The sequence below is a fragment of the Halopenitus sp. H-Gu1 genome, assembly GCF_041821145.1.
GTDB lineage: Archaea > Halobacteriota > Halobacteria > Halobacteriales > Haloferacaceae > Halopenitus.
Window position 1 is genome coordinate 112,553 of the sequence record NZ_JBGUBC010000002.1, and the last position, 113,359, is coordinate 225,911.

Below are 113,359 nucleotides of genomic sequence, written 5' to 3' on the forward strand. Positions count from 1 at the left end.
GGGGTGGATTCGGTTCGTGATGCAGTGGTCTCGTTCTCGGTTCGGGCCTTCGCTCCGGTGCCGGTGGCGTTTGCTCCGTCCATTCCGATCGCGGCCGGATCCCGGGCAGTAGCGGCGGGAGACGCGAGCGTCGTGCTCGCTACGACTGACGGGGCGGCGAGAAGCCAGACGGCAAGCAACGAAATTGCGACCAGCGAAACGGTTGTCGGCGCGGGGAACCAACGTCTAAACGGCCGATCGACGACCCATCTCGGGATGGTCGGATGGAATGTAGAGTCGTCCGGATCGGGTGAGAGACGATCCGGGTGGGCGATCGGATCGTCGGAGGAAAGCCCGTGGGAAACGCTTCGACGCACGGGCCGTCTGGTTCGGTTTCAGGGAAAAACCTCCGGGTTGGATCCATCGATCGGGACGGGGTGGCCCTCGATCGGAACGGAGCGGATCCCTCGATCGGAACGGATCGAAACCGAACGTGTTCGACCGCCGATCAGGCCGCCGGTGTGTCCGCGTTCAACGTCTCTTGAGCCTTCTCGGCCTCGGTTTGAACGATAAAGACCCGCTCGTCGTCGTAGTCGGCCGCCGCCTCGAGCGCCTCTCGGGTCCCGATCTGCCGGAGCGCCCATGCGGCGGCCGCACGGACGTCCGGCGACGCGTCGGTCTCGAGGGTCTCCGTGAGGGGATCGATGGCCCGTGCGTCGCCGATGAGTCCGAGCGCTCGGGCCGCGTAGGGTCGCACGTTCTCGTTTTCCATCTCGAGTTTGTTCGCGAGCGGCTGGACTGCCTCGCTCGCGCCGATCTCGCCAAGCGCCTTGAACGTCGTCTTCTGGAGCTGCGGGTTCGAATCCTCGTCGACGTACTCCAGAAGCGTCTCCGTAACGTCCTCTGCGGCCATCTTCCCGAGGATCCTGATGGCGTCCTCCTCGCGTTTTTCAGCCCGGCCGAGCAACTCGTCGATCGCCGCGTCGGTCGCCGCGCGCTTGCCCATTCGTTCGAACGCCTCCAGACAGTGGCGCTCCATGAACTCCGACTGGAGCGAATCGAGCGCCAGGAGGATCATGTCGACGTTGCCCGCTTCCTCGTGGGCCTTCAGCGCGGCCCACTCGACCGGATAGTCCTTGTAGTGGCCGAGCACGTCGTAAAAGCCCTCCGCGTAGAGCTGTTCGTTCGTCTTGAGATCCTCCCACTGCTCTGCGTCCTCGAGGTCCTCGCTCAGCGTCTCGGCGCCGTCGACGAGGGATTCGATCGTCTCCGCGTCCACATCGGGGTCGAGGTCCGCATCCTCGATGGCATCCCCGATCGATTCGAGGGTGAAAGCGAGGGCGTCGATGTCCTCCGTCTCCGGTTCGAAGTCGATCCCGAGCGTCTCGGCAACCGGAGTCGTGAAGGCCTCGATCGCCTCCCTGATCTCCTCGAGACCGGTCTCCGTCCACTCGGTGCTTTCGACATCGTCGATGGCTTCCTCGATATCGGCGATCACGTCCGCAGCGTAGGGACCCCGTGCCTCCGCAAGCGACGATCGGAGCTCCTCGATCCGAGATTCGAGGGCCTCACGCGGATCCTCGGCATCCTCCTCGTCGGATTCCGGCAGATCAGCCTCCGAAAGCGACGACTCGGCATCGTCCAACAGAGCCTCGACGTCGTCGAGGTCGGCCTCCGTCTCGGCCGCCTCCAGACGCTCGGCCACGTCGTCGAGGTACTCGCTCAGGGACTCTTCTGTCACCTCTCCCGGAAGAACCGGGGACTCCCCGTTCTGCTCCGAGGAGGTCGTCTCCTCGGGCGCATCCTCCGGCTCGTCCTCGCCGTTGCTCATACTGTGAACGTGCGCGTGTGGTCCATTAAGTCGTTTCCCTTCGTGCGCGCCCGGTCGATCGCTTTCTGAGAGTGGTCGAGGAGAAGCCGATCCGTCCATCGAATATACTAAATCCATATTAGAATATTTCTTTTTGAAATAGAAAATAATATTTTCACATGTGAATATTTAAGTGCAATGCGGACGATCTAGTGAACGAGATGAGTACCCAAAAGCACGTTCGACAGCAGTACGGCGAGGTTCACGAGAGCGAAGCGCTTCGGATTCCCGAGGAGAAGGCCGAACAACTCGTCGACGCGTTGAACACCGATCTCGCGTCGACGTACGTGCTGTACCATCAGATCAAGAAGCACCACTGGCTCGTCGAGGGCGCGGAGTTCCGCGACATCCACGTCTACCTCGGCGAGGTCGCCGCCGACCTGGAGGAGGGCGCGGACGTCATCGCCGAACGGGCACAGGCGCTCGGTGGCGTCCCGCTTTCGGGCGGCGCGAACTACGAGGAGCACGCACCGGTCTCCGGGGAGAACGCGGACGCCTACGACATCCGGACGTCGCTCACACACGACATGGAAATATTCGGCGACATCATCGAATCGCTTCGAGAGCACGTTCGGCTCGCCAACAATCTCGGCGATTACACCACCGAAGAACAGCTTCGAGAGGTTCTGATGGACGTCGAGGAACACGCACACCACCTCGAACACTACCTCGAGGACGATACCCTCGTCATCGAGGAATCGATGGAATAACGAACCGGGGTCCCGGCAACGCTACCTCGCCCGCCCTCGTATCGGCCTCCAAACTATCGGACGGTTTCGACCGTCAGATCGGTCGCGATCCAGCCGTCCGGATTGCCCTGCTCGGTGAACACGGTTCGGTTCGGCGACGTCTCCGCGGCGGCGATCGCCGGTCTCGAGACCCCGTCGTCCTCCCGTCGACCGGCCGAATGGTCACGAACGCATTCCGATCCACCGTCCCTTGATTCGTCGGCCGCCGATCCGTCAGTTGGTTCCATTACTCGGCGATGGGGGAGACAGACACATAACGGTTTTGGCCGGCCTAAAACACGGTCGGGGAACCCGGGTTCGCCGACCGTAGCCGATTACCGTGACCGGAGCATTCCCTCGACCATGGCCACGCTGTTTTCTCCACTGACGATCCGGGAGACGGAGATCCGAAATCGTGTGATGATGTCGCCGATGTGTCAATACTCCGCCGAGGACGGGTTCGCGGACGACTGGCATCGCGTCCACCTCGGATCGCGTGCCGTCGGCGGCGCCGGAGTCGTGATGGTCGAGGCGACTGCGGTCGAACCACGAGGACGGATCTCTCCCGGGGATCTGGGTATCTGGTCGGACGAACACGCCGACGCGCTCGCGCCGATCGCGGAGTTCCTCCGTTCACAGGGGGCGACTCCGGCGATCCAGCTCGCACACGCCGGTCGAAAGGCCTCGACGTCGAGACCCTGGGAGGGCCACGAACCGCTTCAGCCGGACGGCGACGGCTGGGAGACGATCGCCCCGAGCGGTCCGTATCCCTATCCTGACGACGAGCCGCCCCGCACGCGCGAGATGGACCACGAGGACATCGACACCGTGATCGACGCCTTCCGCGAGTCCGCACGGCGCGCCCGGGACGCCGGCTTCGAGATCGCGGAGGTTCACGCCGCACACGGGTATCTGCTTCACGAGTTCCTCTCGCCGGTCTCGAACGATCGCGAGGACGAGTACGGCGGCAGCTTCGAGAACCGCTCGCGGCTCGTCCGCGAGGTGACGGCGGCGGTCCGAGACGTCTGGCCCGACGACGCGCCAGTGTTCGTGCGCATCTCCGCGACCGACTGGTTGCCCGACCGTGAGTCGTGGGATCTCGAGGAATCGATTCGGCTTGCACCCCTTCTCGCCGAGGCCGGAGCGGACCTGATCGACGTCAGCAGCGGTGGGAGTCATCCCGATCAGCAACTCGAGCAACCGGGACCGGGATATCAGGTGCCGTTCGCGGAGTCGATCCGCGAGGAAACGGACGTTTCGGTGGCCGCCGTCGGGAAGATAACCGACCCGACTCACGCCGACGCGATCGTCCGAAACGGCCGGGCCGACGTCGCGGCGCTCGGCCGGGAACTGCTTCGACACCCCTATTGGACGCTCGAGGCAGCCCACGAACTCGGCGTCGATATCGAGTGGCCGGTTCAGTACCGCCGTGGGCGTTTCGAGTAGTCGTACGTACGTTTTTGCGTGCGGAGGTCGAACGATCGGTAATGACTCCCGGCGATCGATCCGCTGATCGCAGCGACGAGGAGGCTCTGCGCGAGCACCTCGCGGAACTCGAGACCGTCCTCTCGCGACTTCGATCGGACCTCTCGGAGGAATCGCGGACTCGAAATCGCGTTCCTCGACCACCCAGCCCTACCGAACTCCTTCGATTCACCGAACGGTACACCCTCCCGGCGCTGATCGCGCTTCTCGAGGCGACGATCCGGTCACTGGAACTCCTGCGAGCCACGCTTCGGGTTGCGGACCCCGACCGCCGTCTCGACGCCGTCGGGGACGGATCGCACGGCCGACTGGCGGACGTCCGAGACGGAACCACGGCAGGCGTTCGGCGAACGCTGTCGGAGCTTCGAACGGCACTGTCGGAGACCGATCTCCCGCAGGAGGCGACCTCGAGGGAGCTACTCGAGGACGCTCGGGAACTCTCCGCCGAGATCGACGACCTCCTCGCCGGGGATCGCGAATCGACCCCCACAGGTGGCTCCCATGGATCGGATCGAACGAACGACGGCGACGGCGACGGCGAGGATGGCTTCAAGTCGACGGATGCTGGGAGGGCAGGACGGAACGAAGGGATCTCGATCGATGTCCATGATCCGGACGCTCCCGATGCCAGCGGCGATCGGAGTTCCACTCTCGACGCTGAAGAGGAGACGGACGAAGGGGAGGACTCGGCTCCGGAGATCGACGTTGACGCGGAACTCGCCTCGATCAAGCAGGAACTCGATGAGGACGACGAAAACGGGACTGAGAACGACGACGAGCGAGCGAGGGATGACGACGCCGCCTCGGACGACTCGGATGGGAGAGCTGAATCGAACGATCCGAATGACGCGGACGACGGCATCGGAGAATCCGCCGATTCAACCGATTCTGACGACATCGCCGGGTCCGACGATATCGCCGATCCGAACGACGCTGACGATTCCGATGAGCCGGTCGACTGACTCGGAGGACGTTTGGGTTACTCGATCGGCTCGAAGCGGAAGCCGTCCCAGTCCTGGCTGTCGGGTTCGCGGATCCCGGCACCCGGCTCACGAAGTTCCTCGTGGTAGACAGGGATGACCAGGTCACCGATCTCGACGTCAGCTTCCTCGACGATCTGGCCGATCGCCCGCACCGGCGGGCCGTCATCGGGGCCGAGATCGAACTCGACGATGGCGAGTGCGTTCGGCGCGCGGACCCCCGGTGGCGTCGCCGTCGAGCGTGTCCAGGTGATAACCCTCGCCTCCTGCTCGCGGAGATCGACGGTTCCGACGCGCTCCGCTCCGTTCGGGCCGACCGGATGGGGCGGATAGGTGACCGTTCCGTCGGCGTAGCGCGCGGCTTCGAAGACGGGTTCTTCCACGTTCGGATCGGACGTGGAGGTCGCGCCGTCGTCGTCACGTTCCCCCCCGTCACCACGTTCATCGTCGCCATCGCCATGTTCGTTGCCGTCCTCATGTTCGTCCCCGTTCGGTCGGCTCATCGTCCTGCCTCCATGATCGTGGTCGTCACGCAGTTCCCGAACCCGCCGACGTTACAGGCGAGTCCGACGTCGGCCTCCACCTGTCTCGGACCGGCCTGCTGAGTCAACTGGGCGAACACCTCGTGGATCTGTGCGACGCCCGAAGCGCCGAGGGGATGTCCCTTCGATTTCAATCCACCGGACGTGTTGATGGGCAACTCGCCATCCCGATCCGTGACGCCTTCCTCGACGGCTTTCCATCCGTCGCCTTTCTCGAAGAAGCCGAGGTCTTCCGACTGGAGGAACTCCAGGATCGTGAACATGTCGTGTAGCTCCGCAACGTCGACGTCATCGGGACCGAGGTCGGCCATCTCGTAGGCGATTTCGCCGGACTTGACGACGCCGCCCATCGTCGTCGGATCCGCACGTTCATGGACGACGTGGGTATCCGTCGCGCCGCCGATCCCCGCGATGGTGACGTACTCGTCGGCGGGGACGTACTCCTCGGCGACCGACTCGGGACAAAACAGCAGGGCGGCCGATCCGTCCGTGATCGGACAGAAGTCGTACAGTCGCAGGGGGTCGGCGACGATCGGCGACTCGAGTACCGTCTCCAGATCGACCTCCTTGCGGAACTGGGCGTGGGGATTGTCGATGCCATTACGGTGGTTCTTGACGGCGACCTTCCCCAGCGACTCCCGTGGCGCGTCGTAGGTGTCGAGATACAGTCGCGCGGTGAGCCCCGCAAAGGAGGGGAGCGTGACGCCGTGTTTGTACTCGACGGGATGGGTGAGCGAGGCGATCACGTCCGTCGCCTCGGTCGTGCTTCGGTGGGTCATTTTCTCGCCGCCGACGAGCATCGTCAACTCGGAAGCGCCGGAGGCGATCGACTGCCAGGCAGCGTAGACGCCCGCCCCACCCGAGGACGAGGTCTGGTCGATCCGGGCGGTGTAGGCCGGCATCGCTGCCAGGTCGTGTGCGAGCGCGTTCGAGATCCCCGTCTGGCCCTCGAACTCGCCGCTTGCCATGTTCGATACGTAGAGGTGGTCGAGTTCGCTTGCCTCGACGCCCGCATCAGCGAGACAGTCCTCGCCGGCTTCCGCCAGGAGGTCGAGCACCCAGCCATCGCGGTTGCCGAACTGCGTCATCGAGGCGGCGATGATCGCGACGCGTTCCATACCGGTCGATGCGGTGCCCCGGTCGTATACCTTCCCCTTCTTATTTTCCCATCCCTGACATTCACCATGCAGTTCTCCGTCATTCAAGGCGACATGGTCGACCGGTCGGTCGACGTGCCCGTGAACGCGGCCGGAACCAGTCTTCGAATGGGTTCGGGCGTTCCGGCTCGCTCCGACGCGGCGCACGTATCATCTGTTCGGAGATCGATGCCGTCCGCCCGAAATCGCTTGCTGACGTCGGGTTCATCGCCTCTGGCGAACGCGAGGTCGAGACGGTTCGAGATGTCGCCGAGGACGTTCGATCGGAGTCGTAACCGACGGCGGACGATTCAGCCGTCGACGACTTCGTAGCCCGCCTCGTCGATCGCGGCCACGAGCGCCTCGGTCTCGGCGTCCCCGGTGACTGTTGCGATCCCCCGCTCGTGATCCGCGGTCGCGTCCTCGACGCCCGGGACGTCCGAAAGCGCCTCAACGACCGCCGTTTCACACCCATCACACGCCATTCCGTCGACGTTCAGTTCCGTCATGGACGTTTGTAGGTCCGTTTGGTTCATGTTGGTTTCCCTTTCGATTCGAAAATTTGATCCGGACCGAACCCCGATTCTTGGCGCCGATCGGACTATACGTCTCGGTATCTAAGCCGTCATATGCGCACACTCGATGAGACGGACCGCGAGATCCTCGAATCGTTGAGCGAGGATGCCCGGCGGCCGTTCAGCGACATCGCCGACCGCGTCGACCTGTCGGCTCCGGCCGTCTCCGATCGCGTTGACAGACTCGAGGAGATGGGCGTCATCGAGGGATTCACGCTCCGCATCGATCACGAAACGCTCTCGAGCGGGGTCGCGGTTCTCGTTCGTCTCGAACTTCCGCTTTCGAGCGTCGAGCAAGCCTATCGCGGGCTCGCGGATCACGACCGCGTCGAACACGTCTTCGAGACCGCGGACGGCGAGGTCGTCTGCACCGCCACGATCGATCCGGGAGCAGTCGATCGCCTGTTTGCGGAAGCTCTGGCGGATCCCGACGTGATCGGGAGTCTCCACGTACAACTGCTCGCCTCGCGGGAGTGGGACTCGACGATCGGAACGGACGTCGAACTCGCGATCGACTGCGTCGAGTGTGGAAACACGGTCACGAGCGAGGGCGAGTCGGCTCGGATCGACGAGACGCTGTACCACTTCTGCTGTGGGACCTGTCTGTCACGATTCAAGAAGCGGTACGATCGGATCGAGAAGGATGCCTGATCACTCCAGAATCCCCCTCACGTCCGGGATCGTTCGTCGATGTCCGTCAGGACACGAGGACGAACGGAAACGCACTCAAGGCCTCGACCGTATCGGGAGGTATGGGACTCGGCGGCACGGCCAAAAAGATCCAGACGGTGGCAGAGAAGGCCGAACAGACGTACCAGCGGCTCAACGACCTGCGCGATGAGGTCGAAAAGACTCAGACGACGGTGACCGATACCGCAGAACGGGTGGGACACCTCGAAACCGAGATGGCGGAACAGCGCGCCGTTCTCGATGCGGTCGCCGAGGAGGTCGGCGTCGACCTCGAGGCCGTAAGCACGGACGCACACATTCGGGAAGCCGAGGAACCGGACGGGAACGGGGAGGACGGCACCGACGGACAGGCGGACGCGAACGGAGAGGGCGGCACCGGAGACGCTTCGAGTGGCGACGCCTCGAACGACGCCTGATCGGCCGAGGTCGTAACCGGGATTCGTTCCTTCTCAGTCGAGCACTGAACAGTCACCACGTCCGCCGATCCCGGCTGCGACACATTTCGTTACAAATCGGACTGTCCACAGAAGTCCCACGAGCAGGGCTGTGAGTGGTCCGAAGATGGCTCCGAGGAGACACGTGTATGAATCCTGCCGTTCTCATGTGATGGAAACGCTCGGATCGTTTACCGCAACGGGAAGTCCTCATCCAACTATGGTTCGGCGACGGAACGATACCAGACGTCGGTTTCTCCAACTCGCGGGAACGACTGCAGTGACCGGTCTTGCTGGCTGTGGTGGTACTCGGAACCGAAGCGACGGCGGTGGCGGAAATGGAAACGGGGGTGGAGGACAGCAGGGAACCCAACAACAGGCCGGACAGGGACTCGGACAGGTCACTCAGACGCTATCGAGACAGTGTTGCCCGACGCTTCACTCTCGAAAAGTGCATCAATGACGGCTAACGTTTGGATTCCGTTCGTGGCTCCCGTCAGCGGCTCCCGCCCGTTCTCGATACAGTCGGCGAAGTGTTCGATTTCGAGGCGGTAATGATCGAATGGGTCGAAGCGCTCGACGCACTTGCGGCCGTCGAGAGCGTATTCGAGGACTGTCTCGGCTTCGTCGTCCCGAGGATTGAACGCGCGTTCGGCTTCGAGCCACCCGTTGGTTGCCTCGATACGGTAGCGGTGGAGAAATCGGTCGGTATCGAATCCACAAGTTAGGGTCGCAGTCCCACCGTCATCGTATCCGAGAACGCCCGAAAATCCCGTGTCTACGCCACAGTCGCGCGTGTCGAACGCCGTTCCCGTGGCCCGGTCCGGCTGCCCCATCATCCACCGGGCAACCGTGATCGGGTAGCAGCCGAGATGCATCAGGCTCCCGCCGGCACACTCGGGGGTTAGACTGACGAGGTCGTCCGCCTCACCACTCCGCGGCGCCTGAAAAACGCCGGCAAATTCGCGGATTTCGTCGAATTTCTCCGCAACGGCGAGGGCTCGTTTAGTTCGGGGATGATACCGGTGCATGTACCCCTCCATCAGGACGACGCCGGCAGACTCGCAGGCGTCCCGAATTCGGCGAGCGCCGTCGACATCGGTAGCGAGGGGCTTCTCACAGAGAACGTGATGGCCAGCCTCGGCCGAGCGAATCGCCCATTCCTCATGGAGGGAGTTCGGAAGGGGAATGTAGACGGCATCCAGTTCGTCGTCCGCCACCAGCGTCTCGTAGGACCCATACGCCCGCGCGATATCCAACGCGTCGGCGAACGTCGATGCCCGGTCGGCGTCTCGGGATGCAACTGCCCGAACGGTGTGATCGGTTTTCTGGACGGCCGGAATCACGTGATTCCGGGCGATTGCGGCGGTTCCGAGAACGCCGATTTGCATGTGCACCGAAGGAACATCGTCCACATAAGCGTTGTGACAACCCGCGACGGTCGGTTCAACTTCCCACCTTCATTACCCGGCTTCGATCAACTCGTACTGCTTTCCGTCGCCGGTGCGCTCGCTGTCGATCAGGTTGTAGTGTTCGAGCTTCGGAAGGTGCTTCCCCCGAAGGGACCGCAACGACACGGGTGAATCGTGTCGTCGTTCATACGCCTCGTACAATTCGTTCTGGATCAACGGTCCGTGATCCCGAACCACCTCATACGACCCGCTGGTGGCCGTTCAACTTCGAGCGCGCCTTCTGTCGAACCTCTTGTTCGGCGTCGGTCATCGACGTCTCGACGAACTACAGAAAGTTCGCTGCCCATCCCCAGACATTGCTTTCCCGGCCTCTAGGCATAACGTGTGTTCGCGGCCCCCTGTCGACGGGCGGAGACACGTGAATACTTCAAACAGGCACCACAGTGAGAACAACACCTGCAGATGCTGTCGATAGCTCATGCGGCTTGAGAACGGGACGGAGGTTCAGCGACCAGAACAACGGCGAGGTCCACGTGCTTGCATACTCTCGGATGGAAGGGGGTCCCTTGCTGCTGAACGGTGGTTCGTCGGTGAAACTACCGGACCGGAAAAGTCGAGTGATGGAACGGCTCCGCGTATTACTCCCCCTCGTTCTCCCAGTAATCTACGTCGTCGTCAATGTTGTAGAATCCGTGGAACGACCGGTCGCCGCTGTCTCCCGGTGGTGCATCAACGAACACCCCAAACTTCTCTAGTTCGGGGTAGACAGTCACGTCAGGCTCGTTCATCGTCGAGACCATCAGATACCGGAGCGGAGCATCTCTGTCGTTGACCACTTGGTGGCCGCCGCTCGTATCGGCTGGCAGCGTCACATAATCCCCGCGCTCCAACTGTACCGTCTGGTCTTCGCCACGGAGCTGTCCCGTCCCCGCCAACACGTAGAGTGCCTCCTCATTAGCAGTGTGGTAGTGATACGGCCACGAACGCTTGCCCGGTGGGAGTTCATAGAGACTACAGCCGACGTCGTCGGCATCAACGGCCTCTGAGAGTTGCTTGCGCCGGAAGAACTGCTCGCCGTGATCGTACTCCTCCCAGCAAAGGTCTGTATCGTTTATCTTCTGCATATGAGCGCTCTCACAACGATCCACTAAAAACCCACTCTGACGGGTGAGTAAATAGCTGAATAGAAAAGTGAGAGTAGCCGCTGAGACGGTTCACGGACGCCAACTACGAGAAATGGGCTACGCTGAGTCTTTGAACAGGATTGCAATAGAGCCGACCTAGCTGATTTGCGAGAACGGCTCGCCACGACTGGTGAACGACTCAAACTTGGGGTAGATGCACCATCATCAGGCCGTATCGAGCGTCACGGGGATGGAGACGATGCGTCCTCGGTAAACTGTTCTACTCCCACATTAGCGACCGGCCGGGAGGTCCGCCATCTGGTGGATCCTTCACTCTCGATCAGCTGGTAGCTCCCCTGGAGCATCCGGAGGATGCGCCGGCGCTCGGCGTCAGATATCTCGAGAAGGACTCTAGCACCAATTCACCTGACGAGCCGTCCGACTCCTGGCTGACTGACCTTTTTCTGTGTGGTATGCGTACACACACATTCCACAGACAGATGCCCTCCAAATACGATCACTCCGAGATGTCCAGGCGTATCGGTACAGCGGAATCGCGCGATTCAGCACCGGATCGAACTGCTGTCTCTGCCCACGAGCGTTCACGGTGCGAAGAGACTGGCAACTCTCACCAGATCTCTCGAACACGGGTTCGCGTCGTCACGCTTGAGGCAGAAGTAGAGCTGCTGGAGGCCGAACGTGAGACGCTCGTGGATCTGGTGACAGCGCTCGAATCCGATCTTGAGGAGCTTGAGAACGAGGTGGCCTCCCTTGAACGAACCATTGAGTACAAAGAACAGCAACGCCAGCAGGTGATAGACAAATACGAGCACATCATTGCAGAGAAGGATCAGGCGTATCAGGAGCTTCGACAAGAGCTTGCGGCTGCAACGACCGGGACCAGCATTTGGCCACTTCCCGTGATCAAACCACTCCGAGAGACCGTGTTATCTCGGTGAAACCCCTCCCACACAATTGGTAAGTTCGGAGGATGAGCTGTGATGGGTTCGGCCGGATTCCCATGTTCCCCATGACTCCGAGGGATTCAACGGAATACTGATGCGAGAGACCGTCATCCCGCGGCATCGAGACGACTAGAGCGTTTCCCAATACCCACCAATCGGTCGACTTTCAGAATCGAAGTGATGTCCTGTCTCTTAGTCCGTTGCGAATCGGCTGCTTCCCCTCCTTCTGGCGGGGCAGTCAGCCGAGTGCAAGACGGTGAGTCCTACAATTCAGACAGTATTACAACCAAAATCGTCCGAATCAAGCATTGGATGGACAGACGCCGGCTACAGAGGAGAAGGACTAAACACTTCCCCCCAGGCTTAAATCCACATCATTAGTAATGAAGGAGTATGGTGGCCTCTCACAGCGGAAACACATCTGTAACCCCGCCACACAACACGGAGGCAATTTCCATTCTTCACGTTGATGATCAAGTCGACTTCGTCGAGATGACCGCTCAGTTTCTCGAAGGTGAATGCGAGCGGTTCGCCGTCGAAACTGCAACAAGTGCCAATGAGGGGCTTGAGCGACTCTCCGAAGCAGAGATTGATTGCATCGTCAGTGATTACCAGATGCCCGGCATGGACGGGCTGGAATTTCTAGAAGCTGTACGCGAAGAGCATCCCGACCTGCCGTTCATCCTGTTTACTGGCAAAGGAAGCGAGGAGGTCGCAAGCGATGCCATCTCGGCGGGGGTTACCGATTACATTCAAAAAAAGCCTGGCTCCGACCAGTTTACCGTCCTGGCCAACCGCATCGAAAACGCGGTCCACCAGACCCGGGCGGAACACCGCCTCGAAGAGAGTCAACGACGCTTCCGGACGCTGCTCAGCAACGTTCCGGGGATGGCCTATCGCTGTCGAAACGAACGTGGCTATCCGATGCTGTTCGTCAGCGACGACTGTGTCGAACTCACGGGATACGAGCGGTCGGAACTCGTCGACGGCGACATCAGGTATGGCCGAGACGTCGTGCATCCAGACGATCGCGACCGGGTCTGGGAATCCGTCCAGGACGCGCTGGAGTCGCGAGAGCCGTTCCGCGTCGAATATCGTATCCGGACTGCTGACGGCGAAGAGAAGTGGGTTTGGGAGCAGGGCCAGGGCGTGTTCGAAGACGGAGAGGTCGTCGCTCTTGAAGGATTTATTACGGATGTGACAGAGAGAAAGGAGTTCGAGGAGAAACTTGAGTACCAGTCCTCGTTGCTGGAAGCGCAGATGGAGACCACGATCGACGGGCTACTCGTCGTCGACGAAGACCGCACCGTTGCCTCCTACAACCACCGCTTCGTCGAGATGTGGGAGATCCCTGACGAGGTGGTCGAGACGAACTCGGACGAAACGCTATTGGACTGGATCGCCGATCACAAGCTCGCGGATCCGGAGGCGTTCTTGGATTTGGTTGAAGACCTCTACGAACATCCTGACGAAACGAGTCGCGATGAAGTCCGGCTCACGGACGGCCGGGTCTTCGACCGCTATTCGGCCCCGGTCATCGGCGACGACGGCACCAACTACGGCCGACTGTGGGTGTTCCGCGATATCACTGAGCGCAAAGAGCGCGAGCGCGAACTCGAACGGCAAGAGTTTCTGTTCAGTCGGGTACAAGAGATCGCCGACGTGGGCGTCTGGGAGTACGATCCCCAGGCGGACGACCTCGCCGGATCCGACGGCATTTACCGTATTCACGGGGTCGATGATGATTACGAACCGATCTTAGAGGAGACAATTGAGTTGTATCACCCCGACGACCGCGACGAGATCGCCAACGCAGTCACCCGTGCAATCGAAGATGGAGAAGCGTTCGATCTCGAATTGCGTATCGTCCGCCCCGACGGGGAGGTCCGAGACGTTCGTGCACGGGGGGAAGTCAGCACGGACGAGCAGGGGGAGACGGAACTCGTTCGGGGGGTGTTTCAAGACATCACCGAACGCAAGGAACGCGAGCGGGAACTCCAGAAGTTCAAGGCAGCAGTCGAGCACGCCGGTCACGCGATCTACATCACTGATGCCGACGGCACGATCGAGTACGTGAATCCAGCATTCGAGGAGGTGACAGGGTACACGGCTGAGGAAGCGATCGGTGGGGCGCCGGAGATTCTCGGCTCCGGTGAGCATAGCACCGACTTCTACGAGGATATCTGGGACACGATTCTGGCGGGCCAGCACTGGAAAAGCGAGATAGTCGACGAACGCAAAGACGGCAAAGAGGTCATCCTCGATCAGACGATTGCCCCGATCGAAACCGACGGCGGGACAGTCGAGGGGTTCGTCGCGGTCGCTCGTGACGTCACCGAGCGCAAGGAACGCGAAGAGCAACTCCAGATCTACGAATACGCCTACGAGTCCGCCCTGAGCGGCATCGCTATCGCGAGTTTGGATGGTACGTTACGTTCGGTGAACCCTGCCTTCTGTGAGATGTGGGGATACGAAGACAAAACGGATGTCGTCGGGCAATCGGTCCCTGACTTCTGGGCGGAGCCCGAGGCTGCTGCGAGCGTGATAAACGCGATTCAAGAGACAGGTCGTTGGGAAGGTGAACTCCGAGCAGTTCGCGAAGACGGAACCACCTTTGATGCCTACAGTTCAGCGAGCTATGTGACCGATGACGAGGGCGAACCGATCGCGCTGATGTCGTCGTTCGTCGATATCACCGAGCGCAAGCGACGTGAACAGGAACTCGCCGAAGAGCGCGAGAAGTACGCGACGCTGGTCGAACAGAGCCACGACGGCATCGGGATCGTCCAGAACCGAGAATTCGTCTTCGCCAACTCCCGGCTGGCGGATATTACCGGCTACGAAGAGGATGAACTCCTCGGGATGCCGTTCACTGACGTGATCGCTCCGGAAGATCAACAACTCGTCCGGGAGCGGTACGAACGACGACTCGATCCAGACGCCGACTCGCCACCCTCTCGGTATACCGTGACCTTTGAGACCCCGGATGGCCGCAAGCGGGTCGCTGAAATCAGTGCCGCCGATATCCAGTACGAGGGTGCGCCGGCCGGTCTCGCGTCGGTCCGAGACGTGACCGAACGACAGCGTCACGAAGACGAGTTGGAACGACTCAACGAGGAACTGGAGGTGCTGAATCGGGTCGTGCGCCACGACATTCGCAACGACATGGCGATCATGCTCGGGTGGGGCGAACAACTCGAAGACCACGTCGACGACGCGGGGGCGGACCACCTCGAGAAGATTCTCACGAGCGGCGAACATATCGTCGAACTCACAGAGATCGCCCGTGACTACGTCGAGACGCTGACGAGCGACGAGGAGGTTGACGTCAAGCCGACACAATTACGACAGATACTAACGAACGAAATAGCGCTCCGTCGTGAGGCGTACCCGGACGCCGAGATCAGCATTGATGAGCCGATTCCAGACCTCGACGTTCGGGCGAATGAGATGCTCCCCTCGGTGTTCCGGAACCTACTGAACAACGCCGTCCAGCACAACGATAAGGACACGCCGATCGTCGAGGTCGCTGTCGAAGAGCGAGACGACGACGTGCGCGTGACGGTCGCGGATAATGGGCCGGGAGTCCCTGAAGCGCAGCGCGAGACGATATTCGGGAAAGGCGAGAAGAGTCTCGAGAGCAATGGAACAGGTATCGGGCTCTATCTGGTTCAGACGCTCGTCGACCAGTACGGCGGTGATATCTGGGTCGAAGACAACGACCCAGAGGGTGCGGTTTTCACTGTGACGCTTCCGAAAGCGGACTGATGCCGGTGGCACTCTCGCTTCGCTTCGACACTGTTTCCACCCGAGAGACAGACTGCCCTCTTGAGGGGACTCTCTCGAGAGGACTCACTTGCTGATCGAGGGGATATCCAGCGGGACTTTGCCGCGTCCGCTACTGAACTTGCTCCGCGATCTGCAACTCGACGATGAATATCGACCCACGGGGCTCGTTGTCCTCGACCCGGACCTCACCGCCGAAGTTAGCGACGAGCGTCTCAACGAGGTACAATCCGATACCGGTACTCTCGCTTTCGTGACCCGTCTGCCGCTTGCCGAAGATGCTCCGTTTCTGTTCTGAGGGAATGCCAGGACCGTTGTCCGCAATTGAGATCCGGACTCGTTCGTCATTCGCCTCGGCAGCAATCGTCACGCGAGGTTCGCTCGCATCGTTGTGCTGGACGGCGTTGTTGAGCAGGTTCTGGAAGATGGACACGAGGAGGTCCGTCGCCGAAACGGCGACGTCCGGGACCGGCTCCTCGACCTCGATCTCAGCCCGGGGATACGATTCTCGGGCGATGTCGACACTGGTCTGCAAAACTGGTGTCAGTTGGATCGGTTCGGTTTCGAGAGCGCCCTCCCCGGTCACGACCTCGACGAGGTCGTGGACCGTCTCAGTAAGTTCGACGACGTGGTTGCTCGCGTTCCTCATTCGGGACACGGCCTGTTCGCCGCGATCGCTGTCGATCTCGTCTTCGACGGTCTCGAGCCAGCCGAGGACAACCGCCATGTCGTTGCGAATGTCGTGGCGAACGACCCGATTGAGGATCTCAAGTTGTTCGTTCTTGACCCGGAGTTCGCGCTCGCGCTCGCGCCGGTCGGTGATATCTTCGAACGCGAACACGATACGCTCGACCGTCCCGTTCTCGTTGATGATCGGCGCGCCGGAGATGGAGAGATCGATCGGACCGGCGTGCGGGCGCTCCATTCGGAACTCCTGGTTGAATATCGGACCGCGGTTTTCATAGACCTGGACATAGGGGTGTTCCTCTTGGGGGATTCGCTCGCCGGCGGCATCGATGAAGGCCCACTCAGGCTCGACGTAGGTCTTCCCTTCGATTTCGGACTTCTCCAGTTCGAGGAGTTGCTGTGCTCGCTGATTACAGCGGACCACGTCTCCGTCCGGAGTGAGTACTACGATGCCGGTCGGACTCGTCTCGAAGATGCGGTCCATCAGGTGGTGCTCAGAAATATTGGGGGACATATACAGCACTTCCAGTCATAGCACATAATACATTGGGAGGTCCAATGGTTCGGCCTCCGAGAGAGCAGGGAGTCACGATCAGCCGGCTCGATCGAACGCCACCGTGCCTATATGCGGCCTACGAATCGGACGCGTTTGCAGTCGAATTCGAAGCCAGCGAGGAGTCTGGTGACCGGACCATCACCGTCGAACGTGCGGCCGAGCGCTACCCATTTACCGGTTCTTTCTGAAGCGAAATCGTGACGATGCTGCCGCGTGGTTCATTCTCTCCAAACGAGAGTGTTCCGCTGGATCGGCGGACGATCCACGAGACGAGCCACAGACCCAATCCGCTCCCATGATATAATGGCTCAATCTCTTCCTCACCGGCAACAACCTGTTGCTCCATCTCTGGGATCCCAGGCCCGGTATCCGAAACGTGGATGTCGACTCGTGAGTCAGTCTCCGTCACGGTGACATCAACGGTGGGAACGTCCTGATCGGTATGGATGATCGAATTCCTAACGAGCTCCTCGATTGCAGTGGCAAGCCCCTCAGTTGCCAGTACGGTAGCCTCGTCCGGGAGGTGCAAGTTGATCCGTGCCTCTGGATACTCTGAGGAAAGCATCTCGGCCTGATCTCGAATTATCTGAACGGCGTTAACCGAGTTGAGTTGCGGTTCGGCGGAGAGAATCTGAGTGATCTTGCGTTGTTTCTCCGCCAACGACAGGAGATGGTTGCTGTGGTCGACGATCTGTTTGGCCTGGGTCGCCAGCGGGTCCGGCGCTTCTTGCTGAATCGTTTCGGCGTATCCCCGAACGATACCCAGATCATTACGAAGGTTATGACGGAGGACACGTTCCATCACCTGTAACTGTTGAAGCCAATTTCTAAGTTCGGTAACATCAACGTTGACACCCAGTAGCCGTTCCGGTTCCCCGGCGTGGTCTGTCAAAATTGTGCTTCGACTGTCTATCCAGCGCTCGGCACCGTCATCCCGGATGATCCGAAAGGTCATATCGAACGGTTCGGTGCGTTCGACAGCCCGTTCGAGTGCGGCTTCGACGTCGGCGAGGTCATCCGGGTGGATACGATCAGCAAACGCTTCGAACGTTCCTTCGAACGTCCCCGGTTCGAGACCGAACAACCGCTCACAGGACTCGTGGCAGGTTACGTGGTCAGTCTCGATGTCCCACTCCCAGACGCCAGCCTGTGCAGCGGTTAACGCGAGCGAACGACTCTCGTCGATCCTGCGGAGTTTACGCTCGGCCTGCACACGGTCGGTAATATCACGAGTGTTGACGACGTACCCGTCCAGGGCCCGACTTTCACCGCTGGTCACGCGGGATTCTGCCCAGCGCCACGATCCATCGGCGTGTCGGATTCGATGTTCGGTGCTGAACGTCGTTTCAGTCTGGCCCTCGAGGAGTTTGGCGAACGTCTCTCTGAGTTGATCTCGATCATCGGGATGGACGATATCGAACGCATTCTCATTCATCAGCTCTTCTGGTTCGTACCCAAGGATGCGTTCGACGGAGGGACTCACATACTCCAGGTTTCCGTCACTATCGAGTACGGTGATAATGTCGGAGGAACCCTCAACGAACGCTTGGAACTGTTCCTCCTGACGCACGCGCTCAGTAATGTCTTGGGCAACCACGATCGCGTGGTCGACAGCGCCGTTCTCGAATACGGGCTCGTGCCAAACGTCGAAGATGTGTCCCTCGATGTGAGTCGTTGTAGTGAACGACTCGCCTCCGAGGACTCTCTTCGCATTCTCTCGTACCACGGGATACTCATCGAAGACGTCGAAAACAGACTTCCCAACCATCTCACCGGAGTCCAACCCGACCGGTTCTAGCTGCCTTCCTTCGCTGACCGTAATCGTCCCGTCGTTATCGAGCGCCGTGAGGATGAGCGGTGCGTTGGAAACGACCGCTTTGAGACGTTCTCGTTCGACGGCGAGTTTGCGTTCCGATTCGACGCGGTCAGTAACATCTCGGACGGTGAATAGTTTCGACCCGTCCTGAATCGAAACGGAATTAATGGTAACGAGGACCGTATGGTTGCGATCGTCCGCATCAGTGACTTCGAGTTCGATGTTCTCGATCAAATCTCCAGCAGAAAAGTCCGGTGGCGTCGGATCCGCTCCAAGGAGTTCGTCAATGGTCCCCATTTCACGGACGTCCTCGACCGTATATCCGAAAATATAGTGGACGTTCGGGCAGACGTATGTGAAGTTTCCAGTATCGTCGGTCAGCAAGACGGTTTCCGTAACATGACTCAAAATCAGTGAGAGTCGCTGCTCGGATTCACGGACTTCTGCTTCCAGTTCCTGAATCTCCTCTCGCTCGTTGCGTATCGTTTCCGTCCGTGCTTGGATAGAGTCGTCCCGGCGAGACAGTAACACGAAGATGAATATACCCGATCCTGAGACGAATAACAACCCCTTCATGAGTTGTGTCTGAGCGGTTACCGAAGAGATCCCAAATATCGCTGTTACCATCCAGTCGGTAACGAGTATCCATACGCTGCCAAATATGACAAATACGATAGTAATCCAGAATGGTGTCAACCCAGCGCGCTCGATCGTCTGGCCCGTGACACCCATTAGCACAGAATAGCGTTCGGAGTGACAAAAGTAGTTCCCCGGTTCAGCACACTCACACACGCAAACACGATGAACGGGACTCTCGGAGTCGCCGTCGTCGGTCCTACTCTCCGAATCGTCCACCTCATCACTGTCCGAGACTACCTCAACCGCCGTGCTCGTCTCTTCGGCCACGTCCGCGGGACACTCCGAGAGGGGGGCCTTGCCGGTTTGTGGTTCGTCGATTCGGACTCTGTCTCCCTCGACAAAATTAACGCGGTACGCGCCGATTTCGTCGTCTGTATCCCGAACTTCGGTCGTGTATGCTCCGCCCTGGTGCAGGTAGACCGCGTCCGGCTCCGCCAGCGGCGCGTCGTAGATTCGCCCGGCAAAATCGTCCTCGATGGCGAGGTCTGTAAGATCGGCATCGGAGCCCTCGCTGTCAACTTCGAGTTTCGGTGCGTCTTCGCGGGCGACCAGAGGAATCTCACCCTCGACCCCAGCCATGGTCAGTCTCCCGTCGTCATTGCCCACCGGGACCGACTCGCTATGGGGTTCCATGCCGGGACCGTTCACCGTCAACCGGTGGTCCCCCTCTGGGACGTCACGAATGACGGCGATACCGCGGAACGTCGGAACAGCTTCGGGTTTGCTCTCAAGGAGTGCCACCGTTTCGACTGAGAAGTCCTGAGTGGTCAAGCCCTCATTCTCTGGTGCATCATCCGATGTAATCGCCTCTGTAACGGTGGCTACGACGGAATTGACCGACGGTGGTTGGGAAATGGCGTCGTACCGTTCTGCCAGTGCCGCGCGGTGGTTCTTTCTTTGGATTCGCAAATAGACGCCGCTCGCGATTTGGCGCATCGGACGAAATTGGTTGGCTGGGGAGTTGAGGCCCCAGAATCGGAACGGACAGATACCGTCCGATTGTGAGGTGGGCCAACACGGATTTGAACCGTGGACCTCCCGGTTATCAGCCGAGCGCTCAACCTGACTGAGCTATTGGCCCAGGCGAGCGCGTTCAACGCTTGCGGGGGTAGAACTTTAAGGGTTTCCCTTTCCGATCGTATCGCAGTCAGTCGATTTCTCGGAAACGGTTCGTCGACTGATCGGGGCGTAGTAGCTCGATCGCCCGACTATCCGTGGTCATCATCGGTTTCGCTTCCGTTTCCGTTTGTTTCGTCCTCGTCGTCGGCCACGGAGAAGTCGACGTCCACGACGTCGTCGTCCGAGTCCGAACCGGATCGCGAAGACCCCGCCGCTCCGCCCGCTCCAGTTCCCGGTTCGGTTCCGTTGAATCCGGCGGGCCCCTCGGTTCCGCCGAATCCGGCACCGCCGACACCGCCAAATCCGTCGCCATCGTCGCCGTCCATTCCGTTCGGAAACCCTCCGATGTAGACGTTCCCGCTGGCGAATCCGCCGGTGCGCCGCTCGAGGTAGGGAACGACGAGGAACCGTTTGACGCCCACCCGGATCGGTACCCGGGTCGGGGGCAACGCGAGCAGAAAGCCGATCGCGTCGGTAACGAGTCCTGGGGTGAGCAGGAACGCGCCGGCGGCGATCAGGAATGCCCCGTCGAGCAGTTCGTCGGTCGGTGGCTCGCCTCGGGCGGCTTTCCGTTGGATCCGCAAGAGCGTGTGTCGCCCCTCGGCGCGAACGAGCAACATCCCGAGAAGTGCCGTGAGAACGACCAGCGCGACGGTGATCTGCCATCCCAACTGGTCCGCCACGACGACGAGAAACAACGCGTCGGCGAGCGGAACCACGAGGAGAAGCGCGAGCAGATAGCGAAGGCGCATACCTCCGGTTTCAAAGCGGGCACTCATAGCCCTTTTCGTCACACGTCGGTCCTGCGATGCTTCACGCGCACACGCTCGACGAGGTGACCCCACCGCGGCCTCCGGCCGCCGGGACCGCACGACCGTCACGGCTTTGTGGTCGCCCGCGGACGAGCACGTATGGAGCGTCCGGACCCGGACCGCCCGCGTGGAACGCCGACGGACCCGCCCGATTGCGAGCCGATCTCGCGATGGATCGCCCCGCTTCCGGACCGGCTGGAGGCATTCGCGTTGCGATACGTGTGGGTCATCGTCGCGATCAATCTGGCCGGGACAGCCTTTGGGTTCTTCTACTACCGCTTTCAGTTTCGCCAGATCGATCCGGCGTGGTGGGCGTTCGTTCCCGACAGTCCCGGAGCGACGCTTTTGATCGCACTCGCGCTTGCCGCGTGGGCGATCGGCCGACCGAACGACTATCTCGCCTCGTTGGCGTTCGTCGGAAACGTCAAACTCGGACTGTGGACGCCCTACGTGCTCGTCGTCTTCGCGCCCGGGTTTCTGGAGTTCACCGCGATCCCGATGTATCTATTTTTGTTCTGTAGCCACCTCGCGATGGTGGTGCAGGCGTTCGTCCTCCACCGGATATCGACGTTCCACACCCGGGCGATCGGGGTCGCAGCGGCGTGGTACACCGTCGATCTCCTGTTCGACTTCTTCGTGCCCCTCGGCGGGCGCGTCACCCACACCTCGCTACCGTATGCCGGATCAACACCGTGGTTCACGACGACCGTGCTGCAGGTCGCGGCGGCAGGGGCGGTCGTGTTGACGATCGCTCCCGTCTGCTGGCTGTTCGCGACGCGGGTGGCGAAACTCCGGAACGCGGTGCGTGAGGCCACCTAATTCCGAGAGGATCGACGGATCGTTACCGATCGAGGGTCGCCTCGGTGTCGATCCCGTAGACCCGCCGCGGCGTCTCGACGTGCGCGAGACGAACGGCCTCCTCGTATCCCTGCTCCACAAGCCAGCGGACGCGCCGCGGCACGGTCTTCGGGCCGAGGACTGCGCCCGGTTTTTCGGGGTCGTCGACGAAATCCGTCTCCATCAGGAAGGGATCCCCACGCTCGGCCGCCGCCTCGAGGCGGCCGCGTTCGCTCATGACGCTCGGGGTTGGTCCGCGAAGCCGTCCGGCGGCGTAATGTTTGACGACGCGATGGGGCGCGAGTCCGCGTTCGTCGGCCCACTCGGCGAGTTCGCGCAGGTCCTCGCTCGCCTCGGTATGTAACTGGACGGCACAGTCGTATTCAGCCCCGAGCGAGAAGGCATGCTTCGTGACGGCATTCGAAGTCTCCCACACCGCCCCGGAAACGTCGTAGTGCGGTCGCCCTGACTTCAACGCGAGCGCCTCGCCCGAGTCCACGTACTCGGCGGCGATCGATAGCCCGCCAGTCATCAACTCACCGGCCGCCCCCGGCGAGAAGTCGCGCTCGTCGACCAGTCGGCTGATCAATCCGGGGTGGACGCCGAGGACCGGCCAGGCTCGCCCCGGCAGGATCCCGCTCGCCTCCGTCACGATATCGATCGTTTCCTCGAAGACCGCCCGAAAGTCGGCCGGTTCGTCGGGCTCGACGCCAAGGTGCCAGGACGGTTTGTTGACGACGAGTAGGTGCGTCCCACCGACGTTTTGAAAGTCCTCGACGGCTGCCATCCCGCGGCCGTGACGCGGATCGAGGTGAAGGTGATCGTCCAGCACCGGCGTGGAGAGTTCGGGGGCCGTCATCGAGGGATCGTTGGATCGTGACCCGCATAACTTCTGGCACCTGTCTCCGGTTCCATTTTGACCCGGGTTCCGACTCCCGTCTCGCTTCTGTTCCCGGCTAACTCCTCGCACCTCCCACCGACTCCCGTCTCGAACGGCGTGACCCCGAGGCAGTTCACGACCGACGATCGAGTATTTTCACGAGTGCTTGCGAGATGGTACCAAGGAATTATCCCTTCAACTCTCGATATCTGTGTAATGGGTGTCATCAATCGACAGTCTGTTCGGAGTTCCTCCGACCAGTGGGAGAGGGGACCGAGGTCACTTCCGGGACGAACTCCGACAGTAACGGCTGTGCGATCATGAATCGAAACGCCGTCATCGGGGGGATCCTTATCGTGGCCGTTCTCGTTGTTGGCCTCGGTGTAGCCGTCTATACCGGTGTTGGTCCGGCTCCGGGGGGAAACGGATCGGGCGAGCCGATCACGGAGTTCCCCACGGCTACGCCATCTGACGAGGATACTGGAGCCGGGGAGACGAACGAGAGCGGTGCGGAAACGACGCCGGTCTCGGAGACCCCACCGTTCACGTTCACCATCGAACGTACCGAAAAGTGCGGTCAGACCTGTCGGGACGTCACCGTGACGCTGCACAACAACCAGGAGCACGCCGCAACCGGCGTGGCCGTGTTCACGCGGATCTTCCCAGGCAAGAACAACACGGACACTGAAGATCTCCTCTGGGAGGGGAAAGAGGACGTCGGCACTCTCGAGGCGGGTGAGTCATACACGACGACGAACCGGATCGAACTCTCATTCCAGGAGGCACGCACGATCGATCGGAACGACGGCTGGATCACCATTCTCACCACCGTCGATTCCGACGAGACGACGGTCACGTTCCAGGACAACGAACAAGTGGCGTAGCGCCCCTGACATCCCATCTGGAGGCCGAACGGTGCGTATCCATCCGGCCGGACCGCTCCGTTCTGCACGTCCCACATCGCTCCACCGACTGCCGCCGTTAAACCGAGAGTCGAACCGCGTCGTGACCGTTCTCTGCGGCATCCTCATTCTCATCGACGGCGATCTCGAGGTCTGCAAACGCTGCATGGAGATGTTCGTAGCTCCGGTCTACGGCCTCGACTAACACTTTGGTTCCGTGTACCACCGGCATGAAATTGGTGTCACCGTCCCATCGCGGAACGATGTGCGTATGGAGGTGATCGTCGATCGATCCGCCGGCGGCCGAGCCGCCGAGATTCATTCCGGTGTTGACCCCGTCAGGGCTCATCGCCGCGTCCATCGCATCCATCGTTGCCGCCTTGAGGCGGCCGTGTTCGAGCATCACATCGTCGGCAAGTGCTCCCCACTCGCCGACGTGTTCATAGGGGATGACCATTGCGTGGCCCGGGTTGTAGGGTGCGTTGTTCAACAACACGAAATTGTACGCTCCCCGAGCGACGACCCGCGCATCACGATCGTCGTCGCGTTCGGGCAGCACGCAGAAGGGACAGCCGTCGATCGACTCCTCCCGTTCGACCCACTCGATTCGCCAGGGTGCGTAGATTCGATCCATATCGTCGGTGGCGGCGCAAGGGTCTTGAAGCCAAGCGGTTCGGAGTCTCGATCACTGTTGGGAGGCGAGGCTTTATCGCATCTTCGCGAGTAGATTCCGCACATGGCCTCGCACGCTTCCGATCCGGACGTGGTTCGTGAACCTTGCGTCGACTGCGGCGAGGAGACGCCACATCGGGTGCGCGTGGAGATCCGAACGGAAAGTGAGACGACGGAAAACGCGCGTTTTTCGAGGGAACCCTACCGGATCGCCGTCTGTCAACGCTGCAAGGCCGAGACCGCGACGCGAATGAACGACGTGTGACCGGCCAGTCCGTCGGGGCGACCCTCCATCGCCGGATCGTCAGTCGAACCGGTGGATCCCGGCGGTCGTCACCTCGATCCCGTCCTCGGTAACGAGCAGTGTGTGTTCGGCCTGGCTCACGAGCCGGTCGGCGTCCTCTTTTAACACCGGGTAGCCCTTGATCACGTCCTGGCGTTTGAGCCGGCGCAATGCCATTTCGACACCGTCCATATCAAGCCATCGCGCGGCGAACGGAAGCCCGTCGAACGATTCGATCATCGAGAGCGCTTCCCGAGCGCGGCGGTCACGGACGCTGCGATCGCGTTCGAGTTCGAAGATCTCCTCGGTCGTTCCCTCGCCGACCTTTCCACGGCCGTCGGTCGCGAACGGCTCGATCGCTACCGCCTGTCCGGGTTCGAGGGTGACGGATCGGTCGACACCACGGTTCGGCACGTTCGGGCCAGTGTGTGCGTCGTACTGCTCGACGCCGTGACCGGAGAGGTTGAGGATCGGTGTGTAGCCGTACCCGCGGATCACGTCCTCGATTGCCTGGCCGACCTCGCCGACCGGAACGCCCGGGCCGGCCTCGTCGATCGCCGCCTCCAGTGCCATCTCGGAAGCCTCGACGAGTTCGTCCGACCCAGAGAAGTCGACGGTGACCGCGGCGTCTGCGATGTAGCCGTCGACGTGGACTCCGATGTCGAGACAGACCATGTCGTCGTCCTCGAATGCCTCGTCGTCGTCCCTGCCCGGGGTCGCATGGGAGGCCTCCTCGTCGACGCTTATGTTCACCGGAAACGCGAGGCCTGCATCCTGATCGCGGACGTGCTCTTCGGCCCACTCCGCGACCTCGAGATGCGTGACACCGGGCTCGATCATTTCGCGCGCCTCGTTCATCGTCTCGACGAGGATGCGGCCGGCCTCTCGGTAGCTGTCGAGTACGTCGGGATCGAACGGCTCGTCGCTCATGAGAACGGGTTCGCGTAGCGACCGGAAAGAGGTTGCGGGAGCCGCCGATCGATACGGTGGAAGTCGCCCCCATCCGTGGGAGGCGCTATCGACGATCGGGAGCTCCGCTGTGAGTCACACACGAGTCGTACTGGGTCGCACTCGGCGCGAAAAAACGGTGACGGTCGAAGAACCGCGTTAGGCGAGCTTCTCGATGTTCTCGACGACGGCCTCGGCGAACTCGCTCGTCGCGAGCTTCTCGCCGCCCTCGATCTGGCGGTGGAGGTCATAGGTGACCGTTCCTGAGGCAATCGTCTCCTCGACGGCGTCGCGAACGAGATCCGCGGCGTCACTCCAGCCGAGATAATCGAGCATCTCGCGTCCCGAGAGGATCATCGCGGTCGGGTTCACCTTGTCCTGGCCCGCGTACTTCGGTGCGGATCCGTGGACTGGTTCGGCCAGACAGCGACCGTGGCCGAAGTTCACGCCCGGCGCGATTCCGAGTCCGCCGATCTGGGCGCCGGCGGCGTCGGACATGTAGTCGCCGTTCAGATTCATCGTCGCAATGACCGAGTACTCGTCCGTCCGAGTCAACAACTGCTGGAGCATGTTGTCGGCGATGCGGTCGTTCACGACGACCGTCCCGTCCGGCTGTTCGCCGTCGTACTCCTCCCAGAGTTCGTCTTCGGTGATAACGTCCTCGCCGTACTCATCCTCGGCCACCTCGTAGCCCCAGTCGCGGAAGGCGCCCTCGGTGAACTTCATGATGTTCCCCTTGTGGACCAGGGTGACCGAATCGCGGTCATTCGCGAGCGCGTAATCGATCGCCTCGCGGATGAGCCGCTTCGAGCCGAACTCGGAGATCGGCTTGACGCCGATCCCGACGGGGCCGTCGTGGATGACGTCGGAGACGCCCATGTCGTCCTCGAGGAACCTCCGGACCGTCTCGGCGTCGTCGGTGCCGGCCTCCCACTCGATGCCGGCGTAGACGTCCTCGGTGTTCTCCCGGAAGGTGATCATGTCCATCTCCTCGGGGTTTTTCACCGGCGAGGGAACGCCCTGAATGTGGTAGGTCGGGCGGACGTTCGCGTACAGATCAAGCGTCTGGCGCAGGGCGACATTGAGCGATCGGAACCCGGCTCCGACCGGCGTCGTGAGCGGGCCCTTGATCGCGACTCGGTGCTCGCGGATGGCGTCGACGGTGTCCTGGGGCAGATTCTCGTCGTACTTCTCGCGGGCGGAGCTGCCGGCGTAGACGCGCATCCACGCGATCGATCGGCCGGTCGCCTCCGCGGCGGCGTCGAGCACCTTCTGTGCGGCCGGGCCGACGTCGGTGCCGATACCGTCACCGTGGATGATCGGAACGATCGGGTTCGAGGGAACGTCGATCTCACCCGTCTCCTCATCGGCGAGGGTGATCGCCTCCCCGTCTTCCGGAACTGCAACCTTGTCGTAGCTCATAAACGGTGAAGGATTCCTCGACCATCCTAAAGTGCCTACCGCTTTCCTCGTGAGCCGGAAACCGCATGAATACGGCAAGATACGGGGGATACGCCGATCGCGGCCCCGTTCTGGGGCGGTGAATGACCCCTTGCTGCATCCTCGGAACATATCGCGCTCCGGTGATCAGGTGTTCGTCGGGAACGGGCACGGGCGTCGCCTCGCTGACGTCAATAGCCCTGCGCGTTGCCGTCCTTTCGAGGATCCGTCGCTGCCGAGAGCACACCGTTCGCGTTCCGAACGAGCTGCGCGCCGCCGAAGTTCCCAGCGTGCATCGTCCGGACGTCGTGCCCCCGTCGTGAGAGTGTGGCAGCCAGATCGTCCTCGAAGTGGGGCTCGATCGCGAGTTCACCCGACTCCCGGTAGCGCCACCGCGGTTCGTCGAGCGCTCGCTGGATCGGCATTCCGTGATCGACGACGTTGGTTATCACCTGGAGATGTCCCTGTGGCTGCATGTATCCGCCCATCACGCCAAAGGCCGCCCAGTCGTCGGCATCGAATCGCGCAATCGCCGGAATGAGCGTGTGGAACGGACGCTTGCCGGGTTCCAGGGCGTTCGGATGGTTCGGATCGAGTGAGAAGGACGATCCTCGGTTTTGCAGGGCGATCCCGGTGTCGCCGGCGACCAACCCGGATCCGAACCCGGCAAACCGGGAGTTGATGTAGGAGACGAGATTCCCCTCGTCGTCGGCGACGGTCAACAAAACGGTGTCGGCGTCCTCGGCATCGGTGTTTGGAACTCCAAAACTCACGCCCTGGTTCGCCTCGGTCCCGACCTCCGCCGCCCGCCTGCGGGCCCAGGACTTCGAGCCGATCGGCGGGTGGTCCTCGTAGTCGGGGTCGGTGATATACCGATGACCGTCGTGAAACGCGAGCTTCATCGCCTCGGCGAGCCGGTGAACCCGCTCGACCGAGTCATGAGGACACTCCTCGACGTCAAGCACTTCGGCGACGTTTAACGCTTCGAGCGCGATGAGGCCCTGGTTGTTCGGCGGCAACTCGTAGATCTCGGCGCCGTTGTACGTCGTCGAGACGGGATCGGGCCACTCGACCTCGAACGCACGGAGATCCGAGACGGTCAGGAATCCGCCGTGGGCCTGCACCTCGTCCGCGATCGCATCGGCGATCGCCCCCTCGTAGACGACGTCCGCGCCCTCCTCGGCGATCCGTCGGAGTGAGTTTCCGAGCTTCGGCAGAGTAACCATCCGCCCCGGATCCGGCGCGGAGCCCTCGAAGAGAAACGCCTCGCGGGCATGGTCGGTCTCGAACAACTCCTCGCCGTGTTGCCACTGTTCGGAGACGACCTCCGAGACCGGATACCCCTCGGTGGCGTACCGGATCGCCGGCCGGAGCAACTCGGCCAGCGTCTTGCGACCGAACTCGTCTACAGTCGCCTCCCAGCCGCGGGCGGTTCCCGGAACGGTGACCGCATATGGGCCCCGATGCGGCATTTCGACGTCGTCCGGATCGGCCGATCGCTCCTCCGAGTCGGCTGATCCCGTTACCGAACCGGAGGAACGGTCCCGATCCGCGGCGACCGCGGATCGGACGGCGTCGATCGTCGCGTTCTCGGGCGCGCCGCCACACGCTCGCATCGCGCCGACATCCCCGTCGGCGGTCCGGTAGAGCGCGAACACGTCCCCCCCGAGCCCGGTCGAGGTCGGCTCGACCACGTTCAGCGCCGCCGCGGTCGCGACGGCCGCATCGAAGGCGTTTCCGCCATCACGGAGCGTTTCGATGCCCACCTGTGCGGCGAGCGGTTGGCTCGTGGCGACGACGCCTCGGCGTCCGTACACCGTCGATCGGCGCGAAGTGAAACGATCGAGGTCGGGATCCATACGTGCCGATCGGGGACACGGACCAAGAATCCTGCACATCCACGGGAACACGCCGGGCGTTCCCGGCCGGATCGTCGCCCATTTATCGCCCCTCGCCGTACGATCGACGATGAAACGGGGACCGGCAGCCGCGATCGGCGCCGACGACGTACCGCCGGGGACCGACGCGGTGCTCGTCCGCGTCGGTGCGATCGGCACGAAAAGCGAACACGTCCGATACGAGATGCAGTCCCAACTCGGCCGAAACCTCGAGGCGTTGCTTGCGGATCGCGGGATCGATGGTCGCGTTCGCCACCGACGTAACCGCCCGATCATCGAGGTTGCTGATGCCTCCGTCGCGGCCGCCGCGGTCGACGCCGCTACCGATACGTTCGGTGTGGTTTCGGCCAGTCCCGCGGTTACCGTCGATCCGACGATGGAGGCGGTCACTGATGCGCTTTCGGTCGTTGCCGACGACCGATTCGAGAGCGGATCCTTCGCCGTCCGCGTCGATCGGGTCGGCACTCATCCGTTCACGAGCGAGGACGCCGAACGCGAGGGGGGGAGCGCGGTCTTCGAGGCGGTTTCCGATCGGGATCCGACCGTCGATCTCGAGACGCCGGACGTTACGTTTCGGGCGAAGATCCACGATGACGAGGCGTTCGTCTTCGTCGAGAAACATCCCGGACCCGGCGGCTTACCGCTCGGTAGTCAGCGCCCGCTCGTGGCGTTGCTCTCCGGCGGAATCGACTCGCCCGTCGCTACCTTCGAGGCGATGTCTCGTGGGGCACCGATCGCCCCGATATATCTCGATCTCGGCGATTTCGGGGGACCGGACCACCGCGCCCGAGCCGAGGAATCCGCGCGAACGCTCGCCACGTACGCACCCAATCACCTCGATTCGATCCTCGTTGTCGACGCCGGCGACGTCTGTCGAGATCTGGTGGACTCCCTGGAGAAGGGGCGAATGCTCGCCTTCCGGCGGTTCATGTACCGCGTGGCCGCCGACATCGCCGCGGACCGAGGGGCTACCGGCGTGGTGACCGGCGAGGTGATCGGACAGAAATCGAGCCAGACGACTCAGAATCTCTCGGTGCTCGATTCGGTCACCGACTTTCCGATTCACCGACCGCTTCTCACGCTCGATAAACCCGAAATAACGGAGCGGGCCCGACGGATCGGGACATACGAAGCCGCCGAGATCACGGCAGGGTGCGACCGCTTTGCCCCCGACCGGCCGGAGACGTGTGCGGGACTCCAACGGATGGCCGACATCGAGCCGGACTGGCTTCGCGAGCGTGCCCAGAAGGCGGCCGAGGGAAGCGATCGCGTGCCGCTTTGATGGTCGCGAATCCGAGCACGGGGTCGTCGTGACCCGCCCGTAATCGGTGACTTACTCGCCGCGCGGGAACTGATCGATCGTCTCCGCGCGGAAGGCCTCGTCGTCGAACTCGTAGTCGTCGCCGAGGAACCCCATTACCCGCTCCGTGTCCACCAGTGCGTTCTTCAGACACGTCGACGCACCCGGGGAGGGCGTGATGTTGAAGAGGATGTCATCGCCGGTGATCTTGGCCTCGCCCATGTCGAGTTCCTTCGCCTCCGTATCGACGATCTGGGGACGGACGCCGCCGTAGCCCTTCGCCCGGTCGATATCGGAGAGTTCCACCGTGGGAACGACCTTGCGGACGTTCGGGAGGAACGCGCGCTTTCCGACCTCCGGAACGTCGTATACGAGGTTTCGAACGACGTAGGGGAACAGGATCCGGTCAGAGAGGATGTTCGCATAGCTGAGGAACGAATCGACGTTGAAGCCGAACACGTCGATGAAATCCTGGACTGTCGAGATCCGTCCCCGTTCGAGCGCGGGGATGACCTTCGCGGTCGGGCCGAATCGGGTAATGCTCCCATCGTGGACGTCCGCGTCACCGTGGACCGCGGCGAAGGGGAGTTTCTTCATCTGAAGCGTGTAGACCTTGCCGTTGAGGAGGTCATCGGCGAGGAAGAAACTGCCCGCGACGGGGAGAAGCGACATGTTCTCACCGTAGCCCATTTCCTTTGCGATCTGGAGGCTGTGGGAGCCTGCAGCGACGACGACCGTGTCGGCGCTGAACCGCCCGTTCGTGGTCGCGATACGGAACTCCTCGCCGAAGTCCTCGACGTGTGTCACCTCCGTGCCGGTGTAGACGTCGATGCCGTCCTCCTCGTTTGCCTCGTCGACGAATGACTTCGAAACCATGCCGTAATCGACGACGTAGCCGTCTGAGGTCTGGAGCGCTCGAAGCTCCTTGTCCGGGTCGCGCCCCTCGACGACCTTTGGTTCGATGTCGGCGATCTCATCGCGGCCGATCTCCTGCAGTTTCGGGTAGAGGTCGCCGAATCCTTCCTCGTGATACCGGGATTCGAGTTTTTCGACTTCCTCATCCCCGACTGCGAGGACCATCTTACTCCGCTTGCTGTGCATCTCCCGGTCGGAATCGTGATTCTCGAGATAGCCGGCGAGCATCTCCGCACCCTCCTTTACCTCCTCGGCTTTCTCGAGGGTGTAGTTCGTCTCGATGTCGCCGAAATGTAGCGTCTGGGAGTTATTCGTGTGATGGGAGTTGATCGCCGCGAGCTCGTCTTCTTTTTCGATCAGCGCGACGTCTTCGACGTCGGTGAACTTCGCGATAGTGTACAACAACGATGCCCCGCTGATGCCGCCACCGATAATGGCTACGTCGTATTCATCAGTCATGGTTGAATGTACTGGGAGTTAGACGGTTGTCGGCGTTCATCGGTTAATTTACTTTCCATGTGGGACCGTCGACTGTCGAAATCGTATTCAATAATTGCATATGAAATACGCAAAAATCGGTTCGATATTGGGGTGTTTTCGTGCTGATCAGATGGCCGATTCGTCGATCGTCGAATTATACTATCGACGGTCGTTTGCTCGGGAGGGTCCGTTCGAATCCGCCAATTCGACTCGGCCATCTCCGAATACCCGCCGATCGCGTCGATCGGATCGTGACTTAGTCGTGGTATATATGACTCGATGTGGACAGTTACTGATCGGTCAGTTACTGTGATTGAAATAGTTTGACGCCCAGTTTGAGGCCCTCTATCCGCTGAGAATCGTCGATACGTGCTGATCGAGTAATAATCCGAACGGGTCGGTAGTATCGTTCAGTCAAAACAGTTATCCGATCTAGGGCGGACAGATAGACGATGGCCGACCGACCGGAACGCTCGCACCCGGAGCCGAAAGAGGAGATCATGCGTGCGACCTATAGAGCCCTCTGTGAACACGGGTATGCGGACCTCACCATCCAGCGGATCGCCGAGGAATACGGCAAATCCACCGCTGCGATCCATTACCACTACGACACGAAGGACGATCTGCTCGTGGCGTTCCTCGAGTTCCTTCTCGATCACCTCAAGACGGCGGTCCACGAGGTCGAGACGACCGATCCCGAAACCCGGCTGGAGCATCTCCTCGATCAACTTCTCGTCGTCCCTGAGGACCACCACGACCTGCTGATCGCGATGTTGGAGATGCGGGGACAGGCGCCCTACAACGAGACGTTCCGCCGGCGTTTCGAGCGGAATGACGAGTTCATCCGGTACATGCTCGGGACAGTGATCGACCAGGGGCAAACGGAGGGCGTATTCCGCGAGGCCGACACCGACCACGTGACGCATGCCCTCATGACGATCGTCGACGGGGCCAGAACTCGGGCAGTCATGTTTGACGACCCGGACACCCTCGAGACGGCTAGGCGTGTCGCCGACGAGTACGTGACCGCGGTGCTCCTCGACGAGGATTGACCCGGTCGATTTGGAGGGAGTCACCCGGCCGATCGACCGACGACGGGACGAGAACGTGCCGGACGATCGCGCTTGGATCGAAAGTGTAAAGCGATAACTGACCGATTCATTAGGATGATCATGGTCCTTCCGGTCGGTTCGGGGTTGACGCCGTCGACGGGCAGTCGAACGGTACCCGCTCCGTCCGTCGATCTCCGGTTCGAACGGGGGCGAAAACGCCGGGGACGGACCGAACGCGCACCGGACGGACCGACGGAGGTACCCACACGCCATCATGGACACTGAGAGGCCCGTCTCGAACGTCGTGTTGATCACCGTCGACTCGCTTCGGGCGGACGCGATCGGTCCCTACGAGGAGACGCGACACACGCCGGTCATGGATGCCCTCGCCGACCGTGGAACGGTTTTCGATCGGGCGTTCGCGACCGGAAACTGGACGCCCTTCTCGTTTCCGTCGATCCTCGCCTCGCGCCCGGTGTTCGTCGATACGGGCCGTATCGGTGTCGATGATGCCAGGACCCTTCCCGAGGTGTTATCAGCGGAGGGAATCGCGACCGGGGGATTCAACGCTGCGAACGGCTTTCTTACCGAATACTGGGGATACGACGACGGCTTCGACGAGTTCGAACCGTTCATCACGAGCGTCGGATCCAGCATCTACAGCCGATATCTCGCCAAGCACCCGACCGTCGAGGCGTGGCTCCAGCTCGCGAGCTCGCCGATCCGACGAGCCCACGCGTGGCTTACGGGGGCCGCCGACGACCGACCGTTTCTCGACACATCGCGGATGTTCGACGTCGAACACGCCGCCACGTCGTTTATTGAGGAAACTGATTCGCCGTTTTTCCTGTGGATCCACTACATGGACACCCACACGCCGTACGTCCCGGCACCACGGTACATCCGTGAGGTCTCGTCCGGATTTCTTGGAACCCATCGGATGATCCACGCACACACGCGTACCGGCCTTGGATGGGACGTCGACGAACGAACGCTCAACGAGCTTCGAACCCTCTATCAGGCGGCCGTCCGTCAGGTCGACGCCAGCGTCGGCCGGCTGATAGACGCGCTCACGGAAAACGGAGTCGCGGACGAGACCGCGGTCGTTCTCGCGGGCGATCATGGCGAGGAGTTCCAGGAACACGGCCATCTCGCTCACTACCCAAAGCTATATGACGAGTTGATTCACGTTCCGCTCATCGTCGACGTCCCCGGAACCGACTCCCGTCGGATCGAGGGTGGGGTGGGACTCGATGCGATCCCGCCGACCGTGACGGACCTGATCGGGGTTCGCCCGGACGAGACGTGGGCGGGGGAGAGCCTCCTGGGAAGCGTTCGCGACGGTACTCCTCCGTCGTCGGATCCCGTCGTCTCCGTGACGGTTCGTGGGGAGGAAGTGACTTCACAGCCCATCCCGCGGGCACCTGTCGACGGGGATCTCCTCGTGAGCGCCCGAGAGGGACCCTGGACCTACATTCTGAACGCCGGGAACGGCTCGACCGAACTGTATCACCGACCGAGCGATCCGACCCAGCAGACGGATCTCACTGGGGATCCGACCGCCGATCAACGCGAGGTCATGGAACGACTCGATCCGCTCCTTGAGGCCCACGCGACGTCGATCCGTAACCCGGATGGCGGCGAAAGCGACGAGGGGACGGTCGATGAGGATCTGGAAACCCGCCTTGAGGCGCTCGGATATCGATGATACGGTCGTTCCTCCGTAACCTTATTGAAGGTCCGGTCGCCCTGCAATTGCGACGATTCGTGATGGTGGGGACGGTCGCGGCAGGCGTCCAGATGCTGATCTTGTGGCTTCTCGTCGACGCCGTCTCTTTGAACTACCTCCTTGGGGCGACGATCGCCATCGAGACCACGATCATCTTTCAATACGTGCTCAATAACGCCTGGACGTTCCAGGCGATACAGCACACGGGCACGATGGCGTACCTCTACGGGCTCGTCAAGACGAACGTGGTTCGGGGAAGCGCCATTCCGATCCAACTGGGCGTGCTGTTCGCCCTCGTTGAGTGGCGAAGCGTTCCCTATCTCGCGGCCAACGCGGTCGCGATCGTCATAAGCGGGATCTACAGATACGTGCTCGATGCTCGATGGACCTGGGGATGATTCGATCATGATCCTCGAACCGATCGCCGTCCTCGGGTCGATCTCGGGAGTCCTACTCCCCCTCGATAGCGTCGGCGTCGCGCTCGCCAGCGGCCTCCGGACGCTCGTCGAGTCGGCAACCGGGTGGCCGGGAATGGGGATCATCTTTCTCTATTCGTTTTTGATCGCGTTCGTGCTTCCGGGGCCAAGCGAGGTCGTGTTGATTGCACCCCTCGATCTCGGCTTGCCGCCGTGGGCCCATCTCGGGAGCATCATGCTCGTGAGCGCGCTCGGCAAGGCCGCAGGCAGCGTCTTCGCGTTCCACATCGGTCAGGAGGTCAAACAGTCGGGGCCGATAACCCGGTGGCTGCGGCGCTCCCGCTTTTCGATCCTCGAGTGGTCCGAAAAGCGGTCGGTACAACTCGCCCGGAGGTACGGGTACGGCGGGCTCGCGATCGCGTTGTCCGTTCCCTTTTTCCCCGATACGATCTCCATTTATGCCTTCGCCGTCCTCGAGGAGGACTATCCGAAATTCGCCGCGGCGACGTTCCTGGGGAGCCTCGGGCGACTGCTGGTTACGATCGGGTTGTTCAGCGGTGCCGTCGCCATCCTTTGAACTGATGCCGTGCGCTCGAACGTTCTCGTGATCGACCTGGAACGGCGATCGGTCCGAAACGGCGATCACCACCCACGATCGACCGGTTCGTCCTCGTGAACGATCAGCTCTCTACCGGATATGATAGATATTTAAACATGATCGTTCGAATATCTATTCGAATAGAGGATAGTCGTCGAGTGCCTAGAACCGACGGATCGTCGCTGCCCGCTCTGACACGGCATCGGCGTCCTCCGGCAGCAACGCGACGACGAGGTAGTCCGCGAACTCCTCGAAATACTCGATCACCCGCGCGATTCGGTCGGAGTCGATAGCCTCGAGTGAGTCCAACAGCATGAACGGCAACTGCTCGTACACCTCGTGGACAAGGTATCCCGCTAGGGCGAACACTAGCCCGATCACCTCACGCTCGCTTTCCGAAAGGTGATCGATGCTGTCCCGGTAGGAGCTTCCGTCATCGGCCACTCGGACGATCTGCAGATCGAACGTGCTCTTTTGTACCTTTCGGCGCCCCTCGCGTACCTCCCGTGTCTTCCGTTCTATCCACACTCGATCGATGTTCTCGTACTCGAGCGTCTCCAACACCGACGCCATGTGATCGTTGAATGACTCGACCGACTCCGCCTCGATGCGGTCGACCCGCGTCCGCAACTCGGTCAACTCCTCGGCGATCTCCTCGCGGCGATCGAGGAGTCCTTCGTGTTGGGCCGCCGCTTGCTCGCGCTCGTTGATCCCTTCGTTGACACCCTCGAGATCCGATTCCAGCCGCTCGATCCGCAGTTTCAGTTCGTTGGCTTCCCGGTGCAGATCCAACACCTCGTCGTACTCGCCGCCCACCGTCTCGGTCTCCGATTCCAACTGTGCCACCGTGGTCTCCTGGTCGGCGATCGATTCCTCGAGGTTCGCGATCCGTTCTTGTGTCGTCTCTATTTCCCCCTCGAGATCGTCGAGCCGTCGTTGCGTCCGCTCGCGATCCCGTTGGACGCGCTCGATTTCGGAGCGCTGTGCGGTGAGATCGTTGATCCGTTCTTGTAACTCGCTTCGCTCGCTCAACTTCTCCGTGCGGAACTCGCGAAGTCGGTCAACCGTCTCCTCGATCCGGTCGGCGTCGACGGTCGAGCCGCAGGTCCAACAGACCGTCTCCGTGCTTGTGTCGACGAGCTGTTCGGTTACCTGTTCGGTGCCGCCGTCGACCACGAGGTCCGCATCGGACAACTCGAGGCCTTCTTCCTCAAGCATCTTCTCGTTGAAGCTGATGACGCTGCCGAGTTGGCTGAGCGTCTCATTGAGTGCGCGCTGGCGCTCGCGTAGTTCCTCGATGCGACCGGCCAATCGCTCCGGGTCGGTCTCGTGGTCGTCCATCTCCTCGAGTTCGGTGCGGAGCTCCTCACGCTCCGAGCGGAGGTCCTCGAGGGTGGCGCGTTCGGCCTCGAGATCGAACTCGAGATTCTCGAGTTCCGAGCGGGCGTCTCGCAGGCGATCGAAGGCCTCCTCGATCTCGCGTTTTTGCGAGCGACTCTCTTGGAGGCTGACGTCGGCGGTCTCGATCTTCTCCTGGATGCGTTCGCGTTCGGCACGTGCGGCCTCGAGTTCGTTCTCGAGTTCGTTGCGATCAGTTTCGAGGGAGGGTAACTCGCTTTCGAGGCGTTCGTACTCGTCGATTTGGGTGTCGATGCGCTGTTTCTCGCGTTCGAGCTCGGTGATCTCGGCCTCGATGTCGGCAGTATCGACCGGGCGCATGATGATCTCACGGAGATCGTCGCCCCGTTCGACGGCGCGGCGCGCCTCGTTGTTCTCGAGCAGAAATGCAAAGAGATCAGCGACCTGTGGATCGTCGAGATACGGATCGCCGTTGTAGACGGTTGCGGAATCCTCCCGAGAGAGAGTTCGAGTGTAGGTCCGATCGCCGATCGTGAGTTCGACGTGACCCTCGTCAGCGTCGCCTTTTAGTGAGGAGCGTTGACTTCCGAGCCCCGCCATGATCGCCTGTAGAAACGAGGTCCGGTTGGTGGCGTTGCGCCCCTCGAGGACGGTGACTCCTGGCAAGAGCGTCAGCTCGTCCTCGTCGATCCCCCCGACGTTGCTCGCGTGGACGGACACGCGATCCGCGGACTGATCCTCCGTGGTCATTGGTGGCGTAATGACCCCCATATTGATAACTGTTGGTCTCCCACGGCAGCCGTCGGCCGGGAGCAAACGGTCGAGGTAGTCACACTTCGCAGTCGCAACCCCCGTTTCGCAGAAGGTCGCTTGCCACGTAATCGTCGCCACAGTTACTACAGACGACCCGAACGTCGAGGAACACCTGATACTCGCGATCGGTCAAGTAGTCGCCGGAGACGAGCGTCTCGATCGTCGATTCAGTCACTGCGGTCGTTCGTCCCTGCAACCGTTCGAGCGTCTGGATCTTTCGATCGAGGAGCCCTTCGGATCGGTCGGGAAGTTCGGCTCCTCTGTAGTCGGTGAGGTATGTGTGGATCGCCTGATGGGTGACGAAATCATTCAGCACGTCGTCGACGTCTAATCCCGACCGCTCGAGTTCGCGACGCTTGCGCATCTCGTCCGCGCGCGAAACGTCGTCGTCGGTGAGGGTCCGATAGGCACTTTCGACGTCCGTCTCGGCGACCGTCTCGCCGGCCGAACGGAGTGCTGCCTGGAGAACCGACTGATTGAACTCGTCGGCAAGATCTCGAAGGCTCGTTCGTTCGCCCGAGGCGCCAGTCCATTCGTCCTCGAGATCGTCGCCGAGCCCGTCGAGATCGTACTTTCCGATCACGCGTGCGACCTTCGTATTCGGTCGGGAGGAAGTCGTCATTGCGATGGCTTCGTCCTAAACCATTACAAAGATATCGGTGTAAACACGATTGGTCAACGTGTTGAACACAATTATAAGATGTCATATAACTGTGAGTAACCGTATTTGATCGAAACGATCACCATCGATCGGGGACGCAATGCTCCTCGGAAGTCGACGTTGACGTCGATGGTGATGTCGATTGGACGAGGAAGCGACGGAACCGCAGGAGGGCAACAACGTTTTTGTAGCCGTGGCGGGACCCGTCTACTGGAGCCACAGACACGAAATGACCGACATCGACGTACTCGTCCTTCGAAGCGGGACGCACGGACTGCCGGCGAGCGACTACGTGGCCGAACTTCGCGATCGGCTACCGAACTACAGAATAGAGTTGGCGCGGACGCCACAGGAGGAACGCGAACTCGCGGCGGACGCACGCGTCATCTCCTCGGTCCACCTCTCGGAGGACCTGCTCGATCGCGCCGAAAATCTGGAGCTTTTCGCCGGCGTCGCGGCCGGGTACGACCATCTCCCGCTCGATCAGTTGACTGAGGCCGGCGCCGCCGTGACGAACGCCTCCGGGATCCACGCACCGAACATCGCGGAGCAGGTCCTCGCATACGTTCTCGATTTTGCGCGCAATCTCCGGATCGGCCGCGAGCGCCAGGAACGCCACCATTGGGAGCACTATCAGGCCGGCGAACTGAAGGGAAGTACCGTAACGATCGTCGGATTGGGCGCGATCGGAACCGCGATCGCCGACCGCGTTTCGGCCTTCGATGTGAAGACGATCGGCGTCCGTTATACGCCCGAGAAGGGCGGACCGACCGACGAGGTGATCGGCTTCGAGGAGGACGATCTGCAGCGCGTGTTCGCGCAGACTGACTACCTCATTATCGCGTCGCCGCTCACGGAGACGACGCGTGGACTGATCGACGCGGAGGTCTTCGAGACGCTACCGCCGAGCGCCTATCTCGTCAACATCGGCCGTGGACCGATCGTGGAGACCGACGCACTGGTCGACGCGTTGCGGTCGAACGAGATCGACGGTGCCGGCCTCGACGTCACCGATCCCGAACCGCTTCCCAGTGAGCATCCCCTTTGGGACTTCGACGACGTGACGATCACGCCCCACAACGCCGGACACAGCCCGAAACATTGGTCGCGATTGGCTGATATCGTAGCCGAGAACGTCGAACACCTCGATCGCGGCGATGACTACGCGGAGTTCCGAAACGTGGTTCGACAACCAGAGTGAGTTCGGGATCGTCGTTCGGCCGCCGTTTGGCCCCCGTTCGGCGGATATCATATTTTGTCCACTGCTGATGGACGACGTTTTATTTTCACCCTTAGGATTGGAATGAATTGAGCTCTCCATCAAACATTACGATCATACTGTTGTAATATTTAGTGTTCGCTTGGTCCGTTCGACGCCGAATTCGTCGCTAAAACGGGTATTTGTTCAACTGTGATGGACAAACGCGGCGACGAGTTCGAGAGTCGTTCCGGGATCGGATCCAGTCGTTCCGCGTTCAGATCGAATCCTGTCGTCAGTAGTGTCGCGCGCGCAACTCGACGACGTTCGCCACGTTTCGAAGCGCGGGAAGCACCTCCTCGTGAACCCGATCGGGATCGAGTTCGTGTTTAGGCCCGGCAACCGAGATGGCGGCGTCGGGAAGGTCGTCGTCGCTTTCGATCGGCACCGCCACCGCCTTCACTCCGAGCACGCGCTCCTCGTCCTCGATCGCGTATCCCTGCTCGCGGATCGTCTCCAACTCCTCGTGGAGCTTCTCACGCTCGGTGATCGTCCGTTTCGTCGCGCGGGGGAGCCCACGTCGGTCGACGATCGATGTCACCTCCTCGGTCGATCGCGTGGCTAACAGCGCCTTGCCGACCGAGGTCCAGTGCATCCGCGTGTACTCGCCGGTCGGTGCGTTGTTGAAGACGCTGCCGCTCGGTTCGGTTCGAAACAGCATGACGCGGTAGCCGTTCTCCTCGATACCGGCCGTCGCCACGTGGCCGGTCTCACGAGCGAGTTCGTCGATCTCGTCTCGAGTGACCTGATAGATCTCGGCTTGATGACGGACCTGACCGCCGATCTCGAGAAATCGATATGAGAGTTGATAGGTCCCCTGACGATTGATCACGTAGCCGAGATCCTCCAGCGTGGTGAGATGGACGTGGACGGTGCTTTTCGGGATATCCAGGTGGGCCGCCAGTTCGCGGACGCCACAGGTGCCGAGTTCGAGCACGCCACGGACGACTTCGAAACTCGTTGCGACCGCGTCGATCCGATACTCGCCGGCGTCTCGATTCTCGGTCTCCATCGTATACTGTCGGTTTTCCCCCGGAGGGAGATATCGGTTGTGTTGTGTCCATGCTGGTTGGACACGCTTGGGCGAATCGGGCTCAAATCCACATCGGCGATCGGTGAGGACGGACGGGAGAAACGGGCTCGTCTGGGGAAAAATCGCGATCGGATCGTGTCCGTCCTGAATCAGCGAAACAGCTTGACTACTCTTGCAGGGCTTGGGCTACTCCTGTGTGGCTTGCTCGCGAAGTCCGCGCATGTAGCCGATCGCGAACAGCCGTCCCTTCGTGTGGTAGCCCGGATTGGAGTTGTCCTCGCCGGCCATCGTCGCCACGTGGTCCGGTCGCATCACGACGTCGTCATCGACGGCCTCCTCGTAGGCCCGCATCGCGGCGAGCATGTCCGTTGGACCGTTGTCGTGCCAGGTCTCGACGAAGTTGTCGGCATCGCCCTCGATGTCGCGGAAGTGGACGAAGTTGATCCGGTCGCCGAACCGACGGATCGTCTCGGGAACGTCCACGCCCATCGCGGCGAAGTTACCCTGACAGAAGGTGATCCCGTTGTATTCGCTGTCATAACAGTCGAGCACGCGCTGGTAGGCCTCGGGACTGTTGATGATCCGCGGAATCCCGCGGACCGACTCCCGGGGCGGATCGTCGGGGTGCAGTCCGAGTTTGACTCCTGCCTCTTCGGCGACGGGCGTGACCTCCGCGAGGAAGTACTCGATGGCCTCCCAGAGTTCCTCACGCGAGACGTCGAGTGCCGCCTCCTCCTCGTCGGCGTGCATTCTGTCGTTCGTGTAGGCGGTCACGTAGGATCCGCCCCGGGATTCGACGTGTGCTTCGGTCCGGGCCCACCGGATGCCGGGCATCCAGTCGTAACAGACGACGGGGATCCCGACGCGGCCGCAGTCGCGAAGGAACTGTTTGAACTTCGCGATGTCCTCGTCGCGGCCTTCCCTGCCGAGACGGACGCGCTCGGAGATCGGAACGCTTCCTTCGATCACCGAGACGTCGATCCCGGCATCCTCGAACCAGTTCGTGAGCAACAGGAGGTCGTCGTAGCTCCACTCCGTTTTGTCGTCGCCGATCTCCAGGGGATGGACGACGGCCTTCTCGACGCCCATCTGTTTGGCGAGTTGCCATCGTTCGTCCGGCTTCGGCGGCAGGATAAGTGCTGGATCGACCATGCCTCCACACATCGCAACGATCGATAAATAGCTTCCGTCTCGATTCGGCTCCGTCCCAAAACGCACCGATATCGGGCGAAATGCCGACGACGTCGGAACGGTGCGTGGAGTGGCTCCGGAGCGGTGATGGAAAATGAGTAGATCGGATCGATGGAACGATTCGAGAATATATCGACTGAGAACGTCCCCTCCGAGGGTGGTCGTCAGTGAGTCACTCTCGTCTGTCCTGTGTGAGATACGGGAGCGTCCCTGCTCCTCGTCGAAGACTGAAAAATAGCGGATATTCCCTGTTCGAAGGGGTCTATCGGGCGTCAGTAGGTGATGTTTTCGCCCGTCTCTTCGTCGAACAGGTGTATCTTGTCCAGATTGGCGGTGAGTGAGATGGACGAGTCAGGAGTGACGGCACTCTCGGGCGAGACGCGCGCACTGAATTCCCTCTCTTTGTCCGCTGGGGGAGTCAGCGTGAGGAACTTGTCCGATCCCATCGGCTCAACGACTTTCACCGATGCTTCGAAAGTGCTATTCTCCGTGTACTCGTCGTCGTCCAGGACGGACAGGTCACTCAGATCTTCGGGCCGAACGCCCAACGAGACGTCGTCAAGCGCTCCGTCCCACTCGTCGAGATCTTGATTGACGTCTGCCGGGAGTTCGAACTCAAAGAAGTCGCCGATGGCTTCGTAGCCATCGTCCGTCTCTTGGAGGGACACCGATAGGAAGTTCATCGGTGGTTCACCGATGAATCCAGCGACGAACCGATTCACCGGGTTGTCATAGAGGTATTGCGGCGGGCCGATCTGCTGGAGTTTCCCGTCGTTCAATACGACGACGCGGTCGCCAAGCGTCATTGCCTCCGCCTGATCGTGTGTGACGTAGATCGTCGTTTTTCCGACGCGTTTGTGGATCTCATTGAGCTCAGTCCGCATCTGAACTCGAAGCTTTGCGTCGAGATTAGACAGCGGTTCGTCCATCAGAAACACGGACGGCTCGCGGACGATCGCTCGTCCGAGCGCGACGCGCTGTTGCTGACCACCGGAGAGCTGTGACGGTTTTCGGTCGAGGAGATCATCGATCTCCAGCAGTTCCGCCGCTTCGTCGACGCGATCGTCGATCTCGTCTCCCGGATAGTTCCGGATCCGAAGCGGGAAGGACATGTTCTGCTTGACGGTCATGTGCGGATACAATGCGTAGTTCTGGAACACCATCGCGATGCCCCGTTCTCGGGGATCGTATCCGGTCACGTCCTCGTCTTCGATCAGAATACGCCCTTCCGTTGGGGTCTCTAGACCGGCGACCATTCGTAGCGACGTGGTCTTCCCACAACCGGAGGGACCGACAAAGACGAGGAATTCGCCACGACGGATGTCGATATTGAGGTCGTCAACGGCGACGATCTCCCCTTCCTCGTCGTTTCGGAAGATTTTGGTTACGCCCTCTATTTGGACGTTGATATCCTCGTTTTCGCTGGCGGTACCCTTGCTCGCATCCGCTCTTGCTGCCGGCGTCGGTTCGGATTCGCTCATTGTTGTAGATTCTCGTTGATTTGTTGATCTTTCATTCTTTCAATGCTCCGGCCGTCAGTCCACTGACGATGTATCGCTGGAAGAAGATAACGACAAGGATCGTCGGGATGATCGCGACGACACTTGCCGCGGCTAGCGATGCCCACTGCACGGAGACGTCACCGACGAACTGGTAGACGGCCACCGATATCGGCATCGAAGTGAGATCCGTGGTGATGATAAGCGAGAAGAGGAATTCCCGCCACGAGTAGAGGAAGGTCAATATCGAACATGCAGCAACACCCGGCAACGCCAGTGGAAGCGCGATCTTCCGGAATGCCTGAAGCTGGGTACAGCCGTCAACTCGTGCCGATTCATCTAGATCCTTCGGGATGGACATGAAGAAGTTCCGCATGATATAGATCATCAGCGGCAACCACAGGTAGATCTGGGCGATGATGATTCCCGGGAGCGAGTTCAGCAGACCGAGCCACGCCATGATCTGGTAGTACGGGACGATCAGGCCGATCGGCGGGAACAGGCGAGAGAACAACACACCGATGAAGAGGATGTTATCCCCTCTGAATCGGTACCTGCTGAACGCGTATCCGGCCGGCACGGCCAACACGATCACGACGATCGTCGTCGTTGTGGAGATGATCATACTGTTCAACACCGCCTTCCAGTAGCTCTCGCCGATGAGCACTTGGTAGTACGATGAGAGCGTCGGCTCCTGGGGGAAGTAGTTGAGATTGTACACCGCCTCGTTGGTTTTGAGCGAGGTGAGTACTTCCCAAAATATCGGGACGATGACCGTGATAATCGCCAGGGCTAAGACGAAATGTATGACTTTCGGACTCTCGAGGACGTCCCAGAATCCCTGTCGCTTCTCGTAACTGATCCGTTCGTAGGTTTCGTCGCTAGAGCTCATTGTGCTTCCATATCTCCCATGACTTTAGTTACGTAGAACGTCGCAACGACCAGCGTGATCGCGATGATGAACACGGCCACTGCGGAGGCGTAGCCGTAGTTGAAGTTGATCATTCCCTCACGGTAGATGTGGATACTGAAGACCGTCGTCGACACTCCGGGACCGCCCTTCGTCATCGGGAAGACGACGGCGAAGGCACGGAACGCGAACATCCAGTTGATGAGCGCGACGATGGCGATGTAGGGTCGTAGATACTGGACCGTGATCGCGCGGAAGGTCTGGAACGTCGTCGCCCCATCGACCTTCGCCGCGTCGTACATGTGTTCCGGGATGGACTGCAACCCGGCCAGTAGGACGAGCATCGCGAACGGCATCCGGGCCCACGCGTCGGTCAGTGTGACAGCCAGCATCGCGAATTCCGGCGTCGACAACCATGCGATGGGGAACTCGATGAGTCCCAGGTTCATCAGGACCATGTTGAACAGTCCGAGTTCGTTGCCGGTGAATAGCCACCTCCAGATGAGGGCGACGACGGCCAGCGGGATCGCCCAGGAGAACATCAACACGGTGGCGTATACGTCACGAAGTCTCGAGTGGGCCACGTGATTGATCGCTAATGCGATTATCAAACCGGATCCAAGACTGATAGCAAGGGAGCCAAACGAATAGATGAGTGTGTTCAGGAAGTAGTCCCAGAACTCCGGGTTTTCGAGCATGGTGACGAAGTTCTGAGCACCCACGAACCGCTCAACGGCGCCCGGGAGTGTCAGGTATAGTGACTGTTGGATGAGGTAGAAAACCGGATAAATGAAGATAGCCGTGATGACCAGTATCGCAGGGCCCAACAGCACAAGTAGGATGTGGTCGTTTGCGAACTGGGAGACTTGGTGGCGAAGACTCTCGTATCTCGTCTCGGGAGTTTTCAAACCTGTCTCTGATTCGAGGGGCATATTAAATAAAATTTCCAGTCGCGTTGGTTACTGATCGAGGACCGTATCGATGTAGCTCTGCGCTGAATCGAGCGCTTCCTCGGGGGTCTTCGATCCGGAGATCGCCTGCTGGCACTCCTGGCTGATGTTCTGCTTGATGGAGCGTTGCTGCGGGAAGATCTCCGTCTTGTTGAGTTCAGCCTGCCGGCCCCGAATATCCGGATAGAGGGCGGCCCCGGTCTCGGACGCCTCTTCGTAGACGGCCGTGTGCCACGACTGATTTCCTTCGTCGACGAACTCCCACCATGCGGCGGGCTGGGAGATGCGGGCGTCGAGGTACACCATCGCAGCCAGTTTGGCTGGGTCCGGTGCGTTCACGTTGATACCAAGTGCGGTGGGTGATGCCAGACCTGCGCGGGTCGGGTTCGGCGCGTCGGAGCCACCCTTCGGGGTAAGGGTCGGCGTGTAATCGTCGCCGAACTGGGCTTGTCCACCGGGCGTGAGGTCGCCGTACACCGGAACCATAGCGAACTGTCCCGAGGTGAAGCCATCGGCCAGGTCTCCCTGACCGAAGTTGACCACCGACTCCGGGACCCAGCCGTTGTCGAGCCACTCGACCATCTTGCTGAGGGCGTGGTATCCGGCCTCGTCGTTGACCGTGACCGTTCCGTCGTCGTTGACGAACTCGCCGCCGGCCTGGTAGTAGTGTTTGTTGAAGTCACGCAGCGTATAGGTACGCGAGGCGCCGCGGTACGCCCACGCATACGCTCCAGTCCCTTCGAATGCCTGCATGCACGTCTCGAGTTCATCCCAGGACCACTCGCCGTTCACGATGCTGTCGATGACGGATTGGTCGATGCCCTGATCCTCGAGCATACCGACGTTGACGTGTACGAGGTCTCCCTCGAGGTAAACGGGGCCACCATAGAGGCTGCCGTTGTAGTTCAGGGTCTGCTGTGCGACCGGCTGGATCGGGTCCCACATCGCGTCGTCGCCGAACAGCGGGTCGATCGGCTGAAGGTGCCCGGCCTGCGCGAACGACGACAGTGAGTCGGCCACGACGACCTGGAACGCTCCCGGCTCGGGCTCCTCTGCCTGAAGGAAGGCCGTCTCCCTCGGAATGGCCTGGTCGACCGTTATCTCAAGAGGATTGATCGTGATCCCGGTCCGCTCCTCGAACATACCGTGTGCCGCTGCCGTCGCGGGGTCGTATTCCATCGAGCCGAAGTTGAGAATCTGGATCTCGTCGACGTCACCGGCTGCCGTGTCGTCCCATCCCTCGGGGGGCTGCCACGGCGCGGATTGGACGGCTTGGGACTCAGCCCATGCGCTCGAATCGGCACGGTTGCCCTCGTCCGGGATTGCCTGTCGCTGTTCGAGAGGCCACTCGTCAAGCGAGGTCAGTCGCCGGTCTTCCCAGTTCTCGCTGAAACCAATGCTCCGCGCCTGCTCCATGAATCCGCCATTTCCGCCGTTACCGTTTCCGCCATTTCCGCCGTTACCGTTTCCGCCGTTTCCGCCGTTCCCCCCGTTTCCGCTACATCCTGCGAGGCCAAGGGCTCCGGCCGAAATCGTTGCTTTGAGTATGTCTCGTCGGTCGAGCCTGTTATCTCGTGTCATCGTACCGAAGAGGTAATTCCACCACTAAATATGTTCTTATATATATTCCCTATTTTTATATTTCGGTCAAATGCTGTCCGGCCGGTCGTCACGATCACTGCCAGCGAATAACCGGGCGGGGAAACGCCGATCCAAGCAGCATCGATCGGTCGAGAATTAGCGTGTTTTGAAGCGAGTTCGATCGATGTCAAGAGCCAGGATCGATCCGCATACTGAAGCTTTATTTGGAGCCGAACCCACCACGGATCTATGAGTGCCGTACAGCAGTTTCAACGATCGCTTTCGGAACTCGCGGACACGGAGTCGACCGTGACCACTCCCGAGGAGTTCCCGGACGTGCTCGAGGCGGCGATCGAGCAGCCGGCGGTCGGGGCCGAGCTTCCGTTCGATTCGGTCTCGCTCGATGGAACGGACGTCACGCTCGATCCCTCGCCGGACCAGCTCCGGGAGGCGGAAACTGGCGTCTCCGGGTCACGACTCGGCATCGCCTCACTTGGCACCGTCGCAGTCGAATCACGGTCGGCGGGCGACGAATTCGTCTCGCTATACCCGGAAACGCACGTCGTCGCCGTCAGAGAATCCGACCTGCGCACGGATTTGAAGTCCGGGTTCGAGTGGCTCGACGAGGAGTTCGAGGACGGCAACCGATCGTTCATCCTTGCGACCGGCCCAAGCGCGACCGGCGACATGGGCGCGCTCGTCCAGGGCGTCCACGGACCCGAGCGAGTACACGTCATCATCATCCAGGACAATGAGTAAGGACAATGAGTAACGCATCAGAGAAGCCCCAACTCGACGCCGACCGGATCCGAACCCTCATCGAGACCGAGGGCGACGGAATCAAAGAGAACACCAAACACCTCAACGCCCAACGATACGCGGCGATCGACGAGATGGGTGCGGACGCCCACGATCGCTTCCGGAATGAGGCTCGGGAGATAAAAGCGGACGCGATCGAGCGGTTGCCCGAACTCATCGAGGAGACGAAACGGGCCGTCGAGGCCAACGGTGGCTCCGTCTATGTCGCCGACGATGCCGCCGACGCCAACGCGTACATCTCGGAGTTGATGGCCGAAAAGGACGCCGAGACCGCGGTGAAATCGAAGTCGATGACGACGGAGGAGATCGAGTTAAACGAGGCGCTCGAGGAGGCGGACGTCGAGACCTGGGAGACGGATCTGGGGGAGTTCGTCATCCAGATCGCGGAGGAGGCACCCTCCCACATCGTCGGCCCGGCGCTTCACCGATCGCGTGAGGACATCACCGAACTGTTCGATCACGAGTTTGACGTCGAGGAGTCGCTCGATACGCCCGAGAAGCTGACGACGTTCGCCCGGGAGTACCTCGGCGAACGCATCGACACGGCGGACGTCGGAATCACGGGTGCCAATTACGTACTTGCCGAAAGCGGCACGATCGCGCTCGTCACGAACGAGGGGAACGCCCGCAAGTGCGCGTCGATCCCGGATACACACGTCTCCGTCGCGGGCATCGAGAAGATCATTCCGAGCATTCGCGAGTTGCACCCCTTCGCCGAACTCATCTCCCGGTCAGCGACCGGACAGGAGATCCCGCAGTATTTCTCCATCCTGACGCCGCCGGTCGACACGCCGACCATCGACTTCGAGAATTCCGACGTCGAAGGGTTCGGAGATGACGACGCCGACCGGGACTTCCATCTCGTGCTCGTCGACAACGGCCGCACCGAGATGCGTGATGACGACGACCTCCGCGAGACGCTCTACTGTATCCGGTGTGGCGCCTGTGCCAACTCCTGTGCGAACTTCCAGTCAGTCGGCGGACACGCCTTCGGCGGAGAGACCTACACCGGGGGGATTGCGACCGGCTGGGAGGCCGGCGTCGAGGGACTCGATGTCGCCGAGGAGTTCAACGACCTCTGTACCGGCTGTTCACGCTGTGTGAACGCCTGTCCGGTGAAGATCGACATCCCCTGGATAAACACGGTCGTTCGTGATCGCATCAATCGCGGAAAGGATCCCGGGTTCGACGACCTCCTCGTCGACGGCCTCATCCCCGATGAGGAGGAGAGTGGCACCCCGCTTCGAAAGCGGTTCTTCGGTAACTTCGAGACGGCTGCGAAACTCGGCAGCGCGACCGCGCCGATATCGAATGCGATCGCCGGCTCCGGACCGATGCGGTCGATCATGGAGTCCGTGCTCGGCGTCGATAGCCGCCGCGATCTGCCCTCCTTCCAGCGAACCACGCTTCGAAAGTGGGCGAACGCCCGTGACTCGACCATCGTGGATCCGACGCGCCGCGTCGTGTTGTACCCGGACGTCTACACAAACCACGTTCAGACCGAACGCGGCAAGGCGGCCGTTCGCGTCCTCGAGGCGCTCGGGTGTTCAGTCGAGATCCCGGACGTCAGCGGTTCGGGGCGGGCGCCGCTCTCGCAGGGAATGATCGCGACCGCGACCGAGAAAGCCATGGACGTCACGGAGACGCTGTTGCCGTACGTCGATGATGGCTACGACGTCGTCGTCATCGAGCCGAGCGACATCGCGATGTTCCGCCGGGAATACGATCGGCTCGTTCCGGAGACGGACCAACAAGCGCTCTCGGCGGGGAGCTTCGAGCTACTCGAATACGTCTACGGACTCTTGGAGAACGGGGCCGACGAAACGGCCCTCTCGGCCGGCGACGGTGAGGCGGTCGCGTACCACAGTCACTGCCAACAGCGAACCCTCGGATTGGAGACCTACACGGAGACCGTTCTCGATCGGTTGGACTACGACGTCGTCACCTCCGACGTGGAGTGTTGTGGTATGGCCGGAAGCTTCGGATACAAAGACGAGTATTACGAACTCAGCATGGACGTCGGCGAGACGCTCGCCGAGCAGTTCTCCACGGCGGAGACCCGCGAACGAACCGTGATCGCGAGCGGCACCTCCTGTATGGAACAGCTCGATTCCCTGTTGTCGCGCGGAAATCGTCACCCGATCGAGCTGCTCGATCCCGCACGGAACGTCTGATCACGGCTCCGTCGATCGCCGCGGTGTTCTCCGGATCGTCGTGGCGTGCACCGTCGATCGCCGCGTGGAAATCTACCGCTCTCGTGTCTTTTCGCCGGCTTCACCGCTTCCGGCCGCCGGGACGCTCTCGCCAGGGAACTCATCGCTCCCGGAGTCGTCGAGGCGGCCGATCTCCCGAGTGAGCCGGTCGAAGTCGTAGGTCCCCGCGGACAGGCGCGCCAGAACGACCGTCAAGAGTCCGGAGACGAGAAACGCGCCTGCGAAGGCGGTCAGATACAGCCCGTCGGGCGCCGGGAGAAGGGTTTCAAGGACCGGAACCGCTCGAATCGCTTCGCCGACCCCGAGCGGGAAGGGGAAGTAGGCGGCACCGACCGCGAGCCCGGCGATACCGCTGACGAGTGCACCCCGACCGCCGAGCGACTCCGAGAAGAGCCCGGCGACGAGCGGGATCGCGACTGCGGCGCCGAGGAGATCGGCGAACAGGAATAACTCGAGGACGCTTCTGGCCTCGAGACTGACGAGGACGGCCGCGACCGCAACGACGACCGTCAACGCTCTCGCGCCGAACGCGAGGGTTCGGTCGTCGGGATCATCGAGAAGTCGCGGTAGGTCGGCCGTAACGACGCTCGCCAGCGCGTTGAACAGCGTATCGATCGAACTCATCACGAGCAACAGCGCGAGCAGGACCACCGCGAGGACGATCCACTCGGGGGCGGCGCCCTCGAGGAGGGTGAAGAAGGCGACTGCGGGATTTTCGACCGCCGCGTTGCCGACGGCCACCACGCCGAGGAGGGCCGCGAGCGCGACGATCAGCCCGTTCAGAAGCGTCGCGTTCCGAAAGCACCGAGCGACAGTCCCGGCGTTCTCGGCGGCATAGATACGCTGCCACCACGTCTGATTGAGGAGTTCGGCACCGAGAACCGCAAGCGCGATCGCGATTCCGAACCGGATCCCGTCGGGGGCCGTCGGATCGAGCAGGGATGGATCGGCGGCGACGATCCCGTCGTGGACGGCGCCGGGGCCTCCCAGTGCGAGGATCGACCCAACGAAGGTGACGACGAGGAGGGGGAACACGATGACTGCCTGTATCGTGTCGGTGAAGATGCTCGCGCGCAGTCCGCCGTAGCCGGTGTAGATCAGGACGAACCCGCCAACGAGGATCGCCGTCTGCCACTGAGGAACGTCGGCGATAAACGAGAGGGCAAGCGAGATTCCGGTGAGTTCGGCGGCGACGAAGACGAACATGTAGGAGACGCTGACGAGGAGGACGAACGCGTACATCGCGTCGCCGTAGCGGACGTAGGCGTATTCGGTGAGCGAGTGGCCCTCCGGGATCGTCTCGCGGATCCGGGGACCGATCACGGCGTAGGCCGCCATCGGAAGCGCCTCGCCGATCCCGTAGCCGACGACGGCCGCGATCCCGAAGACTGCGCCGGCCTCCGGGGCCGAAAGGAGGATCCACACGCCCATCACCGAGGCGACGAGCGTCGCAGTCGTCCGTCCCTCGCCGGCGGAGTCGCGGGCCGTGATGAGGTCCTCGACGGACTCGACGTGACCCTTGGAGGCCCGGATCCCGAGCAGGGTGAAGACGACGAGCGTCACGACCGTGAGGCCGAGCGCGGTCGCGGTCGTCACCATCCGCCTGCACCCCTCTGCTCGCGACGTGCTCCATCGATCGGTCGTTCCTCGAACGCCTCCTCAAAGAAGGCGACCTCCAGTTCGACCGTTCTGAAGAACAGTCGATCGAGCCGGCGTCGACGACGGGGGGAGACGGTCTCTCCGTGGCGGTCAAGCTCCGAGCGTAGCCACGTCACGAACGATTCGAACTCCGGGTTTGCGTGGAGATCGATCCACTCGGCGAGATAAAATCGGGAGGGGTCCGCGTCCGCGACTGCACGTGCCCACTCGAGATAGATCCACTCCGCGGGCACCAGGACGGCGAGCGTCTCGGCGTACCCACCCTCCCGACCGGCCCGTTCCAGAAGGTCCTCAAGAGCCCGCGTCGTCGGGGTTCGCGGCGGATCGCGGACGTCCTCCTCGGGGACCGAAAGCGCGTGGAAGGACCGCTCGAAGTAATCGTCCTCCTCGTCAGTCAGGACGGAAAGGAACTCCACGAGCCGTGACCGTGCCGTCATCGTCGGCGCCGTACCGACGGCGTGACCGAACGCGCCCACGAGCGTCCCGACGAACGCGTAATCCTGAACGAGATATCGACGGAAGACCTCGTCGTCGAGTTCGTCGGCGGCGAGTTGACGGACGAATCGGTTGTCGATCGCCGCGCTCCAGTTCGGCTCGGATCGGTCGCGGAGCCACTCCGTAACCGTCGCGTCGGGACGATCGTCCGTATACCTCTTGAAGGACGGCTGAGCAGTCCCTCCGGGATCATCCGGGGATCGCTCCGCCTCGGAGTCACGATCGGTCACACCGACCACTCCTCGCGCCGCCAGGCGGCGTCCCAAAACCGGTACTCGTAGCGCGCCGAGGTTCGAAACAGCTCGCGATAGCGATCGCGTTCGGCCTCGCTCGCGTCGGCGGCCACCTCGTCCATCAGATCCAGACACCACTCGGTTAGTTCCGTGAATTCCTCACCGGCGTACGTCTGGATCCACTCGGCATAGCGGTCGTCCTCGGGGAATCCGCCCTCGGCGAGTCGGGTTCCGGTCTCGTTGAACCCCCACATGCACGGCAGGAGGGCGGCCACCAGATCGCCGAAGGTGTCGGTGGCGGCGACCCGAACGAGAAAGTCAGTATACCCTCGGGTGGTCGGAGACGGGTCAGTTGCCTCCAGATCGGCCGGCGAGAGGTCGAACTCGGCGGCGTAGGCGCGATGAAGGTCCATTTCCGTGTTGATCGTCGCATCCAATAGCTCGCTGAAGGTTCCCATCCGGTCGAGGTCGGGTGCTTTCGTGGCGCCGTGGGCGAACACACGTGCGTACTCGATCAGATAGTAGTAGTCCTGGCGCACCCAGTAGCGGAACGGCTCCTCCTCAAGCGTCCCTGCCCCGAGCGCCTCGACCATGGGATGGTCCAGGATGGCGTCCCAGATCGGGTCGGCGATCGCCTCCAGGTCGTTCGTGAAAGCCATACGCCAGGATCGATGCTCTCGGATGATATACCTTGGTAATATCAGGGGAATATGACTCGACGACACGATCGTCGATCCGGCGCAGTTTTGAGGGCGTCGCGATTAGGGGGGAGCATGTACGCCGCCGCGATCGTGGCAGACGATCTCACGGGTTCGATGGACACCTCTCACGGGTTCGCGGCCCGTGGAAACCGAACCGCCGTGCTTGCGTTGCCGGGGGATCTGGAGGGGACCGAACATCCGGACGTCGACGCATCGGTCATCGGCGTCAATACGGACAGCCGATACGTCGACCGGGAGACCGCGATCGACGCCGTGACCGATGCGGTACGGCGGGTCCCCGCCGAGGTCGTCTTCAAGAAGATCGACTCGACGTTGCGAGGCAACGTTGCCGTCGAGGTCGAGGCCGCGCTGTCCGTTGCCGGAAGCGACCTCGCCGTCGTCGCCCCCGCGTTCCCGGCCGGAGGACGAACCACCGAGGGCGGGATCCATCGCGTCGACGGAACGCCGGTGGCCGAGACCGAATACGGCGACGACGAGGCCGGACCGACTGACTCGTCGATCCCCGCCATGTTCGCGGACGGTAACCGACCGGTCATGACGGTCGGGGCGGCCATCGTCGAGGATGGCGTCGACGCCGTGCACTCGGCGTTTCAGGAGACGATACGGGAGGCAGCCGAGGAGACCGACAGCGAGGATCACGCACCGATCGTGGTCTGTGACGCGCGCACGGACGCGGAGCTTTCGACGATTGCCGACGCGGCCGCGGCCTTCGACGCGCTCTACGTCGGCAGCGGCGGACTCGCCGAACACGTGACGGTTCCGGGATCGAGTGCCGAAACGAGCGAGGACTACGGCGTCGACGGGATGGACACGACCAACGACTCGGAGGAGACGGCGGTCCGGAACGATCCGGACCCGGAAACGAGCGCGAACGCGCCGCTCGGCGTCGTGGGGAGCATCAACTCCACGACGCTTGGCCAACTGGCCCGAGTTCCCGATGAGGCGGTGTTCGAACTCGATCCCGTAGCCACCGTGACCGGGGATGGAAACGACGCGATCGTGACGGATGCGATCGAGCGGCTCCGTGGGGGCGAGACGACGATCATCACGGCCGCGGCCGATCCGAAGACGGTCGATCGGACCCGGGCGGCGGGCGCGGAAAACGGGCTCGCCGAAAGCGAGGTTCGTCGTCGGGTCGCGGCCGAACTCGGCGAGACGGCCACGCAAATCACCGATGAAGTGGCACCGTCAGGCGTATTCCTCACCGGCGGCGACATCGCGGTCGCGGTCCTGCGCGCGTTCGAGGCAACGACGATCCGGCTCACCGGACGCGCGGTCGAGGCCGGGATCCCGATCGGTCGTCTCGTGGACGGTCGGGCCGCCGGGACCCTCCTCGTGACGAAGGCCGGGGGGTTCGGCGACGAAGCAACGATAGTTAACTGTCTGAGCGCGTTAGCCCCCACCGATGAGTGAACAATCCCCGATCGTCGGGATCACGATGGGTGACCCCGGCGGCATCGGCCCGGAAGTGATCGTCAAAGCCTATCCGACGCTCCGAGAGCGGGCCCGCCCCGTCGTCATCGGCGATGCCGACGTCATCGAAGCGGCGATCGACGTCTGTGAAACCGATCTGTCGGTCGAACGCGTCGAGGACGTCGCGGACGCAAGCTTCGCGAGCGAGCGCGTGCCCGTTCTCGATCTGGACAACGTCGAGGAACTGATTCGCGGCGAAGTTCGTCAGGAGTACGGCGCCGCGAGCCTCGCGTACATCGAGCGCGCGATCGAACTCGCCAAGAACGGAACGATCGACGCGATCACGACCGCGCCGATCAACAAGCAGGCGACGAAGCTCGCCGGTAGCGAGTACGCGGGCCACACCGGCATGCTCGCCGATCACACCGACACGGAGAACTACTCGATGATGCTCGTCGAGGACGAGCTTCGCGTGACCCACGTCTCCACGCACGTCCCGCTGCGTGAGGCCTGTGATCTCGTCACCGAGGAGAACGTCCTCTCGACGATCCGGCTCACCAACGAGGCGCTTTCGGATCTGGGACTCGAGTCGCCGTCGATCGCCGTCGCGGGATTGAACCCCCACGCCAGCGACGGCGGACTCCTCGGCGAGGAGGACGGTTCCGAGATCGAACCCGCCGTCGAGCGAGCACAATCGGAGGGGATCGACGCTGAGGGGCCCGAATCGCCCGACACGGTCTACGTCAGGGCTGCCCGTGGCGAGTTCGACTGCGTGGTCTCGATGTACCACGACGAGGGACACATTCCGATCAAGATGCTCGGGTTCGCCGGCGGCGAGGCCGTCTCCGGGGTCAACGTGACGATCGGGTTGCCGATCATCCGGACGAGCGTCGACCATGGAACCGCCTTCGACATCGCCGGCGAGGGGATCGCCTCGGAACGGAGCCTGATCGACGCCGTCGATGTCGCGGTCGACATGGCCCCGGCGCGAGGGACGGATCGATGAGCGAGGTTCCCCTCGAGATCCCCGATCCCGAGCGACTCGCGTCGGCCAACGACGCGACGATCGAGGAGTTCCCCCGATTTGCCCCCGTCGAGGTCGAGTGGGAGGTGGAGACGATCGAGGACGTCGGCGCCGCTGGTCGGACGGCGGTCGACGATCTGCCGGCACTCGAGGGACTTGCCCCCGGCGCGGAGATTGCAGTGACTGCGGGTAGTCGTGGGATCCACGACTTCCCGGAGATGATCCGAGGGGTCATCGCCGAACTCCAGGCGCGCGGCTACGAGCCGTTCGTCTTCCCCTCGATGGGGAGCCACGGCGGCGCGACCGCCGAGGGGCAACGTGAGGTGCTCGCCGACCTCGGGATGACCGAGGACTCGCTCGGGTGTGAGATCCGGGCGACGATGGCGGTCGAGCAGGTGGGAGAGCGGAACGGCAGTCCCGTCTACGCCGACCGGAACGCCCTCTCGGCCGACGCGATACTGCTTGCCAACCGAGTGAAACCCCACACCGACTTCTCGGCAGGCATCGAATCCGGACTCTGCAAGATGTCGGTGATCGGCATGGGCAAACACCGCGGCGCGGAGATGATGCACAACGCGGCCCTCGCCGGGGACATGGGCGAGGAGATCCGCGAGCGCGCGCGGATCCTTCTGGAGGAGCTTCCGATCGTTGGCGGCGTGGCGTTGATCGAGAACGCGCGCGATCGAGCCACCCACATCGAGGGCGTCCCGGCCGATTCCATCCTCGATCGCGAACCCGAACTGCTCGAACGAGCCTCCGAGGAGTTGCCGACGCTGCCCATCGACGACCTCGATCTCCTCGTCGTCGACGAGATCGGAAAGGAAGTCAGCGGTACCGGACTCGATACGAACGTCATCGGTCGGCTCCGGTTCCGCGGCGAGGCGGAGCCGGAGACGCCCGATTACACGCGTATCTACGTGCGGTCGCTTACGCCGCCCTCCCACGGGAACGGACTCGGGATTGGACTGGCCGATCTGGCTCATGAGGATCTCGTGGCGGACCTCGATTTGGGCGACACGTATCTCAACATCGCGACGAGCGGGGAGACGACTCGGGCGCACATCCCGCTCATCGTTCCCGAGGACGCGAGCGCGTTCCAGCTTGCACCGTCGATCACGGGCACGCCTGACCCGAGCGAGCTCCGGATCGCTCGGATCCCCAACACGATGGAACCGGGAACCCTCGTCGTCTCCGAGCCGGTCGTGTCGGAACTCGAGGCAATGGAGAACGTCACCGTCGGTGAGCCACGGCCGCTTGCATTCGACGGCGGCGAGTTACCGGACGACCCCTACTAATCCCGGGTGGAGAACCCGTTGAGACACGAATCCGAATCGGCGATCGACTACCACTGGACCGGCTTTCGATCGGCGTGTGGCTATTCTATTGGGTTACTTGTCCATATTCCATCTGATAAAAACCATCATCAGTCAATTAGACGATGTGATTGCCGCGACCGCGCCGTCGCGTTCGATCCACGACGCAGTAGCGCGGCACCGTCGTCAGTGCTTTCAGAAGCTATTTATCGCCATCATCCGGATCGCTGATAATGCCGTATCATCGCGGAAGCGAGCTCGCTCACGTCTACGCGGACGCACGGTCGAACGGTTACGGGTACGTCGCAAGCAATGTCACCCATCCCGACATCGCTGCCGGGCTCGTACGTGGTGCCCGGGCGGTCGATTCGGATCTGGTCGCCCAGATCAAACGCGACACCGCCGAGTACTTCGGCGATGGCGACGTCGCGGCGGGACTTGAAGTCCTCACGACCCAGCTTCGGGCGATCGCGGACGACGAGGGCGTCGGCGTCTTCTGTAACGTCGATCACGTTGCGGCCGACGACGATGAACTCCTTACGGCGGCGATCGAGTCCGGGAATCCGTCCTCCGTGATGGTCGACGCCTCCGACCGATCCTTCGAGGAGAACGTCGAGCGGACCGCCGCCGTCGTCGACCGGATCGACGACCAAGGGGCCGACCTCCTCGTAGAGGCGGAACTGGGAACGATCGCAGGCACCGAAAGTGGCGAGACGACGACGGAGGCGTTCTACACCGACCCCGAGGAGGCCGTCGAGTTCGTGGAGCGGACGGGCTGTGATCTGCTTGCGGTATCGATCGGGACCGAACACGGCGTCTCGAAGGGCCGGGATCTCGACCTCCGAGTCGACCTTGCCGCCGAGATCGACGAGGCGCTTCGCGCGAACGGCCACGAGGTACCCCTCGTCGTCCACGGATCCTCCGGATTGACTGCCGATCAGGTGTCCGCGCTCATGGAGACCGGTGTCTGCAAGCTCAACACCAACACGCGCTATCAATACGAGTACGCCAGGACCGCCTGCGATTTCTATCACGATCACGTCGACGCCATTCGCCCGCCCGAGGCGGTCGAAGACGACCGCGAGACGTTCTTCTCGGGGGCGGAGTGGTCCCCGAACAAGGCCGAGTTCAACCCGCAGGTCGTCGGCGAGGAGATCCGGTCGCGAATCGCGGACGTCTACGGCGAACTCGCGGCGGTCTCGGGTAGCGCGGGGGAGAGCCGATATGTCTGAACGGAGGAAGACGAAGATCCGAATGCGTGAACCAACGGATGCTGGCAAACGCGAAGCGACGGAGGCTAGCAAGCGTGAAGCGTTGGAGGACGGCGATCGATGAGTTCCTACCTACTCGGACTCGACGCCGGCTTGACACGCACGAAGGCCGTGGTGTTCACCTCCGACGGCGATGTCGTCGCCCAGGGGGGACGGGACACGCCCGTCAACCGGCCCGAACCGGACCATCGGGAGGTCGATCTCGAGTCCCTCTGGGAGGCGGTCGCCTCCACGATCCGCACGACGCTTGACGACGGGGACATCGATCCCACGGACGTCGCCGCCGTCGGCGTCTCCGCCCACGGTCACGGGCTCTACGCGCTCGATGCCGACGGCGAGCCGGTACGTCCGGGCATCAAATCCACCGATAGCCGCGCCACCGATCTCCTCGCGGAGTGGAAGGCGGACGGCACCGCGGAACGGATCCGCGAACGGTTGGGATATGCCCCGTTCGCCGGCGACCCGATCAGCCTGCTGGCGTGGCTCGAACGCCACGAACCGGACGCTTACGACCGCATCGATCGGGTGCTGTTCTGTAAGGATTACCTCAAGTACCGTCTCACCGATCACGTTCGTACCGACGAGATGGAGGCAAGCGTCTTCGAGAACCCCCGAACCGACGAATATGACTCGGAGGCGCTCGAGGCGGCCGGGATCGGATCGTGTCTCGATGCACTTCCCGAGGTCGTCGAAAGCTGGAAGTCATGTGGGGAGGTCACCCCCGCGGCAGCCGACGCCACCGGACTCGCGGAGGGGACGCCCGTCGCGTCGGGGCTCCACGACGTTGGCGCGACCGCGCTCGGAACCGGGACGTACGGCCCGGGACAGGGCGTACTCATCGTCGGCACTTGGGGCCAGAGTATCGTCGTCCTCGACGAAGAAATGGCGGCGACCACCGGTGACGCCGACGGGAGCACGGACGCGACCGCGCCGGGACTCACCAGACGCTATCTCGACGGCAAGCGACTCCGATACAAAGGCAATCGTTCGGCCGCGGCCTGCGTCGACTGGTTCGTCGAGGAGGTCGGCCGCGAGTGGCACGAGCGGGCCGACCGGGAGGACGTGAGTCGATATACGATATACGACCGGCTCGTCGAGTCCGTTCCGGCCGGCGCGGAGGGGCTCCTGTTTCATCCGTATCTCGACGGCTCGACGGACGATCCCACCGACCGCGGCGGGTTCTACGGTTTGACGACCGAACATACGAAAGAGGACATGCTACGGGCGGTCTACGAGGGCGTGGCGATCTCCCAGGCCGCACGGCTCGCGGAGTTGGAGCCGGTCGAGGGGCTCGCCGACGTCCGGTTGGCCGGCGGCGGCGCACGAAGTGAGGTCTGGAGCGATGTCTTCGCCGCGGCCCTCGATCGGGAGACGATCGTCCCCCAGGGGAGCGAAGCGGGCGCTCGCGGAGCCGCTATCTGTGCTGGGATCGCGGCTGGAATCCATCCCGACCATCGGACCGCCACTGATCGGATGGTGGACATCGACCGCCGACACGACTCCGACCCTGCGACGGCGGCGATCTACCGTGAGCGGCGTGAGATATTCGAGACGGCGTTGGACGCGATACGACCGATATGGAAACGCCTAAGCGACACGAACCGACCATGATACCTGATGGTTGAAACCCGATGTCTGCTGTGTGGGGACCCACAACAGCCGAGCGAGTATATGCACGAGTCGGCGAGCGCTCTCGAGGAGTACGGGGTCGAGATCGACCGGATGGAGTGGAACGGCGACCTCGATGCAGCCGCGTTCCGCGACGTGACCATGGACATGGAACAGCGGGGTCCGAACGATTACGACGCAAGCGGGATCGTCGACAACGTTGGGGACGCCACGATGCTCGTCGTCCACAAGGCTCCCGTCTCCAGAGCCGTCCTCGAGGCGGGCGAAAATCTCGAGGTCGTCGCCGCTGCCCGCGGCGGGGTCGAGAACGTCGACCTTGAGGCGGCCGACGATCACGGGGTTACCGTGTTGCACGCCCCGGGACGCAACGCGAACGCCGTCTCCGATTACGCCGTCTCCTTTGGACTTGCGGCCCACCGTCGGATCCCCGAGTTCGTCGAGACGACCGGCAGCGGGGAGTGGAACCTGGAGTTCGACCCGTCCGGACTGCCTCGCGACGTCGAACACCTGACCGTCGGCGTCGTTGGATTCGGAAACATCGGCCGCAAGGTCGCCACACGCTGGAACGGCTTTGGCCCCGAGGTGGTAGCCTACGATCCCTACGTCGATGACGACGTGATCCACGACCAGGGCGCACGATCGGTCTCCCTGGAGGAGCTCCTCGAGGAATCGGACGTCGTGACGCTTCACGTCAGACTCACCGAGGAGACGAGCCACATGATGGGAACGCCGGAGTTCGATCGGATGGACGAGGATGCGCTGCTCGTCAACACCGCCCGCGGTGGGCTCGTTGACACCGACGCGCTCGTCGATGCGCTCCAGTCCGAATCGATCGGCGGTGCCGCACTCGACGTCTTCGAGCAGGAACCGCTACCGGAGGGTCACCCGCTGTTGTCCCTTTCGAACGTCCGACTGTCGCCACACACGGCCGGCTCCACTCGCGACGCGGTGCTTAACGGCTCGCGGATCGTCACCGAGGATCTGATTGCGATCCTGGACGACGACGAGCCGGAGAACAGAGTCGTCTGATCCGAGCGAAGAAACGAACGACTCGACTTACAGTTCGAGTTCGGTCGCGTCCTCGACCTCAAATCGGACGATTTCGGGATCGTCGGCGAGCAACTCCGGCAGCTTCGCCTCGAACGTTTGAAAGTGGTCGGTTTCGGTGTGCGACTCGAAGGCCGCCGCGTCCTCGTACCGCTCGATAAACCGAAGCGTGTTCTCCGCGGCGAGGTCCGTCGTCGCGTGATAGGTTATCGTGCCCGGTTCCTCGCGAGTGTGTTCGACGAGAGTCCGAGCGGCCGCTATCGCCTCCGTTCGTCGATCAGGATCGATGGGGAAGGATGCATGCACGACGATCATGAGTCCGGATCGCGGATCGGTATCGAGGGTCAAAATAACCAGGATATCGGCGATCGGTTCGGCATACCTGCGATCACGGACGAAACACCCACCCCTCCGCGAGGCGTTCGGCTCCGTAGCCGAGCGTGTCGAGGCGATCGCGGAGCCAGTCCACCTCGTAGTCGGTCCCTCCGGCGTCGACGACGTGGGGTTCGAAATACACCGTTGGCCGATGGGTCTCGATCGTCTCGGCAGCACCCTCGAGCACTTCGCGACCGAATCCCTCGACGTCGATCTTGAGGTGGTCCGGTGGGGGGGCTTCGACGTCGTCCAGCCGCACGATCGGGACGGTCGTCGTCTCCGTCACGTCAGCGGTCCACGCCGCCGCGTTTCCCGGACGAAACGATCCGAGTTCGTCGTAACTCGACCGGTGGAACGTTGCAGTTCCCGTCTCGTCGCCGACACCCTCCGTGCGGACGGTCACGCGGTCCTCGAAGCTGTTGCACGCGACGTTCTGCCGGAGGTGTTCGACCACTCGTGGGTCCGGCTCGAATGCGATGACTCGGACGTCAGGGCGGGTCGCAGCCGCGGCAAGCGTGTAGACGCCGGTGTTTGCACCCACGTCGTAGACCACTTCCGCCGGACCGAGCCCCGAACACAACGCCTCCAGCAGCTCGTCTCGACAGTGGCGCGGCAGCGGCTCGTAACTTCGAAACCGGACACCTGCGGCGCGTTTTGGTGACGCCCATATCTCGTGCTCGTGGTTCAGATCGTTGAGACGGTAGTAGGATCGGTAGGCAGCATCGATGATCGCCTGCCGCGCACACGCGATGATCGAGGCCACGGAGTTGACTACTCCTCGGTTTCGAGATCGCCGTCCCACGCCCGATAGCCGCCCTCCATGCTGGCGATCCGCGCGTCATCGTCGACCCCCTCGAAGCTTTTGATGAGTTTGGCGGCCTGGATCGACGACTGACCGATGGGACAGACGACAACGATCTCCTCGTTCCAGTCGTATTCGCCGACGCGACGGGGAAGTTCGGCCATCGGAATGTTGATCGCACCCGGAATGTGGCCGTCGGCGTACTGGGGTGGATTGCGGATGTCGACGATCTGGACGTCGTCGTCCTCGAGTTCCTCCTCGACCTCCTCGGGGGTGACTTCCTCGACCATGGTCCATCCTGGGACGTCACTGCCTAACCCGTTTCGGGTCGGGCAGCGTTCACCGCCTTCCGGGAGTTCCGGCCATCCCCGCGGAGCCGACGGCGACCGTCTCCTGTTCGAATGTGGTATCATCACCTCGCCAACGCCAGGACCCCACGAACGGCTGGCCGTCGAGTGCACAGATCACGTAGGAATGATCGGGCCAGGTGGCCCGTTCCGCGTCGGTCTCGCTTGGGTGAGGCGGCCCGTTTGGGTGGGAGTGGTAGAATCCGACGACCTCGTGTCCCGATGCCTCTACCGTCTCGATGATCTCGAACAACTCCTCGGGATCGATCAGATAGCGAGTCCGTGGCCTCTCGGCGGCGTTCTCGGTCGGGTACGTCTCCGTCACGACGCTTCGATCTCGTTGACCGTCCCGGTCGCCCCGATCTCCCCGATCCGGGTCGGAGTCACCGACGAGCACGCCGCACCTCTCCTCGTCGCCCCCATCGTAGGCGTGATTAACGACGTCGTCGTAGGCACTTCGGGTGAACTCGATCACGATCGGCGTCCCTCCATCCGGATCTCGACGGTGCTCTCCGATCGCACGTGATCCATCGGACTTCGAATTCGACGCGTCTCACGGCTGTCCACCGTGATCGGTTCGGTTGGGACGTCGACCCGATCGGTTCCACGCGTGGGGTCTGCCCTGTCCCGATCGGCGAATCCGCGATCGTTGTCGACGTAACTCGTCCACACCGGCGTCATCATGTCGTCGATGTTCGACTGGACGCCCAATAGGGTTTCCTACCGAACGGGCGGGGGTAACGACTCTCACTCGACGGGCGTGGGAGGTCAGCAGTTCGGAAACTGAACGTCCTCCGGTTTTTGACCCCAACGTTGGTAGTGCCACGTATCCTACCGTTCGTCATGCCAACCGTAACGCCGTTTCAGGAACACACCGAACGATACGAAGGGTGGTTTGAGAAGTACGACGATGCCTATCGTTCCGAACTGGAGGCGTTGGATCGACTCGTGCCGGCAACCGGGCGGGGGATCGAGATCGGCGTCGGAAGTGGTCGGTTCGCCGCCCCTCTCGGGTTGGATGTCGGGATCGATCCGGCCGGAGAAATGCTCGAACTGGCTCGCGATCGCGACATCGAGGTGGCCAAAGGCGTCGCCGAGCGGCTCCCCGTTCGGGACGAAAGCTTCGATACTGCGTTACTCGTAACGACGATATGTTTCGTCGACGACATTCCTCGAACGTTATCCGAAGCCGATCGTATCCTCACACCCTCGGGAAGTCTCGTGATCGGATATATCGACAAAAACAGTCCCGTCGGACAGATATATCAGGAGAAAAAGAAAACGAATCCGTTCTATGAGGATGCGAGATTCGTCTCGACGGAGGGGCTCATCGAACGTCTCGAGGCGGCTGGATTCACCGACTTCGAGTTCGTCCAGACCATCTATCAGTGGATCGAGGAGATGGATGGTCTCGAACCCGTCGAGGAGGGATACGGTGACGGTTCTTTCGTCGGGATCAAAGCGTCCCGATAGCGATTTCGGTGATCATCGAACGCGGTTTACCTAACCGCAGGCGCTAAGGCCCCTTCCTCAACGACCGAGCGGAGCGAGGTCGTAGGGAGGGGATACAGCCTAACCGCAGGCGCTAAGGCCCCTTCCTCAACGACCGAGCGGAGCGAAGTCGTAGGGAGGGGATACAGCGCCGTCATCGTCTTTCATCAATGCGATACTGCCGGCCCGCAGGCCCACGCTATCAGTAGCTTTTTGTGTATCTACGAGGTAGATACTCCCAATGGATCGGTACGAGGTCGAAGGACACGAAGTCCTCGAAACAGAAGCCAAACGATCCGGCAACGGCGCGCACGTCTACGTCCCGAAAGCGTGGGCCGGTGCAACCGTCAAGGTCGTTCGCGTCACCGATCCATCCGACGAGTAGGTATGCGCTACAACTACAGGTATCGGCTCAAACCGTCCGACAAACTCCACGAGCGGTTGGCGTGGACCGTCGATACCTGCCGGCAGGTCTACAACCACTTCCTTCACCGACTCAACCGAGTAGACGGAACCTCCGCCTACTCCGAACAGTCTCTCCTTCCCGACCTCAAACGCGAGTGGTCCGATCTAAAGGACGTTCACTCGAAGGTGCTTCAGAAAGTCGTTCAGCGGTTGTACGACAATCTCTCGACGCTGAAGGGGCGGAAGGACAACGGCTACCGCGTCGGCGAACTACGGTGGAAGGCTCCGCAGGAATATCGCTCGATCACGTACAGTCAAACCGGCTTCAAGCTCAACAACACGAGCGGTCGGCCTGTACTCTCTCTTTCCAAGATCGGTGACATTCCGATAGTCTACCACCGCAAGGTTCCCGACGATGCCACGATCAAGGAGGTCGTTGTCAAACAGGAGTCAACGGGCGAATGGTTTGCCGTCCTCGGCATCGAAACCGAGAACGACGCGCCACCGAAGCCCGAGAACCCCGAGACGTGCGTCGGGATCGACGTGGGTATCCTGAAGTACGCCCACGATAGCGACGGAACTGCCGTCGAAGGTCCCGACCTCTCCGAGGAACGCGAGCGGTTGGAGCGCGCACAACGCGACCTCTCGCGGAAGGAACACGGATCGGCGAACTACGAGAAGCAACAGCGCGTAGTGGCCCAACACCACGCTGACTTGAAGCGAAAGCGTCGGGACTTCCTTCACAAGCTCTCGGCGTACTACGCTCGGGAATACGACCTTGTAGCGGTCGAAGACCTCGACGCCAAGGGGTTGATGGAACTGCCGTCCAACAGTCGGAACCGAGCGGGAGCGGCGTGGGGAACGTTCCTGCGGATGTTGGAGTACAAGTGCGAACGCGAAGGCACGCACTTGGCCGCCGTCGATCCGCGAGGAACGACGAAAAAGTGTTCGAAGTGCGGTGTTTCGACCGACAAGCCGCTGTGGGTCCGCGAACACTCGTGTCCTTCATGCGGGTTCGAAGCGGACCGCGACCTCAACGCGGCGTACAACATCCTTTCACGCGGACTCGATCAGGTAGGGGTGGTTCACCCCGATTCAATGCCTGTGGAGACTGCGCTCCCTACGGGGACCGATTCGGTTCCTGCAAAGCGCGTCTTGGAAACAGGAAGCCCCGTCCTCAGCGAGGCCGTCAGGCCGAGCAGGGCGGGGTAGTTCACACGACCCGAGTCGAACGACCATCCGATCCGAACGAGGACCTGATCCGCCAAACGACCGGATCGAACGACCATTCGAGACCGCAACGTCACTTCCGGACGCTTCTCAGAACCCGTTCCGTGGCACTCTGTAAATCACGTCGTGGCGGTTTCTTCGGCGTCCGACCGCTCCTCGCTCTCCGAAGATCCGCCGTCGTTCGATCCCACGTCGGTCTCCGTCCGCTCCTCCTCGCTGACCGTTCCTTCGAGCCGTCGTTCGGCCTCGTCCCGGTCTTCCGGATACCCGACGTCGATCCGCCATCCTTCGAGGCCGATCGCGTCGATCGTTCGGCCCGACTGGATGAGGAGGTCGATCGCGTCCGACAGTTCATACTCCCCGCGGTCGGAGGGTTGAACGAGGTGACACGCGTGGAAGATCGCCGGCGAAAACGTGTAAAAGCCGGTCATGACCAGGTTCGAGGGTGGGTCGTCCGGCTTCTCGATCACGTCAGTGATCTCGCCATACTGGTTCGTGTCACAGACGCCGTACCGAGAGGCCTCCTCCCAGGGGACCTCCTCGACGAGGAAGGCGGCGTCCGCGCGGTCCTCCCGTTGGCGGCGGACGACGTCCTGGAGGTTGGCGTCGAAGATGTTGTCCCCGAGGATGAGCATGAAGTCGTCCTCGATGTGCTCTTCGACGGTCAAGAGGGCATGAGCAAGTCCCTTGGCCTCGCGCTGGTGGGCATAGGTGATCGGAATGTTCTCGTAGGTGTCGCCATAGTGGTCGATGATGACCTCCTTTTTGTAGCCGACCACGACGACGAGTTCGTCCGCGCCGAGATCGATGAGCTGATCGAAACAATGGGTGAGAATGGGATCGTCGGCGACCTCGACCATCCCCTTCGGTTTGTCGTCGGTCAGGGGTCGCAGCCGCGTCCCCTGACCTGCCGCGAGCACGACTGCCTTCATACGACTTCGATCGAGCCGTCCGTTTATATATTCGTGGGTGCGGGCCCGATCAGTCCGATCGACGCCTCACACAGCGCCGACGTGTCCGGAGGTCTCCGGAGTCCATCGTCACGGGTTCGAAGACGACCGCCGACCCGGGTTCCGGCGAGGATACAACACCTATATGGTTCCGACGACACACCTGCAGGTAATGAACGGGAATCGGTTCGGTCGTCTCTTTCAGCTGACGACCTACGGCGAGAGCCACGGTGAAGCGATGGGCGTGACGGTATCCGGATGCCCCGCCGGCGTCGAGCTTGAGGAATCGATAATCCAACGCGACCTCGACCGACGCAAGCCGGGCCAATCAATGATCACGACTTCCCGGGGCGAACCCGATGAAGTGACGATCAACTCGGGCGTCCAGGATGGCTACACGACGGGAACTCCGATCGGAATGGTGATCCAGAACAAGGACCCACAATCGGGCAAATACGAGCCATACGTCACTGCTCCACGACCCTCTCACGGCGATTACACGTACTCCGCGAAATTCGGCACGCGAAACTGGGGCGGCGGCGGGCGGTCGTCCGCGCGCGAGACGGTGAACTGGGTGGCCGCGGGCGCGGTCGCGAAGGCGGTTCTCGAGGCGTCCGACCACGACGTCGAGATCAAAGGCCACGTCAACCGGGTCGGCGACATCGAAGCGCCGGAAATCTCCTTCGAGGATATCCTCGAACATTCCGAGGAGAACGACGTTCGCTGTGGCCATCCCGAAACCGCAGAACGAATGCAGGAACTGATCGCCGATTATCAGGAGCGCGGCGACTCGATCGGCGGGTCGATCTACTTCGAGGCCCGCGGCGTTCCCCGGGGGCTCGGCGCGCCGCGATTCGACGGCGTTCCGTCCCGGTTAGGGCAGGCAATGATGTCGATTCCGGCCACCACCGCCTTTGAGTTCGGGCTCGGGACCGACGCCGCCGAAGTGACCGGCAAAGAACGCAACGAGGACTGGGCGTTCGATGAAGGGGATCACCCGGAAACCGTGAGCGAGGAGGGCGATCCGGTGCCGGTCGGAAACGATCACGGCGGCCTCCAGGGCGGGATCACGACCGGCGAGCCGATCTACGGCGAGGTGACGTGGCACGCGCCGACCTCGATCCCGAAAAAACAGCACACCGTGGACTGGGAGACCGGCGAGGAGAAGGAGATCCAGGTCGTCGGTCGACATGACCCCGTCCTTCCGCCGCGGGCAGTCCCCGTCGTCGAGGCGATGTTGTACGTAACCGTGCTCGATTTCATGCTGCTTGGCGGGCGCATCAATCCCGATCGCGTCGACGATCGACCCGGACAGTACGACACTGGGTACCACCCGAGCAGTCCGCGAAAGGAATAACGACTCCGCGCCGGCTTCTTCCCCGGCTTCTCCCTTCAGCTCACCCGATCCTACGAGTCCGCGTATCCGCCCGAATTCTCTCGTTCCTCGTCGGCGCCCCGACCGGTTTCTGGATCGGCGTCGACGTCCTCGTTCCGATCGTCCGCATCGACGTCCTCGTTCCGATCGTCTGAGGCATCCGAGTCCGGTGCCGGCTCAGGATCGGCCGGCTCGAATCCGGCCTCGTCGAAGTCGAATTCCGGGACCTCGATCGATGTCCCTTCCTCGATCAGCGTCGCCCTCGCAGCCTCGCGGTCCACCGTCCCGGAGACCGTTCGCGGGAGTTCGTCCTGGTAGGCGATGGCACGAGGCATCTTGAACGCGGAGAGTTGCGATCGGGCGTGTTCTAAGAGATCGTGTTCGTCGATCGGCGACCGGTCATCGGACTCGGAATCGGTGTCGGTCTTTTCGGACTCGGAATCGACCACATCGCCGTCGCTACTCGATCCGTTCCCATCTGCTGACCCGTCGACCTCCTGGCCATCGCCGTTGGGTGCGTTTCGATCGTCATCCGGGACGATCAGCGCCCCGACACGTTCGCCCCACATCTCATCCGGGACTCCGGCGACCGCAACGTCGAGAACCGCGGGATGCGAATGGAGGACGTCGGCCACCTCCCCCGGCTCGACGTTCTCCCCGCCGGTGATGATCCGATCGTCGAGCCGGTTGAGTACGTAAACGTATCCGTCCGTATCGATCCGGCCGGCGTCGCCAGTATGGAACCCGAGCGGACCGAATGCCTCCGCGGTCGACTCCGGCTGGTCGTAGTATCTCGGCGTGACCGTCGGTCCGGAGACGACTATCTCGCCGACATCCCCTGGTTCGACGGGATTGCCAGTGTCGTCGACCACGCTCAGATCGTTCCAGAGGAGGGGCCTGCCGACGGTTCCGAGATGATCGAAGGCCTCCTCGGGAGTCGCGGTCGCGATCTGGGAGGCCGTCTCGGTCATCCCGTAGGTCGGATAGACGGGGATCGAGTAGTTCTCACAGCGCTTGAGGAGTTGATCGCTTGCGGGCGCGCCACCGAGAAGGACCGTTCGTAGCGAGTCCGAAAGCGTCCCGCGGCTGTCGAGCATCCGCGTGAGCATTGTCGGGACGAGCGAGACGCCGGTGACGTCGTACTGATCGATATCGTCGGCCGCCTCTCCCGGGGCGAACTCCTCCCGAAGGACGAGCGTGGTCCCGTAAAGTACCGTCCGGAAGACGGGCGAGAGCCCGCCGGCGTGATGAAGCGGGAGGGTGACAAGCCAGCAGTCGTCCGGTCGCACGCCAAGCCGGAACGCGGAGGCGATAGCGGAGAAGAACACGTTTTCGGCGGTTATCTCGACGGGCTTGGGTTGGCCGCTGGTCCCGGAGGTGAAAAGCAGACACAACGGCTCCTCGAGCGTCCAGGTCGGTTCCTCGACCGGCTTGGGGTCGGCGTCGTGGATCGCGATGACGTCATCGTGATCCGGTTCGTCGACGGAGAGAACGCGGACGGACGAGTTCCCGAGCGCCTCGAACGCCGTCACTTCCGTTTCGGAACCACAGACGACGACGTCCGGGTCGGCTCGTTCGGTGCGGGCGGCGATCTCTCGTGGTGTGAGGTCGTGGCCGATCGGAACGAGGGTCGCGCCGAGCCGCATCGCGGCGTGCACCAGTCCGACGTAGCCCACGCACGGCGAGAGATGAATCCCGAGACGGGTCGTCCTGTCGACGTCAAGTGCCGCGAGACGGCCGGCGGTCTCACCGACCAATCGATCGAGGTCCGCGTAGCTCCATGATTCCCCATCGGCCGCACGCACGAGTGCGGTCGCGTTCGGCGTCGCGGCGACGCGGTGGGAAAGCCAGTCGCGCATAGTCCGGGTATATCGGGGAGTCCCTATTGTCTTGTGATCGTCGCCCGAGCATGGTGATCGTTGTCCGAGCGGCCGGTGCAGCTAGAACGGGGTTCAGAGAGCGGATTCAACTCGTTCGTTCAAGGTGACTACTCCTCGTGTCGGACGGTAAGAACCGGAACGTCGGCGGTTCGAACGACGCGTTCGGTGACCGACCCGAGCAGGTAGCGATCGAGGCCCTGCCGGCCGTGTGTTCCCATCACGATCAGGTCGATATCGTTGTCCTCGACGTACTCCAGGATCGTCCGATAGGCGGTTCCGTGGACGACGCTCGTAACGGTCTCGACGCCGGACTCCTCGGCCGTCTTGGAGACGCGTTCTGTGGCTTCCTCTCCCTCCGATTCCAGTGCCTCGACGACGATCTCCGAACCAGCCTCAAGCGTCGAATAGGCCGAGCCGTCGACGACGTACAGCGCGTGAACGCGGGCGTCGTATTGATCTGCCAGGTCGATCGCGTGCTCGATCGCGGCGTCGGCCGCCGGGCTGCCATCGGTGGGGACAAGGATCTGATCGTACATCTCGGTTCGGCGTACGCAGCCGATCGATTAAAAACCACCCGTCGCGGACGCCATTGCGGATGGGCGCCTCCCGAAGGGAGACGGAATCTGGGGCGCGGTCGGAGTCGCTTCCCGCGATGCGATCCTTCACGCTCGATCTCACGCTATCGCCCCGGACTCGGTCGAACGAGTTGGACACTCCGAATTCGGCCGAACGACCCGAATCACTCCGGGTTCGGTCGGACGAGCCGCATGTCTCCGCGTGCGCGCAGGGTTCCCTCGACATCGGCGCCCTCGTGGATCAGCAGATCTCCCCCGGAAACGTCGCCGAGTACGCATGCACCGGGTTCAAGCGTCACCGTTCCCTGGCTCGTCGTCACGTCGCCGTGGATCGTCGTTCCTTCGCCGACGGAGACGTCACCGCGGGCACGCAGGGACCCGAAGAGAACGGTATCACAACCCACGTCGATCGTCCGAGCGCGGACGTTGCCGTGGAGCCGACAGTCGTCGCCGATCGTCGCCGGCGTCGAGACGCGCCAGGAGTCGTCGGAGACGTCAGCGTTTTTCGGGATCGAAAGCGGCGTTCGAACGTCCTCCTCGTCGGAAAGCGCCATCGCGAGCTCATCGGCCGCTTCGGCCTCGCCGGCACGAAGTAGCTGTGAGAGGACGATGAAATAAAACACGATGGTCGGAATCGGATTTCGGACGACGATCCAACCGTTCGCTTCGAAGCCTTCCTCAACGTCGACGTCGTCGCCGATGTCGAGGTCACCGGAGACCATCAGTCGGCCGCCGATATGGACGCGCTCGCCGAGATAGGCGTCCTCGCCGACGAGGACGTTCCCGTCGATGTCACACCAGGTGTCGAGCCGACAGTCGCCCGACGCCTCGATGTCGCCGCCGACGCTGGCTCGTTCGTCGGCGACCACGGTCCGGCCGCGCACGCCGAATTCGACGGTCGCCTGGCCGCCGATCAACACGTCGCCGTCGGTCACGAGGTCGTGCTCTTCGACGGTCGTTTCCGACGGGACGGAGAGTTCCTCGATCGGATCGCCACGAAACGGCACGTCCGGTCACAGACAGCGCGACGGTATAAGTGAAACGGGGCGTCCGACGGACGGCGGACGTGATTGGTCGTCGGTCTCGTACTGGTCGGCGACGACGGGGGTACTGACTGCGTGAGCGACGACTTCGATCTTCGCTTCCCCTGAGCCGTGGAACCGGCGCGAACCGTAAGGTGGTTGGTCCCGGATCGCGGCTTCCCGATATGGTTCCACCGCTGGTGCTCGACATCGACGGCACGTTGACGACGCCGGACCACCGCGTTGACCGTCGAGTCTTCGAGATCCTCCCGAACTGGGAAGCGCCGGTCGTGTTCGCCACGGGCAAGGCATTCCCGTATCCGGTCGCACTCGCGCACTTTCTGGGGCTCCCCGAGACGGTCATCGCTGAGAATGGCGGCGTGATCCACGCCGACGGGGTCACGGAATTCGCCGGTGATCCGGATGCCTGCTGGGCGGTCGCAGAGGAGTTCATCGAACGCGGCGGCGATCTGGGATGGGGCGGGCGGACGACGGTCAACCGCTGGCGCGAGACGGAGGTCGCCGTCTCGATGGATGCCGACGAGGAACTGCTTCGCGAGATCGCCGCCGATCACGGACAGACAGTCGTCGACACCGGCTATGCCTATCACGTCAAATCGCCGGACGTGTCGAAGGGGTCCGCCTTCGAAACGCTCTGTGAGGAGTATCGGTATGACCCCGACCGATTCGTCGCGATCGGCGACAGCGAAAACGATGTATCGACCTTCGAGGCCGCTGGCGAGTCCTATGCGGTCGCAAACGCCGATTCCGTCGCGCGCGAGGCTGCCGACGATGTCCTCTCGGAGGGACACATGGACGGAACCGCGAGCGTGCTCGAACGACTGTTGACGGAAGCCGGACCCGATCGGTAGCCGATTCTCGAACTCGAACTCGCGGCGAGAACCCACGGGCATCGCGTCCGACTCGACCGACGTCGGACTCAGACGTCCACGTCCGCGTCCTCGAAGGGGATGAATTCGCCGTTTATGTCCCACTCGTGAATGCAGAACGTGTCACCGGGCTCTTCGACACGCCAGCTCTCTCGATCGTCGTCCCAGCGCTCGCTACGCCCACATATCTCACAGACTCGCTCGCTCGGGGTTCGAAGCGTCGACGTCATACGTACGTGAGGGACCCGCAAGCAAAAAAATCCCTCCATCGGCAGGGGCGGTCGTCCCGTCACCATCGTCCCACCGATGTCACTCCATCACTGTCGCCTCGATCACTGATCGAACGGAGGACGACCGTTCTCAGTATTCGATCGCACCCGAGTACCGGTCCAGAAGCAGGACTGCGGCGGCACCGAACGCGGCGGCCCCCACGAATCCCGGAGCGACCGCCCCCCAGGTGGCACCGGTCTCCGCGAGCGTCCGGTCGACCTCGAGGATCGGCGCGCGGAGGGCGCCGACGATCAGGCTCACGAGGAAGGCAATGGTCGCCGCTCGGCGGTGCTCCAACGCGCGTCGAACAGTATGTGCGACCGTGAACAGGCCGACCACCGCGCCGGCGAGGAAGACGATTACCGGTGGTGCAGCCTTGATCACCGGTTCAAGGTCGCCCGCGACGGCCACAGCGGCAAGCCCGTCGATAAACGTCGAGAGCGCACCGGTCATCCGTTCGTACTGGCCGAGAATCACGAGCAGAAGCGACCCGGAGATGCCGGGCAGCACCATCGCGCTTACAGCGATCATCCCGGCGAGGAAAACGATCGCGAGACCGCCGTCAAGCACGGTCTCGGCGTACCCGGAGGTCAGGAACGCGGCGAGAAATCCCGCGGCCGCCGCGAGCTTGCGTCCGGTCGTCGAGAGATCGACGCCGGATCGAAGCACGACCGCCGAGGCGGCGATCAGCCCGAAGAAGAACCCGAAGGTGCCGACCGGTGACGTCTCGAGCAGGTAGTCGACGACCTGGAGGACGGTCACGATCGCGCTCGCGATCCCCAGCCCCAACACGACTAGAAACGGCCCGTCCATATCGAGGAATGCCGCGCGTGCATCAGGAAGGTTTGCGGGCTTCACACCGCCGAGAACGCGTCGGATACGGTCCGGATCGATCGCGGTGATCGCGGCGATGAGCCGCTCATAGATCCCCGTGATCAAGGCGATCGTGCCGCCGGAAACGCCGGGGACCGCGTCGGCACACCCCATCGCGACACCGCGAAGGTAGACGCCGATCCACTCGCGCGTGTCGACCATTTAGATGGCGACGGAGGTGGCGACGGACGCGACGAGCACGCCGGCCGTGGCAGTCGGCGCTTCATCCGCGAGGGCGTTCGTCTCGTTCGTCCCGTTCGTCCCGTTCGTCTCGTTCGTCGTCGAGCTGTCGTCGGTTCCGTTCGTCTCGTCCGTTTCGTTGGTGCCGTCCGATTCGTCGTCACCCCCGAGGAGCGTCTGCTCCTCGAGTTCGACCGTGGAGACGGAGTCGTTCTCGCCGACGACCTGTCCCTCGGTCACCTCGACCTGGCCGACGCCGTAGGTGATGCTTCCGTTCGTTGTCGTGATGCCGGTCTGGACCGAGTAGGGACCGGTCGCGCGAATGCTCGTGTTGGTGTAGCCGTTCTCGGGACCGTACTCGTCGTATCCCGTCGTCGAGTAGGGAACTCGGAACGAGTACTCGCCGTTCTCGTCTGCAGTGTCATACTGAGTGTAGGTGAACGTCTCGTTCGAGTCCGGATAGGTCATCTCGACGGTCGCTTGGACCTCCTGGCCGGGCTCTGCGCCCTCGCCCTCGATCGTTGCGCCGGGCACTTTCTCGAAGGTCTTCACCCAGTCTGCCGGGGTATCCCGAAGTCCGACGTTGAACTGCTGTTCGGCGCTCGCCTCGCTTGCGTGCACCAGCCGGTACTGTTCGAGCGCCGCCACGCGTTCGCTGGGTATGGAGCCGATGCCACCGATCTGGGCGGTGCCGCTTTCGTTCTCGACGAACGCTTCGGCGTCGGCCATCGTCTCGAAGCTGCGGGCGAACTGCTGGTTTTCACCCTGCGGGACCGTCCGGATCGTGGTCCGTGTGCCATCAGCGGCCTGAACGGGCGTCTCCTCCCAGTCGAGGACGATCGGCTCGGGGTTCTTCGCGCTGCCGTGGTACTCATAGAGTCTGACCATCAGGCTCTCGTAGTAGCGCTGTTCGCGCGTCTGGGTCACCGGCGTGAAGCCCCCCTGCTGGTTCGGCTGGTAGACCACGTTCAGGAAGTCGGTGCGCGAGACGTCCCCGTCGTCGTAGAAAGTGACCGGTGCACCGAACTTCGAGTTCGGGTGGACCATCTGCCAGTCGACCATCACGTAGCGGGTGTTCTTGCCCTCGGTGCTCTGGTCGGCGAGCACCGACTCGGCGCGGTCCTCGCTTGGCGCCAACAGGAAGTTCGCGGCCGCGTCGGCGTTCTGTTGGAATGGATTCGCGTTCGGGATGCGTTCGGCACGCGTCGTTATCCAGTGGCCGTAATCCCACCACGACTGCACGCCGTAGGCGCCCTCGGGATAGTCGAAGTCGCCGTCAGCGGGGCGTTCATAGGTGCCGTAGTAGTCCATGGCGTTGTCGTGGCCCTCCAGCTCACCGGGGTGAGGCGTCTCCTCGTTCATCCACTGGAGGCTATCATCCCACTCGACGACCGAACCGGGTCCGCTGTTGGTGCCGGCGGCCCACGCCGGCGTGACCATGAACAGGAGCGGAGCGACGAGCACGAGTACGACCGCCGCGAGCGTCATCGCCTGCCAGCCCTCGATTCCGCGTCCGGCCTCGATCATCGACTTCCCACGCAGTTCGAGCGCGTCGAGTACCAACTGGAACGTGTAGCCGGCGCCGACGGCGACGACGATGGCGAGGTAGTAGTTGAACCGCCGTTGGGTGAACGCCATCGCGAGGATGCACAGCCCCCAGATGACGAAGTAGAGATCCTCAGCACCATAGCGAGAGAGGTAGGTCGCGCCGACGATCAGGGCCGTGGCGATCGCGAGGCCGATGACCTGCCAGGAGACCCCGACGACGCCGCCGACCGTGTCGTACGCCTGCGGGACCGCGTAGACGGAGCCGATCAGGGCGAACGACGCGAGGACGTATCCCGTCTCGCGCGGCTCGTCGCTTCGGACGAGCGGCCGCGCGAGCACGACCAGGATCGCCACGAGCGCGAGGAAGAAGGCGAGCCCGTACTGGCCGAGGACGAACTCCGCGAACCCCTGCCGCATGAGCGGCGGCTGCGCCTCACTGATCGTTCGCGTCTGGGCACCGGTCGAGAAGCCGACCGTTCGGATCAGGTTGGACCAGATGGTTCCCCACGCCGAGGGGAGCGCGACCGCGAAGACGCCGACTGAGGCGGCGATCAGGCCGCCGACCGCTGCGGGGTAGGTCCGGACGTCGATTCCGCGAGTCTCCCACTGGCGGGCGAGGAACGCGAGGAGGACGGAGCCGGCCGCGACGCCGAGCGGGAGCAGGACCTGCGTGAGCGAGTAATCGGTGACGCCGAAGGAGTAGACGTCGAGCGGAATGACCATCAACAGACCCGCGACTGCCATCGAGACCGCGCCGGCGAACGCGACCGGTTCGGGACTGTCGCCGTGGACGACGTCGCTCGTGATGTTGATCACGAGGAAGATCCCGGTGAACCCGACCATCATCACGCCGGGCTGCCAGGTCGCCATGTAGAGTGCGATCGCGAGCCCGGCCGCCGCCGCGTAGCCCGTGGGTCGCTTCAGAGCGTCCCAATCCTGATCGACGACGAGTTCCCAGACGGGCTTTTCGCGTTCGGCGACACCGATGGCTGCGAGGAAGGCGAGGACCGCAAGCGGGAAGAAGAACACCTCGCCGGCCTGGTGGTCGGGAAAGCCGACCATCGTCACGTTGAGGAAGGTACTCGGGATGAGGGCTAACACGAGGACGGCGACGACTGCAGAGAGGCGGTCGACGAACCGGCGGGCGATGAAGTAGGTGGGGATCGCGACCGCCGTCCCGACGATCGGCGCGGCAACGAGCATGACACGCATCAATCCCTCTTCGCCGCCCCCGAACAGCGGTGATCCGAGCACGATGAAGACCGCAAGGATGTGATCCCAGAGGGTTCCAAAGTGACCGACTTGTCGTCCGAACGGGAATCCCGTCCACGCCTCGAAGGGGAGGGTGTTCGGCCAGTTCTCGAGGAGATAGGACGTCTCCCGGTAGTGATACCAGGGGTCGTTACCGCGGAAATAGACGGTTCCGTCGACGATGAAGTTCTCGTACGCACGAAGGCGCGAGTAGAGCATCATCGCGAGGATCGCGACGATCGCCGGCACGTGATACCATCGCTCAAGGTAGTCGAGGACGGAGGTGCCCGGGCGGTCGTCGGAGTCGGTCTGGTCGCTCATTGTACGTTTCGAGTTGCAAAATCCGCATAAGCCTTGTCATATCCTGATCCAGTTATCGGATCGCGTGCGACCGACGTTAGTAATCCTTATTCGGGCGACCACGCAACTCGAAGCCGAATGAAGGTCTCCGTCGTCGTCTGTACGTACACGATGGATCGCTATGAGGTCTTCACGGAGGCCGTCGAGAGCGTTCTCGAACAGACGTACGACCCGATCGAGGTCGTGCTCGTCATCGACGGGAACGACGAGGTGTACAAGCACGTTCAGGAGGACTTCGGCCGCGAGGAGAACGTGGTCGTCCACAATAACGACGAGAACCGCGGCATCTCCTACAGCCGGACGAAGGGCGCCGAGCTCGCGTCCGGGGATATCGTCGCGTTCATCGACGACGACGGCGTCGCCGAGGAGGATTGGATCGAGACGCTCGTCGAGACGTACGAGGGGACGGACGCGATCGCCGTCGGGGGCGACGTCAAGCCCAACTGGGTGGACGAGAAACCGGACTTCTTCCCGGAGGAGTTCTACTGGCTAGTCGGGTGTGTCGAGCCCGGGTTCGCGGAGGATGGTGAGGAGGTTCGAAACACGTACGGGTCGAATATTTCGTATCGACGGGAGGAGTTCCTGGAGGTTGGTGGCTACGACCCGAATACGGGACGGAAAGGTGACAAACACCTGCAGGCGCACGAGGCGCCTGTGGGAATTCGGTTGCTAGAGGAGTACGGGCAGGGGATGGTGTTCACCGAGGACGCCGTCGTCCATCACACGCTCTTCGAATATCGCGGGGACTTTGCATGGTTGGTGTCACGGTCCTTCTGGCAAGGGTACTCGAAGCGGGTGATGGATCTGTTGTATCCGGAGGCTCCTGACGACAAAAGTGCGTATTTGAAGCAGTTGCTGACGCACTTCGTGCCGAAGCGAATGAAGGACGTGGTTCGGTCACCGTCGATGCCGGAACTGAAGCAGTTGCTCACGATATTCGTGTTTACTGGCGCTGTTGGGCTCGGGTATCTATACGCGATGGCGACACCAGACGTGGTGGAGAAGGCTAACGCGTAGACTCGGGTATTTCGCGTTTCTCGCCGAACAAGAACTCATAGTAGTAGCCAAAGCCTCGGCACGCGAGCATGGCGATCGAGAGAAACGAGAACGCCACGCGCGTGAACATGGATTCTGGCTCGTTCTCATTGCTACCGCCGCTCGGGCCGCTGGGTGTCGGGGGAATCCCCGGTTTGCCGTATCGTTTGGGATAGTAACGCTGCTTCTGACAGAACCCTCTTCCGACACGGAAGTTCTTCTTCGCCAGGGCTTCAAAGGAAGTCCGTGCGGGATGCTTGACGACGGCGTTCTCTGCGTATCCTTGGTCGTAGCCTGCCTCGTAGACGCGCTCGCCGAACTCCTTGTCGCCGCCCGAAATCAGACGGCTGTCGAACGTACCGACGTCGTCGAAAACTTCGCGACGGACGAGTAGGGCGCACGTCGGCGCGTAGTGTTGTTCTTCAAGGTACTGCTCCACGGGGAAGCCCGTACGGGCGTTATATCGGCCGACAAGTGTGTCTTCTAGGAGCGTAAGTTCGACGTTGCAGCCGAGGTAGTCGGCGTCCTGATCGTCCATTGCTTCGAGAGCTGTTTCGAGCCAGTCCTCGTCGACGGTCTCGTCTGCATCGAGGAAGGCGATGATGTCCCCCTCGGCATGTTCGATCCCTTTGTTGCGGGCCGCGTAGGAACCTTGGATCTCATCCTCAACGAGGAGAGTGATGTGATCATATTGACCCATATATTCTCGAATTATGTCGCGAGTGTTGTCTGTGGAGCCATTATCTATCACAATCGTATTCTTGGTTGACTGATTTTGTTCTGTAATAGATGAGATCGTATCGGCTACTCCGTTAGGGTCATTATAGACCGGAACGAGAATTATGATCTCATTTGGATCACCTATCGAGGTTACTGTGACCATTAAGATATCACGTATTTTTACTGGCACAATAAAGGGTCGTGTTAACTTAAGCATGATTCCACCAGACGGCGTGGACTTGTAACCACGTTCCCGCGGTCGGCGGATCGACATGACTGAAACAGTTTGAGAGCGAAGACGTTCTACGTTCTACCTCACGAAAGATACGTTCGACAGAATTTCTGAAGCCGTGTTGTTGGACGCGGTAGCTGAGGTTTTCTTGTCGAAGGCCACCGATACGATCGTCTGCGTTGTCGACGAGAAACACGGCGTCTTTGACGTCGTGTTTCTCGATCAACTCGGCCAGAAATTCCCGTGCGATCGCAGTCGTATACGTCGGAAACAGCCGTGTGTGCAGAATTCTGTTCGTTTCAGGATCGACAGCCGCATACAGCCAGTACCTGTTATTATTGACTCGGGTCGCTTTTTGATCGACCGCGACACGATCCGGGCTTTCACCGCCAGCCGGCTGTAGTTCAGCCTTCTGTATCTAGTTATGAACTGCGGTACGTCTCCGTTTGACACCCAATCCCTCAAGAAGAACAACCGTATTCAAAAGTGACAATCCAGCGAGATGGTGGCGAATACCCATTTCAATGATCTCGCGGGGTGTCCGCTCTCGCTCCACAAACCCCAAGCCGATCCACTCGGTAGACTCGGTGAGGCGGTTGGATCCGGACATAGACACTCGAATCATTAACCGCCTCATCCTTAACTTAACACCGCCAAATAGGGAAAAACCAACAGATATGGCGGAGAAGAATGATCATTTTGGCCCTGAAATTGAACAATATACACATGAATTAGGGTATACAACCTGACTTTGGCTGTGACGTCAGAATCCACCCCGTTCTTTACCCCCGACGCCGTTTGACCACTATAACGTCCATGCGTCTCGGCCAGACCTCCTTCATTCAGTTTCTCTCTAACGTCGTGACCTCCGCGATTGGGTTTCTAGCCACGCTGTATTTCGCTCGAACACTCGGTGCCGAAACGCTCGGGATCTACTACCTCCTCCTCGCTGTCGTCTCCTGGCTCCGGCTAGCCGGCGAGATGGGCGTCGGCGGTGCGATCACGAAACGTGTCAGTGAGGGCGAGGATCGCGGTGCGTACCTAGTGACCGGCGCGTTCCTGATCAGCTCGTTAACTGCCGTGATGGTGGCGGCGATCGCCGGAGGCGCCTCAGTCATCCAGTCGTATATCGGTCACCCGAATGGTGCGGTATTCGTCGTGGTGCTCATCGTCACGACTCTCGTGTACGGCTACCAGGCGGCGGCGTTGAGGGGACAGCAACTCGTTCACTTGCTAGCAGGAATCTCGACGCTGCGAACGATCGCCCGCGCCGTCCTCCAAGTCGGTCTGGTTGCTCTTGGATACGAGGTACTCGGCCTAGTCACGGGATGGGCCGCCGGAACGGCACTTGCCGCCACGATTGGGATGGTCATCGTCCTCAGAGCGCTCTACGGCGGGGGCGACGCGCTGGTTCGGCCGAACTACGAACATCTCCAGGGGCTGACCTCCTACGCGAAGTACTCTTGGCTCGGCGGCGTTCGCGGCCGGACGTTCAACTGGATCGATGTCGCAATTCTCGGATTATTCGCGCCCGCGAACCTGATCGGTATCTATTCGGTCGCATGGTATATCGCCTCGTTCCTCCAGATCTTCGGCAAGTCGATTCGAACGTCGATGTTCCCCGAGATGAGCCAGCTCTCCGCCGATAACGACCACGATCAAGTTCGCGGACTTCTCGCAGATGGGCTGGCGTTTGGCGGCCTGATCATCATTCCCGGTCTCGTCGGTGGCGTGTTGCTCGGTGAGCGACTCCTGCAGATCTACGGCTCGGAGTTCGTTATCGGGATCGCGGTTCTCGGACCGCTAATCTTCGCCGTGCTCATCTACGATTACCAGCTTCAGATTTCGAACACGCTCAACGCGATCGATCGTCCAGACCTCTCGTTTCGGCTCAACGCCGTCTTTATTGTAACGAATGTCGGGTTGAACCTCGTCTTCATCCGGATCTATGGGTGGATCGGTGCCGCGATCGCGACCGTACTGTCAGCGTTCATCGGACTCATCGTCGCCATCTATTACCTTCGGCGTATGATGGCGGTGACAGTCCCGATCCGCGAGATCGCCAGACAATGGCTCGCTGCCGGAGTGATGGGGATCGTGGTTCAGAGTGCTCTATGGATGGAATCAACATATCGAATCCTCGCACACAACGCCGCCACCGTGATCGCGATCGTGACTCTTGGGGCCGGAGTGTATGTCTTCACGCTGTTCGTGATCTCCTCCCGGTTCCGTGGTGTCGTCAGGGACAACTCGCCGGTTGAGATACCTTCGGTCGGCGCGCCGTGATCGGGGCCGAATGATGGAGTAATACGCGAAGACGCGAAACGAACTCCAGTATCCTTCGTCTCGTGTCTTCCGAGTGACGTTTCGGATCGATCGTCGTCCTCAAGTCGACTTGTTCTTCCGCGGCTATCCTACATATACCCCAGATCCCGCAGTCGCTCCATCAGGTCCTCTTTGTCCTGCGCGCGCCCCGCGCGCTCGGTCGTGTTCTCGAGATCCTGCAGCCAGGCGGGCTCGCCGGTCGTCTTCTCGGTCGAGACCTCACTCCCCAGCGAGCGGAAGCCGGCGAAGTACTTCGGTGAGATCGGCACGTCGGCCTGTTCGACGCCGTCGGGGAGGTCGTCGGCCGACTCCGGCACGTAGCCGTCATCGGGGAAGGCCTCGACGGTATCGGGCACGACGTAGTACCAGAAGGCGTCCCAGACGTCGGCTTCGGCGAACTGGAGGATGGGCTGGATGCGGTCGTGTGGGGGGTAGATGTCGGGATCGTGACGCGGGGAGAAGAACGTCTCGTCGGCGCGTGCCTCCTGTTCGTCCCAGCGGACGCCCGAGATGACGCCGTCGATCCCGTACTCCTCCAGGGCGTTGTTCAATGCGACCGTCTTCAACAGGTGGTTGCCGACGTAGGTGTCGAGCAGGAACGGGAAGGTGTCCTCCTCGTATTCGAGGATGTCCCGCACGTGATGGTGATTCTGCTCGTTGAGCGCCTCGATCGGGATGTCGTCGCCGGGTTCGAGTCCGTGTTCGTCGACGTAGTCGCCGACGTCCTCATTGCGCGCGTAGACGACGTCGATGTCCCACTCGTCGGCCCAGTGCTCGACGAAGTCGGTTATCTCGTCGAAATGCTGGAAGTGGTCGATGAAGACCGCGGTCGGCTTCTCGTAGCCGTATTGCTCGGCCACCTCGTTGATGAAATAGAGGGTGAGCGTGGAGTCCTTCCCGCCAGTCCACATGACTGCGGGGTTCTCGTACTCCTCGAGGCCCGTCTTCGTCACCTCGATGGCCTTCTCGATTTTGTGCTGGAGCGACGGGTAGTCCGCCGGCGACTCGCCCGCTCCGTCGTCGTACTCGACGTCGACGTACTCCGGAAACTTCGACGACATACCGGATACGTACCAACGGGTACGTATGAGGCTTTCCACCTGGTTTCACGGCTCCGATACCCCAGATCATTTATACGGAGTGCGATGGCTGCCGGTATCTCGATCGGTCTCGTAGGGCGCTCGATCGAAGCGGCGCGAGACCGGTCGCCGGATGACGTCCTGACTGGGGACTGTCTCCCGGATTCACGGTGTCACCCCACGGGACCACCGTGATCGAGACCGGCTGCGTCCGACCGCGATTCGGGCAGTATTCGTCGAACATCCGAACAGCTAACTCGGGCGAGGTACCGTTTCCGGGTATGGGTCTGTTCGATAAGCTGCGCGGCGGCTCGGAGGATCGCGTCGTCTTTCTCGGGATCGACGGCGTCCCCCACGAGCTGGTTGAGGATCATCCGGACATCTTCGAGAATTTGCACGCGATCGCCGAGGCGGGGTCGGGTGGTCGGATCGAGAGCATCGTCCCGCCGGAATCGAGCGCGTGCTGGCCGAGCCTCACCACCGGCCAGAACCCCGGCCAGACGGGAGTCTACGGGTTTCAAGACCGCGAACGTGGCTCCTACGAGACGTACGTCCCGATGGGGAGCCACGTCGAGGCGGCCCGGATCTGGGATCTCGTTACTGAGGACGGCCGCGATGCGACCGTCCTGAACGTCCCCGTGACGTTCCCGCCCACGAGTCGGATCCAGCGACAGGTCTCGGGGTTCCTCTCGCCGTCGATCGAGAAGGCGTCGAGCGACGACGAACTCCGGCGGACGCTCGATCGCTACGACTACGCGATCGACGCCGACGCGAAGCTTGGACACGAGGCGGACAAGACCGATTTCATCGAGAACGCACACGCGACCCTCGAGGCACGCCGGGACGTCTTTCGTCACTACGTCGACGAGGACGACTGGGATCTCTTCTTCGGCGTGTTCATGACCTCCGATCGCGTCAACCACTTCCTGTTCGGCGATTACGCGACCGACGGCGAGTACGCCGAGGACTTCCTCGAGTTCTACCGCGAACTCGACGCCGCTATCGGCGATATCCGCGAGCGCCTGGACGACGACACCGAGCTGGTTGTCGCCTCCGATCACGGATTCACGCGATTGGAGTACGAGGTCGATCTCAACCGCTGGCTCGAGGAGCAGGGCTGGCTCGCCTATGAGGGTGACAGCGGCGAGGGCGACAGCGACCAGAGCGGCGGGAGCAGTGGTGGCGGCGAGAATGATGCAGACGAAGACGCCAACGCCCCCGACTCCCTCGCGGGCATCGCCGACGACGCCCGGGCCTACTCCCTCATTCCCGGTCGCCTCTATCTCAATCTGGAAGGCCGTGAGCCACGCGGGAGCGTCCCCGAAGACGACTACGAGGCGGTCCGCGAGGAACTGATCGCCGATCTCGAGGAGCTCGAGGGGCCCGATGGTCGGTCCGTCTGTAAGCGGATCGTCCCGGGAGAGGAGGCCTTCGAGGGCGACCACACCGAGATCGCTCCGGATCTGGTTGTCATTCCCGCGGACGGCTTCGACCTGAAGGCCAGCTTCGGGAGCGACAAGGAGGTCTTCAGCGAGGGTCCCCGAAACGGGATGCATAAGTTCGAGAACGCCTGCCTGTACACGACCGATCCCGACGTCGAGATCGGCGACGACGTGAATCTCTTCGACATCGCACCGACCATTCTCGACCAACTCGACGTCGACGCAGACCACTCGTCCCTCGACGGCGACTCACTCGTCGTCTCCGAGTGACTCTTTGCGAGTGACCCGTTCCGAGTCAGTTCCTCCGAGTGACCCTTTGCGAGTGATTCCCGGATCCACGATAAATCGACCGTTCTGATGGCCCGGATGGGGTTTCGAACGTTCCCGAACTCGGAAACGGGGGCCAAACGAATGCCGGCCGAACCGCGACCCGACTCGACGCCCCGGCTAACCGCGGTCCGACTGCCCGGCTAACTGCGGTCCGACTCGACTATCCCGATCGGTCACCACGTCAACCCTTCATAGACGATTCCCTCGCGGCGCGTTATCGCCCGTCGACCGTCGATCACCACCGGCTCGGCCATCGTCTCGAGCTCCTCGTCGAGCGCGGCGAATTCGTCCCAGTCGGTTACCACGAGCGCGCCCGTCGCTCCCGTGAGTGCCTCAGCCGCGTCGGCGGCGTACTCGATGTCCGGGAACCGCTCGCGCATGTTCGCCGTCGCGACCGGGTCGTAGCCAACGACCTCGGCACCGCGATCGAGGAGTCCCTCGATGACGGGGATCGCCCGAGAGTTGCGTGTGTCGTCAGTGCCGGGTTTGAACGCGAGCCCAAGGACGGCCACACGCTTGTCGGCGACGTCGACGTGGTCATCGAGCAACCCGAGTAGCCGATCCGGTTGGTGGTCGTTCACCTCGACGGCGGCGTTCAGGAGGGCGGGGTCGTAGCCCGCCTCTCGGGAGGCAGCAATGATCGCGGAGACGTCCTTGGGGAAACAGCTCCCTCCCCATCCGACCCCCGATCGGAGGAACCGCTCGGAGATGCGGTCGTCCAGTCCGATCGCCTCCATCACCTCGTAGGCATCCAGCCCGAACTCCTTACAGACGTTTCCGAGATCGTTGACAAGCGAGATCTTCGCGGCGAGAAAGGCGTTGTTGGCGTATTTAATCATCATCGCGGTCTCCGGATCGGTTCGGACGATCGGCGCGTCGGTCTCCGCGGTGAGCGGCTCATAGAGGCTTTCGAGTCGGTCGAGCGCCCAGCCCGCTTCGGTGCCGAAGACGACCTTATCCGGATCGCGAAAGTCGGTGACTGCGGTCCCCTCCCGAAGGAACTCGGGGTTGGTCGCGAGCTCGACGCGGTCGGCGGCGTTCCCGTCAGAATCGTCCGCTGCGGCCGTGACGTCGTGGGTTCCGAGACCGCTCGCGAGCGCCTCGCGCAACTCCGTGAGTGCCGGCGGCGCGACCGTGCTCTTGACCACGACGAGGTGACGGTCGTCGGCGTCCCGACCCTCGCCACGAGGAGCGTTCGTAAGCGCCTCGCCGGTCATCTCGGTCGCCGCGGCCAGCGCGTCGAGATCGAGTGATCCGTCCGAGTTCGATGGCGTTTGGATCGCGAGGAAGGTGAGATCGGAGTTCGGGATCGCCTCGTAGGAAGTCGTGGCGGTGAGACGATCACCGGCATGGTTGGCGACCAGTTCGTCGAGACCGGGCTCGTGGATCGGCGCGGAACCGTCATTGAGCGTCTCGACGACCGTCTCGTCGATGTCGATGGCGGTGACCTCGTGGCCGAGGTCGGCGAGCGAGGCTGCGAGGGTCGTACCCACGTAGCCGCTGCCGACGACGGTGACGTGCATACGTGTTGGTGTCGACCGTCGGCTCAAGAGTCTTCCGTCGGAACGTTTCGACGGGAGCGTCCGACACAAGGGATTTGTACGCTCCTGTGTGACTGTCTGGTATGGCCCGGTTGCTGCCCTCCACCCCTGATGTCTCCATCGGCGACCAGGAACCGCGGGTCGTCGACGTCTCCGAGGAGGACGCTGACGAACTCTTTGCCGCCCTCTCTTCGGGGACAGCTCGGTCGGTTCTCGCAAGGCTCCACGAGGACCCGGCCACGACCTCGGAGCTTGCGGAGTCGATCGATACCTCGCTGCAGAACGTTCAGTACCACCTCTCCAACCTGCAGGAAGCCGATCTCGTCCGCGTCGCGGATACGGTCTACTCCGAGAAGGGTCGAGAGATGAACGTTTACGCCCCCGCAAGCGAGCCACTCGTGTTGTTCGCCGGACAGTCCACCCGCGAGGGCGGGATCAAGACCGCGTTAAAGCGGCTCCTCGGGGGATACGGGCTCCTCGGGCTGGCGGCGCTTGCGGTCCAGTCGCTGTTGTCCGTCTCCGTGCCCGAGGGCGACGCCGGCGCGGACGGGTACGCAGTCTCGTCCACCGGCGATTCCGGTGGGGCCGCCGGTGGCGACGCCGGCACACAGGAGGCCGTCAACGTCGAGTCGATGGACGAGCCGACCGCGACCGAACTGGCGGAGGCGACCTCGGCGGCCGACACCGAGACGCCCATCGTCGAGGTGACGTTCGACGGTGCGGCCGCCGAGCGCGCCGAGGCGGCTGCAGAACACGCGGTCTCGCTTCTGGAGCCGGGGGTCGTCTTCTTTCTCGGGGCCGCGATCGTCTTCACGCTCGCGTGGATCTACTGGCATTACAACCTCGGATACTTCTCGACCCCGGACAGGGAGTAGCTACAAGCCACCGGAGCGTCTACCGTCCGTATGGACCACCAAGCCGAGGTCGTCGCGATCGGTGCCGGACGGGGACTCGACGGCGAGGAGGTGCCGGCCGTCGTCCTGGCGGTTCGGGAGGAGGTCCTGCCGATCTTCGTCACGCCCGAGCAGGCGCGGTCGATCGGGATGACTCTCGAGGGCGAACCGTTCGAGCGGCCACTCACACACGATCTGCTCGTTGGCGTGCTCACGGAGTTCGGTGGGGCCGTCGATCGTGTGCGCATCGACGACATGAGCGACGGGACCTTTTATGCTAAAGTCGATATCGAACGCTACGAGGAGGGCCACCCCGAGCGGTTCGTCTTCGATGCCCGTCCCTCGGATGCGATCGCGCTCGCCGTGCGCGTGGAATGTCCGATCGTCGTCACGGACGCGGTGGTCGACGAGGGTGGCCGCCCGCCGGAGGCGGTCGGGATGGACGCCGACGCCGACTCGGACACACAGAACCTGCCGGAGGAGTGGTCCGAGGATCCGGACGACGAGTTCGAGGGGATCTAAGCGATCCCGAAAGCCGGCGGTCCGCCGGTTCGATCCGAACGGAACGTTCAACTCGGCCGGTCGAGTTGACGTCAGTATGCCGGAGTTGATGGAGACGTATCTCGAGAATCGGTGGTTCGTCCAGCCGAACCAGGCGAACAATCTCGGAACCGCCCACGGGGGAAACGTCCTCAAGTGGATGGACGAACTCGGCGCGATGTGTGCGATGCGATTTTCCGGCGAGACGTGTGTGACGGCGCATCTCGACGAGGTGAACTTCCGCCGTCCCGTCCCGGTCGGCGGGATCGCACTCGTCAAGGCATACGTCTACGGAACCGGCGAGACGAGTATCCGAATCCGAACCCGGGTGTTCCGAGAGGATCCCGAAAGCGGCGATCAGGAACTCACGACGGAATCCTACATGGTCTTCGTCGCCATTGACGACGATCGAAACCCGATCCCGGTTCCCGAACTCACCGTCTCGACCGACGAAGGGCAACGGCTTCTGGATGCCGCGCTCGACGACGAATCGGCGTGATGGGTGGCGGGGCCAGCGCCCCGTTCAAGACGGTCCGGTTTTGGTGTCGACGTCCTCATTTGGATCTCCGTCCGCGTTCGCGTCGATGTCCTCATTCGATGTTCGCATCCTCATTCCACGTTCGCATCCGTTTTTGCTGTCCTCGTCTCCGTCCTCGTCTCCGTCCCTTCCGTCTCCGTCCTTACCCCGTCCCTTCCGTTCGTCTTACTGCCTCCGCGTGGGCAGTCTCGGCAGCCGCGATCATTCCCTCGATCGATTCCCGGGAAGCGAGATGGGTCGAACAGTCGCAATCGGATGCGCCGAAACCGGCCGCGGGACCGGCTCCCAGACGGCTTGCGACGGCACACTCGACGTCGTAGCCGGTCGTCCGGACCACGTCCTCGATCGTGACCGTCGGCTGACCGAGCAGATAATCGACGTGCCAGTGGCGGGTCTCGCGCTCGCCGGCGGCCAGTTCCCGGTGCCGATCCACCCGGGCGAACCCTCCGCTTCCGAGTGCACTGCCGGTGTAGGCGTAGCCGCCAGCAGGGAACTCGATGGTTCCGAGTGCGCCGACCGGGATCGCGGTCGGCTCCGGAACCGAGATCACGAGCGTGTAGGTCCCGCCGGTCGCGGAGCGGTCACTCATCGCTCGACCGTTCATCGAGAACGCATATACGAATTTGGGTCCTCGTGAAGGCGGTGTTCAGATACGGAGGAGAGGCGGTGCGTTTTCAAAGTGATCGATGCCCGAAAACGACCGCCTCAGCGGCTGTTTAGACGAAATAAACGTGGAGTTTGTGGAGCGAGAAGCAACACCGCCGCTGTTGATGGAGCTCAGTATCCATCTTCATCTGTCTAAATTATCGCTTTCGAATACTGTTTTATTTCTTGAGGTATTCGGTGTTGATCGGGTTCGATCCACGGTTCATAACTGGGTACACAAGGCCGATCTACAGCCAGAAACTGGTCGGAGCCCGAATCACGTTGCGGTTGATGAGACCGTGATTCAGCTTGACGATGAACAATACTGGCTGTACGCCGCCGTCGATCCTGATTCAAACGATTTGCTGCATACACAGCTTGAGCCGACGAGAACGAACGTAATCGCAGATCGGTTTTTCGCCAAGTTCCGCCACAAACACGACGTGGATGACGCGATGGTTCTCGTCGATGGAGCGGTTCCACTTCAGCGAGCCTGTCGCAAACACGGCCTCGACTTCAGATATGAACGACAGGGAAATCGGAACAGCGTCGAACGTGTCTTTCGTGAGGTAAAACGCAGAACTAACAGTTTCACAAACTGTTTCAGCAACGCCGAAGCAGAAACTGCTAACGAGTGGCTGAGATCGTTCGCTTTCGCATGGAATCAGCTTATCTGAACACTACCCTATCTGCCCTGTCTCGTCAGCGACGATGGAACTTCGAGTCGATCACTCGATCAGACGTTCGATGTCCGCGTCGAGTTGTTGATAGATCTCCTCGACGGCCCGTTCCTGTTCGGGGGCCAGCGGTCGGATCGGTGGTCGAACCGTACCGCCGTGGAGACCGGCCAGATCGAGGCCTTTCTTGACTACGGGAACGCTCACCGCACCGGGAATCGTGTTTTCGGATCCGGTCTTCTCCCGGAAGCGTTGATAGGGCAAACAGGCATTTCGAAGCTTTCGCGCACGCTCCCAGTTCTCCGCCGAGAGTGCATCGAACAGTTCCAACCCGATCTCGGGGCGGAAGTTGCTGACCCCGGCGGAGAATCCCTCCACTCCCTCCGCCCAGTAGGAGACGGCATACGGTTCGGCGAGCCCGTCGACCCACACCACGTCGTCCGCGCCGGCCTCGATCCCCTCTGCGAGGGTCACGGGCTGTTTCAACGCGTACTTGATCCCGACGACGCCATCGATCCGCGTCAACTCCGCCAGAAACTCCACGGAGGGATCGAAACTCCGAACGTAGGGTGCAAGCGGGGCCTCGCTCATCGCGTCCAGTTTCCGGTAGTACTCGATCAGTCCCCGCTCGTGGACGTAGGTGTGATCCGGCGGCATGACCATCATCGCATCGACGCCCGCTCGATCGTATCCTTCGATCAACTCGCCGGCGTCATCGAGGCTTCCCCCGACGCCCCCGAGAACGCAGGCGTCGGACGGTACCGCGTCGATGCTTCGTTTGACGACCTCGATGCGTTCTCGTTGTGACAGCGAGTGGTACTCGCTGATGTTGGCGGCGGCAAGAAACGTCCGTATACCGGCGTCGTAGTGTGCCTGTGCGTTCTCCTCGATCTTCCAGTATTCGATCTCCCGGTCCTCGTCGAACGGGGTAAGTAGGCCGACGGCGACCCCACGAAGCCGTTGCCTGACCCGATCATCAGCTGCTACCATCGTGGTGAGGGGTGTAATCCCACTGTATTAAACCCCCGGTATGACCTATGGCGATCGACGTCGATCGAGGGCACTCATGAGTACCTCGTGTTGGTCCCGATTCATGAGTACATCGTGTTGACCTCGATGATGTTCGTCGCCTGCGCGAGGGTCCGGTAGAGATCCTCCTCCAGACGGTCATCGGTCATGCGCTCCAGCGGACCCGAAACGCTGAGTCCGCCGAGCACGTCGCCGTCCGGATCGCAAACCGACATCCCGATGCATCGAACTCCGGGAATGTTCTCCGCGTCATCGATCGAGTAGCCACGTTCCCGCGTACGCTGGAGTTCCTCGTGGAGTTCCTCGCGATCCGTGATCGTCGAGTCGGTTCGTGCGGGGAGCCCGTGTTCGTCGATGATTCGATCGACCTGTTCGCGAGGGAACTCGGAAAGCATCGCTTTGCCGAGCGAGGTGGAGTGCATCGGCATTCGCTTTCCGATTCGTGAGGCCGTCTTCACCGCGGCGTCGCCGTAGGACTTGGCGGTGTACACCACCTGACCCTGCTCCTCGGTTCCGAAGTGAACCGCCTCCCCCGTCTCATCGGCCAACTCACGCACCTTTTGTGTGATCTGTTGGTCGGCGAGTTTCCCCTTTGCGTGTTCGGCGAGATCGAGAAACTCTAGGCTCAGTCCATACTCCCGGTCGGTTTTCACCACGAGCCCCTCCTCGCGAAGGGTCGCCAGGTGGGCGTGAACGGCGCTTTTCGAGAAGTCCAGCTCGTCGGATATCTCGGTCACACCACACCGTCCGCGGTCCTTCAACACGTCGACGATCCGGCAGGTGTTTCGAACGGCCTCGATCCGTTTTGAGTCGCTCGTTGCCATGCCCGCTTTCCGATGCGGTGTCATTTAATTCTGTTCTCTTCTCTCGAACGATTCGAGCGTCAAACCCGTTCTCCCGACTCGGATCGGTCCGGACGTCACTCCAAACCATTCCACGAGGAGTCTGCTTGACCTCCGACCTGCGAGCACATCGTTCGAGATCCGCGGAATACGGCAAGTGACGACCGACGGTACTCGCTCCGATGGCGCTCGATCCTCACCGCATCGCTTCTTTACAAAACTACATATGTAATTTCCTTCTGGAAAACGATTCGAATGTCGTTTTCCTGGCGCGAACGATTCTGGGCGGCGGCCGTCCCGATCGGACTCGGTGACGTCGACACACGTTCGCGGCAACCCTTCGAAGGATCGTGGTACTCCGAAACGACGGCGAACCGACGGCCGCATCCACCAGGTTGAGGTGGCAGTCGGGCTTCACAGCGAATCCGCCAGCAAAAGCGTCGATACGTGGTACGCTTCGTCGACGAGTCCGCAGAACCCGTTCCCAGTCCAGTTACCTCCGATCCGTCCAGTACTGCCACGCATCGGAGGATCTGCCACCATCGGCCTAGAGGACCTCCTCAGTCACGAACGTGTCGTCAGGAATGAGAAACGAGGAGCGACGCGTTGTCAGAGTCGAGAAACGAGGAGTGACGTGTTGTCAGGGGTAAAAAACGAAGATCGATCCCGTGGCCCACCCGAGAGGGCTCGGCGGATTCACTCCTCGATGCGATATCGCTCAACGGCCGCCTCGTCGAGCGTGATCCCGAGCCCCGGTTCGCTTGGCAGGTCGACCGATCCATCGTCCGGCTCGATCGGGTCCTCGAGGAGTTCGTCCCGAAGCGGATTTTCGCTCCGGTCGAACTCGAAGAGGACCGGCTCGGGAAGCGCTCCCGAGTGGGGATACGCCGGAATCGATGCGGCGAAGTGGAGCGATGCGGCCAGTCCGACCGCCCCATTCCAGACGTGCGGTCGAATGCCGACGTTCTCGGTCGTCGCAAGCTTGCCGATGAAGCGTGCCTCCGAGAGCCCCCCGCAGTGCGTGAGGTTCGGCTGGACGATGTCGACGGTTCGGTCGTCGATGAGCCGCTTGAACTCGAATCGGCTGTAGTGGGCCTCTCCAGCCGCGAGGGGGACGTTCGTCGTCCGGGAGAGCTCGCGATAGCCGGATTCGTTCTCCGGCGGGATCGGCTCTTCGGCCCACGTGATGTCGTACTGCTCGATCGCCTCGATCGCCCGCGCCGCCTGTTTGGGCCGGTAATTACCGTTGTAATCGACCATGATGTGGGCGTCCTCGCCGAGCGTCTCACGGGCGGTCTTCACCCGCTCGACGTCGTCGTCGATCCCTCGGCCGATCTTGATCTTCGCCGCATTGAACCCCTCGTTGAGGGCCTCCTCCATCGGTTCGGCCGGATCCTGTCCCCATTCGGTGATGTACATGGTCGAGGCGTACGGGACGTTCTCGACCGGATCGGAGCCGTCGATGAAGCGGTCGTCGTCCGCGGTTCCGAGCAGGCGATGGATCGGTTCGCCGATCTCCTTGCCCTTCAGGTCCCAGAGCGCGATGTCTGCCGCGCTGACCGCACTGTGGACGATCGGTCCCCGACCCATGTGGTAGTCGCCGGCGTAGACGTCGGAGGTGAGCGTCTCGACGTCGTGCGGGGATCGCCCTTCGAGGTAGGGCGCGACGACCTCCTCCATCGCCCGGGCAACCGTCTGCGGTGGCGCGGAGGCCTCTCCCCATCCGACCGCCCCATCCGCCGTCTCCAGTCGAAGGAGCGTCACCGCACGGCTGTGCGTTATGCCACGGGTGCCGCCAAAGCCGCGGTCGTCCGGCAGCGCATACGATAGCGGGATCGCTTCGATCGATCGAACTTCCATGGCTCTAGTGGTGATCGCCCGGATGAAATATCTGTTGAACGAACTCACCGTATTTGCCGGATCGCGATCCTGACGAATGATCTGCAGATTTATTATGTGGAAACAGAACCGATTCGTATGGACGTTCTAGTGACGGGTGCATACGGACGGTGTGGCACGGCGATAATCGATCATCTTCACGACGATCCGGCCTACGAGTTCACCTATCTGAATCGCTCCGACAGGGACGAGGATCATCCCTACGGCGGCTACGACACCGTCGTCGCGGACGTCGGCGACTTCGAAGCGGTCCGATCGGCCTTCGAAGGAATGGATGCTGTCGTTCACCTCGCGGCGTACCCGTTCGTCGACGGAAACTGGAGCGACGTGCTCGAGCCGAACATCGTCGGGACCTACAACGTGTTGGAAGCCGCTCGGGAGACGGAAATCGAGTCGGTCGTCTTCGGGTCGACGAACCACGTCATGGGGATGTACGAGGAGGAGTTTGCTCCGGATCTCTACGAGCCCGGATTCGACCTGCGACTCAGCCACGAGGATCCCGTTCGGCCCGACTCCCACTACGGGACGAGTAAGGTGTTCGGCGAGACGATCGGGCGCCAGTACGTCGAGAATCATACGTATCCGGATCAGTTCTACGCGTTGCGAATCTGTTCCGTGCGCCACGAGGAGCACGATCACCCGTACGGCGATGCCGAGGCCGCCGTGGAGGAGGGTCGCATCGAACGCGGATCAGAGGCGTACCGCCAAGAAGTGAAACGCATGAAGGCGACGTGGAACTCCCGGCGGGACTTCGCCCACCTGGTGGATCGATGCCTGCAAGACGACGAGGTCTCCTTCGGGATCTTCAACGGCGTCAGCGATAACGATCGACGCTGGTTCGATATCGAGCATGCGAGGGAGCTCCTCGGCTACGCACCCCAGGATAACGGCGAGACCTGGGACGAACCACCGGCGTGATCTACGGAGCGTCTTCGACGGTGGCGGATCGGTGCGGCCAAACTTCCCGTGGTGAACGATAGCAAAAAACTTAACAATAGTCGCTTAGCAACTGCTTGTGAGGCGACTTCATGGCTAAAGATAGCTCGACTGATAGCATAAACCGACGGAAGTACATCAAACTGGCTGCCGCGGCCGGGACCGTGTCGCTCGCTGGTTGCAGCGGTAACGGCGGGAACGGTGGGAACGGAAACGGCGGCGGAAACGGAAATGGCGGCGGGAATGGGAACGGCGGAAGCAGTGGAAACGGAAACGGCGACGGCGGGCCGAACCCGCTGGAGATCCAGCACTGGTGGACCGCCGGCGGCGATGCGGTGGCGATGGAAGCGCTCAAGGATGGATTCAAGGAGCGAAATCCGGACATCGAGATCAAGGAGAACCCCGTCTCCGGGGGCGGAGGACAGAACCTTCAGGCCGTGATCCGAGAGCGCGTTCTCAACAACGATCCGCCGAGCACCTGGCAGGACTGGCCCGGCCGGAACCTCTCCGATTACGTCGAGGCTGGCGCGCTCAAGGACATCGGGTATATTTGGGAAGGCGACTTCGAGGAGAACGTCCGTGATGGTGCAAAGCTCTCTGCCCGCGCGGGCGATCCGGACAACCCCTACGTCGCGGTTCCGATGAACATTCATCGGATAAACAACCTGTTTTACGACATCGGCCTTATCGAGGACGCGGGCGTCGATCCGAGTGGCATAAGCGACCCGGAGGAGCTAAACGAGGTACTCGTCCAGATCGAGGACGCTACCGACGCCGCCGGGCTCTCGATTCAACAGTCCGCGGCGTGGTCGACGTTGCAACTGTGGGGGAACGTCCTGATGGGCATGTACGGCGCCGAGACGTACCGAGAGTTCCGAAACGGGGAGGACGTCCGTTCGGAGGTCGGTGATTCGCTCGGAGTCACTGCAGAAATGATCGATCACCTCACTCCCGACGCGGGCTCGATCGACAACGACGAGGCCGGTAACAAGGTCGTTCAGGGTGAAGCCGGGTTCGCTCAGGAGGGCGACTGGCTCGCCGGGAACTACCAGGAAGTCGAAGATTACGACTTCGAGGACGATTGGGACCACATCCCGTTCCCCGGAACCGAGGGTGCCTACCAGATCAACACCGACGGATTCCCGTATCCGAAGCCGAATCCGTCGCCCGAGGCCACGGACGCCTGGATGGAATGGGTCGGCAGCGCGGAGGCACAGGAGATCTTCAACCCGCTTAAGGGCTCGATCCCGATCCGTACCGACGTCTCCATGGACGAGTTCCCGCCGTTCTTGACCCGTCAGTACGACGACTTCCTGAACTCCGACACCCAGCCGCTGACCATCGCTCACGGCGACGGCGTGACTCCCCAACAGGACGTCGCGCTCAAGAATGCGATGTCCCGATTCATTGAGAACCGGAACGTCGACGAGACGGCGGATGCGTTGTTGAGCGCCATCCAGTCCTGACGCGAATCTCGGTCCCGAGAGACTCGGGAATTCGACCAATACATCTTCCGAAGTTGTTTTATAGTTTCTCTCTAACACCCGTATTGTTGATGAGTGTGATCAGCAAACTCCGTTCGGTGTTCGACGAGTCCGAACAGGGGGACCGATCGGAGACCGTCGCGACGCCTCGATCGTATTTTCGGAGTGATTTCGTTCGTTCAATGCCGTTCTGGCTGCCGCCAACGGTTCTTCTTGGAATCTTCGTGTACGGCGGCATTCTGTGGAACTTTATCATCTCGTTGACTGATTTTGCGGGGATCGTTCGTCCCGAGTACGCGGTCGGGAACTTCGATTTCGAAATGTATGCTCAGATGTTGCAGGATCCCGCGTTCTGGGATGCAGCGACCAACACGATCGTTCTGCTTCTCGTATTCACGGTGTTATGTTTGATCGTGGGGCTGGCGCTGGCGATCGTCGTCGATAACGTATTGAAATGGCAAGGCGTCTTCCGGACGATCCTCCTGTTGCCGTTCTCGTTGTCGTTCGTCGTGACGGCGGTCTTCTGGCAGTGGATGTACAACCCTGAGATCGGCGTTATCAATACGATCTTTCGCGCGATCGGGCTTGACGTCCTCGCGTTGAACTGGATAGGCAATCCCAGTTTGAAACTCTATTCGGTCATCATCGCGCTCGTTTGGCAGTTCAGCGGATACGCGATGATAATCTATCTGGCCAATCTTCGAACGATCCCGGATGCACACTATGAAGCGGCGAGGATCGACGGTTCGGGATTCTTCACGATGTATCGAAAGGTGATCATTCCACAGTTGAGTTCGGCCGCAGTAAGTAGCGCGGTCGTATTGATGGTATTCTCGCTGAAGGCGTTCACGTGGCTGTTCGTCGTCTTCGGCCGTAATCCTGGTCCCTCGGCGGATATCCTGGGCGTGATGATGTACCGACAGGCGTTCGCCGCCAACCAGTGGGCCTACGGTGCGGCACTCGGGACCGTTCTGTTCACGATGACGATCGTTATCCTGGCACCGTACCTCTACTGGCAGTACCAACGGGGGGAACTGTGAGCGTGTTCGCTCGTACGGGTGGCCGCGTAGGTAGACACGACCGATCACAAGCGTTCCCTTCACCGGCGGATCCAACTCGAGGTCACAAGCATGCAAGCAACACGTGATATGATCCGGCTTCCCGAATCGATCTCACGAAAACACGCGGTCGCCTACCTCCTTGCAGTGGCCGGTGCATTGATGTACCTCTCGCCGCTGTATGCGGGATTCACGACGTCGTTTAAGACGCAGACGGCCTTCGCCGAGACGCTGCCCACCGCTCTTCCGCCATCGGGAGGATTCACGCTGGAGCCGTGGATAGTCGCCTGGCAAACGCTCTCGCCGGCGATGTGGAACAGCCTGCTGTTCACGCTCCCCGCGATGGTGTTCTCGGCGGTACTCGGCAGCATCGCGGCGTTCGGGTTGACGATGGTCGATTGGCGTGGACAGATCGCGCTCATGTCCGCGTTCATCATGGCGAATTTCCTCCCGAAACAGGCGATCCTCGTACCCCTCTCGCAGTTCTGGTCCGTGATCGGACTGGAATCGATACTCGCGAACCTGGGGATCATGTCGCTTTGGTTCGTTCAGTCGAAACACGTCACGATACTGACGTTGATCATCACCCACACCTGTTACGGGATCGCCATCTGTACGCTCCTGTTCCGGGGGTACTATCTCACCATCGATCAGGATCTCATCGAGGCCGCGCAAATCGATGGATCGAACATCTACAACATCTATCGGACGATCATCCTTCCGCTTTCGTATCCGATGTTCATGGTGGTCTTCATCTTCCAGTTCACCCAGATATACAACGAGTTCCTCTACGCGTTGATCCTGGTCGGCGGGACCAGTCCCTCCACGGGTGCTCCGGTCACGCTCGTGTTGAACGACCTCAACAGCGGGTATGCAGTGTTGTACAACCATCAGATGGCGGGTGCGTTCATCGCAGCGATCCCGACCATCATCGTCTACGTGTTGTTCGGTGAGCAGTTCGCAGAGGGTGTCAAATACTGACGAGGTGATTAGACATGGCAAATTTGAGTTTCAACGACGTCACGAAAACGTATCAAGACGAAAGCGGCGAGATCGTCGCGGTAAACGACCTCAACATGGACATTCGCGACGGCGAGTTCCTGATCGTCGTCGGGCCAAGTGGCTGTGGCAAGACGACGACGCTCCGGATGATAGCCGGATTGGAAACCGTCTCCGAGGGCGACATCCAACTCGATCGGACGCCGATCAGCGGCAAACGGCCCCAAGAGCGGGATATCGCGATGGTGTTTCAGTCCTACGCGCTGTATCCCCACATGACCGTTCGAGAGAACATGAGCTTCGGTCTACAGCAGTCGACGGATCTCGATAGCCAGGAGATCGACGAGCGCGTCACGGAGATCGCGGAGATGCTCGGCATCCCCGAGCTTCTCGATCGGGTTCCCGGCGAGCTCTCCGGTGGCCAGCAACAGCGGGTCGCGCTCGGGCGTGCGATCGTCCGCGATCCAGAAGTATTCTTGATGGACGAACCGCTCTCGAACCTCGACGCCAAGTTGCGTGCCGAGATGCGCACGGAACTCCAGCGGCTCCAGGAAAAGTTCGACACCACCACCGTCTACGTTACCCACGACCAGACGGAGGCGATGACCATGTCCGATCGCCTTGCCATCCTCAACGAGGGGGAACTTCAACAGTTGGGGACGCCGATGGACTGCTACTACGAACCGAACAACCTGTTCGTGGCCGGATTCATCGGTGAACCGTCGATGAACTTCATCGAGTGCTCACTCGAGGGAACCACGCTCGTGAGCGACTTCTTCAGCTACGAACTCTCCGGGAAGACCGCGGACGAACTCGGTTCGGCGACGGAGGTGACGCTCGGCGTTCGTCCCGAGGACGTCACGGTGCTTTCGGAGCCGGTCGAGGATAACGACATCGGGGTCACCGTCGACGTCATCGAGCCGTTCGGAAAGGAGAGCAATTTCTATCTCCGCCCGAGGGACGACGCGGTCGAGGAGACGATCGTCGCCACGGTTCCCGGTCGTAAGGAGGCGAGTGCCGGCGACTACATCGGTATGCGCTTCCCCGAGGAGTCCCTTTACGTGTTCGATAAGCGTGACGGATCGGCACTTCGACATCCCGTCACCGAACGAGAGGAGCTGTTCTCTGCAGCCGAGTAGCACCCCTGTTGCTCACCGAAACGGTCACGAACGCGAACTGGCCGACGAATTCTATGAGTTGCTTCGCCGCTTCGCGATACCGATCGCCCATCCCACGGCGTGGGCCCACGCCAGAATCGCGTACCCGAGAATCGCGATGCCGAGAAGATCCCCTATCGGGCCACCGTTCGCCCGCATGAGAGCGATCAGACCGCCGACGCCGAGCAACGCGATGCCGCTCGACCCCCACGCAACCAGATACTCAGTCCGCGAGGCGATCGTGGAAATTCGGGAGTCGAACGTCTGCCGAGCGGACGTGGACTCCCCGACGTGTGCGATCGCGATCGGGGCCAGATAGGCGAAGAACGCGACGACCGAAAGGATCGTCACGGAGACCACGAACAGGAGGATACCGCCGTCCGATCCGCCCGTCGTGCCGAGGGCAAGTAGAACCCGCTGCCCCCCGAGGAGCGTGAGAACGGGGATGATCGCGGAGGCCGCCACGACGGTCGTCCCACGCAGTCCGGCTCCGACTAACGTGGAGGCCTGCTCGATCGCCGGCGGAGTCTTCTCCCCGACGGCACTTTCGGTGAGCACTCGGGCGATCACTCCGATCCCGACCATCGCCGGGATGATCGCTACGGGAAACAGGACGGCGATTCCGAGTTGGAGAACCCCCATTGTGGCAAAGAGGCTCGCAAGCACGAGGGCGAGCAGTTGTGTCCCTGCCGTATCGCTAATCGGATATTTGGCGTATCGTTCGACCATCGTGGCTCGAAAGGAACGAGAGATACAACAACGCTTCGATGCATCCTGAACGACCGTTTGGATCCTGAAGTACGTGTCTCTTTATTTGACGGTAGCGGCTGTGCTCGCTCATCGGTCTTTATCTGATTATATAATATAAATTGGTATAAATTATTTCTAATATATGCACAGTCTTTTCGATCTAATGAACGGGATTACTACATCAACGTTGTGGGTTATTAATTAGTACATTTAACTTTTCCCGGATAGCTCGATCGACGATTCGGTGTCCGTTTTGCTCCGATCCCTTGCCTCGGCTATCGGAGCGATATCACCCTCTCGACCTCCGAGCACGATCCGCCTCGATCGCCGAGCGCGACCAGTATGTACATGGCCTCGGGACCAAAATGCCGTGGCATGCAGGCGGACATGTGTTGGAACGATCGCGGACCGGCCAACACCGACCCGTTCGAGTCAGGTGCGACAGCCGGCAGGAAGAGGCGTGAGGGGGCCGATCACGTGTGAACTGGAACTACCGCCACACGGTGTTAACGCTCTGTATGTTGGCGTTCTTCGTGACCTACTTCGCCCGGCTTGCGATCAGCCCGGTCGTGCCACTCATCGTCGAGGACTTCTCGGCGTCGAACACCGCGATCGGTATGGCTCTCTCCGGGATGTGGTTCGCTTACGGCGTCTCACAGTTTCCAAGCGGGATCCTCGCGGACCGCTACGGGGAACGTTCGATCATCCTCCTGGCGGTCGGCGGCACCTCGGTAATGAGCGTTCTGTTGGCGTTTGCTCCCGGGCTCGTCGCCTTCGGACTCGTTGCGATCCTGCTCGGGCTCGTGGCCGGCCTCCATTATGCGGTCGCGACGACGCTGCTTTCGCGAACCTTCGATGACATCGGGACCGCGATCGGGATCCACTCCGCGGGCGGGCCACTTGCCGGACTTACCGCGCCGGTCGCCGCCGCGTGGATCGGCACACGCTACGGATGGCGCCCCGCGATCGCCGTTTCCGCCGCCGTCGGCGTCCCGATCGCCGTGCTCTTTTTCTGGCGCGTTCGACCGACGGACCCGCGACGGCCCGACCAACGGATGCGCGAACGGGTCCGGCTCGAACCGCTTTTCGAACTGCTCTCGCGGCCGTCGATCGTCTTTCCGCTCGTGCTCGCGATGATCGGAACCTACGTCGTTCAGGGACTCCTGTCGTTTCTGCCCACGTTCCTCGTCTCGGTTCGTGAGTATACGACCGCGGCTGCGGGAACCGTCTTTTCGGCGTTCTTTCTCGTTCGGGCGGGCGCACAAGTCACGATCGGTCGGCTCTCCGATCATATCGGCCGCGACGTCGCGATCGGTCTTTCGATGCTTGCCGGCGGGATCGGCACGCTGTCGTTCGTCCTCGGCCCCGGGGTCGCCGGCGTAGTGGCCGGGATCGTCCTCGCGGGATTCGGTTCGAGCTTCTTTTCGGCGATCGATCCGCGATTCATGGATGCACTCGGGGATTCCGAACGCGGTGCCGGTTTCGGACTGGTCAGGACCGTCTATACCGTCGTCGGTTCTGCCGGATCGGTGGGTGCCGGACTCGTCGCGGACACGTTCGGTTGGGACGTCTCGTTTCTCGTGCTCGGCGGGCTGTTCACCCTGGCGTTCGCCACGATCGTCGCCAACGAGGTGCTCGGATTCGGGTATTGACCCCGACCCACGCCCGTGATCACCATGCGCCGTCGACGTGCCGGTCAGAAATCGTCGATCCGGCGCTGGTCGGCGGGGAGTTCCGGTTCGCCGGTGTCGGGAGTGGCACCGAGGAGCCGCGGCAACGCGGTATACGCGAACGTGAGCGCGAGCACGAGAATGATCGGAGCCAAAAACAATCCATGAAAGCCGAAGACGACTGGACCAAGGATGTACGCGAGCATCAACAGCCCGACGTGGGTCGTCTCGCCGCTGAAGTAGGGTCGCAAGACGAGATCGGGGATCGTGTCGACGATCACGATCGTCACGACGAGGAATCCAATGACGTATCCGAGCGCACCCGTCTCGCCGGACAGTACTGGTGAAGCCACCATCACAACCGCAAGTGGGAGGTAGACGATCTTCATTCCGACTGCGGGGATCAGGCTTGCCACGCCCGTGAGCACCCCCGCAAGCGCGGGATAGGGAACCTCAACTGACGCCGGGACCAGGACGTTATAGCCCATGTAGGTGGCGACGGCGATGATCGAGATCGCGATCACGTTGAGCAGGTTGCCGAACAACACCGCTTCCAGTTCCTGGTCTGCCGTCTCCAGATACTCGCGCACGATCGCATCGTCGTCGAAGGTGAGGAGCCACTCGTGGGCCTTCGAGCCGTCGATGAGGAGGTAGTACGTGACGATGACGATGATGAGCAGGTTCAACAGAAAACTCGAGAGCGTTGCGGTGAGAAAGCCGGCGTGTTCGAGTCCGAACTCGATAAGCGGGTCAAACCCGCCGGAGCGGTAGAGTTCCACGATCGCATCGAAGGTCAACTCCGGCGGCGTCGCCTCAGGATCGAGCCAATCAACGTTCTCGGCGGCCGCCTCCATCACCGGAGACTGCTGGACGAACTGGCGAACCTCGGTGACGAGCAGGACGACTGTGTAACTCAACAGTAACACGAGCGGAACGCCGATGATCGACAACGCCAGACCGGCCCGAATCCGCGCCGGAAACCGGAACCGCTCGAGCAGGCGATAGAACCGCCTCGTGGAGTAGTACAGAAAGACCGCAACGGTGAGGGCCGCGACAAACTGATAGGCGACATAGCCGGTGATGAGGGCGACGATGAGGCCGAAGAGGGCGACGACGAACCGCTTTTCGTCCATATCCCGGGGTCTCGGCCCCGAAGTATATATCTTGTTCCCGTTTATCTCTCTGAGCTCCCGTCCTCGGAGTGAATCGGAATCGTGACGACGGGGACGGGACTCGCCCGGATCACGTGCTCCGTGACGCCGCCGAGATGGACGAGCCGCTCCAACCCGGTCCGCCCGTGGGTTCCCATCACCACCATCTCGGCCGGATAGGCGTCGATCGCCTCGAGGATCTCCGTGGAAGGGACGCCCCGACGGAGGTGCTTTTCGACGCTGACTCCGAGGTCTGCACCCAGTCGCTCGATCTCCTCGACGGCTTGCTCGCCCTCGCGTTCTGCGGCCTCAACGGGAAGATCGAATTCGGTCGGGACGTGCCGTTCGTCGATCACGAAAAGCGCGTGCACCGTCGCATCGAAGCGGTCGGCCAATTCGATCGCCGCCTTGGCCGCCTCGGACGATCCTGGGCTTCCGTCGGTGGGTACGAGAAGGGTCCCGTACATCGTCTCTCGTGGGGTCTCTGGAGCCCCGGTACCATCAATCCACCCGCCGATCCGGCCAGCACCGCTGCCGTTCGGAGCCCTCTCGTGGATGCGAGGACGTTCGTGGATCGACACCGATTTATTCTGGAGTGATACCACGAAGGTATGGAACGCACGTCAGACGACTTCGGTGGCCTCGGGCTGGGAACGATTCGGCGGTTCGCGGGCGAGATGGGGCCCTCGTGGGTCGCGGGATCGATCGCGGCAGGCCCTGCGACGATGGCGAGTCTCATTACTGCCGGCGCGAGCTCCGATTACGACCTCCTTTGGGTCGTCGTGCTCTCCGCAGTCGCCGGCGCGCTCGCCCAGTACCTCGCGATGCGGCTCGGATTGCTCACCGAACGCGGGATCGTCGCCGTCGTCGAGGAGCACCTCGGCAAGAAGTGGGCGTGGATCCTCGTCGCGGATGCGGTGATCGCCGCCGGTGTCGCACAGCTCGTGATCATGAACACCGTCGCGGCCGTCTCCTCGACGATAACGGGCATCGACGCCCGAATCTGGGGTGTGGTCTGGGCACTCGCCCTTGCGATCGGGCTCGCCGGCCGGGGGTATCGCTTCCTCGAAATCTTTGCGAAAGCCCTCGTCACCGCGGTCGTGATAGCGTTCGTCGCCTCGGTGTTCGTGGTGCCGATCGATCCGGGTGCGGCCGCCCGGGGACTCGTTCCGTCGCTCCCCGGCGGCAGCGCACTCGTCGCCGCTGGCATCCTCGGCGGCGCGGTCCACATCACGCTTATCACGATGCACTCGTACACCATGCGGGCACGCGGGTGGACCGACGACGACTATGATCTGGCGACCCTCGACGTCGGCGCGTCGATGCTCGTCGCCTTCGGGATCTACAGCATCGCGATCTTCCTCGTCGCTGCAAGCGTCCTCTCCGATCCCGATTTGACGACGGTGAGCGCGGCCACCGCCCTCGGCCCGCTTGTCGGCCAAAGCGCGAAGTGGCTCTTTCTCCTCGGTCTCGGCGGCGCGGCAGTTTCGACGCTCGGCGGGAACACGATCGTCCCGCCGTTCCTGTTGGCTGACAAGCTCGGATGGGGGACGACGGTGGCTGATACACGCTACCGAGCGCTGCTTGCGGCGGTCGCGCTCGGTTCGGCCCCCGGCGCGTTCATCGGCGGTGAGGTCCTCGGCCAGCTCGTGTTGGTGCTTGCGGTCGGGACGGTCGGCACCCCCTTCGCCATCGCAATCGTGTTGTACCTGCTGAACGCGGACGCCGTCTCCCGGCCGACGTCGACCCTCGCAAACGTCGGCGGAGTCGCGTTGTTCCTCGTTTCGGGAACCCTCGCAGCAAACTTCCTCCGCGAGCAGATCGCCTCCGGTGTCGGGCCGCTGTCGGGAGCAGTCACCCTCTTCGGTGCCATTCTCGCCGTCGCCGTCCTCCTCCTCGCGGGCAAGTACGCCCGGGAGGAACTGCTCGCCTAGCGACCGGTCCAAAGCTGGTCCCGCTGCGACGCGTCTGGACACCACGACGAGTACTGTGGCCTCTCGGACCGCCTCGACGGCCGAACGTCTCCGGACGGCCGAACGGCAACTCGTTCGAAAGCGATCGACGACCGACTGGGACCGATGACCGGGCGAACCCGGTATCCCCCGGCGATCGGGGCCATATTTAACCTCCCCCGACATACATCTCGAAACGATGGGCGATCTCTCGGGACTCTTCGCGCCGTCGCGGGTGGCCGTGATCGGCGCGACCGAACGTGACGGATCGGTCGGCCGCGCCGTGATGGCCAACCTGCTCGCGGACTTCGAGGGGGACGTCATTCCCGTCAACCCGAGCCATGAGTCGGTGCTTGGCGAGCCATGTGTGTCGTCGATCTCCGACACCGAGTCGGTGGACCTGGCCGTGGTCATCATCCCTCCGGAGGCGGCCGTCGAGGCGGTCCGAGAGGCCGGCGAGGCCGGCGTGCGGAACGTCGTGGTCATCACGGCAGGGTTCAGCGAGGCCGGCAGCGAGGGAGCCGCCCTTGAGCGCGAGTTGGAGGCGGCCGCCACCGAGCACGAGGTGAACCTGGTCGGCCCGAACTGTCTCGGGGTGATAAGCACGTCAGTCGGGTTGAACGCGACGTTCGCTCCCGAAAACGCCCTGCCGGGATCGATCGCGTTCGCGAGCCAGTCCGGCGCCATCGTCACGGCGGTTCTCGACTGGGCGAGCCAGCAGGAGATCGGGTTTTCAGACGTCGTCTCCCTGGGGAACAAGACCGTTCTCGATGAGACCGACTTCTTCGAGACGTGGGGCGAGGATCCGGATACCGACGTGATCCTGGGGTATCTCGAGAGCATCGAGGACGGGCGGCGCTTCCTCGATCGGGTTCGTGAGGTGACTCGCGAGACGCCGGTCGTCCTGCTCAAATCCGGGCGCACGGAAGCGGGCGCGAAGGCCGCCTCATCGCATACGGGCGCGATAGCGGGCAGCGAGCGCGCCTACGAGGCGGGGCTCGCCCAGGCGGGGGTCCTTCGAGTCGGATCCCTCGAGGAACTGTTCGACGCCGCTCGCGCCCTGGCTCACCAACCGTTCCCCGACTCCGACGGGGTCGCGGTCGTGACGAACGCCGGCGGTGGGGGCGTGCTCGCGACCGACGCGATCGGAGATACGCGGCTGTCGCGTGCCACCTTCGAGGAGGAGACGATCGAGGCACTTGAGGAGGCGCTTCCGTCGGGCGCGAATCAGTATAACCCCGTCGACGTCATCGGTGACGCCGACGCCGATCGATTCGATCGGGCGCTCGAGATCGTCCTCGATGACCCGAACGTCGGAGCCGTGGCCGTCCTTTCGTCGCCGACCGCGACGGTCTCGTATGACGAACTCGCCGAGGTCATCGCCGATCGCATGGCGGAACACGAAATCCCGATAGCCGCGTCTCTGATGGGTGGCGACCGCGTCACGAGCGCCGAGCCGATCCTTCGTGAGGCCGGCATCCCGAACTATTTCGATCCTGACCGGGCCGTCCGCAGTCTGGAGACGCTGGCGGACCACCGCGACGTTACGACGCGCGAACGGTCCACACCGACGACCTTCGACGTGGACCGGGATCGGGCCGAATCGGTTCTCTCACGGGCACGCGAACGGGACGTTCCGAACCTCGGCGTCGAGGGGATGGAACTGCTTGATTCCTACGGGATCGACACGCCCGACTCCGAGATCGTCTCGGATCCCGACTCGGCGATCGCGGCCGCAGAGCGTATCGGCGACCCGGTCGTGATGAAGATCGTCAGCCCGGACATCATCCACAAAACCGACATCGGGGGGGTGAAGGTCGGCGTCCCGAAATCGGAGGTCGCGGACGCCTACGAGGATCTGGTCTCGCGAGCGTACGCCTATCGCTCGGATGCGACCGTCCTCGGCGTCCAGATCCAGGAGATGGTCGACCTCGATGACGACGTCGAGACGATCGTCGGCGTGAACCGCGATCCACAGTTCGGCCCGCTCGTGTTGTTCGGGCTGGGCGGCGTCTTCGTCGAGGTGTTCGAGGACACCGCCGTTCGGGTCGCGCCGGTCACCGAACGCGAGGCACGGGAGATGGTCGAGGGGATAGACGCCTCTCCGCTTTTATCCGGCGTCCGGGGCAGTGAACCGGTCGCGATCGACGCGGTCGTCGAGACCATCCAGCGGCTGTCCCAACTCGCCGACGACCATCCGGAGATCCTCGAACTCGATATCAACCCGCTCGTCGCGAGCCCGGACGGCGTTATGGCCCTCGATCTCAGTGCCACGCTCGATGAGGAAACGACGAACGATCGACCCCAGGAGCGGGACCAGGAGACGACACGATCATGACAACGATACTCGTCACCGCAACCGAAGAGAGCACCGGAAAGACCGCCATCACCCTCGCGCTCGCCGCCATCGCTCGCGACCGCGGGCTCTCGGTCGGCTACATGAAACCGAAGGGCACGCGCCTCGAGAGCGTGGTCGGCAAGACGCTCGATACGGATCCGATGTTGGCCCGCGAGGTTCTCGATCTCGAGGCTGGCATCGCCGATCTCGAGCCGATCGTCTACTCGCCGACGTTCATCGAGGGTGCGATGAGCGGTCGCGAGGATCCGGACCGCCTCGCGGAGACCGTTCGCGACCGCTTCGATGAACTATCGGCCGACCGGGATCTCATGGTGATAGAAGGCGGCGGGAGTCTCTCAACCGGTGGCGTCATCGACCTGACCGATCCGGAGGTCGCAGCGTTGCTCGATGCGCGCGTCCTCCTCGTAGCCGACCACAACCGGCCAGGAGACGTCGACGACGTGCTTGCGGCCGTCGACGTGATCGGCGACCGGATCGCCGGCGTCCTGTTCAACCGCATCGACGAGGGAATCCACGACGCCGTCGAGTCGGACGTCGCACCGTTTCTGGAGGGATGCGGCGTTCCCGTTCCGGGCGTCCTCCCCCGAGTTACCGAGCTTGCGGGGACCACCGTCGGCGAGTTTGCCGAGGAACTCGGCGCCGACGTGTTGACGGACGCCCCCACCGATGCCTACCTGGAACGGCTACTCGTGGGTGCAATGGGGGCACAGGCGTCCTTGCGATACTTCCGACGAACGCGGAACGCGGTGGTCATCACCGGCGGCGACCGCTCGGATATCCACACGACTGCCCTCGAGGCCTCCGGCGTCCAATGTCTCTGCCTTACGGGCGGTACGCGCCCCTCCGAGGCAGTCATCGGACTCGCCGAGGAGCGGGGCGTGCCGATACTGCTCGTCGATAGCGATACGCGCTCGACGATCGAACGCGCCGACGACATCATCCGAAGCGGTCGAACCCGCGATGAACGGACGGTCGAGCGCATGCGTGAACTCCTCGAGACCCACGCCAACGTTGACGCCATGCTGGACACTCCGGACGGCATCGGCGAAGTCGACGCCAGCGACGTCGACGATTCCGGTGCCGATGATTCCCCCTCGACGTAATTCGGATATCGGGAGCTACGAGACCGACGACGTTCCGTTCGTCAAGCGGTATTCCCTCGGTCGGTCCGTCCGCGGATGACCTGAGACTCGGATCTTACAGATCGAATCGCTCCGCGGCAGTTTCCATGTCCTTGTCGCCACGCCCCGAGAGATTCACGAGGATCGTCTCGTGGGCTCCTGTCTCAGCCAGCTGGATCGCGCGGGCGATCGCGTGGCTCGACTCAAGGGCTGGAATGATCCCCTCCGTCTCGCTCAGCTCCCGAAAGGCGGCGAGGGCGGCATCGTCGTCGATCCCGGTGTACTCCGCACGACCGAGTTCCCGGAACATGGCGTGTTCGGGACCGACGCCCGGGTAGTCGAGTCCGGCCGAGACCGAATGGACGTCGACGTCGTCACCGATCACGCGCGTCTTCATTCCGTGGATGACGCCCTCCTCGCCGCGTGCAAGCGGGGCAGCGTGGCGGGTCGAGTCGGTTCCTTCACCGCCCCCCTCGGCGCCGTAGAGGGCGACGTCGTCCTCGCGGAACGCATGAAACAGGCCGATCGCGTTCGATCCGCCGCCGACGCAGGCAACCGCCGCATCGGGCAACTCGCCGGTCCGATCGAGGAACTGTTCGCGGGCCTCCCGGCCGATCACCGACTGGAAGTCCCGGACCATCCGCGGGAACGGGTCGGGGCCGACTACGCTTCCAACGAGGTAGTGGGTATCCTCGACGTTGCCCGCGAAGTCCTCCAAAGCGGCATCGACGGCGTCGGCGAGCCCCGCGCCGCCGCGGGTCACCTCGTTGACCGCCGCGCCCATGAGCCGCATCCGGAAGACGTTCATCCGCTGTCGCTCGACGTCCTTTTCACCCATGTAGATCTCCGTGTCCAGATCCAAGAGCGCGCCGACCATCGCAGTCGCGGTACCGTGTTGGCCCGCGCCCGTTTCCGCGATCAACCGATCCTTGCCGGCTCGTTTCGCCAACAGCGCCTGGCCGAGCGTGTTGTTGATCTTGTGGGCACCGCCGTGAAGCAAGTCCTCACGTTTGAGATAGATATCGGCCCCGTACCGGTCGCTCAGCGTCTCCGCGTGATATATCGGGGTCGGCCGTCCGGCGTACTCTTCGAGGTATCGTCGAAGGTCCTCCTGGAACACCGGATCGTCCGCGAACTCGTCGTAGGCGCTCGCGAGCCGTTCGAGTGGTTCTTCGAGCGGGTCGGGAACGTGTCGTCCGCCATAGCCCTCGAAATCACCGTTGGACATTACGCCGTGGTTTGGCGGGCGATCGCTTAAATGTCCCTCCGATCGCGAGAGGGAATGGGGTGTCCCGCCATCCTGACGTGTGGGAAGTTATTATGTCACATGATACCGTGTATTCAAACGTATCCATGGTACCGATAGCCGATCTTCGAGAGATGTACGAGAACATGGTGACGGCGCGTCACTACGAGGAACGCCTCCAAGAGGAGTATCTGGAGGGTAAACAGCCGGCGTTCGATATTTCCGCGGGTCCGATCCCGGGTGAACTCCATCTGGCGGCGGGACACGAGGCCGCCGGCGCGGGCGTCTGTCAGCACCTCCGTGATTCGGATACGGTGACCGCCCCGCATCGACCCCACCATGTCGCGATCGCCAAGGGCGTCGACCTAAAGCGGATGACGGCGGAGATATTCGGACGACGAACCGGCCTCGGTAGCGGGAAAGGTGGCCACATGCACCTGTTCGATCCCGACGTCAACTTCGCGTGTAGCGGCATCATCGCCGAGGGCTGCCCGCCGGCGGTGGGCGCGGGCATGGCCGCGACGCGGCGAAACACCGACGATGTCGCGGTCGCCTTCCTCGGTGAGGGAGCGATCGACCAGGGCGCGTTCCTCGAGTCGCTCAATCTCGCGAGCGTCCGCGATCTGCCGGTCGTCTTCGTGATCGAGGACAACGACTGGGCGATAAGCATGCCGAAAGAGCGCGTCACCGACGTCGAGAACGGGGCCAAGCGAGCCGACGGCTTCGACCTCCCCGGAACCCGGGTCGACTCCGACGACGCCGTCGCCGTCTACGAGGCGGCCCGGGAGGCGGTCGGGCATGCCCGCGATCGAAACGGTCCGGCGCTGCTGGAAGTGCAGGTCCACCGTCGGATGGGTCACTTCATGGGCGATCCCCAGGAGTACCGCTCCGAACGGGATCAGGAGGCCGCGATGCAACGTGACTCGATCGAGCGACTCGCCACGGACCTGCGCGGACGGGGAGTCGACGACGAGGAGCTGACGACTATCCGGGACCGCGCCCACGACCGTGTCGAGGAAGCGATCGCGTGGGCCAAAGATCAGCCGGAACCCGATCCGGCCGACGCTCACATGGACGCGTTCGTGAATCCGCCGTCGGGCGTGACGGACACCGAGCCCTCCATCGCGGACACGGGGGGTGAGGAGTGATGACCGTGACGGACCCGTCTTCGTCCGGGGACGCGCTGGCCGATGGCGGCGAACGACCCCTGACGATGAGTCGAGCGATGGTCGAAGCGATCGCCGACGAGATGCGCGATGACGATGACGTCTTCTACATGGGCGAGGACGTCGCCGACTACGGCGGCATCTTCGACAGCACTCAGGGGCTCTTAGAGGAGTTCGGCTACGATCGGATCGTCGACGTGCCGATCAGCGAGACGGCGTATCTCGGCGCGGCCGTCGGTGCGGCCCAGTCCGGATTGCGGCCGATCGCGGAACTCATGTTCGTCGATTTCTTCGGCGTGGCGATGGACCAGATCTACAACCAGATGGCGAAGAACACCTACATGAGCGGCGGGAACGTCTCCGTCCCGATGGTGCTCACCTCCGCCGTCGGCGGCACCTACAACGACGCCGCCCAACACTCCCAGACGCTCTATGGAACCTTCGCCCATCTGCCGGGGATGAAGGTCGTCGTTCCCTCGACAGCCTACGATGCCAAGGGATTGATGCATAACGCGATCCGGGATGAGGACCCGGTCGTCTACCTCTTCCACAAGCGACTGATGGGAATCGGGTGGATGCCCGCCCCCGATGGACCAAAGACACACGTCCCCGAGACGGACTACACCATCCCCTTCGGAAGCGCGGACGTCAAACGTGAGGGGTCGGACGTCACCGTAGTCACGCTCGGGTTGCACGTCCACCGGGCACTCGAGGCTGCAGCGTCGCTCGGGGAGGAGGGGATCGACACGGAGGTGATCGACCTGCGGACGCTCGTTCCCCTCGACATCGAGACGATCCGCGAGTCGGTCTCGCGAACCGGTCGGTTAGTCGTCGTCGACGAGGACTACCGGTCCTTCGGCGTCACCGGCGAGGTGATCGCTAGCGTGGCCGAGGACGGTCTCGGCGACCTGGAGGCGGTCGAGCGGGTCGCCCTGCCGGACGTTCCGATTCCCTACGCCCGGCCCATGGAAAACGAGGTTCTCCCGAACGTAGCGGACATCTCCGAGGCGATCCGGTCCGCGGCAGGCGAGCAATGAGCGATGCCGACGATCGTGTCGCCATCGATACTGCGGACGTCTGGCCCGAGGATGCCGACGCCGAGGAGGCCGTCGTCGTCAACTGGTTCGCAAGCGAGGGGAGCCACGTCGAGGCGGGCGAGAATCTACTCGAATTTCAGATCGAGAAGGTGAGCGTCGACGTTCCCGCGCCCGTCTCCGGGACGGTCGTCGAGATCGCCCTCCCGGAGGACGCCGAGTTCGAACGTGGTGAGATCGCCGGATGGATCCGGCCGGAGTGAGTCCTCCGGGAACTCCCTCGGAGTGATCGTCCGGTGACTCACTCTTCGAGTCACACTTTAACTCCCTCTTCAACTCATTCCTCGATTCATTCCTCGATTCATTCCTCGACGAGCGATCCGAACAGCTCGTCGGCGTCTGCCGGCACGTCGAAATCGTGGAAGTGTTCACCCTTCTCCTTGCTCAATACGTTGAGCGCGGCGGCGGCGCCATCGCCCGCCGAGATGACCGCCTGCCACTCCTCGGCGCGGACCATCGCGCCGGTCGCATAGGCGTCCTCGACTGACGTCTCCATACTCACGTCGACGTCGACGACGTCCTCGTCGGTGAACGCACACCCGAGCGATTCCGCGAGATCGCGGCTCGCCCCCGTCGCCAGAACGACGTAGTCGGCAGCGTGTTCCTCGCCGTCAGCCGCAACGACGAATCCGTCGTCGCTTTCGGAGACGTCAGTCACCTCCGTTTCCTGATGTCGTTCGACGCCAAAGTCGTCGACCTGATCGCGGAGAGTGTCCATGTACACCGACCCGTCGATCGAGCCGATACCGGGATAGTTGAACAGGTGGGCCTTATGCATCCAGGTCTCGTCGGCGTCGAAAACCGCCGTCTTCAAGCCGTTTTTCGCGGTGAAAAGCGCCGCGGTCAGTCCCGCCGGGCCGCCGCCGATGACGAGTATGTCGCTCATGTTCGATCCATCGGTACCCGTGGCCATAAATTTCCGTGAACACGAACCCGGGAGCAGCGGTCAGGGACGTTCCTCTCGGATGGATGGCGTCGGCGTTCGGTCGGTCGAGTAAGTCGTTCGGAGTTCCGATCGGATCAGTATCCGACGCCGAGGTGGGTGTGAACTGCCTCCGCGCCGAGTACCCGGCCACGTTCGCGGTCGTCCTCCGGAATCTGCCGAATCCCCCACACGAGTTATCCGACGTGAACGACTACCTCTCGTTCATGGAGGTCACCGTTTACGGTCCGTTGCGCGCCGCCACCGGCGGAAAGCAGGTCCACCTCGAGTTCGACGGCGGTACGGTCCGGGAGGCGATCGACGCGCTCGTCGAACGATATCCCCGGGCGAAACCGCATCTATTCGGCGATGACGGTCGTCCGGAGGCCAGCGTTCGCGTGTCCGTCGACGGCGAGTCCGCGGAACTCGAGGATCCCTGTCCGGCGGACGCCTCGATCGGTGTTCACCCCGCAATGCGCGGCGGATGACGGAGACGAGCGCTTACAGCTCGTACTGATCGCGAACGAGGTGGGCGATCCCGCGCTCCTGGAGAACGTCCATCGGCGCGAGCATCGTGAGTTGTACGACGCCCGGGAGGCGCCCGATCTCGACGCCCCCGCTGAACGTACAGCGGGTTCGGACTTCTCCCTCACTCATTCCCAACAGGTCGCCGGCGCGATCGAAGGCGTTCTGGGTGGCGTCGTTGATCGTCGCGCCCGATCCGATCACCTGGATCGGCCCCGCGTCCGTCTCGACATCGACGTCGTACTCCGCGCCGAGGGCCCGACCTCGTTCGCGGTCGTCCTCGCTGTACGGCTTGGCGATGTGGGAGAGGTCCTCCTCGTTGGGCAACAGGAGGGGTCCGTCAATGTCGAGCCCCTCGATGAGTTCCACCTCGAATTCGGTATGACCGCTCACGTCCGTGGTGTGTAACGCGAGCTCCCCGTCCCCCTGGTTGGCGTGCATATCGCCGACGTAGATCCCGCCGCCGTCGACCTTCACCGGACAGACGAGGATCGCGCCCTCACGGACCGCGTTGATGTCCATGTGACCGTCGGTTCGCTGGGCGAGTTCCTCCTCGTCGGCAAGCCCCCACTCGTGGCCGGCACCGATCAGGAACTGGCCGAAGTCGCCGGCGTTGTGTGAATCCGGCATCTCGATCGGCGGGGTCGTCCCGATGTTCCCGATGAACGGGCGGAGGTGTCCGAGCGTCCCCGGCATCTCGGAGGGACCATACAGCAGGATCGGGTGCTGTCTGGAATGTTCGGGGAGCGCGATCGCCTCCTCGGCAGTCTCCGCGAGGTCCATCGCCGCCTCCTCATCGACCGTGATGCCGACCTCGTACTCGTCGTCGAAGACCGTGGTGATGCCGTATTCGAAGGCGAACGAGGAGGCGTTCGCGCCACATTCAGCACACCGGATCGACTCCTCGCCGGTCCCCTCGACGACGCTTTCGGGCCACTCGGTGCCACACTCGGGACACTTGTGGTCGACGAAGGGATCGTCGCCGAAGGCGCCCTCGCGTTCGTCCATCGATCCGGTACTCGTCGCGACGCTTGTCACCTCGATGTCGCGAATTTTGATGGCGATCGCGTCGCCGACCTCGGCGCCCTCGACCGCGATCGGTTTCGTCACCTCGTGACCACCTCGAAACTTCGGGGTGATCATGGGCCCCCAGCAGGCTGGGGGTGTATGCGTTCGAACGAGACCGCCATCGGCGACCGTTCCCGCCCACTCCTGTTCCGGGCCGACCAATCCGAGCGTGTACTCGTCGATCTCGAGTTCGGAGACGACCTGTTGGGACATAACTACATGATCATTGATCAGATATCGACTTAACGTTGACTGGTACCCGGTTGCGAGAGTCCCATCGCTGTGTCTCACTCAGTCCGTCTCTCCCAGTCCATCTCACTCAATCCGTCTCT

Annotated in this window: 104 protein-coding genes, 1 tRNA gene and 4 pseudogenes (1 of these 109 only partly in view); 51 read left to right on the top strand and 58 right to left on the bottom strand. The window is 62.2% G+C overall.

Translation table 11 applies throughout. From position 1 onward, the window contains the following. Both ACERIT_RS02205 and ACERIT_RS02210 read right to left on the bottom strand, forming a co-directional pair. Positions 1-356, bottom strand: partial view of a phosphatidylserine/phosphatidylglycerophosphate/cardiolipin synthase family protein gene (locus ACERIT_RS02205; protein ID WP_373673175.1) — the beginning only. The gene continues 1,528 nt to the left of window position 1, outside the view; 356 of the gene's 1,884 nt are visible here — the first part of the coding sequence; its start codon is at positions 354-356; its stop codon lies beyond the left edge, outside the window. Between the two features lie 131 nt (positions 357-487). Further along, positions 488-1,810 (bottom strand): HEAT repeat domain-containing protein, encoded by a 1,323-nt coding sequence (locus ACERIT_RS02210; protein ID WP_373673176.1) that lies wholly within the window; start codon positions 1,808-1,810, stop codon positions 488-490. A gap of 200 nt (positions 1,811-2,010) precedes the next feature. On the opposite strand from ACERIT_RS02210, the gene dpsA reads away from it, so the two are divergent. After that, positions 2,011-2,559, top strand: coding sequence for a DNA starvation/stationary phase protection protein DpsA (dpsA, locus tag ACERIT_RS02215; RefSeq protein WP_373673177.1), 549 nt, complete (start codon positions 2,011-2,013; stop codon positions 2,557-2,559). Between the two features lie 53 nt (positions 2,560-2,612). Here the strand turns inward: dpsA and ACERIT_RS02220 are convergent, their stop codons facing one another. Then, a complete protein-coding gene (locus ACERIT_RS02220; RefSeq protein WP_373673369.1) occupies positions 2,613-2,825 on the bottom strand; it encodes a hypothetical protein in 213 nt (70 codons plus the stop codon). A gap of 115 nt (positions 2,826-2,940) precedes the next feature. Here ACERIT_RS02220 and ACERIT_RS02225 point away from each other — a divergent pair, with 115 nt between their 5' ends. Continuing rightward, entirely contained in the window at positions 2,941-4,023 is a 1,083-nt protein-coding gene (locus ACERIT_RS02225; RefSeq protein ID WP_373673178.1) for an NADH:flavin oxidoreductase/NADH oxidase, read from the top strand. Positions 4,024-4,064: 41 nt separating this feature from the next. Continuing rightward, a complete protein-coding gene (locus ACERIT_RS02230) occupies positions 4,065-5,024 on the top strand; it encodes a hypothetical protein (RefSeq protein ID WP_373673179.1) in 960 nt (319 codons plus the stop codon). Positions 5,025-5,041: 17 nt separating this feature from the next. On the opposite strand, the gene ACERIT_RS02235 is transcribed toward ACERIT_RS02230, so the two are convergent. The 3 genes from ACERIT_RS02235 to ACERIT_RS02245 form a co-directional block, all read right to left on the bottom strand. Further along, positions 5,042-5,545 (bottom strand): hypothetical protein, encoded by a 504-nt coding sequence (locus tag ACERIT_RS02235; protein ID WP_373673180.1) that lies wholly within the window; start codon positions 5,543-5,545, stop codon positions 5,042-5,044. Next, the gene (locus ACERIT_RS02240; RefSeq protein WP_373673181.1) at positions 5,542-6,702 is read right to left on the bottom strand and encodes a thiolase family protein; all 1,161 of its coding nucleotides are present in this window, start codon (positions 6,700-6,702) and stop codon (positions 5,542-5,544) included. The genes ACERIT_RS02235 and ACERIT_RS02240 overlap by 4 nt, the downstream gene beginning before the upstream one ends. 329 nt (positions 6,703-7,031) lie before the next feature. Next, positions 7,032-7,229 carry a heavy-metal-associated domain-containing protein gene (locus ACERIT_RS02245; protein ID WP_373673182.1) on the bottom strand — a complete coding sequence of 66 codons (198 nt, stop codon included), beginning with the start codon at positions 7,227-7,229 and terminating at the stop codon, positions 7,032-7,034. 120 nt (positions 7,230-7,349) lie between these two features. Between ACERIT_RS02245 and ACERIT_RS02250 the strand changes: the two genes are divergently transcribed. Together ACERIT_RS02250 and ACERIT_RS02255 are read left to right on the top strand one after the other, a co-directional pair. Continuing rightward, positions 7,350-7,946, top strand: coding sequence for a winged helix-turn-helix transcriptional regulator (locus tag ACERIT_RS02250; RefSeq protein ID WP_373673183.1), 597 nt, complete (start codon positions 7,350-7,352; stop codon positions 7,944-7,946). Between the two features lie 101 nt (positions 7,947-8,047). Further along, positions 8,048-8,401, top strand: coding sequence for a DUF5798 family protein (locus ACERIT_RS02255; RefSeq protein WP_373673184.1), 354 nt, complete (start codon positions 8,048-8,050; stop codon positions 8,399-8,401). A 419-nt stretch (positions 8,402-8,820) separates the two neighbouring features. Here the strand turns inward: ACERIT_RS02255 and ACERIT_RS02260 are convergent, their stop codons facing one another. The 3 genes from ACERIT_RS02260 to ACERIT_RS02270 all read right to left on the bottom strand — a co-directional run bounded on the left by ACERIT_RS02260 (position 8,821) and on the right by ACERIT_RS02270 (position 10,955). Beyond that, positions 8,821-9,810 (bottom strand): Gfo/Idh/MocA family protein, encoded by a 990-nt coding sequence (locus ACERIT_RS02260; RefSeq protein WP_373673185.1) that lies wholly within the window; start codon positions 9,808-9,810, stop codon positions 8,821-8,823. Between the two features lie 72 nt (positions 9,811-9,882). Further along, positions 9,883-10,068: a hypothetical protein gene (locus ACERIT_RS02265; protein WP_373673186.1), complete on the bottom strand. Its 186-nt coding sequence runs from the start codon at positions 10,066-10,068 to the stop codon at positions 9,883-9,885. 401 nt (positions 10,069-10,469) lie between these two features. Further along, positions 10,470-10,955: a cupin domain-containing protein gene (locus ACERIT_RS02270; RefSeq protein WP_373673187.1), complete on the bottom strand. Its 486-nt coding sequence runs from the start codon at positions 10,953-10,955 to the stop codon at positions 10,470-10,472. 527 nt (positions 10,956-11,482) lie between these two features. Between ACERIT_RS02270 and ACERIT_RS02275 the strand changes: the two genes are divergently transcribed. From ACERIT_RS02275 to ACERIT_RS02285, 3 genes and pseudogenes are all read left to right on the top strand, one after another. Continuing rightward, entirely contained in the window at positions 11,483-11,914 is a 432-nt protein-coding gene (locus tag ACERIT_RS02275; RefSeq protein ID WP_373673188.1) for a hypothetical protein, read from the top strand. Positions 11,915-12,120: 206 nt separating this feature from the next. Continuing rightward, a pseudogene (locus ACERIT_RS02280) lies at positions 12,121-12,267 on the top strand (integrase core domain-containing protein); the annotation flags it as partial. A gap of 46 nt (positions 12,268-12,313) precedes the next feature. Next, positions 12,314-15,688, top strand: coding sequence for a PAS domain S-box protein (locus tag ACERIT_RS02285; protein ID WP_373673189.1), 3,375 nt, complete (start codon positions 12,314-12,316; stop codon positions 15,686-15,688). A 130-nt stretch (positions 15,689-15,818) separates the two neighbouring features. On the opposite strand, the gene ACERIT_RS02290 is transcribed toward ACERIT_RS02285, so the two are convergent. After that, positions 15,819-16,907, bottom strand: a complete 1,089-nt coding sequence (locus tag ACERIT_RS02290) for an ATP-binding protein (RefSeq protein ID WP_373673190.1) — start codon at positions 16,905-16,907, stop codon at positions 15,819-15,821. A 44-nt stretch (positions 16,908-16,951) separates the two neighbouring features. On the opposite strand from ACERIT_RS02290, the gene ACERIT_RS02295 reads away from it, so the two are divergent. Further along, a complete protein-coding gene (locus ACERIT_RS02295) occupies positions 16,952-17,137 on the top strand; it encodes a hypothetical protein (RefSeq protein ID WP_373673191.1) in 186 nt (61 codons plus the stop codon). Here ACERIT_RS02295 and ACERIT_RS02300 read toward each other — a convergent pair. From ACERIT_RS02300 to ACERIT_RS02315, 4 genes and pseudogenes are all read right to left on the bottom strand, one after another. After that, positions 17,113-19,497: a PAS domain-containing sensor histidine kinase gene (locus tag ACERIT_RS02300; RefSeq protein ID WP_373673360.1), complete on the bottom strand. Its 2,385-nt coding sequence runs from the start codon at positions 19,495-19,497 to the stop codon at positions 17,113-17,115. The two genes, ACERIT_RS02295 and ACERIT_RS02300, sit on opposite strands and share 25 nt — an antisense overlap. Before the next feature lie 78 nt (positions 19,498-19,575). Continuing rightward, a pseudogene (locus ACERIT_RS02305) lies at positions 19,576-20,307 on the bottom strand (hypothetical protein); the annotation flags it as partial. A gap of 104 nt (positions 20,308-20,411) precedes the next feature. Beyond that, positions 20,412-20,485: transfer RNA gene (locus tag ACERIT_RS02310), tRNA-Ile, on the bottom strand. Between the two features lie 127 nt (positions 20,486-20,612). Then, entirely contained in the window at positions 20,613-21,275 is a 663-nt protein-coding gene (locus ACERIT_RS02315; protein ID WP_373673192.1) for an FxsA family protein, read from the bottom strand. A gap of 159 nt (positions 21,276-21,434) precedes the next feature. Here ACERIT_RS02315 and ACERIT_RS02320 point away from each other — a divergent pair, with 159 nt between their 5' ends. Next, positions 21,435-22,154, top strand: a complete 720-nt coding sequence (locus ACERIT_RS02320; RefSeq protein ID WP_373673193.1) for a DUF1405 domain-containing protein — start codon at positions 21,435-21,437, stop codon at positions 22,152-22,154. A gap of 22 nt (positions 22,155-22,176) precedes the next feature. Here the strand turns inward: ACERIT_RS02320 and ACERIT_RS02325 are convergent, their stop codons facing one another. Next, positions 22,177-23,031 carry a TatD family hydrolase gene (locus ACERIT_RS02325; protein WP_373673194.1) on the bottom strand — a complete coding sequence of 285 codons (855 nt, stop codon included), beginning with the start codon at positions 23,029-23,031 and terminating at the stop codon, positions 22,177-22,179. 281 nt (positions 23,032-23,312) lie between these two features. Between ACERIT_RS02325 and ACERIT_RS02330 the strand changes: the two genes are divergently transcribed. Continuing rightward, positions 23,313-23,936 carry a hypothetical protein gene (locus ACERIT_RS02330; RefSeq protein WP_373673195.1) on the top strand — a complete coding sequence of 208 codons (624 nt, stop codon included), beginning with the start codon at positions 23,313-23,315 and terminating at the stop codon, positions 23,934-23,936. Between the two features lie 97 nt (positions 23,937-24,033). Here ACERIT_RS02330 and ACERIT_RS02335 read toward each other — a convergent pair whose 3' ends face one another. Next, entirely contained in the window at positions 24,034-24,588 is a 555-nt protein-coding gene (locus ACERIT_RS02335) for an HIT domain-containing protein (RefSeq protein ID WP_373673196.1), read from the bottom strand. A gap of 102 nt (positions 24,589-24,690) precedes the next feature. Here ACERIT_RS02335 and ACERIT_RS02340 point away from each other — a divergent pair, with 102 nt between their 5' ends. Next, the gene (locus ACERIT_RS02340; protein WP_373673197.1) at positions 24,691-24,891 is read left to right on the top strand and encodes a hypothetical protein; all 201 of its coding nucleotides are present in this window, start codon (positions 24,691-24,693) and stop codon (positions 24,889-24,891) included. Positions 24,892-24,930: 39 nt separating this feature from the next. On the opposite strand, the gene map is transcribed toward ACERIT_RS02340, so the two are convergent. The 3 genes from map to ggt form a co-directional block, all read right to left on the bottom strand. Beyond that, positions 24,931-25,839, bottom strand: a complete 909-nt coding sequence (gene map, locus ACERIT_RS02345) for a type II methionyl aminopeptidase (RefSeq protein WP_373673198.1) — start codon at positions 25,837-25,839, stop codon at positions 24,931-24,933. Between the two features lie 177 nt (positions 25,840-26,016). After that, positions 26,017-27,279 (bottom strand): isocitrate dehydrogenase (NADP(+)), encoded by a 1,263-nt coding sequence (gene icd / locus ACERIT_RS02350; RefSeq protein WP_373673199.1) that lies wholly within the window; start codon positions 27,277-27,279, stop codon positions 26,017-26,019. A gap of 209 nt (positions 27,280-27,488) precedes the next feature. Beyond that, entirely contained in the window at positions 27,489-29,156 is a 1,668-nt protein-coding gene (gene ggt, locus ACERIT_RS02355) for a gamma-glutamyltransferase (protein WP_373673200.1), read from the bottom strand. A 109-nt stretch (positions 29,157-29,265) separates the two neighbouring features. Between ggt and ACERIT_RS02360 the strand changes: the two genes are divergently transcribed. Then, on the top strand, positions 29,266-30,477 hold the full coding sequence (locus ACERIT_RS02360) for a tRNA sulfurtransferase (protein ID WP_373673201.1): 1,212 nt from the start codon (positions 29,266-29,268) through the stop codon (positions 30,475-30,477). 51 nt (positions 30,478-30,528) lie between these two features. On the opposite strand, the gene ACERIT_RS02365 is transcribed toward ACERIT_RS02360, so the two are convergent. Continuing rightward, a complete protein-coding gene (locus ACERIT_RS02365; RefSeq protein ID WP_373673203.1) occupies positions 30,529-31,869 on the bottom strand; it encodes an FAD-dependent oxidoreductase in 1,341 nt (446 codons plus the stop codon). Between the two features lie 473 nt (positions 31,870-32,342). Between ACERIT_RS02365 and ACERIT_RS02370 the strand changes: the two genes are divergently transcribed. The 4 genes from ACERIT_RS02370 to ACERIT_RS02385 all read left to right on the top strand — a co-directional run bounded on the left by ACERIT_RS02370 (position 32,343) and on the right by ACERIT_RS02385 (position 35,664). Next, positions 32,343-32,942 (top strand): TetR/AcrR family transcriptional regulator, encoded by a 600-nt coding sequence (locus tag ACERIT_RS02370; RefSeq protein ID WP_373673204.1) that lies wholly within the window; start codon positions 32,343-32,345, stop codon positions 32,940-32,942. A 274-nt stretch (positions 32,943-33,216) separates the two neighbouring features. Continuing rightward, positions 33,217-34,650, top strand: coding sequence for a sulfatase (locus ACERIT_RS02375; protein WP_373673205.1), 1,434 nt, complete (start codon positions 33,217-33,219; stop codon positions 34,648-34,650). Beyond that, the gene (locus ACERIT_RS02380) at positions 34,647-35,069 is read left to right on the top strand and encodes a GtrA family protein (protein ID WP_373673206.1); all 423 of its coding nucleotides are present in this window, start codon (positions 34,647-34,649) and stop codon (positions 35,067-35,069) included. Before ACERIT_RS02375 ends, ACERIT_RS02380 begins: the two co-directional genes overlap by 4 nt. After that, positions 35,047-35,664, top strand: a complete 618-nt coding sequence (locus tag ACERIT_RS02385) for a YqaA family protein (protein ID WP_373673207.1) — start codon at positions 35,047-35,049, stop codon at positions 35,662-35,664. Before ACERIT_RS02380 ends, ACERIT_RS02385 begins: the two co-directional genes overlap by 23 nt. Positions 35,665-35,847: 183 nt before the next feature. Here ACERIT_RS02385 and ACERIT_RS02390 read toward each other — a convergent pair whose 3' ends face one another. Together ACERIT_RS02390 and rdfA are read right to left on the bottom strand one after the other, a co-directional pair. Then, positions 35,848-37,794: an archaea-specific SMC-related protein gene (locus ACERIT_RS02390; protein WP_373673208.1), complete on the bottom strand. Its 1,947-nt coding sequence runs from the start codon at positions 37,792-37,794 to the stop codon at positions 35,848-35,850. A 79-nt stretch (positions 37,795-37,873) separates the two neighbouring features. Then, complete coding sequence (rdfA, locus tag ACERIT_RS02395; RefSeq protein ID WP_373673209.1) at positions 37,874-38,479, bottom strand: rod-determining factor RdfA; 606 nt, start codon at positions 38,477-38,479, stop codon at positions 37,874-37,876. 268 nt (positions 38,480-38,747) lie between these two features. Between rdfA and ACERIT_RS02400 the strand changes: the two genes are divergently transcribed. Beyond that, positions 38,748-39,719, top strand: coding sequence for a D-2-hydroxyacid dehydrogenase (locus ACERIT_RS02400; RefSeq protein ID WP_373673361.1), 972 nt, complete (start codon positions 38,748-38,750; stop codon positions 39,717-39,719). Between the two features lie 292 nt (positions 39,720-40,011). Here the strand turns inward: ACERIT_RS02400 and ACERIT_RS02405 are convergent, their stop codons facing one another. From ACERIT_RS02405 to ACERIT_RS02430, 6 genes are all read right to left on the bottom strand, one after another. Further along, a complete protein-coding gene (locus ACERIT_RS02405) occupies positions 40,012-40,788 on the bottom strand; it encodes an IclR family transcriptional regulator (protein WP_373673210.1) in 777 nt (258 codons plus the stop codon). A 207-nt stretch (positions 40,789-40,995) separates the two neighbouring features. Then, positions 40,996-41,961 (bottom strand): mannonate dehydratase, encoded by a 966-nt coding sequence (locus ACERIT_RS02410; RefSeq protein WP_373673211.1) that lies wholly within the window; start codon positions 41,959-41,961, stop codon positions 40,996-40,998. Between the two features lie 311 nt (positions 41,962-42,272). Beyond that, complete coding sequence (locus tag ACERIT_RS02415) at positions 42,273-43,481, bottom strand: ABC transporter ATP-binding protein (RefSeq protein WP_373673212.1); 1,209 nt, start codon at positions 43,479-43,481, stop codon at positions 42,273-42,275. A gap of 31 nt (positions 43,482-43,512) precedes the next feature. After that, a complete protein-coding gene (locus tag ACERIT_RS02420; protein WP_373673213.1) occupies positions 43,513-44,391 on the bottom strand; it encodes a carbohydrate ABC transporter permease in 879 nt (292 codons plus the stop codon). Beyond that, positions 44,388-45,341: a carbohydrate ABC transporter permease gene (locus ACERIT_RS02425; RefSeq protein ID WP_373673214.1), complete on the bottom strand. Its 954-nt coding sequence runs from the start codon at positions 45,339-45,341 to the stop codon at positions 44,388-44,390. Before ACERIT_RS02425 ends, ACERIT_RS02420 begins: the two co-directional genes overlap by 4 nt. A 27-nt stretch (positions 45,342-45,368) precedes the next feature. Beyond that, entirely contained in the window at positions 45,369-46,940 is a 1,572-nt protein-coding gene (locus tag ACERIT_RS02430) for an ABC transporter substrate-binding protein (protein WP_373673215.1), read from the bottom strand. Positions 46,941-47,189: 249 nt separating this feature from the next. Between ACERIT_RS02430 and ACERIT_RS02435 the strand changes: the two genes are divergently transcribed. Further along, entirely contained in the window at positions 47,190-47,699 is a 510-nt protein-coding gene (locus ACERIT_RS02435; protein ID WP_373673216.1) for an LUD domain-containing protein, read from the top strand. A gap of 5 nt (positions 47,700-47,704) precedes the next feature. Continuing rightward, positions 47,705-49,933 carry an LUD domain-containing protein gene (locus ACERIT_RS02440; RefSeq protein WP_373673217.1) on the top strand — a complete coding sequence of 743 codons (2,229 nt, stop codon included), beginning with the start codon at positions 47,705-47,707 and terminating at the stop codon, positions 49,931-49,933. 72 nt (positions 49,934-50,005) lie between these two features. Here the strand turns inward: ACERIT_RS02440 and ACERIT_RS02445 are convergent, their stop codons facing one another. Genes ACERIT_RS02445 through tenA form a run of 3 tightly spaced genes read right to left on the bottom strand, consistent with a single transcriptional unit; the run spans position 50,006 to position 53,018 of the window. Further along, positions 50,006-51,571: a sodium:proline symporter gene (locus ACERIT_RS02445; protein ID WP_373673218.1), complete on the bottom strand. Its 1,566-nt coding sequence runs from the start codon at positions 51,569-51,571 to the stop codon at positions 50,006-50,008. Beyond that, the gene (locus ACERIT_RS02450; RefSeq protein ID WP_373673219.1) at positions 51,565-52,356 is read right to left on the bottom strand and encodes a TenA family protein; all 792 of its coding nucleotides are present in this window, start codon (positions 52,354-52,356) and stop codon (positions 51,565-51,567) included. Before ACERIT_RS02450 ends, ACERIT_RS02445 begins: the two co-directional genes overlap by 7 nt. After that, on the bottom strand, positions 52,353-53,018 hold the full coding sequence (gene tenA, locus ACERIT_RS02455; protein WP_373673220.1) for a thiaminase II: 666 nt from the start codon (positions 53,016-53,018) through the stop codon (positions 52,353-52,355). Before tenA ends, ACERIT_RS02450 begins: the two co-directional genes overlap by 4 nt. 114 nt (positions 53,019-53,132) lie before the next feature. Here tenA and ACERIT_RS02460 point away from each other — a divergent pair, with 114 nt between their 5' ends. The 6 genes from ACERIT_RS02460 (at position 53,133) to ACERIT_RS02485 (ending at position 60,760) form a co-directional block, all read left to right on the top strand. Then, positions 53,133-54,494, top strand: a complete 1,362-nt coding sequence (locus ACERIT_RS02460) for a four-carbon acid sugar kinase family protein (RefSeq protein WP_373673221.1) — start codon at positions 53,133-53,135, stop codon at positions 54,492-54,494. Further along, positions 54,487-55,500, top strand: coding sequence for a 4-hydroxythreonine-4-phosphate dehydrogenase PdxA (pdxA, locus tag ACERIT_RS02465; RefSeq protein WP_373673222.1), 1,014 nt, complete (start codon positions 54,487-54,489; stop codon positions 55,498-55,500). The genes ACERIT_RS02460 and pdxA overlap by 8 nt, the downstream gene beginning before the upstream one ends. Then, positions 55,497-56,813: a DUF362 domain-containing protein gene (locus tag ACERIT_RS02470; protein ID WP_373673223.1), complete on the top strand. Its 1,317-nt coding sequence runs from the start codon at positions 55,497-55,499 to the stop codon at positions 56,811-56,813. The genes pdxA and ACERIT_RS02470 overlap by 4 nt, the downstream gene beginning before the upstream one ends. Positions 56,814-57,064: 251 nt before the next feature. Then, entirely contained in the window at positions 57,065-58,063 is a 999-nt protein-coding gene (fba, locus tag ACERIT_RS02475) for a class II fructose-bisphosphate aldolase (RefSeq protein ID WP_373673224.1), read from the top strand. Between the two features lie 99 nt (positions 58,064-58,162). Further along, positions 58,163-59,713, top strand: coding sequence for an FGGY-family carbohydrate kinase (locus ACERIT_RS02480; RefSeq protein ID WP_373673225.1), 1,551 nt, complete (start codon positions 58,163-58,165; stop codon positions 59,711-59,713). Positions 59,714-59,719: 6 nt separating this feature from the next. Then, on the top strand, positions 59,720-60,760 hold the full coding sequence (locus ACERIT_RS02485) for an NAD(P)-dependent oxidoreductase (RefSeq protein WP_373673226.1): 1,041 nt from the start codon (positions 59,720-59,722) through the stop codon (positions 60,758-60,760). Positions 60,761-60,787: 27 nt separating this feature from the next. On the opposite strand, the gene ACERIT_RS02490 is transcribed toward ACERIT_RS02485, so the two are convergent. From ACERIT_RS02490 to ACERIT_RS02510, 5 genes are all read right to left on the bottom strand, one after another. Then, positions 60,788-61,093, bottom strand: a complete 306-nt coding sequence (locus ACERIT_RS02490; RefSeq protein ID WP_373673362.1) for a putative quinol monooxygenase — start codon at positions 61,091-61,093, stop codon at positions 60,788-60,790. A 73-nt stretch (positions 61,094-61,166) separates the two neighbouring features. Then, positions 61,167-61,916 (bottom strand): FkbM family methyltransferase, encoded by a 750-nt coding sequence (locus ACERIT_RS02495; protein ID WP_373673227.1) that lies wholly within the window; start codon positions 61,914-61,916, stop codon positions 61,167-61,169. A gap of 8 nt (positions 61,917-61,924) precedes the next feature. Then, positions 61,925-62,245 (bottom strand): rhodanese-like domain-containing protein, encoded by a 321-nt coding sequence (locus ACERIT_RS02500; RefSeq protein ID WP_373673228.1) that lies wholly within the window; start codon positions 62,243-62,245, stop codon positions 61,925-61,927. A gap of 49 nt (positions 62,246-62,294) precedes the next feature. Continuing rightward, positions 62,295-62,777 (bottom strand): desampylase, encoded by a 483-nt coding sequence (locus tag ACERIT_RS02505; protein WP_373673229.1) that lies wholly within the window; start codon positions 62,775-62,777, stop codon positions 62,295-62,297. Continuing rightward, positions 62,774-62,986, bottom strand: a complete 213-nt coding sequence (locus ACERIT_RS02510; protein WP_373673230.1) for a hypothetical protein — start codon at positions 62,984-62,986, stop codon at positions 62,774-62,776. Before ACERIT_RS02510 ends, ACERIT_RS02505 begins: the two co-directional genes overlap by 4 nt. A gap of 159 nt (positions 62,987-63,145) precedes the next feature. On the opposite strand from ACERIT_RS02510, the gene ACERIT_RS02515 reads away from it, so the two are divergent. The 3 genes from ACERIT_RS02515 to ACERIT_RS02525 all read left to right on the top strand — a co-directional run bounded on the left by ACERIT_RS02515 (position 63,146) and on the right by ACERIT_RS02525 (position 65,410). After that, positions 63,146-63,775: a class I SAM-dependent methyltransferase gene (locus ACERIT_RS02515; protein ID WP_373673231.1), complete on the top strand. Its 630-nt coding sequence runs from the start codon at positions 63,146-63,148 to the stop codon at positions 63,773-63,775. 259 nt (positions 63,776-64,034) lie between these two features. Beyond that, positions 64,035-64,178, top strand: coding sequence for a DUF2080 family transposase-associated protein (locus tag ACERIT_RS02520; RefSeq protein ID WP_373673232.1), 144 nt, complete (start codon positions 64,035-64,037; stop codon positions 64,176-64,178). Between the two features lie 2 nt (positions 64,179-64,180). After that, entirely contained in the window at positions 64,181-65,410 is a 1,230-nt protein-coding gene (locus ACERIT_RS02525) for an RNA-guided endonuclease InsQ/TnpB family protein (RefSeq protein ID WP_373673233.1), read from the top strand. Between the two features lie 137 nt (positions 65,411-65,547). Here the strand turns inward: ACERIT_RS02525 and aglF are convergent, their stop codons facing one another. Then, entirely contained in the window at positions 65,548-66,360 is an 813-nt protein-coding gene (aglF, locus tag ACERIT_RS02530) for a UTP--glucose-1-phosphate uridylyltransferase AglF (protein WP_373673234.1), read from the bottom strand. 190 nt (positions 66,361-66,550) lie between these two features. Here aglF and aroC point away from each other — a divergent pair, with 190 nt between their 5' ends. After that, positions 66,551-67,735 (top strand): chorismate synthase, encoded by a 1,185-nt coding sequence (gene aroC / locus ACERIT_RS02535; protein WP_373673235.1) that lies wholly within the window; start codon positions 66,551-66,553, stop codon positions 67,733-67,735. Positions 67,736-67,785: 50 nt separating this feature from the next. Here the strand turns inward: aroC and ACERIT_RS02540 are convergent, their stop codons facing one another. The 3 genes and pseudogenes from ACERIT_RS02540 to ACERIT_RS02550 form a co-directional block, all read right to left on the bottom strand. Further along, positions 67,786-69,612 (bottom strand): AMP-binding protein, encoded by a 1,827-nt coding sequence (locus ACERIT_RS02540; RefSeq protein ID WP_373673236.1) that lies wholly within the window; start codon positions 69,610-69,612, stop codon positions 67,786-67,788. A 128-nt stretch (positions 69,613-69,740) separates the two neighbouring features. After that, positions 69,741-70,169, bottom strand: a complete 429-nt coding sequence (locus ACERIT_RS02545) for a universal stress protein (RefSeq protein WP_373673237.1) — start codon at positions 70,167-70,169, stop codon at positions 69,741-69,743. Positions 70,170-70,387: 218 nt separating this feature from the next. Beyond that, positions 70,388-71,215 (bottom strand): annotated as a pseudogene (locus ACERIT_RS02550) (acyltransferase); the annotation flags it as partial. Positions 71,216-71,415: 200 nt separating this feature from the next. Here ACERIT_RS02550 and ACERIT_RS02555 point away from each other — a divergent pair. Then, positions 71,416-72,102, top strand: coding sequence for an HAD-IIB family hydrolase (locus ACERIT_RS02555; protein ID WP_373673238.1), 687 nt, complete (start codon positions 71,416-71,418; stop codon positions 72,100-72,102). 68 nt (positions 72,103-72,170) lie between these two features. Here the strand turns inward: ACERIT_RS02555 and ACERIT_RS02560 are convergent, their stop codons facing one another. The 3 genes from ACERIT_RS02560 to ACERIT_RS02570 form a co-directional block, all read right to left on the bottom strand. After that, positions 72,171-72,350 (bottom strand): HEWD family protein, encoded by a 180-nt coding sequence (locus ACERIT_RS02560; protein ID WP_373673239.1) that lies wholly within the window; start codon positions 72,348-72,350, stop codon positions 72,171-72,173. 130 nt (positions 72,351-72,480) lie between these two features. Next, positions 72,481-73,425, bottom strand: a complete 945-nt coding sequence (locus ACERIT_RS02565) for a DUF368 domain-containing protein (RefSeq protein ID WP_373673240.1) — start codon at positions 73,423-73,425, stop codon at positions 72,481-72,483. After that, the gene (locus ACERIT_RS02570; protein ID WP_373673241.1) at positions 73,426-76,563 is read right to left on the bottom strand and encodes an oligosaccharyl transferase, archaeosortase A system-associated; all 3,138 of its coding nucleotides are present in this window, start codon (positions 76,561-76,563) and stop codon (positions 73,426-73,428) included. It abuts the gene before it with no gap. A 117-nt stretch (positions 76,564-76,680) separates the two neighbouring features. Here ACERIT_RS02570 and aglG point away from each other — a divergent pair, with 117 nt between their 5' ends. Beyond that, the gene (gene aglG, locus ACERIT_RS02575) at positions 76,681-77,619 is read left to right on the top strand and encodes a glucosyl-dolichyl phosphate glucuronosyltransferase (protein WP_373673242.1); all 939 of its coding nucleotides are present in this window, start codon (positions 76,681-76,683) and stop codon (positions 77,617-77,619) included. On the opposite strand, the gene ACERIT_RS02580 is transcribed toward aglG, so the two are convergent. Together ACERIT_RS02580 and ACERIT_RS02585 are read right to left on the bottom strand one after the other, a co-directional pair. Continuing rightward, on the bottom strand, positions 77,609-78,520 hold the full coding sequence (locus ACERIT_RS02580; protein WP_373673243.1) for a glycosyltransferase family 2 protein: 912 nt from the start codon (positions 78,518-78,520) through the stop codon (positions 77,609-77,611). The two genes, aglG and ACERIT_RS02580, sit on opposite strands and share 11 nt — an antisense overlap. A gap of 46 nt (positions 78,521-78,566) precedes the next feature. Further along, positions 78,567-79,199: pseudogene (locus ACERIT_RS02585) on the bottom strand (IS6 family transposase). A 206-nt stretch (positions 79,200-79,405) separates the two neighbouring features. On the opposite strand from ACERIT_RS02585, the gene ACERIT_RS02590 reads away from it, so the two are divergent. Further along, entirely contained in the window at positions 79,406-80,875 is a 1,470-nt protein-coding gene (locus ACERIT_RS02590; RefSeq protein ID WP_373673244.1) for a flippase, read from the top strand. A 128-nt stretch (positions 80,876-81,003) separates the two neighbouring features. On the opposite strand, the gene ACERIT_RS02595 is transcribed toward ACERIT_RS02590, so the two are convergent. Further along, the gene (locus ACERIT_RS02595; protein WP_373673245.1) at positions 81,004-81,975 is read right to left on the bottom strand and encodes a phosphoadenosine phosphosulfate reductase family protein; all 972 of its coding nucleotides are present in this window, start codon (positions 81,973-81,975) and stop codon (positions 81,004-81,006) included. Between the two features lie 299 nt (positions 81,976-82,274). Between ACERIT_RS02595 and ACERIT_RS02600 the strand changes: the two genes are divergently transcribed. After that, positions 82,275-83,705 carry an alkaline phosphatase family protein gene (locus tag ACERIT_RS02600; protein WP_373673246.1) on the top strand — a complete coding sequence of 477 codons (1,431 nt, stop codon included), beginning with the start codon at positions 82,275-82,277 and terminating at the stop codon, positions 83,703-83,705. 233 nt (positions 83,706-83,938) lie between these two features. Here the strand turns inward: ACERIT_RS02600 and aglM are convergent, their stop codons facing one another. Continuing rightward, complete coding sequence (gene aglM, locus ACERIT_RS02605) at positions 83,939-85,288, bottom strand: UDP-glucose 6-dehydrogenase AglM (RefSeq protein ID WP_373673247.1); 1,350 nt, start codon at positions 85,286-85,288, stop codon at positions 83,939-83,941. A gap of 101 nt (positions 85,289-85,389) precedes the next feature. Between aglM and ACERIT_RS02610 the strand changes: the two genes are divergently transcribed. The 3 genes from ACERIT_RS02610 to ACERIT_RS02620 all read left to right on the top strand — a co-directional run bounded on the left by ACERIT_RS02610 (position 85,390) and on the right by ACERIT_RS02620 (position 87,238). After that, a complete protein-coding gene (locus ACERIT_RS02610; RefSeq protein ID WP_373673249.1) occupies positions 85,390-86,181 on the top strand; it encodes an ArsR/SmtB family transcription factor in 792 nt (263 codons plus the stop codon). A gap of 30 nt (positions 86,182-86,211) precedes the next feature. Beyond that, on the top strand, positions 86,212-86,721 hold the full coding sequence (locus ACERIT_RS02615) for a bifunctional nuclease family protein (RefSeq protein ID WP_373673250.1): 510 nt from the start codon (positions 86,212-86,214) through the stop codon (positions 86,719-86,721). A gap of 76 nt (positions 86,722-86,797) precedes the next feature. Further along, entirely contained in the window at positions 86,798-87,238 is a 441-nt protein-coding gene (locus ACERIT_RS02620; RefSeq protein ID WP_373673251.1) for an acyl-CoA thioesterase, read from the top strand. A gap of 181 nt (positions 87,239-87,419) precedes the next feature. On the opposite strand, the gene ACERIT_RS02625 is transcribed toward ACERIT_RS02620, so the two are convergent. Next, on the bottom strand, positions 87,420-87,866 hold the full coding sequence (locus ACERIT_RS02625) for a DUF123 domain-containing protein (protein WP_373673252.1): 447 nt from the start codon (positions 87,864-87,866) through the stop codon (positions 87,420-87,422). A gap of 97 nt (positions 87,867-87,963) precedes the next feature. Here ACERIT_RS02625 and ACERIT_RS02630 point away from each other — a divergent pair, with 97 nt between their 5' ends. Continuing rightward, the gene (locus ACERIT_RS02630) at positions 87,964-88,599 is read left to right on the top strand and encodes an IS6 family transposase (protein WP_373673253.1); all 636 of its coding nucleotides are present in this window, start codon (positions 87,964-87,966) and stop codon (positions 88,597-88,599) included. A 51-nt stretch (positions 88,600-88,650) separates the two neighbouring features. Here ACERIT_RS02630 and ACERIT_RS02635 read toward each other — a convergent pair whose 3' ends face one another. From ACERIT_RS02635 to ACERIT_RS02650, 4 genes are all read right to left on the bottom strand, one after another. Then, complete coding sequence (locus tag ACERIT_RS02635) at positions 88,651-89,589, bottom strand: dihydrodipicolinate synthase family protein (RefSeq protein ID WP_373673254.1); 939 nt, start codon at positions 89,587-89,589, stop codon at positions 88,651-88,653. A 101-nt stretch (positions 89,590-89,690) separates the two neighbouring features. Further along, positions 89,691-90,452 (bottom strand): IclR family transcriptional regulator, encoded by a 762-nt coding sequence (locus ACERIT_RS02640; RefSeq protein ID WP_373673255.1) that lies wholly within the window; start codon positions 90,450-90,452, stop codon positions 89,691-89,693. Between the two features lie 432 nt (positions 90,453-90,884). Beyond that, positions 90,885-91,013, bottom strand: a complete 129-nt coding sequence (locus ACERIT_RS02645) for a hypothetical protein (RefSeq protein ID WP_373673256.1) — start codon at positions 91,011-91,013, stop codon at positions 90,885-90,887. A 153-nt stretch (positions 91,014-91,166) separates the two neighbouring features. Then, a complete protein-coding gene (locus tag ACERIT_RS02650; RefSeq protein ID WP_373673257.1) occupies positions 91,167-92,330 on the bottom strand; it encodes a mandelate racemase/muconate lactonizing enzyme family protein in 1,164 nt (387 codons plus the stop codon). A gap of 117 nt (positions 92,331-92,447) precedes the next feature. On the opposite strand from ACERIT_RS02650, the gene ACERIT_RS02655 reads away from it, so the two are divergent. The 5 genes from ACERIT_RS02655 (at position 92,448) to ACERIT_RS02675 (ending at position 97,985) form a co-directional block, all read left to right on the top strand. Then, positions 92,448-93,287 carry an NAD-dependent epimerase/dehydratase family protein gene (locus ACERIT_RS02655; protein WP_373673258.1) on the top strand — a complete coding sequence of 280 codons (840 nt, stop codon included), beginning with the start codon at positions 92,448-92,450 and terminating at the stop codon, positions 93,285-93,287. Between the two features lie 110 nt (positions 93,288-93,397). Beyond that, entirely contained in the window at positions 93,398-94,771 is a 1,374-nt protein-coding gene (locus ACERIT_RS02660; RefSeq protein WP_373673259.1) for an extracellular solute-binding protein, read from the top strand. 200 nt (positions 94,772-94,971) lie between these two features. Continuing rightward, entirely contained in the window at positions 94,972-95,829 is an 858-nt protein-coding gene (locus ACERIT_RS02665; RefSeq protein WP_373673260.1) for a carbohydrate ABC transporter permease, read from the top strand. 90 nt (positions 95,830-95,919) lie between these two features. After that, a complete protein-coding gene (locus ACERIT_RS02670; RefSeq protein WP_373673261.1) occupies positions 95,920-96,828 on the top strand; it encodes a carbohydrate ABC transporter permease in 909 nt (302 codons plus the stop codon). 14 nt (positions 96,829-96,842) lie between these two features. Next, entirely contained in the window at positions 96,843-97,985 is a 1,143-nt protein-coding gene (locus ACERIT_RS02675; protein ID WP_373673262.1) for an ABC transporter ATP-binding protein, read from the top strand. A 51-nt stretch (positions 97,986-98,036) separates the two neighbouring features. Here ACERIT_RS02675 and ACERIT_RS02680 read toward each other — a convergent pair whose 3' ends face one another. Beyond that, entirely contained in the window at positions 98,037-98,732 is a 696-nt protein-coding gene (locus tag ACERIT_RS02680) for a DUF4013 domain-containing protein (RefSeq protein WP_373673263.1), read from the bottom strand. 500 nt (positions 98,733-99,232) lie between these two features. Here ACERIT_RS02680 and ACERIT_RS02685 point away from each other — a divergent pair, with 500 nt between their 5' ends. Next, the gene (locus ACERIT_RS02685) at positions 99,233-100,405 is read left to right on the top strand and encodes an MFS transporter (protein WP_373673264.1); all 1,173 of its coding nucleotides are present in this window, start codon (positions 99,233-99,235) and stop codon (positions 100,403-100,405) included. Between the two features lie 44 nt (positions 100,406-100,449). Here ACERIT_RS02685 and ACERIT_RS02690 read toward each other — a convergent pair whose 3' ends face one another. Both ACERIT_RS02690 and ACERIT_RS02695 read right to left on the bottom strand, forming a co-directional pair. Next, on the bottom strand, positions 100,450-101,556 hold the full coding sequence (locus tag ACERIT_RS02690) for an AI-2E family transporter (protein WP_373673265.1): 1,107 nt from the start codon (positions 101,554-101,556) through the stop codon (positions 100,450-100,452). A 41-nt stretch (positions 101,557-101,597) separates the two neighbouring features. Continuing rightward, positions 101,598-102,041 (bottom strand): universal stress protein, encoded by a 444-nt coding sequence (locus tag ACERIT_RS02695; protein WP_373673266.1) that lies wholly within the window; start codon positions 102,039-102,041, stop codon positions 101,598-101,600. 144 nt (positions 102,042-102,185) lie between these two features. On the opposite strand from ACERIT_RS02695, the gene ACERIT_RS02700 reads away from it, so the two are divergent. The 3 genes from ACERIT_RS02700 to ACERIT_RS02710 all read left to right on the top strand — a co-directional run bounded on the left by ACERIT_RS02700 (position 102,186) and on the right by ACERIT_RS02710 (position 106,988). Further along, positions 102,186-103,508 carry a divalent metal cation transporter gene (locus ACERIT_RS02700; RefSeq protein WP_373673267.1) on the top strand — a complete coding sequence of 441 codons (1,323 nt, stop codon included), beginning with the start codon at positions 102,186-102,188 and terminating at the stop codon, positions 103,506-103,508. 217 nt (positions 103,509-103,725) lie between these two features. Next, the gene (locus ACERIT_RS02705; RefSeq protein WP_373673268.1) at positions 103,726-105,864 is read left to right on the top strand and encodes an acetate--CoA ligase family protein; all 2,139 of its coding nucleotides are present in this window, start codon (positions 103,726-103,728) and stop codon (positions 105,862-105,864) included. Next, entirely contained in the window at positions 105,861-106,988 is a 1,128-nt protein-coding gene (locus ACERIT_RS02710) for a phosphotransacetylase family protein (protein WP_373673269.1), read from the top strand. The genes ACERIT_RS02705 and ACERIT_RS02710 overlap by 4 nt, the downstream gene beginning before the upstream one ends. 94 nt (positions 106,989-107,082) lie before the next feature. On the opposite strand, the gene trpB is transcribed toward ACERIT_RS02710, so the two are convergent. Further along, complete coding sequence (gene trpB / locus ACERIT_RS02715; protein ID WP_373673270.1) at positions 107,083-108,234, bottom strand: tryptophan synthase subunit beta; 1,152 nt, start codon at positions 108,232-108,234, stop codon at positions 107,083-107,085. Positions 108,235-108,386: 152 nt separating this feature from the next. Here trpB and ACERIT_RS02720 point away from each other — a divergent pair, with 152 nt between their 5' ends. From ACERIT_RS02720 to ACERIT_RS02730, 3 genes are read left to right on the top strand one after another with little or no spacing between them, the layout of a single operon-like run. Continuing rightward, on the top strand, positions 108,387-109,400 hold the full coding sequence (locus ACERIT_RS02720; RefSeq protein WP_373673363.1) for a thiamine pyrophosphate-dependent dehydrogenase E1 component subunit alpha: 1,014 nt from the start codon (positions 108,387-108,389) through the stop codon (positions 109,398-109,400). Beyond that, positions 109,400-110,455 carry an alpha-ketoacid dehydrogenase subunit beta gene (locus ACERIT_RS02725; protein WP_373673271.1) on the top strand — a complete coding sequence of 352 codons (1,056 nt, stop codon included), beginning with the start codon at positions 109,400-109,402 and terminating at the stop codon, positions 110,453-110,455. Before ACERIT_RS02720 ends, ACERIT_RS02725 begins: the two co-directional genes overlap by 1 nt. Continuing rightward, a complete protein-coding gene (locus tag ACERIT_RS02730; protein ID WP_373673272.1) occupies positions 110,452-110,715 on the top strand; it encodes a lipoyl domain-containing protein in 264 nt (87 codons plus the stop codon). Before ACERIT_RS02725 ends, ACERIT_RS02730 begins: the two co-directional genes overlap by 4 nt. A gap of 98 nt (positions 110,716-110,813) precedes the next feature. Here the strand turns inward: ACERIT_RS02730 and ACERIT_RS02735 are convergent, their stop codons facing one another. Further along, a complete protein-coding gene (locus tag ACERIT_RS02735; RefSeq protein ID WP_373673273.1) occupies positions 110,814-111,398 on the bottom strand; it encodes an NAD(P)/FAD-dependent oxidoreductase in 585 nt (194 codons plus the stop codon). 158 nt (positions 111,399-111,556) lie between these two features. On the opposite strand from ACERIT_RS02735, the gene ACERIT_RS02740 reads away from it, so the two are divergent. Continuing rightward, a complete protein-coding gene (locus ACERIT_RS02740; RefSeq protein WP_373673274.1) occupies positions 111,557-111,922 on the top strand; it encodes a MoaD/ThiS family protein in 366 nt (121 codons plus the stop codon). Between the two features lie 13 nt (positions 111,923-111,935). Here ACERIT_RS02740 and ACERIT_RS02745 read toward each other — a convergent pair whose 3' ends face one another. Continuing rightward, entirely contained in the window at positions 111,936-113,240 is a 1,305-nt protein-coding gene (locus tag ACERIT_RS02745) for an acetamidase/formamidase family protein (protein WP_373673275.1), read from the bottom strand. Positions 113,241-113,359 lie beyond the last annotated feature (119 nt).

Bases quoted from the DNA above. Each gene is read 5' to 3' on its own strand.
- ACERIT_RS02415 (WP_373673212.1), bottom strand. From the start codon at position 43,481: ATGAGCGAATCCGAACCGACGCCGGCAGCAAGAGCGGATGCGAGCAAG.
- ggt (WP_373673200.1), bottom strand. From the start codon at position 29,156: ATGGATCCCGACCTCGATCGTTTCACTTCGCGCCGATCGACGGTGTAC.
- ACERIT_RS02425 (WP_373673214.1), bottom strand. From the start codon at position 45,341: ATGCCCCTCGAATCAGAGACAGGTTTGAAAACTCCCGAGACGAGATAC.
- ACERIT_RS02590 (WP_373673244.1), top strand. From the start codon at position 79,406: ATGCGTCTCGGCCAGACCTCCTTCATTCAGTTTCTCTCTAACGTCGTG.
- ACERIT_RS02635 (WP_373673254.1), bottom strand. From the start codon at position 89,589: ATGGTAGCAGCTGATGATCGGGTCAGGCAACGGCTTCGTGGGGTCGCC.
- ACERIT_RS02525 (WP_373673233.1), top strand. From the start codon at position 64,181: ATGCGCTACAACTACAGGTATCGGCTCAAACCGTCCGACAAACTCCAC.
- ACERIT_RS02705 (WP_373673268.1), top strand. From the start codon at position 103,726: ATGGGCGATCTCTCGGGACTCTTCGCGCCGTCGCGGGTGGCCGTGATC.
- ACERIT_RS02290 (WP_373673190.1), bottom strand. From the start codon at position 16,907: ATGTCCCCCAATATTTCTGAGCACCACCTGATGGACCGCATCTTCGAG.
- ACERIT_RS02545 (WP_373673237.1), bottom strand. From the start codon at position 70,169: ATGTACGATCAGATCCTTGTCCCCACCGATGGCAGCCCGGCGGCCGAC.
- ACERIT_RS02735 (WP_373673273.1), bottom strand. From the start codon at position 111,398: ATGAGCGACATACTCGTCATCGGCGGCGGCCCGGCGGGACTGACCGCG.
- ACERIT_RS02240 (WP_373673181.1), bottom strand. From the start codon at position 6,702: ATGGAACGCGTCGCGATCATCGCCGCCTCGATGACGCAGTTCGGCAAC.
- ACERIT_RS02555 (WP_373673238.1), top strand. From the start codon at position 71,416: ATGGTTCCACCGCTGGTGCTCGACATCGACGGCACGTTGACGACGCCG.
- ACERIT_RS02255 (WP_373673184.1), top strand. From the start codon at position 8,048: ATGGGACTCGGCGGCACGGCCAAAAAGATCCAGACGGTGGCAGAGAAG.
- trpB (WP_373673270.1), bottom strand. From the start codon at position 108,234: ATGTCCAACGGTGATTTCGAGGGCTATGGCGGACGACACGTTCCCGAC.
- ACERIT_RS02320 (WP_373673193.1), top strand. From the start codon at position 21,435: ATGGAGCGTCCGGACCCGGACCGCCCGCGTGGAACGCCGACGGACCCG.
- fba (WP_373673224.1), top strand. From the start codon at position 57,065: ATGCCGTATCATCGCGGAAGCGAGCTCGCTCACGTCTACGCGGACGCA.
- ACERIT_RS02225 (WP_373673178.1), top strand. From the start codon at position 2,941: ATGGCCACGCTGTTTTCTCCACTGACGATCCGGGAGACGGAGATCCGA.
- ACERIT_RS02540 (WP_373673236.1), bottom strand. From the start codon at position 69,612: ATGCGCGACTGGCTTTCCCACCGCGTCGCCGCGACGCCGAACGCGACC.
- ACERIT_RS02375 (WP_373673205.1), top strand. From the start codon at position 33,217: ATGGACACTGAGAGGCCCGTCTCGAACGTCGTGTTGATCACCGTCGAC.
- ACERIT_RS02680 (WP_373673263.1), bottom strand. From the start codon at position 98,732: ATGGTCGAACGATACGCCAAATATCCGATTAGCGATACGGCAGGGACA.
- ACERIT_RS02480 (WP_373673225.1), top strand. From the start codon at position 58,163: ATGAGTTCCTACCTACTCGGACTCGACGCCGGCTTGACACGCACGAAG.
- ACERIT_RS02230 (WP_373673179.1), top strand. From the start codon at position 4,065: ATGACTCCCGGCGATCGATCCGCTGATCGCAGCGACGAGGAGGCTCTG.
- ACERIT_RS02385 (WP_373673207.1), top strand. From the start codon at position 35,047: ATGCTCGATGGACCTGGGGATGATTCGATCATGATCCTCGAACCGATC.
- ACERIT_RS02370 (WP_373673204.1), top strand. From the start codon at position 32,343: ATGGCCGACCGACCGGAACGCTCGCACCCGGAGCCGAAAGAGGAGATC.
- ACERIT_RS02610 (WP_373673249.1), top strand. From the start codon at position 85,390: ATGGCCCGGTTGCTGCCCTCCACCCCTGATGTCTCCATCGGCGACCAG.
- icd (WP_373673199.1), bottom strand. From the start codon at position 27,279: ATGAGCTACGACAAGGTTGCAGTTCCGGAAGACGGGGAGGCGATCACC.
- ACERIT_RS02360 (WP_373673201.1), top strand. From the start codon at position 29,266: ATGAAACGGGGACCGGCAGCCGCGATCGGCGCCGACGACGTACCGCCG.
- ACERIT_RS02560 (WP_373673239.1), bottom strand. From the start codon at position 72,350: ATGACGTCGACGCTTCGAACCCCGAGCGAGCGAGTCTGTGAGATATGT.
- ACERIT_RS02300 (WP_373673360.1), bottom strand. From the start codon at position 19,497: ATGGGTGTCACGGGCCAGACGATCGAGCGCGCTGGGTTGACACCATTC.
- ACERIT_RS02670 (WP_373673261.1), top strand. From the start codon at position 95,920: ATGCAAGCAACACGTGATATGATCCGGCTTCCCGAATCGATCTCACGA.
- ACERIT_RS02510 (WP_373673230.1), bottom strand. From the start codon at position 62,986: ATGATGACGCCGGTGTGGACGAGTTACGTCGACAACGATCGCGGATTC.
- aglG (WP_373673242.1), top strand. From the start codon at position 76,681: ATGAAGGTCTCCGTCGTCGTCTGTACGTACACGATGGATCGCTATGAG.
- ACERIT_RS02340 (WP_373673197.1), top strand. From the start codon at position 24,691: ATGGCCTCGCACGCTTCCGATCCGGACGTGGTTCGTGAACCTTGCGTC.
- ACERIT_RS02335 (WP_373673196.1), bottom strand. From the start codon at position 24,588: ATGGATCGAATCTACGCACCCTGGCGAATCGAGTGGGTCGAACGGGAG.
- ACERIT_RS02365 (WP_373673203.1), bottom strand. From the start codon at position 31,869: ATGACTGATGAATACGACGTAGCCATTATCGGTGGCGGCATCAGCGGG.
- ACERIT_RS02435 (WP_373673216.1), top strand. From the start codon at position 47,190: ATGAGTGCCGTACAGCAGTTTCAACGATCGCTTTCGGAACTCGCGGAC.
- ACERIT_RS02380 (WP_373673206.1), top strand. From the start codon at position 34,647: ATGATACGGTCGTTCCTCCGTAACCTTATTGAAGGTCCGGTCGCCCTG.
- ACERIT_RS02730 (WP_373673272.1), top strand. From the start codon at position 110,452: ATGAGCGATGCCGACGATCGTGTCGCCATCGATACTGCGGACGTCTGG.
- ACERIT_RS02695 (WP_373673266.1), bottom strand. From the start codon at position 102,041: ATGTACGGGACCCTTCTCGTACCCACCGACGGAAGCCCAGGATCGTCC.
- ACERIT_RS02440 (WP_373673217.1), top strand. From the start codon at position 47,705: ATGAGTAACGCATCAGAGAAGCCCCAACTCGACGCCGACCGGATCCGA.
- ACERIT_RS02665 (WP_373673260.1), top strand. From the start codon at position 94,972: ATGCCGTTCTGGCTGCCGCCAACGGTTCTTCTTGGAATCTTCGTGTAC.
- ACERIT_RS02620 (WP_373673251.1), top strand. From the start codon at position 86,798: ATGCCGGAGTTGATGGAGACGTATCTCGAGAATCGGTGGTTCGTCCAG.
- dpsA (WP_373673177.1), top strand. From the start codon at position 2,011: ATGAGTACCCAAAAGCACGTTCGACAGCAGTACGGCGAGGTTCACGAG.
- ACERIT_RS02210 (WP_373673176.1), bottom strand. From the start codon at position 1,810: ATGAGCAACGGCGAGGACGAGCCGGAGGATGCGCCCGAGGAGACGACC.
- ACERIT_RS02420 (WP_373673213.1), bottom strand. From the start codon at position 44,391: ATGAGCTCTAGCGACGAAACCTACGAACGGATCAGTTACGAGAAGCGA.
- ACERIT_RS02260 (WP_373673185.1), bottom strand. From the start codon at position 9,810: ATGCAAATCGGCGTTCTCGGAACCGCCGCAATCGCCCGGAATCACGTG.
- ACERIT_RS02220 (WP_373673369.1), bottom strand. From the start codon at position 2,825: ATGGAACCAACTGACGGATCGGCGGCCGACGAATCAAGGGACGGTGGA.
- ACERIT_RS02235 (WP_373673180.1), bottom strand. From the start codon at position 5,545: ATGAGCCGACCGAACGGGGACGAACATGAGGACGGCAACGAACATGGC.
- ACERIT_RS02640 (WP_373673255.1), bottom strand. From the start codon at position 90,452: ATGGCAACGAGCGACTCAAAACGGATCGAGGCCGTTCGAAACACCTGC.
- ACERIT_RS02720 (WP_373673363.1), top strand. From the start codon at position 108,387: ATGTACGAGAACATGGTGACGGCGCGTCACTACGAGGAACGCCTCCAA.
- ACERIT_RS02655 (WP_373673258.1), top strand. From the start codon at position 92,448: ATGGACGTTCTAGTGACGGGTGCATACGGACGGTGTGGCACGGCGATA.
- ACERIT_RS02690 (WP_373673265.1), bottom strand. From the start codon at position 101,556: ATGGACGAAAAGCGGTTCGTCGTCGCCCTCTTCGGCCTCATCGTCGCC.
- ACERIT_RS02625 (WP_373673252.1), bottom strand. From the start codon at position 87,866: ATGAGTGACCGCTCCGCGACCGGCGGGACCTACACGCTCGTGATCTCG.
- ACERIT_RS02675 (WP_373673262.1), top strand. From the start codon at position 96,843: ATGGCAAATTTGAGTTTCAACGACGTCACGAAAACGTATCAAGACGAA.
- aglM (WP_373673247.1), bottom strand. From the start codon at position 85,288: ATGCACGTCACCGTCGTCGGCAGCGGCTACGTGGGTACGACCCTCGCA.
- ACERIT_RS02500 (WP_373673228.1), bottom strand. From the start codon at position 62,245: ATGGTCGAGGAAGTCACCCCCGAGGAGGTCGAGGAGGAACTCGAGGAC.
- aglF (WP_373673234.1), bottom strand. From the start codon at position 66,360: ATGAAGGCAGTCGTGCTCGCGGCAGGTCAGGGGACGCGGCTGCGACCC.
- ACERIT_RS02725 (WP_373673271.1), top strand. From the start codon at position 109,400: ATGACCGTGACGGACCCGTCTTCGTCCGGGGACGCGCTGGCCGATGGC.
- ACERIT_RS02445 (WP_373673218.1), bottom strand. From the start codon at position 51,571: ATGGTGACGACCGCGACCGCGCTCGGCCTCACGGTCGTGACGCTCGTC.
- ACERIT_RS02615 (WP_373673250.1), top strand. From the start codon at position 86,212: ATGGACCACCAAGCCGAGGTCGTCGCGATCGGTGCCGGACGGGGACTC.
- tenA (WP_373673220.1), bottom strand. From the start codon at position 53,018: ATGGCTTTCACGAACGACCTGGAGGCGATCGCCGACCCGATCTGGGAC.
- ACERIT_RS02710 (WP_373673269.1), top strand. From the start codon at position 105,861: ATGACAACGATACTCGTCACCGCAACCGAAGAGAGCACCGGAAAGACC.
- ACERIT_RS02245 (WP_373673182.1), bottom strand. From the start codon at position 7,229: ATGACGGAACTGAACGTCGACGGAATGGCGTGTGATGGGTGTGAAACG.
- ACERIT_RS02250 (WP_373673183.1), top strand. From the start codon at position 7,350: ATGCGCACACTCGATGAGACGGACCGCGAGATCCTCGAATCGTTGAGC.
- aroC (WP_373673235.1), top strand. From the start codon at position 66,551: ATGAACGGGAATCGGTTCGGTCGTCTCTTTCAGCTGACGACCTACGGC.
- ACERIT_RS02485 (WP_373673226.1), top strand. From the start codon at position 59,720: ATGGTTGAAACCCGATGTCTGCTGTGTGGGGACCCACAACAGCCGAGC.
- ACERIT_RS02405 (WP_373673210.1), bottom strand. From the start codon at position 40,788: ATGGAGACCGAGAATCGAGACGCCGGCGAGTATCGGATCGACGCGGTC.
- ACERIT_RS02275 (WP_373673188.1), top strand. From the start codon at position 11,483: ATGTCCAGGCGTATCGGTACAGCGGAATCGCGCGATTCAGCACCGGAT.
- ACERIT_RS02570 (WP_373673241.1), bottom strand. From the start codon at position 76,563: ATGAGCGACCAGACCGACTCCGACGACCGCCCGGGCACCTCCGTCCTC.
- ACERIT_RS02645 (WP_373673256.1), bottom strand. From the start codon at position 91,013: ATGGTGGCAGATCCTCCGATGCGTGGCAGTACTGGACGGATCGGAGGT.
- ACERIT_RS02490 (WP_373673362.1), bottom strand. From the start codon at position 61,093: ATGATCGTCGTGCATGCATCCTTCCCCATCGATCCTGATCGACGAACG.
- ACERIT_RS02315 (WP_373673192.1), bottom strand. From the start codon at position 21,275: ATGCGCCTTCGCTATCTGCTCGCGCTTCTCCTCGTGGTTCCGCTCGCC.
- map (WP_373673198.1), bottom strand. From the start codon at position 25,839: ATGAGCGACGAGCCGTTCGATCCCGACGTACTCGACAGCTACCGAGAG.
- ACERIT_RS02520 (WP_373673232.1), top strand. From the start codon at position 64,035: ATGGATCGGTACGAGGTCGAAGGACACGAAGTCCTCGAAACAGAAGCC.
- rdfA (WP_373673209.1), bottom strand. From the start codon at position 38,479: ATGACGACTTCCTCCCGACCGAATACGAAGGTCGCACGCGTGATCGGA.
- ACERIT_RS02270 (WP_373673187.1), bottom strand. From the start codon at position 10,955: ATGCAGAAGATAAACGATACAGACCTTTGCTGGGAGGAGTACGATCAC.
- ACERIT_RS02630 (WP_373673253.1), top strand. From the start codon at position 87,964: ATGCCCGAAAACGACCGCCTCAGCGGCTGTTTAGACGAAATAAACGTG.
- ACERIT_RS02565 (WP_373673240.1), bottom strand. From the start codon at position 73,425: ATGGTCGACACGCGCGAGTGGATCGGCGTCTACCTTCGCGGTGTCGCG.
- ACERIT_RS02660 (WP_373673259.1), top strand. From the start codon at position 93,398: ATGGCTAAAGATAGCTCGACTGATAGCATAAACCGACGGAAGTACATC.
- ACERIT_RS02515 (WP_373673231.1), top strand. From the start codon at position 63,146: ATGCCAACCGTAACGCCGTTTCAGGAACACACCGAACGATACGAAGGG.
- ACERIT_RS02390 (WP_373673208.1), bottom strand. From the start codon at position 37,794: ATGACCACGGAGGATCAGTCCGCGGATCGCGTGTCCGTCCACGCGAGC.
- ACERIT_RS02400 (WP_373673361.1), top strand. From the start codon at position 38,748: ATGACCGACATCGACGTACTCGTCCTTCGAAGCGGGACGCACGGACTG.
- ACERIT_RS02460 (WP_373673221.1), top strand. From the start codon at position 53,133: ATGTACGCCGCCGCGATCGTGGCAGACGATCTCACGGGTTCGATGGAC.
- ACERIT_RS02410 (WP_373673211.1), bottom strand. From the start codon at position 41,961: ATGGTCGATCCAGCACTTATCCTGCCGCCGAAGCCGGACGAACGATGG.
- ACERIT_RS02470 (WP_373673223.1), top strand. From the start codon at position 55,497: ATGAGCGAGGTTCCCCTCGAGATCCCCGATCCCGAGCGACTCGCGTCG.
- ACERIT_RS02430 (WP_373673215.1), bottom strand. From the start codon at position 46,940: ATGACACGAGATAACAGGCTCGACCGACGAGACATACTCAAAGCAACG.
- ACERIT_RS02745 (WP_373673275.1), bottom strand. From the start codon at position 113,240: ATGTCCCAACAGGTCGTCTCCGAACTCGAGATCGACGAGTACACGCTC.
- ACERIT_RS02700 (WP_373673267.1), top strand. From the start codon at position 102,186: ATGGAACGCACGTCAGACGACTTCGGTGGCCTCGGGCTGGGAACGATT.
- pdxA (WP_373673222.1), top strand. From the start codon at position 54,487: ATGAGTGAACAATCCCCGATCGTCGGGATCACGATGGGTGACCCCGGC.
- ACERIT_RS02580 (WP_373673243.1), bottom strand. From the start codon at position 78,520: ATGGTCACAGTAACCTCGATAGGTGATCCAAATGAGATCATAATTCTC.
- ACERIT_RS02600 (WP_373673246.1), top strand. From the start codon at position 82,275: ATGGGTCTGTTCGATAAGCTGCGCGGCGGCTCGGAGGATCGCGTCGTC.
- ACERIT_RS02295 (WP_373673191.1), top strand. From the start codon at position 16,952: ATGGTTCGGCCTCCGAGAGAGCAGGGAGTCACGATCAGCCGGCTCGAT.
- ACERIT_RS02285 (WP_373673189.1), top strand. From the start codon at position 12,314: ATGGTGGCCTCTCACAGCGGAAACACATCTGTAACCCCGCCACACAAC.
- ACERIT_RS02325 (WP_373673194.1), bottom strand. From the start codon at position 23,031: ATGACGGCCCCCGAACTCTCCACGCCGGTGCTGGACGATCACCTTCAC.
- ACERIT_RS02595 (WP_373673245.1), bottom strand. From the start codon at position 81,975: ATGTCGTCGAAGTTTCCGGAGTACGTCGACGTCGAGTACGACGACGGA.
- ACERIT_RS02650 (WP_373673257.1), bottom strand. From the start codon at position 92,330: ATGGAAGTTCGATCGATCGAAGCGATCCCGCTATCGTATGCGCTGCCG.